The 112,063-nt window shown below is 62.7% G+C and carries 110 protein-coding genes and 1 riboswitch; of the genes, 72 read left to right on the top strand and 38 right to left on the bottom strand.

Features of this window, described 5'->3' with window-relative positions:
- Positions 1–38 precede the first annotated feature (38 nt).
- Positions 39–710: an HD-GYP domain-containing protein gene (locus CHR90_RS05625; protein ID WP_094408011.1), complete on the top strand. Its 672-nt coding sequence runs from the start codon at positions 39–41 to the stop codon at positions 708–710.
- Here the strand turns inward: CHR90_RS05625 and CHR90_RS05620 are convergent.
- The 10 genes from CHR90_RS05620 to CHR90_RS05575 all read right to left on the bottom strand — a co-directional run bounded on the left by CHR90_RS05620 (position 695) and on the right by CHR90_RS05575 (position 8,318).
- On the bottom strand, positions 695–1,417 hold the full coding sequence (locus CHR90_RS05620) for an ABC transporter ATP-binding protein (protein ID WP_094408010.1): 723 nt from the start codon (positions 1,415–1,417) through the stop codon (positions 695–697). The genes CHR90_RS05625 and CHR90_RS05620 overlap by 16 nt on opposite strands.
- Complete coding sequence (locus CHR90_RS05615; protein ID WP_094408009.1) at positions 1,414–2,163, bottom strand: hydroxymethylpyrimidine/phosphomethylpyrimidine kinase; 750 nt, start codon at positions 2,161–2,163, stop codon at positions 1,414–1,416. Before CHR90_RS05615 ends, CHR90_RS05620 begins: the two co-directional genes overlap by 4 nt.
- Complete coding sequence (locus CHR90_RS05610) at positions 2,160–3,119, bottom strand: HesA/MoeB/ThiF family protein (protein WP_094408008.1); 960 nt, start codon at positions 3,117–3,119, stop codon at positions 2,160–2,162. Before CHR90_RS05610 ends, CHR90_RS05615 begins: the two co-directional genes overlap by 4 nt.
- A complete protein-coding gene (locus CHR90_RS05605; protein WP_094408007.1) occupies positions 3,116–3,709 on the bottom strand; it encodes a thiamine phosphate synthase in 594 nt (197 codons plus the stop codon). The genes CHR90_RS05610 and CHR90_RS05605 overlap by 4 nt, the downstream gene beginning before the upstream one ends.
- 11 nt (positions 3,710–3,720) lie before the next feature.
- On the bottom strand, positions 3,721–4,491 hold the full coding sequence (locus CHR90_RS05600; RefSeq protein WP_094408006.1) for a thiazole synthase: 771 nt from the start codon (positions 4,489–4,491) through the stop codon (positions 3,721–3,723).
- A gap of 1 nt (position 4,492) precedes the next feature.
- The gene (gene thiS / locus CHR90_RS05595; RefSeq protein WP_094408005.1) at positions 4,493–4,705 is read right to left on the bottom strand and encodes a sulfur carrier protein ThiS; all 213 of its coding nucleotides are present in this window, start codon (positions 4,703–4,705) and stop codon (positions 4,493–4,495) included.
- Positions 4,696–5,676: an FAD-dependent oxidoreductase gene (locus CHR90_RS05590; RefSeq protein ID WP_094408004.1), complete on the bottom strand. Its 981-nt coding sequence runs from the start codon at positions 5,674–5,676 to the stop codon at positions 4,696–4,698. The genes thiS and CHR90_RS05590 overlap by 10 nt, the downstream gene beginning before the upstream one ends.
- Positions 5,660–7,429: a phosphomethylpyrimidine synthase ThiC gene (thiC, locus tag CHR90_RS05585; RefSeq protein WP_094408003.1), complete on the bottom strand. Its 1,770-nt coding sequence runs from the start codon at positions 7,427–7,429 to the stop codon at positions 5,660–5,662. Before thiC ends, CHR90_RS05590 begins: the two co-directional genes overlap by 17 nt.
- An 86-nt stretch (positions 7,430–7,515) precedes the next feature.
- Positions 7,516–7,637, bottom strand: a riboswitch (TPP riboswitch).
- A 28-nt stretch (positions 7,638–7,665) separates the two neighbouring features.
- The gene (locus CHR90_RS05580) at positions 7,666–8,073 is read right to left on the bottom strand and encodes a type II toxin-antitoxin system VapC family toxin (protein WP_094408002.1); all 408 of its coding nucleotides are present in this window, start codon (positions 8,071–8,073) and stop codon (positions 7,666–7,668) included.
- The gene (locus CHR90_RS05575; RefSeq protein WP_094408001.1) at positions 8,070–8,318 is read right to left on the bottom strand and encodes an AbrB/MazE/SpoVT family DNA-binding domain-containing protein; all 249 of its coding nucleotides are present in this window, start codon (positions 8,316–8,318) and stop codon (positions 8,070–8,072) included. The genes CHR90_RS05580 and CHR90_RS05575 overlap by 4 nt, the downstream gene beginning before the upstream one ends.
- Positions 8,319–8,470: 152 nt before the next feature.
- On the opposite strand from CHR90_RS05575, the gene CHR90_RS05570 reads away from it, so the two are divergent.
- From CHR90_RS05570 to CHR90_RS05500, 15 genes are all read left to right on the top strand, one after another.
- Entirely contained in the window at positions 8,471–9,640 is a 1,170-nt protein-coding gene (locus tag CHR90_RS05570; RefSeq protein ID WP_094408000.1) for a hypothetical protein, read from the top strand.
- Between the two features lie 45 nt (positions 9,641–9,685).
- Positions 9,686–10,309: a TIGR02466 family protein gene (locus tag CHR90_RS05565; protein WP_094407999.1), complete on the top strand. Its 624-nt coding sequence runs from the start codon at positions 9,686–9,688 to the stop codon at positions 10,307–10,309.
- Positions 10,310–10,719: 410 nt separating this feature from the next.
- Positions 10,720–12,012: an urea ABC transporter substrate-binding protein gene (gene urtA, locus CHR90_RS05560; RefSeq protein WP_094407998.1), complete on the top strand. Its 1,293-nt coding sequence runs from the start codon at positions 10,720–10,722 to the stop codon at positions 12,010–12,012.
- A gap of 75 nt (positions 12,013–12,087) precedes the next feature.
- Entirely contained in the window at positions 12,088–13,683 is a 1,596-nt protein-coding gene (gene urtB / locus CHR90_RS05555) for an urea ABC transporter permease subunit UrtB (protein ID WP_094407997.1), read from the top strand.
- Positions 13,680–14,816: an urea ABC transporter permease subunit UrtC gene (gene urtC, locus CHR90_RS05550; RefSeq protein WP_094407996.1), complete on the top strand. Its 1,137-nt coding sequence runs from the start codon at positions 13,680–13,682 to the stop codon at positions 14,814–14,816. Before urtB ends, urtC begins: the two co-directional genes overlap by 4 nt.
- A 4-nt stretch (positions 14,817–14,820) precedes the next feature.
- On the top strand, positions 14,821–15,579 hold the full coding sequence (gene urtD, locus CHR90_RS05545) for an urea ABC transporter ATP-binding protein UrtD (RefSeq protein WP_094407995.1): 759 nt from the start codon (positions 14,821–14,823) through the stop codon (positions 15,577–15,579).
- Positions 15,580–15,588: 9 nt separating this feature from the next.
- Entirely contained in the window at positions 15,589–16,284 is a 696-nt protein-coding gene (gene urtE, locus CHR90_RS05540; RefSeq protein WP_094407994.1) for an urea ABC transporter ATP-binding subunit UrtE, read from the top strand.
- Positions 16,259–17,107, top strand: coding sequence for an urease accessory protein UreD (locus tag CHR90_RS05535; protein WP_094407993.1), 849 nt, complete (start codon positions 16,259–16,261; stop codon positions 17,105–17,107). Before urtE ends, CHR90_RS05535 begins: the two co-directional genes overlap by 26 nt.
- Before the next feature lie 20 nt (positions 17,108–17,127).
- Entirely contained in the window at positions 17,128–17,430 is a 303-nt protein-coding gene (locus tag CHR90_RS05530; protein WP_094407992.1) for an urease subunit gamma, read from the top strand.
- A gap of 14 nt (positions 17,431–17,444) precedes the next feature.
- Positions 17,445–18,011, top strand: a complete 567-nt coding sequence (locus CHR90_RS05525; RefSeq protein ID WP_094407991.1) for a HupE/UreJ family protein — start codon at positions 17,445–17,447, stop codon at positions 18,009–18,011.
- A gap of 12 nt (positions 18,012–18,023) precedes the next feature.
- The gene (gene ureC / locus CHR90_RS05520) at positions 18,024–20,081 is read left to right on the top strand and encodes an urease subunit alpha (protein ID WP_094407990.1); all 2,058 of its coding nucleotides are present in this window, start codon (positions 18,024–18,026) and stop codon (positions 20,079–20,081) included.
- Positions 20,082–20,095: 14 nt separating this feature from the next.
- Positions 20,096–20,620: an urease accessory protein UreE gene (locus CHR90_RS05515; RefSeq protein ID WP_094407989.1), complete on the top strand. Its 525-nt coding sequence runs from the start codon at positions 20,096–20,098 to the stop codon at positions 20,618–20,620.
- The gene (locus CHR90_RS05510; protein WP_170941300.1) at positions 20,598–21,311 is read left to right on the top strand and encodes an urease accessory protein UreF; all 714 of its coding nucleotides are present in this window, start codon (positions 20,598–20,600) and stop codon (positions 21,309–21,311) included. The genes CHR90_RS05515 and CHR90_RS05510 overlap by 23 nt, the downstream gene beginning before the upstream one ends.
- Positions 21,308–21,937 carry an urease accessory protein UreG gene (gene ureG / locus CHR90_RS05505; RefSeq protein WP_094407987.1) on the top strand — a complete coding sequence of 210 codons (630 nt, stop codon included), beginning with the start codon at positions 21,308–21,310 and terminating at the stop codon, positions 21,935–21,937. Before CHR90_RS05510 ends, ureG begins: the two co-directional genes overlap by 4 nt.
- Before the next feature lie 559 nt (positions 21,938–22,496).
- Positions 22,497–23,414, top strand: coding sequence for a dihydrodipicolinate synthase family protein (locus tag CHR90_RS05500; RefSeq protein WP_094407986.1), 918 nt, complete (start codon positions 22,497–22,499; stop codon positions 23,412–23,414).
- A gap of 164 nt (positions 23,415–23,578) precedes the next feature.
- Here CHR90_RS05500 and CHR90_RS05495 read toward each other — a convergent pair whose 3' ends face one another.
- From CHR90_RS05495 to CHR90_RS05470, 6 genes are all read right to left on the bottom strand, one after another.
- Positions 23,579–24,316 (bottom strand): FadR/GntR family transcriptional regulator, encoded by a 738-nt coding sequence (locus CHR90_RS05495; RefSeq protein ID WP_094407985.1) that lies wholly within the window; start codon positions 24,314–24,316, stop codon positions 23,579–23,581.
- Positions 24,317–24,474: 158 nt separating this feature from the next.
- Positions 24,475–25,770, bottom strand: coding sequence for a TRAP transporter large permease (locus tag CHR90_RS05490; RefSeq protein ID WP_094407984.1), 1,296 nt, complete (start codon positions 25,768–25,770; stop codon positions 24,475–24,477).
- A complete protein-coding gene (locus CHR90_RS05485; RefSeq protein ID WP_212668622.1) occupies positions 25,761–26,261 on the bottom strand; it encodes a TRAP transporter small permease in 501 nt (166 codons plus the stop codon). The genes CHR90_RS05490 and CHR90_RS05485 overlap by 10 nt, the downstream gene beginning before the upstream one ends.
- A gap of 69 nt (positions 26,262–26,330) precedes the next feature.
- Complete coding sequence (locus CHR90_RS05480) at positions 26,331–27,302, bottom strand: TRAP transporter substrate-binding protein (protein ID WP_094407983.1); 972 nt, start codon at positions 27,300–27,302, stop codon at positions 26,331–26,333.
- Between the two features lie 117 nt (positions 27,303–27,419).
- Complete coding sequence (gene kdgD / locus CHR90_RS05475) at positions 27,420–28,331, bottom strand: 5-dehydro-4-deoxyglucarate dehydratase (protein WP_094407982.1); 912 nt, start codon at positions 28,329–28,331, stop codon at positions 27,420–27,422.
- A 291-nt stretch (positions 28,332–28,622) separates the two neighbouring features.
- Positions 28,623–29,351 (bottom strand): FadR/GntR family transcriptional regulator, encoded by a 729-nt coding sequence (locus tag CHR90_RS05470; RefSeq protein ID WP_094407981.1) that lies wholly within the window; start codon positions 29,349–29,351, stop codon positions 28,623–28,625.
- A 197-nt stretch (positions 29,352–29,548) separates the two neighbouring features.
- Here CHR90_RS05470 and CHR90_RS05465 point away from each other — a divergent pair, with 197 nt between their 5' ends.
- Together CHR90_RS05465 and CHR90_RS05460 are read left to right on the top strand one after the other, a co-directional pair.
- Positions 29,549–30,451: an SMP-30/gluconolactonase/LRE family protein gene (locus CHR90_RS05465; RefSeq protein WP_094407980.1), complete on the top strand. Its 903-nt coding sequence runs from the start codon at positions 29,549–29,551 to the stop codon at positions 30,449–30,451.
- Positions 30,452–30,595: 144 nt separating this feature from the next.
- Positions 30,596–31,402 carry an NAD-dependent epimerase/dehydratase family protein gene (locus CHR90_RS05460; protein ID WP_094407979.1) on the top strand — a complete coding sequence of 269 codons (807 nt, stop codon included), beginning with the start codon at positions 30,596–30,598 and terminating at the stop codon, positions 31,400–31,402.
- Between the two features lies 1 nt (position 31,403).
- Here the strand turns inward: CHR90_RS05460 and CHR90_RS05455 are convergent, their stop codons facing one another.
- Positions 31,404–32,030: a methylated-DNA--[protein]-cysteine S-methyltransferase gene (locus CHR90_RS05455; protein WP_094407978.1), complete on the bottom strand. Its 627-nt coding sequence runs from the start codon at positions 32,028–32,030 to the stop codon at positions 31,404–31,406.
- A 233-nt stretch (positions 32,031–32,263) separates the two neighbouring features.
- Between CHR90_RS05455 and CHR90_RS05450 the strand changes: the two genes are divergently transcribed.
- Positions 32,264–33,715, top strand: a complete 1,452-nt coding sequence (locus CHR90_RS05450) for an aldehyde dehydrogenase family protein (protein ID WP_094407977.1) — start codon at positions 32,264–32,266, stop codon at positions 33,713–33,715.
- Between the two features lie 22 nt (positions 33,716–33,737).
- Here CHR90_RS05450 and CHR90_RS05445 read toward each other — a convergent pair whose 3' ends face one another.
- Positions 33,738–34,739, bottom strand: coding sequence for a LysR family transcriptional regulator (locus CHR90_RS05445; RefSeq protein WP_094407976.1), 1,002 nt, complete (start codon positions 34,737–34,739; stop codon positions 33,738–33,740).
- A gap of 238 nt (positions 34,740–34,977) precedes the next feature.
- Here CHR90_RS05445 and chvE point away from each other — a divergent pair, with 238 nt between their 5' ends.
- From chvE to CHR90_RS05400, 9 genes are all read left to right on the top strand, one after another.
- Positions 34,978–36,042: a multiple monosaccharide ABC transporter substrate-binding protein gene (gene chvE / locus CHR90_RS05440; RefSeq protein ID WP_094407975.1), complete on the top strand. Its 1,065-nt coding sequence runs from the start codon at positions 34,978–34,980 to the stop codon at positions 36,040–36,042.
- Positions 36,043–36,098: 56 nt separating this feature from the next.
- Complete coding sequence (gene mmsA / locus CHR90_RS05435; protein WP_094407974.1) at positions 36,099–37,628, top strand: multiple monosaccharide ABC transporter ATP-binding protein; 1,530 nt, start codon at positions 36,099–36,101, stop codon at positions 37,626–37,628.
- Entirely contained in the window at positions 37,629–38,807 is a 1,179-nt protein-coding gene (mmsB, locus tag CHR90_RS05430) for a multiple monosaccharide ABC transporter permease (protein ID WP_094407973.1), read from the top strand.
- Positions 38,808–38,882: 75 nt separating this feature from the next.
- Positions 38,883–39,872: an AraD1 family protein gene (gene araD1 / locus CHR90_RS05425; protein ID WP_094407972.1), complete on the top strand. Its 990-nt coding sequence runs from the start codon at positions 38,883–38,885 to the stop codon at positions 39,870–39,872.
- Between the two features lie 14 nt (positions 39,873–39,886).
- The gene (araD, locus tag CHR90_RS05420; protein ID WP_094407971.1) at positions 39,887–41,629 is read left to right on the top strand and encodes an L-arabinonate dehydratase; all 1,743 of its coding nucleotides are present in this window, start codon (positions 39,887–39,889) and stop codon (positions 41,627–41,629) included.
- 50 nt (positions 41,630–41,679) lie between these two features.
- Entirely contained in the window at positions 41,680–42,627 is a 948-nt protein-coding gene (locus CHR90_RS05415; protein WP_094408074.1) for a Gfo/Idh/MocA family protein, read from the top strand.
- A 31-nt stretch (positions 42,628–42,658) separates the two neighbouring features.
- Entirely contained in the window at positions 42,659–43,168 is a 510-nt protein-coding gene (uraD, locus tag CHR90_RS05410) for a 2-oxo-4-hydroxy-4-carboxy-5-ureidoimidazoline decarboxylase (RefSeq protein ID WP_094407970.1), read from the top strand.
- On the top strand, positions 43,168–43,512 hold the full coding sequence (uraH, locus tag CHR90_RS05405) for a hydroxyisourate hydrolase (protein ID WP_094407969.1): 345 nt from the start codon (positions 43,168–43,170) through the stop codon (positions 43,510–43,512). The genes uraD and uraH overlap by 1 nt, the downstream gene beginning before the upstream one ends.
- A gap of 226 nt (positions 43,513–43,738) precedes the next feature.
- Entirely contained in the window at positions 43,739–45,313 is a 1,575-nt protein-coding gene (locus CHR90_RS05400; protein WP_094407968.1) for an alkaline phosphatase D family protein, read from the top strand.
- Positions 45,314–45,360: 47 nt separating this feature from the next.
- Here CHR90_RS05400 and CHR90_RS05395 read toward each other — a convergent pair whose 3' ends face one another.
- Positions 45,361–45,987, bottom strand: a complete 627-nt coding sequence (locus tag CHR90_RS05395; protein ID WP_094407967.1) for a TetR/AcrR family transcriptional regulator — start codon at positions 45,985–45,987, stop codon at positions 45,361–45,363.
- A 91-nt stretch (positions 45,988–46,078) separates the two neighbouring features.
- Between CHR90_RS05395 and CHR90_RS05390 the strand changes: the two genes are divergently transcribed.
- Positions 46,079–46,519 (top strand): ABA4-like family protein, encoded by a 441-nt coding sequence (locus tag CHR90_RS05390; protein ID WP_212668620.1) that lies wholly within the window; start codon positions 46,079–46,081, stop codon positions 46,517–46,519.
- A complete protein-coding gene (locus CHR90_RS05385) occupies positions 46,516–47,295 on the top strand; it encodes a hypothetical protein (RefSeq protein ID WP_094407965.1) in 780 nt (259 codons plus the stop codon). The genes CHR90_RS05390 and CHR90_RS05385 overlap by 4 nt, the downstream gene beginning before the upstream one ends.
- Before the next feature lie 3 nt (positions 47,296–47,298).
- On the opposite strand, the gene CHR90_RS05380 is transcribed toward CHR90_RS05385, so the two are convergent.
- The 3 genes from CHR90_RS05380 to CHR90_RS05370 are packed head-to-tail and all read right to left on the bottom strand — an operon-like array spanning position 47,299 to position 50,970.
- Positions 47,299–48,510 carry a urate hydroxylase PuuD gene (locus CHR90_RS05380; protein WP_094407964.1) on the bottom strand — a complete coding sequence of 404 codons (1,212 nt, stop codon included), beginning with the start codon at positions 48,508–48,510 and terminating at the stop codon, positions 47,299–47,301.
- A 22-nt stretch (positions 48,511–48,532) separates the two neighbouring features.
- A complete protein-coding gene (locus CHR90_RS05375; RefSeq protein WP_094407963.1) occupies positions 48,533–49,714 on the bottom strand; it encodes a M20 family metallopeptidase in 1,182 nt (393 codons plus the stop codon).
- A 20-nt stretch (positions 49,715–49,734) separates the two neighbouring features.
- Positions 49,735–50,970 (bottom strand): M20 family metallo-hydrolase, encoded by a 1,236-nt coding sequence (locus CHR90_RS05370; RefSeq protein ID WP_094407962.1) that lies wholly within the window; start codon positions 50,968–50,970, stop codon positions 49,735–49,737.
- A 118-nt stretch (positions 50,971–51,088) separates the two neighbouring features.
- On the opposite strand from CHR90_RS05370, the gene puuE reads away from it, so the two are divergent.
- The 11 genes from puuE (at position 51,089) to CHR90_RS05315 (ending at position 64,462) form a co-directional block, all read left to right on the top strand.
- The gene (gene puuE / locus CHR90_RS05365) at positions 51,089–52,003 is read left to right on the top strand and encodes an allantoinase PuuE (RefSeq protein ID WP_094407961.1); all 915 of its coding nucleotides are present in this window, start codon (positions 51,089–51,091) and stop codon (positions 52,001–52,003) included.
- Positions 52,004–52,169: 166 nt separating this feature from the next.
- Positions 52,170–53,195: an ABC transporter substrate-binding protein gene (locus tag CHR90_RS05360; protein ID WP_094407960.1), complete on the top strand. Its 1,026-nt coding sequence runs from the start codon at positions 52,170–52,172 to the stop codon at positions 53,193–53,195.
- Positions 53,192–54,001 (top strand): ABC transporter ATP-binding protein, encoded by an 810-nt coding sequence (locus tag CHR90_RS05355; RefSeq protein ID WP_094407959.1) that lies wholly within the window; start codon positions 53,192–53,194, stop codon positions 53,999–54,001. The genes CHR90_RS05360 and CHR90_RS05355 overlap by 4 nt, the downstream gene beginning before the upstream one ends.
- Positions 53,998–54,789, top strand: a complete 792-nt coding sequence (locus CHR90_RS05350) for an ABC transporter permease (RefSeq protein WP_094407958.1) — start codon at positions 53,998–54,000, stop codon at positions 54,787–54,789. Before CHR90_RS05355 ends, CHR90_RS05350 begins: the two co-directional genes overlap by 4 nt.
- 67 nt (positions 54,790–54,856) lie before the next feature.
- Complete coding sequence (gene xdhA, locus CHR90_RS05345; RefSeq protein ID WP_094407957.1) at positions 54,857–56,290, top strand: xanthine dehydrogenase small subunit; 1,434 nt, start codon at positions 54,857–54,859, stop codon at positions 56,288–56,290.
- Positions 56,287–58,596 (top strand): xanthine dehydrogenase molybdopterin binding subunit, encoded by a 2,310-nt coding sequence (gene xdhB, locus CHR90_RS05340; RefSeq protein ID WP_094407956.1) that lies wholly within the window; start codon positions 56,287–56,289, stop codon positions 58,594–58,596. Before xdhA ends, xdhB begins: the two co-directional genes overlap by 4 nt.
- Positions 58,593–59,420 (top strand): xanthine dehydrogenase accessory protein XdhC, encoded by an 828-nt coding sequence (xdhC, locus tag CHR90_RS05335; protein ID WP_094407955.1) that lies wholly within the window; start codon positions 58,593–58,595, stop codon positions 59,418–59,420. Before xdhB ends, xdhC begins: the two co-directional genes overlap by 4 nt.
- Positions 59,401–61,107 carry an adenine deaminase gene (gene ade / locus CHR90_RS05330; RefSeq protein ID WP_094407954.1) on the top strand — a complete coding sequence of 569 codons (1,707 nt, stop codon included), beginning with the start codon at positions 59,401–59,403 and terminating at the stop codon, positions 61,105–61,107. The genes xdhC and ade overlap by 20 nt, the downstream gene beginning before the upstream one ends.
- A gap of 325 nt (positions 61,108–61,432) precedes the next feature.
- The gene (locus CHR90_RS05325; RefSeq protein WP_141210877.1) at positions 61,433–62,749 is read left to right on the top strand and encodes a DUF4153 domain-containing protein; all 1,317 of its coding nucleotides are present in this window, start codon (positions 61,433–61,435) and stop codon (positions 62,747–62,749) included.
- A gap of 25 nt (positions 62,750–62,774) precedes the next feature.
- Positions 62,775–63,467 (top strand): response regulator transcription factor, encoded by a 693-nt coding sequence (locus CHR90_RS05320; protein WP_094407952.1) that lies wholly within the window; start codon positions 62,775–62,777, stop codon positions 63,465–63,467.
- Between the two features lie 2 nt (positions 63,468–63,469).
- Positions 63,470–64,462 (top strand): sensor histidine kinase, encoded by a 993-nt coding sequence (locus tag CHR90_RS05315; RefSeq protein ID WP_141210876.1) that lies wholly within the window; start codon positions 63,470–63,472, stop codon positions 64,460–64,462.
- Here CHR90_RS05315 and CHR90_RS05310 read toward each other — a convergent pair.
- Complete coding sequence (locus tag CHR90_RS05310) at positions 64,459–66,033, bottom strand: DHA2 family efflux MFS transporter permease subunit (protein ID WP_094407950.1); 1,575 nt, start codon at positions 66,031–66,033, stop codon at positions 64,459–64,461. The genes CHR90_RS05315 and CHR90_RS05310 overlap by 4 nt on opposite strands.
- Positions 66,033–67,217 (bottom strand): HlyD family secretion protein, encoded by a 1,185-nt coding sequence (locus CHR90_RS05305; protein ID WP_094407949.1) that lies wholly within the window; start codon positions 67,215–67,217, stop codon positions 66,033–66,035. The genes CHR90_RS05310 and CHR90_RS05305 overlap by 1 nt, the downstream gene beginning before the upstream one ends.
- 107 nt (positions 67,218–67,324) lie before the next feature.
- Here CHR90_RS05305 and CHR90_RS05300 point away from each other — a divergent pair, with 107 nt between their 5' ends.
- On the top strand, positions 67,325–67,990 hold the full coding sequence (locus tag CHR90_RS05300; RefSeq protein WP_094407948.1) for a TetR/AcrR family transcriptional regulator: 666 nt from the start codon (positions 67,325–67,327) through the stop codon (positions 67,988–67,990).
- On the opposite strand, the gene CHR90_RS05295 is transcribed toward CHR90_RS05300, so the two are convergent.
- Positions 67,965–68,882: a LysR substrate-binding domain-containing protein gene (locus CHR90_RS05295; protein ID WP_094407947.1), complete on the bottom strand. Its 918-nt coding sequence runs from the start codon at positions 68,880–68,882 to the stop codon at positions 67,965–67,967. The two genes, CHR90_RS05300 and CHR90_RS05295, sit on opposite strands and share 26 nt — an antisense overlap.
- A 130-nt stretch (positions 68,883–69,012) precedes the next feature.
- On the opposite strand from CHR90_RS05295, the gene phnX reads away from it, so the two are divergent.
- The 6 genes from phnX (at position 69,013) to CHR90_RS05265 (ending at position 75,520) form a co-directional block, all read left to right on the top strand.
- Positions 69,013–69,822 (top strand): phosphonoacetaldehyde hydrolase, encoded by an 810-nt coding sequence (gene phnX / locus CHR90_RS05290; RefSeq protein ID WP_094407946.1) that lies wholly within the window; start codon positions 69,013–69,015, stop codon positions 69,820–69,822.
- A gap of 8 nt (positions 69,823–69,830) precedes the next feature.
- Positions 69,831–70,856 carry a putative 2-aminoethylphosphonate ABC transporter substrate-binding protein gene (locus CHR90_RS05285; protein WP_094408073.1) on the top strand — a complete coding sequence of 342 codons (1,026 nt, stop codon included), beginning with the start codon at positions 69,831–69,833 and terminating at the stop codon, positions 70,854–70,856.
- Positions 70,857–71,020: 164 nt separating this feature from the next.
- A complete protein-coding gene (locus tag CHR90_RS05280; RefSeq protein WP_229671468.1) occupies positions 71,021–72,139 on the top strand; it encodes a putative 2-aminoethylphosphonate ABC transporter ATP-binding protein in 1,119 nt (372 codons plus the stop codon).
- Positions 72,136–73,827, top strand: coding sequence for a putative 2-aminoethylphosphonate ABC transporter permease subunit (locus CHR90_RS05275; RefSeq protein ID WP_170941299.1), 1,692 nt, complete (start codon positions 72,136–72,138; stop codon positions 73,825–73,827). The genes CHR90_RS05280 and CHR90_RS05275 overlap by 4 nt, the downstream gene beginning before the upstream one ends.
- 23 nt (positions 73,828–73,850) lie before the next feature.
- On the top strand, positions 73,851–74,966 hold the full coding sequence (locus CHR90_RS05270; RefSeq protein ID WP_094407944.1) for a TIGR03364 family FAD-dependent oxidoreductase: 1,116 nt from the start codon (positions 73,851–73,853) through the stop codon (positions 74,964–74,966).
- Positions 74,963–75,520: an HD domain-containing protein gene (locus CHR90_RS05265; protein ID WP_094407943.1), complete on the top strand. Its 558-nt coding sequence runs from the start codon at positions 74,963–74,965 to the stop codon at positions 75,518–75,520. Before CHR90_RS05270 ends, CHR90_RS05265 begins: the two co-directional genes overlap by 4 nt.
- Before the next feature lie 109 nt (positions 75,521–75,629).
- Here CHR90_RS05265 and CHR90_RS05260 read toward each other — a convergent pair whose 3' ends face one another.
- From CHR90_RS05260 to CHR90_RS05240, 5 genes are all read right to left on the bottom strand, one after another.
- Complete coding sequence (locus CHR90_RS05260; RefSeq protein WP_094407942.1) at positions 75,630–77,126, bottom strand: CoA-acylating methylmalonate-semialdehyde dehydrogenase; 1,497 nt, start codon at positions 77,124–77,126, stop codon at positions 75,630–75,632.
- 23 nt (positions 77,127–77,149) lie between these two features.
- Positions 77,150–78,280 carry a Gfo/Idh/MocA family protein gene (locus CHR90_RS05255; protein WP_094407941.1) on the bottom strand — a complete coding sequence of 377 codons (1,131 nt, stop codon included), beginning with the start codon at positions 78,278–78,280 and terminating at the stop codon, positions 77,150–77,152.
- Positions 78,280–79,065, bottom strand: coding sequence for an ATP-binding cassette domain-containing protein (locus tag CHR90_RS05250; RefSeq protein ID WP_094407940.1), 786 nt, complete (start codon positions 79,063–79,065; stop codon positions 78,280–78,282). Before CHR90_RS05250 ends, CHR90_RS05255 begins: the two co-directional genes overlap by 1 nt.
- 2 nt (positions 79,066–79,067) lie before the next feature.
- Positions 79,068–80,207 (bottom strand): ABC transporter permease, encoded by a 1,140-nt coding sequence (locus tag CHR90_RS05245; RefSeq protein ID WP_094407939.1) that lies wholly within the window; start codon positions 80,205–80,207, stop codon positions 79,068–79,070.
- A 125-nt stretch (positions 80,208–80,332) separates the two neighbouring features.
- On the bottom strand, positions 80,333–81,280 hold the full coding sequence (locus CHR90_RS05240) for a sugar ABC transporter substrate-binding protein (RefSeq protein WP_094408071.1): 948 nt from the start codon (positions 81,278–81,280) through the stop codon (positions 80,333–80,335).
- A gap of 125 nt (positions 81,281–81,405) precedes the next feature.
- Between CHR90_RS05240 and CHR90_RS05235 the strand changes: the two genes are divergently transcribed.
- Positions 81,406–82,251 (top strand): MurR/RpiR family transcriptional regulator, encoded by an 846-nt coding sequence (locus CHR90_RS05235; RefSeq protein WP_094407938.1) that lies wholly within the window; start codon positions 81,406–81,408, stop codon positions 82,249–82,251.
- 131 nt (positions 82,252–82,382) lie between these two features.
- Here CHR90_RS05235 and iolG read toward each other — a convergent pair whose 3' ends face one another.
- Entirely contained in the window at positions 82,383–83,372 is a 990-nt protein-coding gene (gene iolG, locus CHR90_RS05230; protein ID WP_094407937.1) for an inositol 2-dehydrogenase, read from the bottom strand.
- 142 nt (positions 83,373–83,514) lie between these two features.
- Between iolG and CHR90_RS05225 the strand changes: the two genes are divergently transcribed.
- The 6 genes from CHR90_RS05225 (at position 83,515) to CHR90_RS05205 (ending at position 90,440) form a co-directional block, all read left to right on the top strand.
- Positions 83,515–85,434: a bifunctional 5-dehydro-2-deoxygluconokinase/5-dehydro-2-deoxyphosphogluconate aldolase gene (locus CHR90_RS05225; RefSeq protein ID WP_094407936.1), complete on the top strand. Its 1,920-nt coding sequence runs from the start codon at positions 83,515–83,517 to the stop codon at positions 85,432–85,434.
- Positions 85,435–85,463: 29 nt separating this feature from the next.
- Complete coding sequence (gene iolD, locus CHR90_RS05220) at positions 85,464–87,314, top strand: 3D-(3,5/4)-trihydroxycyclohexane-1,2-dione acylhydrolase (decyclizing) (protein WP_094407935.1); 1,851 nt, start codon at positions 85,464–85,466, stop codon at positions 87,312–87,314.
- Between the two features lie 3 nt (positions 87,315–87,317).
- On the top strand, positions 87,318–88,202 hold the full coding sequence (iolE, locus tag CHR90_RS05215; RefSeq protein WP_094407934.1) for a myo-inosose-2 dehydratase: 885 nt from the start codon (positions 87,318–87,320) through the stop codon (positions 88,200–88,202).
- Positions 88,199–88,396, top strand: a complete 198-nt coding sequence (locus CHR90_RS19135) for a DUF3329 domain-containing protein (protein WP_141210875.1) — start codon at positions 88,199–88,201, stop codon at positions 88,394–88,396. The genes iolE and CHR90_RS19135 overlap by 4 nt, the downstream gene beginning before the upstream one ends.
- Positions 88,389–89,198, top strand: a complete 810-nt coding sequence (iolB, locus tag CHR90_RS05210) for a 5-deoxy-glucuronate isomerase (protein ID WP_094407933.1) — start codon at positions 88,389–88,391, stop codon at positions 89,196–89,198. The genes CHR90_RS19135 and iolB overlap by 8 nt, the downstream gene beginning before the upstream one ends.
- A 75-nt stretch (positions 89,199–89,273) precedes the next feature.
- Positions 89,274–90,440: a GGDEF domain-containing protein gene (locus CHR90_RS05205; RefSeq protein WP_094407932.1), complete on the top strand. Its 1,167-nt coding sequence runs from the start codon at positions 89,274–89,276 to the stop codon at positions 90,438–90,440.
- An 8-nt stretch (positions 90,441–90,448) separates the two neighbouring features.
- Here CHR90_RS05205 and CHR90_RS05200 read toward each other — a convergent pair whose 3' ends face one another.
- The gene (locus CHR90_RS05200; protein WP_094407931.1) at positions 90,449–90,886 is read right to left on the bottom strand and encodes an Lrp/AsnC family transcriptional regulator; all 438 of its coding nucleotides are present in this window, start codon (positions 90,884–90,886) and stop codon (positions 90,449–90,451) included.
- A 128-nt stretch (positions 90,887–91,014) separates the two neighbouring features.
- Between CHR90_RS05200 and rocF the strand changes: the two genes are divergently transcribed.
- Positions 91,015–91,953: an arginase gene (gene rocF, locus CHR90_RS05195; protein WP_094407930.1), complete on the top strand. Its 939-nt coding sequence runs from the start codon at positions 91,015–91,017 to the stop codon at positions 91,951–91,953.
- Positions 91,950–93,014 carry an ornithine cyclodeaminase gene (locus CHR90_RS05190; RefSeq protein ID WP_094407929.1) on the top strand — a complete coding sequence of 355 codons (1,065 nt, stop codon included), beginning with the start codon at positions 91,950–91,952 and terminating at the stop codon, positions 93,012–93,014. The genes rocF and CHR90_RS05190 overlap by 4 nt, the downstream gene beginning before the upstream one ends.
- A gap of 21 nt (positions 93,015–93,035) precedes the next feature.
- Here the strand turns inward: CHR90_RS05190 and CHR90_RS05185 are convergent, their stop codons facing one another.
- Complete coding sequence (locus CHR90_RS05185; protein ID WP_094407928.1) at positions 93,036–94,007, bottom strand: Bug family tripartite tricarboxylate transporter substrate binding protein; 972 nt, start codon at positions 94,005–94,007, stop codon at positions 93,036–93,038.
- 373 nt (positions 94,008–94,380) lie between these two features.
- Between CHR90_RS05185 and CHR90_RS05180 the strand changes: the two genes are divergently transcribed.
- The 8 genes from CHR90_RS05180 to CHR90_RS05145 all read left to right on the top strand — a co-directional run bounded on the left by CHR90_RS05180 (position 94,381) and on the right by CHR90_RS05145 (position 101,711).
- A complete protein-coding gene (locus CHR90_RS05180; RefSeq protein WP_094407927.1) occupies positions 94,381–95,499 on the top strand; it encodes a BMP family ABC transporter substrate-binding protein in 1,119 nt (372 codons plus the stop codon).
- Between the two features lie 182 nt (positions 95,500–95,681).
- Entirely contained in the window at positions 95,682–96,758 is a 1,077-nt protein-coding gene (locus CHR90_RS05175; protein WP_094407926.1) for an ABC transporter permease, read from the top strand.
- Entirely contained in the window at positions 96,755–97,678 is a 924-nt protein-coding gene (locus CHR90_RS05170) for an ABC transporter permease (protein WP_094407925.1), read from the top strand. Before CHR90_RS05175 ends, CHR90_RS05170 begins: the two co-directional genes overlap by 4 nt.
- Positions 97,679–97,695: 17 nt before the next feature.
- A complete protein-coding gene (biuH, locus tag CHR90_RS05165) occupies positions 97,696–98,373 on the top strand; it encodes a biuret amidohydrolase (protein ID WP_094407924.1) in 678 nt (225 codons plus the stop codon).
- Entirely contained in the window at positions 98,370–99,884 is a 1,515-nt protein-coding gene (locus tag CHR90_RS05160) for an ABC transporter ATP-binding protein (RefSeq protein WP_212668618.1), read from the top strand. The genes biuH and CHR90_RS05160 overlap by 4 nt, the downstream gene beginning before the upstream one ends.
- A gap of 10 nt (positions 99,885–99,894) precedes the next feature.
- Positions 99,895–100,560, top strand: coding sequence for a cysteine hydrolase family protein (locus tag CHR90_RS05155; RefSeq protein ID WP_170941297.1), 666 nt, complete (start codon positions 99,895–99,897; stop codon positions 100,558–100,560).
- Positions 100,557–100,946, top strand: a complete 390-nt coding sequence (locus tag CHR90_RS05150) for an AtzH-like domain-containing protein (protein WP_094407923.1) — start codon at positions 100,557–100,559, stop codon at positions 100,944–100,946. The genes CHR90_RS05155 and CHR90_RS05150 overlap by 4 nt, the downstream gene beginning before the upstream one ends.
- Before the next feature lie 63 nt (positions 100,947–101,009).
- On the top strand, positions 101,010–101,711 hold the full coding sequence (locus CHR90_RS05145; protein WP_094407922.1) for a GntR family transcriptional regulator: 702 nt from the start codon (positions 101,010–101,012) through the stop codon (positions 101,709–101,711).
- On the opposite strand, the gene atzF is transcribed toward CHR90_RS05145, so the two are convergent.
- From atzF to CHR90_RS05130, 3 genes are all read right to left on the bottom strand, one after another.
- Complete coding sequence (gene atzF / locus CHR90_RS05140; RefSeq protein WP_094407921.1) at positions 101,708–103,477, bottom strand: allophanate hydrolase; 1,770 nt, start codon at positions 103,475–103,477, stop codon at positions 101,708–101,710. The two genes, CHR90_RS05145 and atzF, sit on opposite strands and share 4 nt — an antisense overlap.
- Before the next feature lie 167 nt (positions 103,478–103,644).
- Positions 103,645–104,952 (bottom strand): ATP-binding protein, encoded by a 1,308-nt coding sequence (locus CHR90_RS05135; RefSeq protein ID WP_094407920.1) that lies wholly within the window; start codon positions 104,950–104,952, stop codon positions 103,645–103,647.
- A complete protein-coding gene (locus CHR90_RS05130) occupies positions 104,949–105,611 on the bottom strand; it encodes a response regulator transcription factor (RefSeq protein WP_094407919.1) in 663 nt (220 codons plus the stop codon). Before CHR90_RS05130 ends, CHR90_RS05135 begins: the two co-directional genes overlap by 4 nt.
- A 129-nt stretch (positions 105,612–105,740) precedes the next feature.
- On the opposite strand from CHR90_RS05130, the gene CHR90_RS05125 reads away from it, so the two are divergent.
- From CHR90_RS05125 to CHR90_RS05115, 3 genes are all read left to right on the top strand, one after another.
- Positions 105,741–106,001, top strand: coding sequence for a PepSY domain-containing protein (locus CHR90_RS05125; RefSeq protein WP_094408068.1), 261 nt, complete (start codon positions 105,741–105,743; stop codon positions 105,999–106,001).
- A 68-nt stretch (positions 106,002–106,069) separates the two neighbouring features.
- The gene (locus CHR90_RS05120) at positions 106,070–106,576 is read left to right on the top strand and encodes a peptide deformylase (RefSeq protein ID WP_094407918.1); all 507 of its coding nucleotides are present in this window, start codon (positions 106,070–106,072) and stop codon (positions 106,574–106,576) included.
- Positions 106,573–106,977 (top strand): ASCH domain-containing protein, encoded by a 405-nt coding sequence (locus CHR90_RS05115; RefSeq protein WP_094407917.1) that lies wholly within the window; start codon positions 106,573–106,575, stop codon positions 106,975–106,977. Before CHR90_RS05120 ends, CHR90_RS05115 begins: the two co-directional genes overlap by 4 nt.
- Here the strand turns inward: CHR90_RS05115 and CHR90_RS05110 are convergent.
- The gene (locus tag CHR90_RS05110; RefSeq protein ID WP_094407916.1) at positions 106,974–107,543 is read right to left on the bottom strand and encodes a TetR/AcrR family transcriptional regulator; all 570 of its coding nucleotides are present in this window, start codon (positions 107,541–107,543) and stop codon (positions 106,974–106,976) included. The two genes, CHR90_RS05115 and CHR90_RS05110, sit on opposite strands and share 4 nt — an antisense overlap.
- A gap of 77 nt (positions 107,544–107,620) precedes the next feature.
- Between CHR90_RS05110 and CHR90_RS05105 the strand changes: the two genes are divergently transcribed.
- Positions 107,621–108,805, top strand: a complete 1,185-nt coding sequence (locus tag CHR90_RS05105) for an acetyl-CoA C-acyltransferase (RefSeq protein WP_094407915.1) — start codon at positions 107,621–107,623, stop codon at positions 108,803–108,805.
- A gap of 15 nt (positions 108,806–108,820) precedes the next feature.
- Here the strand turns inward: CHR90_RS05105 and CHR90_RS05100 are convergent, their stop codons facing one another.
- Positions 108,821–109,414, bottom strand: a complete 594-nt coding sequence (locus CHR90_RS05100; RefSeq protein ID WP_094407914.1) for a TetR/AcrR family transcriptional regulator — start codon at positions 109,412–109,414, stop codon at positions 108,821–108,823.
- Between the two features lie 107 nt (positions 109,415–109,521).
- Here CHR90_RS05100 and CHR90_RS05095 point away from each other — a divergent pair, with 107 nt between their 5' ends.
- From CHR90_RS05095 to CHR90_RS19130, 3 genes are all read left to right on the top strand, one after another.
- A complete protein-coding gene (locus CHR90_RS05095) occupies positions 109,522–109,914 on the top strand; it encodes a RidA family protein (protein ID WP_094407913.1) in 393 nt (130 codons plus the stop codon).
- Between the two features lie 80 nt (positions 109,915–109,994).
- Positions 109,995–110,669: a glutathione S-transferase family protein gene (locus CHR90_RS05090; protein WP_094407912.1), complete on the top strand. Its 675-nt coding sequence runs from the start codon at positions 109,995–109,997 to the stop codon at positions 110,667–110,669.
- A 193-nt stretch (positions 110,670–110,862) separates the two neighbouring features.
- Positions 110,863–111,246, top strand: a complete 384-nt coding sequence (locus tag CHR90_RS19130; RefSeq protein WP_141210874.1) for a toxin-activating lysine-acyltransferase — start codon at positions 110,863–110,865, stop codon at positions 111,244–111,246.
- Positions 111,247–112,063: the final 817 nt, after the last annotated feature.

The raw sequence follows: 112,063 nt of genomic DNA, 5'->3' as shown, positions 1-112,063 counted from the left end.
ATGGCCGCTCTCGCAGCCTCTGGGGGGAGGGACATCATATGGCGCATCACTTGCCGTGGGCGACGGAAACCGCCCTAGGGCCATCGGCCTGTTTCGGCAACCGGGTCTTCCAGGCGCTGCCCCCGGCCCTATGGCGCCAGATCGAAGACAGTTTGGCGACCGACCGCGAGTTGCGCCACCATTCGAGCCGCCTCGGCGCCCTCGCCCATCTTGTCGGGCGGTTGGCCGGACGAACCGATAGCGGTTGGCTGGCGAAACTGGCCGAAGCCGCCGTGCTGCACGATATCGGCAAGCTGAGGCTGGACGCGGCTATTCTCGGGAAGACCGGCCCCTTAACCGATGCCGATAAAGCCCATGTGCGCGATCACGGCCCCCTGGGAGCGGAGATGCTGGTGGCCTTTGGCGGCGAAGGGTTCGGCATTGCCACGCTCGTTGCCCGCCACCACCATGAAACTTATGACGGCAGCGGTTATCCCGATGGGCTGGCGGGCGGTGCCGTGCCCGAAGAAGCGCGCATTGTCGCCCTTTGCGATGTGTACGACGCGCTGCGCACGCCGCGGGCTTACAAATCGAGCTTCGATCACGCCCACACCATGACCATCATGACAAAGGGCGACGGACGGACGAAGCCCGAGCATTTCGACCCGCATCTGCTGAGGCTCTTCGTGCAGCACAGCTCGGAGATCGAGGCGCTTTACGAGGCCGCCTGACCGACGCCCAGCAGGCGTTCCATCCACAATGGGTCGGCGGAAAGAGCCGTGCTCGGGCCGCTGAAGGCGATCCGTCCGCGCTCCAACACAAGTGCCGTATCGGTCAGACGTAAGATGCGTTGGGCATGCTGGTCCACGATGATTCCAGCCATCCCCTCCTCGGTAAAGATCCGTCGCAAGGCTGCCATCACCTCCTCGACGATCACCGGGGCCAGCCCTTCGGTCGGTTCGTCGAGCAGCAGCAGGCGCGGATTGAGGGTCAAGGCCCGCCCGAGGGCCAGCATCTGCTGCTCCCCCCCCGAAAGCTGATCGCCTTTATGGTGACGCAGGACCGCGAGCTTGGGAAATAGCTCCAGAACCCGTGCCGGGGTCCAAGCGCCGGGCCGGGCGACGGCGGCAAGGTTTTCGAAAACGGTCAACGAGCGGAAAATCGCCCGTTCCTGCGGAACCCAGCCAACTCCCGCGATTGCCCGCCGTTCAGGCGGCCAACGGGTCATATCCTGCCCCGCGAACAGGAGGTGCCCCGCCTGTAGCTGGGTTAACCCGAGCAGGCTTTTCAGCAGTGTCGTTTTGCCCGCGCCGTTCCGTCCCAGAACGGCGAGCGTCTGGCCGGGGGCAAGCGCAAAATCCACTCCATCCAGCACCCGCCCGGCGCCATAGCCTGCGGCAAGACCGTTAACCGAGAGCAGCATCGGGGCACCGGTCATGCGGCCAGCCCCGCCGGGACCGCTGCTTTTGGCCAGGTGGTGCGCAGCCAGCGCCGTGCGGCCACAATCGCCCCGGGCAGATCCCGGCCCTGCGCCAGCCCGGCGGCAATCGCCGTTGCCAAGGCACAGCCCGTCCCCCGGCGCTGGCCCGGCAGGCGCGGCCCGCTGAACCAGCGCCCGCTACCCTCCGTCAGCAGCAGATCGGCGGCACTCTCGCCCAACAGATGCCCGCCTTTCAGCAGCACGGCCTTCGCCCCGCGCGCGCGCAGCGCCTTAGCGTGCGCGGTCATCGCCCGGCGGTTCGGCGCTTCCGGCGCCGCCAGCAGCGCCGCCGCTTCCGGTAAATTCGGGGTGACCAGGGCGGCAAGCGACCAAAGCGCCCCGAAATCGGCCCCGCCGCGCAGCGCCCCGCCCGCACTGGCGCTTAAGACCGGATCGAGAATGATCGGCGCCTGCGGCCAAAGGCGGGGTAGCGCTTCGGCAAGCAGCGCCCCCGTCGCCGTGTCGGGGATCAGCCCGATTTTAATGGCGGCAACCGGCCCGAGGCTCGCCACCGCTGCGATCTGGGCCAGCACAATATCGCGCGGCATCGCCTGCACCGCCGTCACCCCGCCGCGCCCCTGGGCCGTTACGGCGGTCACGACCAACCGGGCGGCGCAGCCAAAGGCATCCAGCACGCGCCCGTCCTGCACTAACCCGGCCCCGCCACTCGAATCGGTTCCGCCGATCACCAGAACCGCCTTCATGCGGGCACCCCGAGTGCCAGAATGGCGATAGCCCAGTCCGAGTTGGCGTCGAACAGCGGCTCCGCCGCCGCCAGCGCCCGCCGCCCGGAGGCACAGGCGAGGACGAGCCGCCCCGGCACAACCTCCGGCACCGCCGTCAGCGCCCCCGGACAGGGCAGTGCCGCCCGCTCCACCGGAGACCGCAGATCGACGACCGTATCGCCCGGCTGAATATCCTCCAACGCCAGCAATAGCGGACGCGGCGGCAGATCGTCCTCAGAGGCGTTCAGAAAATCGATGGGCACAAAGCGCCCCTGCCCCAGATCGGCCCGCCATATCCGCCCGCGCGGGTCGGGTGGATAGTCGATCAGGAGATGCAGCGCCAGTTGCGCCATCCATGCGCCGAACATCCCGACCGCCGGACCAAGCACCCCCGCCGACGCGCAAGACGCCGGGGCGGGAAAATCCGGGAAAACGGCGCGATACCCCGGCGCCCGGTGGCAGAAAGTGCCAATGCTGCCGTCCATGCCCAAGATCGACGCCGAGACCAGGGGCACCCCCGCCCGCTCGCAGGCGTCCGACAAAGCGCAGGAAACCAGATAACTGTCGGCAGCGTCCAGCACCACATCGCACCCCGCCACCAGGGCATCGGCGCGGGCATCGGTCAGCGTCACCGCCTGCGGTTCATAAATCAGGCTGGGGTTCAGTGCCCGCAGCCGGTCGGCTGCCGCCTCGACCTTGCGGCGCCCGATATCGGCTTCGGCGAACAGCGTCTGGCGATGGAGATTGCTGAGGGAAACCCGGTCGGCATCGACCATCCGTAAGGTGCCAACCCCCGCCCCAGCCAAATAGAGCAGCGCCGGGCACCCAAGGCCGCCGACACCGACGACCAGCACCCGGGCCGCCGACAGTTTAGCCTGACCGTCATCTCCCACTTGGGGAACCGCCGTTTGGCGGCTATAGCGCGCGTCGGTCATCGCGTCGCCCTCACCCAGTCGCGCGCCCGCTCTTCAGGATTGGGCGCTTGCAGCACATCCGACACGACCGCCACCGCATCGGCCCCGGCGGCATAGGCCGCCTCCGCCCGCTCCAAGGTCATGCCGCCGATAGCGACCAACGGCAGAGCGCCGATGCGTCGCTTCCAGGCAGCTATCCGCCCGATGCCTTGGGGCGCCCAGGGCATCTGCTTTAGCTTGGTGGGATAGATCGGCCCTAGCGCCACATAGTCGGGCTGCGCAGCCAGGGCGGTTTCCAACTCTTCCTCGCTATGGGTGCTGATACCGATCTTGATGCCCGCGCGGCAAAGGGCGGGAAGATCGGCTTCGACTAAATCTTCCTGACCGAGATGGACCCACGGGCTTCTGAAGTCGATGGCAAGGCGCCAGTAATCATTCACCACCAGCGTGATGCCGTGGGCTGCGCAGAAACTGACCGCGCGGCCAATTTCGGGGCGCACGTAATCCTCCGGCTGGTTCTTGATGCGCAGTTGCACAAAGCGGTAGCCGCTCGGCAGCAAGTCGGTCAGCCAGTCGGTTTTATCGACGATGGGATAGAAGCGATCGAGCATCGGTTTTCTTTCTAAAGGGCGGCCAAACCAACCGTGGGGGTGGAGGGGGCGGCCATATCCCGCGCCGCCATCGGCCCAGCCTCATACGCAAGCCGCCCGGCATCAACCGCCATCGCAAAGGCCCGCGCCATTGTGACGGGATCATCGGCCCTTGCCACCGCCGTATTCAGCAGCACGCCGTCATAGCCGAGTTCGAGCGCCTGGGCCGCGTGGGACGGCACCCCAAGGCCCGCATCGACGATCAGCGGAATCTCGGGAAAGCGCGCCCGCAACACCCGCAGCCCATAGACATTATTGAGACCACGCGCCGACCCGATGGGGGCACCCCAAGGCATCAGCACTTTGCAGCCCGCCGCCAGTAGTTTTTCAGCCACTGCCAGATCTTCGGTGCAATAGGGCAGAACCTTAAACCCGTCCTCGCTCAAGACCCGCGCCGCCTCCACCAGCCCGAACGGATCGGGTTGCAGGGTTTCGGGGTCGGCGATCACTTCGAGCTTGATCCACTCCGTCTCGAAAACCTCGCGCGCCATCTGCCCCGTGGTGATCGCTTCCCGCGCCGTATGGCACCCAGCGGTATTGGGCAGCAGCCGCGCGCCGGTTTCGGTGCAAAGCGCTTGCAGCAGCGGCCAGAAACCGCCGCCGCCCGCCCCTTCGCGGCGCAAGGAAACGGTCAGCAGCGCAGGCCGGGCCGCCCGGGTCGCGTCCGCCATCACCTGCGGCGACGGATAAAGCGCGGTCCCCAGCATCAAACGGCTGGCAAAGGTCTGATCATAGAGGCGCATGTCACCCCCCTTGCATCGGCACGAGAATTTCCACCTCGTCGCCCTCACTCAACAGCAGTGCCGGGCGCTGGCGCTTCCCAACGAATAGGCGGTTCCAGGCGGTGGCAACGGTCGCGTCGGGATCGCTACCCGTGCGGGCCAGGAATTCCGCCACCAACTGGCCGAGCGTTTCGACGGGCCAATCGCCCACCTCACCATTCACTGTCACGCGCATTGCGCAGCCTCCTGCAGAGCCAGATCGGCCACCTGCCGAGCCAGATGATGGGCCAGCAAGAAGCCGTGACGATAGGCGCCGTTTACCCGGATCACCCGCCCGTCGCGGCGGACGGCCGGGATATTGTCCGGGTAGGCCGGGCGGATATGGGCGGCGGTTTCCAAAATCTCCGCCTCGGCAAACCCCGGATGCACCGCCCAGAGCGCCGCGAGAAGATCGAGCGCCGCTTTGACCGTGACCGGCTTGCGGTCATCGCTCTCCACCATCGTCGCGCCGAGCATATAGGCCCCGCCGCCGCGCGGCACGAGGTAACAGGGATGGCGCGGGTGGATCAGGCGGATCGGGCGGGTGATCGTAACCTCGGGGCAGTGCAGCAAGATCATCTCCCCCCGCACGGCGCGCAGGGTGGCGATCTCTGGGCGCGCCGCAATGCCGCGTGCGTCGATCAGCAGATCGACCCCAGCAAGATCATCCGTTCGCCCCGCCCGCCCCCACTGAACGCTTAGCTTTTCGGCCAGAGAGGCCAGCGCAGCGCGCGGGTCGAGATGGGCTTCGTCGGGATAGAAAATCCCTTGGGTATGCTTTTCCGCCAACGCCGGTTCCAAGGCCGCCAGCGCCGCCCCCGCCACCCGCTGCCCCCCGACCGATTGACGCAGGAAGCGCGGCAACTCCCCCTGATCACGCGGCGCGGCGAGGACGAGAGAGCCGCGCCGGATTACCTGCACCCCCTGCGCCTCCCACCAATCAGCCCCGCCCGCCGCCGCCGCTACCACGGCAGGTGGTGCGCTTTCCGCTTCGCACCCCGGGGCGAGCATCCCGCCCGCAAGATAGGAACAGGTGGCAAGACCGAGCGCTTCCGCCCGGTCCCACACTTCTACCGCTGCCCCGCGCGCCGCAAGCTCCGCCGCGCAGGCCAGACCGAAGACGCCCGCCCCCAGCACGCGGACGCGCGGGTTACTCCGCTGGGACATAGAGATCCCCCGCCTCGCGGTATTTCTCCGACATTTCGGCCATCCCCGCCGTCCGCGCTTCGTCGCGAATTTCCTGCGAGATGCGCATAGAGCAGAATTTCGGCCCGCACATGGAGCAGAAATGCGCGAGCTTATGGGCTTCCTTCGGCAGGGTTTGATCGTGGAAATCCCGCGCGGTTTCTGGGTCGAGCGCCAGATTGAACTGATCCTCCCACCGGAATTCAAAGCGCGCGCGGGACAAAGCATCATCACGCAACCGCGCCGCCGGATGCCCCTTGGCGAGATCGGCGGCATGGGCGGCGATCTTGTAGGAGATGACGCCCACCTTTACGTCGTTACGATCCGGCAGGCCCAAATGCTCCTTCGGCGTGACGTAGCACAGCAAGGCGGTACCGAACCAACCGATCATCGCCGCGCCGATGGCCGAGGTCAGGTGATCATAGCCCGGCGCAATATCGGTCGTCAGTGGCCCGAGGGTATAGAAGGGCGCCCCGCCGCAAACGGCCAACTGCTTGTCCATATTCGCCTTGATCTTATGCATCGGCACATGGCCGGGGCCTTCGATCATCACTTGGCAGTCCTTGGCCCAGGCGATCTTGGTCAGCTCGCCCAGGGTTTCCAACTCGGCAAACTGCGCGGCGTCATTGGCGTCGGCGGTGGAACCGGGGCGCAGGCCATCGCCCAGGGAGAAGCTAACGTCATAGGCGCGGCAGATGTCGCAAATCTCATCGAAATGCGTGTAGAGGAAATTTTCCTTGTGATGCGCCAGGCACCATTTGGCGATGATCGAGCCGCCGCGCGAGACGATGCCTGTCACCCGGTCTGCCGTCAGCGGGATATAGGCCAGCCGCACGCCCGCGTGGATGGTGAAGTAATCGACGCCCTGTTCGGCCTGTTCGATCAGTGTATCGCGGAAAATCTCCCAGGTCAGATCCTCGGCAACCCCGTTTACTTTTTCCAAGGCCTGATAAATCGGCACGGTGCCGATGGGGACCGGGGAGTTCCGCACCACCCATTCGCGGATATTGTGGATATTGCGGCCCGTCGAAAGGTCCATCACCGTATCGGCGCCCCAGCGGATCGCCCAAACCAGCTTATCCACTTCCTCCGCCATGCTGGAGGTGACGGCGGAATTGCCGATATTGGCGTTGATCTTGGTCAAGAAATTCCGCCCGATCACCATCGGCTCAAGCTCCGGGTGATTGATATTGGCGGGCAAAATGGCGCGGCCTTCGGCGATTTCCTTCCGCACAAATTCCGGCGTGATGAAATCTGGGATCTCTGCGCCGAAGGGTTCGCCGTCGCGCGCTAAGGCTTCTTTCGCCTGCTTGCGGCCCATATTCTCGCGCAACGCCGCCACTTCCATTTCTGGGGTGATGATCCCGGCGCGGGCATAGGCCATCTGGGTCACGGCTTTCCCGGCCTTGGCGCGGCGTGGGGTATGAACCACCGGGAAAGGCTTGGCAGAGCCTTGGGCGCGCAGGGCAGCGGCAAGGGCGCTCTCATAGGCTTCCGTATCCCCCTGCGCCTCCACCCAGGCGGTGCGCGGGCGCGGCAGGCCCTTTCGAATGTCGATGGTCACCGTGGGATCGCTATAGGGGCCGGAGGTATCATAGACCGGAAAGGGCGGCTCCCCCGCTGATGGGTGGAGGTGGATAAGCCGCAGCGGCGCCCGAATATCGGCGCGCGAACCGGTAACATAGGTTTTTTCGGACGCAGGCAGCGCCCCAGTGGTGACTTTAAATTCCTGCATCGAGCCTCTCCCGATAAAGATCAGAGACAGACCCGGTACGGCGGGGATGACACGGGGGACGGCAGCAAATCCCGATACAGGTGAATAGCACGCCGAGCGTTCGGTCCCTTCGCCGGTATGAACCGGATCAGGTTCTAAGGGTCGCTTTGCTGGTATTTGATACCTAAAAGCCTCTCAGCCCCTTAGCGGGACTCCCCTCGAAACGAGGACCAGATGACACGCTTCGACCGGGGGCGTCAAGCCGGGGATGGGGGGAGTTTCAAATCTTGAACAAAACCCCCACCACGCGCGGCAAAACCGCTATCGAAGGTCACGAGCTTATCCGCCTTCGCCCGCTGGGCTTCATGCAGGATGACGCCATCGGCGAAATCACCGCCCGCCGCGAGCATCCTTAACCCCGCCTCCGCCGCCGGATGGTCGACCTCAACGCCCGCGCTATCGATCAGGTCGCGCAAGGCCCGTAAGATTTCCACCGTCGGCAGCTTGTAGCTTTGGCGAAGAACCCAAACCGTCTCGCACAGCACAAGAATTGGGATGAAGAGGCCCGCCGCCTCGGTCAGCACCGCTGCTGCGCGGCCGGATTGCACGGGATCGTCCCGGGTTAGGAACCGCACAAGAACATTGGTATCGGCCGCCACTTTCATCGCGTGGCCATATCCTCGATGGCCGCCTGCATCGCTTCGAGCGATACCGGTTCCACCCCTTCCCGCGAGAGGGCGCCATAAAGACTACCAAGGCTTCGACGAGGGCCGCCCCCCTTGAGTTCAACCCGCCCATCAGGCTTCAGGACGATATTCAGCCGGTCGCCGGGCTTAACGCCAAGATGATCAAGGATCGCCTTTTTCAGCGTCACCTGCCCTTTCCCCGTGACGGTCAGTTCGACCCGCATTTCCTTACCTCCATGTAAGGCAATATTTTCCTTACTATGATCTTTGCCCTGTCTGCCCGCAAGCCTCCCACGGCGATGGCCGCATCTTGCCTAGATACAACCACCAAGGATTGCTACCATCTTATCCGTCATCATTTTTCCGAGAGAATTCGATGCGCTATCTCCCTCTTTGGACTTTATGTCTTTTCCTGACGGTCGGAACCGGCGGCGCGGTCATCGCGCAAAGCTGTACCCCCATCCCCGACACCGCAGCGTCTTTCCAGTTGACGCTAACCGGCGGCGCCGTGCCGGATAACTTCTACATGACGTCCCTGTCCATTCCGGGCGGGGAGAGTGCGAATGTCGTCATCGATACCGGTTCGACCGGGGTCGTGGTCAGCAGTAGCAAAGTATCTGCCGCTGCCTTTGCCAAAGCCACCCAAGACGGCCATATCCTCTACAATAGTTCCAATAAATTCTTCGGCGGCAAATATGTAAAGACGCCGGTGGTGTTCCAAACCGAAGGCGGCGGATCGGTGCAGACCAATCCCATCGACGTGCTCGCCGTTAGTTGCACCTGCGGTGTTAGCCAAACCGCACCGACCAATCAGGCTGCCCCTAATCCCGCGCGTTGCTCTAGCTACAACGGTACACCGCCAACGCAAGGCTCGACGCGCAGCAGCCTGACCCAATGCCAGGCCGCCCCCGATAGCATCGCCATGATGGGCGTCGGGTTCGACCGCGGCGGGCGGTCGTCTGCCCTGAACCCCTTCCTGAATCTCGCCGCGCCAACGGGCAAGACCCTTCACCCCGGCTATATTATTTCGAAAGCGGGCGTCACCCTCGGCCTGACGGCGGAAAACGTCAAACCGTTCAAAACCGTGCAGCTTCAGCCGAATACCAAGATGCCGGGCACGGAATGGCTGCAACCGAACGCCTGCGCTACCGTGGCCGCGCCCGGGGGGACGCCCAGTGTCAAACTCTGTGGCGGCATGCTGATGGATACCGGCATCGACTTTATGTTCCTGTCATTCAACGCCAGCCAACGTCCGGCGGGATCGACCACGCCGAGCGCCGGTCCCTATGATGGGGCGAACCGCACCATCCTCACCCCCGGTTGGCCTATGACCTTCACCGCCTCGGGTCAGGACCAGCAGACTTTGCTGACTTATACCCAGACCGCCGTACAGACTAACGCCGCCCCTACCCCACAGCAGACCGTGGCCGTCTGGGCGGGGTCAACGTCCACCAGCGGCTTCATGAACACCGGGCGGCGGCTGCTCTATTCCTCCGCCTATCTCTTCGATCAGCAATGCGGCAAGCTCGGGTTTGCCGCCTATTGATCTGGCGCATTGCACCGGGCGGGGCGGGCCGCTATATCCCGCCCTATGAGCACGCCCGATCCGACCGTCGAAACCCTCTTCGTCACCAAACTCTACCGCGCCGAACTGTTGGGCGCGGGGTTGAACGACGAGCTTCTCGCCGCCTGCCTTGCCGCTGCCGAGGATGACGAGGCGGGGCAAATCTGGTCGGAAGAAAACGGCTATCCCGGCTATACATCCTATGCCTCGCTTGATGATCTCGGATGGCGCTTCCCCGCGATGAAGGCGCTGGTGAAGCAACTCGATAAACATGCCAAGGCTTTCGCCAAGCTGCTCGACTGGGATTTGGGCGACCGGAAGCTGGTGCTGGATTCGCTGTGGATCAACGTGCTGGAGCCGGGCGGCTTCCATAGCGGTCATATCCATCCCGGCAGTGTTCTGAGCGGCACCTATTACGTCTCGGTCCCCGATGGCGCGGGCGCCATTACCTTCGAAGACCCGCGCCTGCCGCGCATGATGGCCGCGCCACCGAAGAAAAAAAAGGCCAGCCGCGACCAGCAGGCTTTCGTTCCCGTCGCGCCTGCCCCCGGCTCGGTCCTGCTGTGGGAAAGCTGGATGCACCATGCGGTGCCGCTAAATCGGGCGGAGGCGGAGCGCGTGTCGATCAGCTTCAACTACGCTTGGCGCTGACCGGATTTTTTCTGATCCGTCTGAAATTTCACGACAGGTCAGCCCCCTATGGGATTGACCTGCTAAATCACTTTATGGTCCGGCCCGAAAAACCTCCGCCTTTCCCGATCTTCGAACCCCGTCGCTTGCGCCCAGTGCCAAGGAAAAGTTTTCGTATATAAACCCTATATTTCTGAGGCTGATTATTTTAGCAGCAGCCGCCTTATGCCGCCTAAAAAATCATCACATTGCATACAGGGGACGGTGAGAACTGACGGCAGCTGACCGAACCAACCATCATATCGCCGCATTCCGTAAGGAAATTACGCAAAATCCCCTACAAAGCCCCCCGCCCAGCCCCGTGTGGCAAAAGTTGGCCTGCCCCTTGCAAATCCGCATCCCAGCCAACGAAAACCAACGAGGAGGCTGTGATGAAGTTTACGAGACGGGCGATTCTGGGGGCGGCCACGGTTGCGGCACTGTCGAGCTTTTCGGGCTTGAGCGCGCTTGCGCAATCGTCCGATACGATCAAGATCGGCATCCTCCACTCGCTCTCCGGCACGATGGCCATCAGCGAAACCACGCTGAAGGATGCCATGCTGATGCTCATTGACGAGCAGAACAAAAAGGGCGGCGTGCTGGGCAAGAAGCTGGAAGCGGTCGTCGTCGATCCGGCCTCCAACTGGCCGCTGTTCGCCGAAAAGGCCCGCGAACTGATCACCCAGCAAAAAGTTTCCGCCGTGTTCGGCTGCTGGACCTCGGTGTCGCGCAAGTCGGTTTTGCCGGTTTTCAAGGAACTCAATAATATTCTGTTCTACCCCGTGCAATATGAAGGGGAAGAAAGCGAAAAGAACGTCTTCTACACCGGCGCGGCCCCGAACCAGCAGGCCATCCCGGCCGTCGATTATCTGATGAGCAAAGACGGCGGCGATGTGAAGCGTTGGGTGCTCGCGGGCACGGACTATGTGTATCCGCGCACCACGAATAAGATTCTCGAAGCGTATCTGCTGGCCAAGGGTGTCGCCAAAGACGACATCATGATCAACTATACGCCGTTCGGGCATTCCGATTGGCAGACCATCGTTGCCGATATTAAGAAGTTCGGCTCCGCCGGTAAGAAGACCGCCGTGGTCTCCACCATCAACGGCGACGCCAATGTGCCCTTCTATAAGGAACTGGCGAACGCGGGCATCAAGGCAACCGATATTCCGGTCGTCGCTTTCTCGGTCGGGGAAGAAGAGCTGGCCGGCGTCGATACTAAGAACCTCGTCGGCCATCTCGCCGCCTGGAACTACTTCCAGTCGGTGAAAGCCCCCGCCAATAGCGACTTTATCGCTAAGTGGCAGGCCTTCACGAAGAACCCGAAGCGCGTGACCAACGACCCGATGGAAGCCCATTACATCGGCTTCAATATGTGGGTGAAGGCGGTCGAAAAGGCGAAGTCCTTCGATCCCGAAGCCGTCATCGCCGCCCTGCCGGGCATCGAAGCGCCCAATCTGACGGGCGGCGTGTCGAAGATGCTGCCGAACCATCACATCACCAAGCCGGTGATGATCGGCGAAATCCGCGCCGATGGTCAGTTCGACGTTGTGTGGCAGACGAAGGATCTCGTTCCGGGCGACGCTTGGTCGGACTTCCTTGATGGGTCGAAAGACCTCGAAGCCGATTGGGTCGGCAAGAAGTGCGGCAACTTCAACACCAAGACCAATAGCTGCGGCGGCTAAACCTTCGCGGATACGACGGGCGGGGCCGGGTTTTCCGGCCCCTTTCCCGCCCCTTCATTTGTTTGTGGATAGAGCATGACCAGATTTCTGCGCGCGCTCCTCGTCGTCGGCCTTTGTCTGGGCGCCCTGCCCGGTCTGGCGCAGGATGCCTTCGAAACCGGCCTTCAGCGCCTGGCGCAGGATAGTTTCGGCGAGACAACCACGGCTATTTCGGAAATCGCCACCTCGGGCGCGCCGAATGCCGCCCTGGTGATCGAAGCCCTGGCCGACGGGCGGTTATTTTTTACCGCCGATAAGCAAATTTATGTGAAGAAACCGACGGGCGAATTTATCGATGCCCGCACCGGTGCCGCCCTCGCCGCCGAACCCACCGGCGGCAGCGCCGTGCGGCTCAACAACCGGGTGCGCAATGTCGTGCAAGGGGCGCTCGGCAACCTCGGCATTCTCAGCAGCGATCCGGTAAAGCGCAAGGAGGCGGCTTTGGCCGTCCTGCGCTCCAAGGATGCAACGGCCCTGCCCGCACTGGAAACGGCGATCAAGCAGGAAAAGGACCGCGCCATTCTGCGCACGCTGGAAACTGCCCGCGCTGCGATTTTTGTCACCAAACCCGACGCCTCGGACGCCGACCGGCTGGCCGCCATCGGGGCACTCCGCGAGGTTGGCAATCAGGACGCGCTCGCCACCCTGCGCGGGCTGCCCACGAGCGTTTCTGCCCCGGTGGCTGAGGCTGCGAAAGCCGCCATCGGCGGGATCGAAAGCCGCCTCGCCCTCTGGGAGGTCGTGCAGACCGCTTGGTACGGGCTATCGCTCGGCTCTGTCCTACTGCTCGCCGCCATTGGGCTGGCTATTACCTTCGGTGTGATGGGCGTTATTAACATGGCCCACGGCGAAATGGTGATGATCGGCGCCTATACGACCTTCGTGGTGCAAGAAGTGATCCGCGCGCGCTTTCCCGGCCTGTTCGATTATTCGCTGGTCTTCGCGCTGCCGCTGGCCTTCCTAACCGCCGGTCTGGTCGGTCTGATCATCGAACGCACCGTCATTCGCTTCCTCTATGGTCGCCCGCTGGAAACCCTGCTGGCCACTTGGGGCGTCAGCCTGATTTTGCAGCAGGCGGTGCGCACCTATTTCGGGCCGACCAATCAGGCGGTGGGCGCCCCGGCCTTCATGTCGGGCCTCATCGAAGTCGGCGGCTTGTCGATCACCCTCGGGCGGTTGTGGATCATCGTTTTCGCCTTCCTGGCCTTCCTCGCCCTGCTGGGCGCCCTGCGCTACACCAGCTTCGGTTTGCAAATCCGCGCGGTGACGCAGAACCGCCGCATGGCCGCCAATATGGGCATCCGCACCAATTACATCGACGCGCTGACCTTTGCCTTAGGCTCCGGCATCGCCGGGGTGGCGGGCGTCGCGCTATCGCAGATCGACAATGTGTCGCCCAACCTGGGGCAAAGCTACATCATCGATAGTTTCATGGTCGTGGTCTTCGGCGGCGTCGGCAATCTCTGGGGCACGCTGGTGTCCGCCCTGTCGCTCGGCATCGCCAATAAGATTTTGGAACCTTTCGCCGGGGCGGTTTTGGGAAAAATCCTGATCCTCGTCGGCCTCATCCTCTTCGTTCAGAAAAAACCGCGCGGGCTGTTCCCGCAAAAGGGACGGGGTGTCGAAGCATGACCTCGGGCGTCTTTTCCGCGATTTCCGACCGGGGCAGCGGCGTTTTCATTGCCATTCTGGTGGCCGCCGCCTTGCTAATCCCCGCCTCCAACCTACTGTTGCCGCCCGACTCGGCCCTGCATGTGCCGACCCATCTGGTATCCTTGCTGGGAAAATACCTGTGCTATGCCATGCTGGCGGTGGCGCTCGATCTGGTCTGGGGCTATTGCGGCATCCTTTCGCTCGGCCACGGCGCCTTCTTCGCCCTCGGCGGTTACGCGATGGGCATGTATCTGATGCGCCAGATCGGGCCGCGCGGGGTTTATGCTAATCCGATCCTGCCGGACTTCATGGTCTTCCTGAATTGGAAGGAGCTGCCGTGGTTCTGGCAGGGGTTCGACATGTTCCCCTTCGCGCTGCTGATGGTGCTGGTCGTGCCGAGCCTTTTGGCCTTTGTCTTCGGCTGGCTGGCCTTCCGCTCCCGTGTCACCGGCGTCTACCTGTCGATCATCACCCAGGCGATGACCTATGCCCTGCTGCTGGCCTTCTTCCGCAACGATATGGGCTTTGGCGGCAATAATGGGCTGACCGACTTTAAGGACATCCTGGGCTTCAATTTGCAGGCGGACGGCACGCGCATGACGCTGTTCGCCCTGACCGCCCTGGGCCTCGTGCTGTGCTATTGGATCAGCCGGGTCTTGGTTACCTCCACCTTCGGGAAGGTGCTGATCGCCATTCGCGACGCCGAGAGTCGCACGCGGTTTATCGGCTATCGGGTGGAGCATTATAAACTGGTCGCCTTCACCGTTTCCGCCGCGATGGCCGGGCTGGCCGGGGCGCTGTATGTGCCGCAGGTCGGAATTATCAACCCGTCGGAATTTGCGCCGGGCAACTCCATCGAAGCTGTCATATGGGTCGCGGTCGGCGGGCGCGGCACCTTGATCGGCGCGGCACTGGGCGCCCTGATCGTCAACTTCCTGAAAACCACCTTCACCACCGGCGCGCTGGCCCCCTACTGGCTGTTCATGCTGGGCGGCCTCTTCATCGCCACCACCCTCTTCTTGCCGAAGGGTGTGGTGGGCGGGGCAAGGGCCTTTTGGGAAAAGCGCAAGACGACAAAAGCGGCGGCTGAAACCGCCCCGGCGGCGGAGTAGACCGATGAGCGTGACCGTTCCTGTTTCCGCCAGCCTGCTGTATGTCGATGGCGTCACCGTTTCCTTCGACGGCTATAAAGCCCTGCGCGGCCTATCGCTTTACCTCGCGCCGGGGGAAATGCGCGCCATCATCGGCCCCAACGGCGCGGGCAAAACGACGATGATGGACGTCATCACCGGCAAAACCCGCCCCGATACCGGTGATGTGCTGTTCGGCGGGCGGCACGATCTGACCCAGATGGACGAAGCCGCTATCGCCAACCTTGGCATTGGGCGCAAGTTCCAGAAGCCGACCGTGTTCGAAAGCCTGAGCGTGACCGATAATCTGCGCCTCGCCCTCAAGGGTGCCCGCAGCCCCGGATCGGCCCTGTTCGGCGCGCGCAACCGCATCACCGAAGACGATATCGCCGCGATCCTAACGCGCATCCGCCTGATTGATCATCGCCACCGTATCGCGGGGGCGCTGAGCCACGGGCAGAAGCAATGGTTGGAAATCGGCATGTTGCTGGCGCAAGACCCGAAGCTGCTGCTGGTCGATGAACCCGTCGCCGGGATGACCGATGCAGAGACGGAAGATACCGCCCATCTGCTGCGCGATATTTCGCAGACGCACTCGGTGGTGGTTGTGGAGCATGATATGCACTTTATCCGCATGCTTGGTGTAACCGTCACCTGCCTGCACGAAGGCGCGGTGCTGGCGGAAGGCACGATCGACGAAGTGTCGTCGAACGAGCGCGTTATCGAAGTTTATCTCGGCCGGTAGGAACGCCCCATGCTCAACGTCGAGAATATCGATCTTCACTATGGTGCCGCCCAAGCGCTGCGCGACGTTTCCATTACGGCGACGCCCAGCAAGATTACCTGCGTGCTCGGGCGCAATGGCGTTGGTAAGACCAGCCTGCTGCGCGCCATCGTTGGCCAGCAGGGGATTTCGCGCGGGAAAATCCTGTGGAACGGCGAGGATATTGCAAAACTGCCGCCCTACCGCCGGGCGCGCCAAGGCGTTGCCATCGTCCCGCAGGGGCGCGAGATTTTCCCGCTGCTGACGGTGAAGGAGAACCTTGAAACCGGGTTCGCCGGGCTGCCGCGCAAAGAGCGCTATATTCCCGATAGCGTCTTCGCCCTCTTCCCGGTGTTGGAAGAGATGCTGGGGCGGCGTGGCGGCGATTTGTCGGGCGGGCAGCAGCAACAGCTCGCCATCGGTCGCGCCCTGGTGATGCGGCCGAAGCTACTGGTGCTGGACGAGCCGACCGAGGGGATTCAGCCCTCGATCATCAAGGATATCGGCAAGGCCCTATCCTTCTTGCGCGAAACCACCGATATGGCGATCCTGTTGGTGGAGCAATATTTCGAGTTTGCCCGCGATTTGGCCGATACTTACGCCGTGATGGATCGCGGTCAGGTGGTGCTGGCGGGCACCCGTTCAGAGATGGTCGAAACGGATGTTCGCCGCCACCTTGCCGTCTGACCCATCGCCCCGCCCCGGCCTGGCGCGCGTGCGCGTCGTCGGAGGGGTGCGCGCCAGTTTAAACGAGGGGCCGCGCTGCACCGCCATCGGGCAATTGCACGAAAGCGGCGGCTATCGGCTGATGCGCCCGCGCTCCGACCACGGGTTCGAAGGCGTCGTCATCAATACGGGCGGCGGCATGGTCGGCGGCGATCAGATCACCCTGCACGTCAGCGCTGAAGCTGGCAGCCGGGGGCTGATCACCACCCAATCGGCGGAGCGCGTCTATCGCGCCGCCGATCTAAGTGAAACCCGCGTCGATACCCGCCTGCGTGTCGGCGCCGGGGCCAATCTCGCGTGGCTGCCGCAAGGAACCATCCTATTCGACGGCGCCCGCCTGACCCGCCGCCTGCACGTCGATCTGGCGCCGGACGCGCATTTCCTCGCTGGGGAAATGCTGGTGTTCGGGCGCACCGCGTCGGGCGAGCGGATGGCCAAGGGCAGCCTGCGCGATGTGTGGCGCGTGTTTCGTGGCGACCGGTTAATCTATGCCGATACAGTGCGGATCGAGGGCGATATTGATGCCCAATTGCAGCGCCCCGGCATTGGCGGCGGCGCGCGGGTGGTCGGCGTCCTGCTGGCCGTGCGGCCCGATGCGCTGGACCTGCTCGGCCTCGTGCGCGACCGGCTGGCGGGGGCCGCCTGCCGTATCGCCGCCAGCGCTTGGGATGATATGCTGATCGTGCGCGGGCTGGCTGATCGGTTGGAGCCGCTGGCCCAGGGTTTCGCCGCCGTCGCCCCGTTGCTGATGGGCCGCCCGCTGCCCCGCGTTTGGAGTCTCTGAAAAATGCACGAGTCTGCCCGATGAACCTAACCCCGCGTGAAAAAGATAAGCTGCTGATCGCCATGGCCGCGATGGTCGCCCGCCGCCGTCTCGAGCGGGGCGTGAAGCTCAATCACCCGGAAGCGATTGCCCTGATCACCGATTTCGTCGTCGAAGGCGCGCGCGACGGGCGCAGCGTTGCCGATCTGATGAGCGCGGGCGCCCAGGTGTTGCGCCGCGATCAGGTGATGGACGGCATCGCCGAGATGATCCACGACGTTCAGGTGGAAGCGACTTTTCCCGACGGCACGAAGCTTGTGACCGTCCACCAACCGATCCGTTAAGGGAGGCCCCTAGAATGAACCGCAGCATCCTCGCCTTCTTGGCCGCCCTGACCGCCGCCACCCCCGCCTTCGCCCATCTCGATCCGATTGCCCACGGCTCGCTCGCGGCGGGCCTCAGCCATCCGCTGACGGGCCTCGATCATTTGCTGGCGATGATCACGGTCGGTCTCTGGTCCTCGGTGATCGGCGGGCGGGCGCTCTGGGCGATGCCCCTGGCCTTTGTCGGCTGCATGGCGGTCGGCTTTGCGTTGGCGCTGAATGGCGTCGCTCTGCCGTTCGTCGAGCCGGGCATCCTTGCTTCGGTCATCGTCCTTGGGCTGCTGACCGCGTTTGCGGCCAAGATGCCCACTGCTTTGGGCGCGGCGCTGGTTGGCGTTTTCGCGCTGTTTCACGGCCATGCCCACGGTGGCGAGGTGGGCGATGCCGCCACCCTCAGCTTCGGCATCGGTTTTGCGATCTCGACGGCGGCGCTTCATCTGGCGGGCATCGCCTTCGGCCTGAAGCAGAAGCATCTGATCGTCACCCGCCTCTCGGGCGCGGCAGCGGCAGCGGCGGGCGTTGCCCTCGCGGTTGCAGGCTAAGGAGCTGACGGTATGATCCCCGGCGAAATCCTGCCGCAAGACGGCGAGCTTGAACTCAATAAAGGCCGCGACAGTATCACCCTAACGGTCGCCAACAGCGGTGACCGCCCGGTGCAGGTCGGTAGCCACTATCATTTCGCCGAAACCAACGCGGCCCTGGTTTTCGACCGGGCGGCGGCGCAGGGCTACCGGCTGGATATTGCGGCGGGAACGGCGGTTCGCTTCGAGCCGGGCCAGTCGCGGACCGTCAATCTGGTTGCCGTCAGCGGCGCGCGGAAAATCTATGGCTTTCGTCAGGCGACAATGGGCGCTTTGCCGCCCGCCGTGTCCCCAGGCCCCTCGCCCCGCAACGGGCCGACGCGGATGTCCCGCTCCGCCTATGCCGATATGTTCGGACCGACCAAGGGCGATAAGGTCCGCCTCGCCGATACCGGGCTGATCATCGAGGTGGAGGCCGATTACACGACTTATGGCGAGGAAGTGAAATTCGGCGGCGGCAAGGTGATCCGCGACGGTATGGGCCAGTCGCAAGCGACGCGCGCTGACGGGGCCGTCGATACGGTCATTACCAATGCGCTGATTTTCGATGCGGTTACCGGCATCATCAAGGCCGATATCGGCCTGAAAGACGGGTTGATCGCCGCGATTGGCAAAGCCGGGAACCCGGACATTCAGCCAGATGTCACCATTATCATCGGTCCTGGGACGGAGGTGATCGCCGGGGAAGGCAAGATCATCACGGCCGGGGGCATCGACACGCATATTCACTACATCTGCCCGCAGCAGATCGAAGAAGCACTGATGTCCGGCGTTACGACCATGCTGGGCGGCGGCACCGGCCCCGCCGCCGGGACCAATGCCACCACCTGCACCCCCGGCCCCTGGCATATCGAACGGATGCTGCTGGCCGCCGATAGTTTCCCCATGAACCTCGCCTTCGCCGGTAAGGGCAATGCGGCTTTGCCAGAAGCGTTGGAGGAACAGATCCTCGCCGGGGCCTGCGCCCTGAAACTCCACGAAGATTGGGGCACGACCCCCGCCGCCATCGACAATTGCCTCGCCGTGGCCGACCGCTACGACGTGCAGGTGATGATCCATTCCGATACGCTGAATGAAAGCGGCTTCGTTGAAGATACGATTGCCGCCTTCAAAAACCGCACCATCCACGCCTTCCATACCGAAGGCGCCGGGGGCGGCCATGCGCCGGATATTATGCGGGTTGCCGGGCTGCCGAACGTGCTGCCCTCCTCCACCAACCCAACCCGCCCCTTCACGGTGAATACGCTCGATGAGCATCTCGATATGCTTATGGTCTGCCATCACCTGGATTCGAGCATTTCGGAAGATCTTGCCTTCGCCGAAAGCCGCATCCGCAAGGAAACCATTGCAGCAGAAGATATTCTGCACGATATGGGCGCGCTCGCCATGATGTCATCGGACAGTCAGGCAATGGGCCGCATTGGCGAGGTGATCCTGCGCACTTGGCAAACCGCCCATAAGATGAAGCTGCAACGGGGCGCGCTAGGGCCGGACGCTGAGAGCGGCAACGATAATTTCCGCGCCAAGCGCTATATCGCCAAATATACCATCAACCCCGCCCGCTCCCACGGGATGCATAAGCACATCGGCTCGGTCGAAATCGGCAAGCTCGCCGATCTCGTCGTCTGGTCGCCCGCCTTCTTCGGCGTTAAGCCCGATATGATCCTGAAGGGTGGCATGATCGCGGCGGCGGCGATGGGCGACCCCAACGCCTCGATCCCGACGCCGCAGCCCGTTCACTATCGCCCGATGTTCGGCGCTTTCGGCAAAGCCAAGGCGGCAAGCTGCATCACCTTCGTCTCGAAAGCTGCGCTGGAGAATGGCGTGGCGGCACGCCTCGGCCTAAAAAAGCGGGTGGAGGCGATTGAGAATGTGCGCGGCGGGCTGTCGAAGGCCGATATGGTGCTGAACGACGCGACGCCCGACATTACCATCGACCCGGAAACCTACGAAGTCCGCGCCGATGGCGAGCTTCTGGTCTGCGAACCCGCCCAGGAACTGCCGATGGCGCAGCGGTATTTTCTGTTTTAAGGACAAGTCAGGATATGCAACGGGCAACCAACGTACTGCGGCGCGGCGCTTTCGATCCCGCCGAAGCAACGGCAATGATCACCCTAGACCGGGAACAGCGCTACCGCCGCCGGGTGGTGCTGGCAACCGATGCCGGGGCGGAGTTTCTGCTCGATCTGCCCGAAGCGACCTATCTGGCGGAAGGTGACGCCGTGCAGGGCGATGCCGGGCTGATTATCATCAAGGCCGCCGCCGAACCACTCTTGGAAATCCACGCCCACGGCCCGCGCGCGCTCGCCCGCATCGCCTGGCACATCGGCAACCGCCATATCGCCGCCGAAGTGACCGATAGCGCGATCTACATTCAGCCCGATCATGTGCTGGAGGAGATGATCCGGGGTCTGGGCGGGCATGTCCACCACGTCTCTCGCCCCTTCGAGCCAGAAGGCGGGGCCTATGGCGGCCATACCTCGCTTCAGCATGGCCATAGTCACGGCGGGCATTCCCATTCCCACGAACACGACCATGATCACGGGCATGGACACCACCACGACCATTGAGCCTGCGGGCCTGACCGACACGTTACCGGCGGAGCTTTTCCTGTGGCTGTCGCCCGCTTTTCCGGTGGGCGGCTTCGCCTTCAGCCATGGGCTAGAAAAGCTGGTGGAGGATCGGGCGGTTACCGACAAGGCCAGCCTGCTGACTTGGCTCGCCGATCTCGCGCAATACGGCTCTTTGCATAACGATCTGCTGCTGCTGGCGGAAGCTTGGCGGGCGGCGCGGGCGCAGGATCGCGCGCGCTTGGCCGCCGCCGCCGACCTCGCCGCTGCGCTGCAGCCAGGGGCCGAGCGGCAGATGGAAACGCTCACCCAGGGCCGGGGCTTCGTCGCCACCTGTCTTGCCGCCTGGGAGGTGCCGAACCTTACGTTCCTGGCGCAGCGGGCGTTGAACCGCATCGCCTATCCAATTTGCATCGGCACCGCCGCCGCCGATCGCAGCGTTGGCCTTTTACCGACGCTGGAAGCCTATGCGTTGGCGTTCTGCGGTAATTTGACCTCGGCAGCCATCCGCCTTAGCGTGATCGGCCAGTTTGACGCCCAACGCATCCATGCCGCCCTGGTGCCCCTACTGAAGACGGCGGCCCTGGATGCGACCGCCGGATGCTTGGAAGATCTCGGCAGCGCCTGTTTTGCGACCGATTTCGCCTCCCTCGCCCACGAAACCCAACATACAAGGTTGTTCCGCTCATGACCGCGCTAAAATTCCCCTCGCCGCATGGCCCCCTGCGCGTTGGTATCGGTGGGCCGGTCGGCAGCGGCAAAACCTCGCTGACCGCCGCCCTGTGCCGGGCGTTGCGCGACCGTTATGATATGGCGGCGATCACCAATGATATTTACACGCGGGAGGACGCCGATGCGCTGATCCGCCTTCAGGCCCTGCCCGCCGACCGGGTGATGGGGGTCGAAACCGGCGGCTGCCCGCATACCGCCATCCGCGAGGATTGCTCGATCAACCTCGCCGCCATTGCCGATATGCGCGCCCGCTTTCCGGCGTTGGAAGTGATCTTGATCGAATCGGGCGGCGATAATCTGGCGGCGACCTTTTCCCCCGATCTGGCCGATCTAACGATTTATGTGATCGACGTGGCCCAGGGCGACGATATCCCGCGCAAGGGCGGGCCGGGCATTACCCGGTCAGACCTGCTGGTCATCAACAAGACCGACCTTGCACCCTATACCGGCGCCCGGCTGGACCGGATGGAAGAAGATGCCCGCAAGGCGCGCGGCCCCCGTCCCTTCGTCTTCACCGCCGTGCGGCATGGCAAGGGGATCGAGGCGATCGTTGAGCATATTGAGACGCTCGGGGGGCTGCGGTAAATTTATAAAAACAACATGTTTAAAATGAACAAGAAATATTTATTTTTAATTACGATCCTTGCCTCACAGGGATGGTTATTATATTTCTATAAACACAATCCAAATTTATCATTGTTGCCAATATTTTTTGTTGGAACTTTTTTCTTCTTCAGAACATTTACCGCAGGATTGAAGCTAAAGATTGATCATGGAAATTTCTCCTATAAAGAGGATTATCGCTCATCAAAATACAGTAATTTCATAAACTCACTACCACCAACCCTTATCTCTTTTGCGTTAATATTTATTGATAAATTTTTCATCTCCAATTAACGATGCTCTATTTTTTAAATACATTTTTAGTCGTCATCTCCGTTTGCGGCGACACATTTGGATGATCGCCAAAGCGCCAATGAGACTCACCCACTTGTTAGGCAATGAGAGGACACTGACGTAAAACAAAATTGGTCTTACAACTTGTCTATTTGTCTTGACAAGATAGCGGTGCCGCACGCTATCCTTCGGGTCATACACGCTCGACCAACGGCAGTCCTTTCGGCTGCCCCGCCGGAGTTGCCCGATGAAGACCTCTGCCGTTCAGCCTGCCGATATCGCCCGCTCCGTCTTTGCCGTGCCGCCGGTGGCCATGTCGGCGGATGGCACGATCAACCGGGCGGAAAACGCCAAGATGATCCGCCATATCGAAGCGGGCGGCGTTTCCAGCCTGCTGTATGGCGGTAATGCCAATATTTACAACTTCGACCTCGAAACCTACCGCGCCATGCTGGATATGCTGGAAGCCAGCGCCGCGCCGGAAAGCTGGGTGATCCCGGCCATTGGCCCGGATTTCGGCAAGATGCTGGATCAGGCCCGCATTCTGCGCGACCGCCCCTACCCGACCGCCCTCACGCTGCCGACGACCGTGGCAACCCATCCGCTGGGGGTCGAGGCCGGGCTACGCCGCACCGCCGAGGTTTTCGGCAAGCCGCTGTTCGTCTATGCCAAGAGCGAAAACTACCTGACCCCGGCGCAATTCGGCGCCCTGGCACGCGACGGCGTGATCTGCGCCATCAAATACGCCATCGAGCGTAAAGGCCCGCGCCACGATGCGTTCCTGGATGCCTTGGTTCAGGAAGTGGACCGCAAGATTATCGTTAGCGGCATGGGGGAACGCCCGGCCCTGACCCATGTGCACGAGTTTAAGCTAGCGGGCTATACCTCCGGCCTCGTTTGCATCCTGCCCGCCGTCTCCCAGGCTTTTCTGAAAGCCGCACAAGCGGGCGATACTGCAAAGGCGGCCAGCATTGCCGCGCGCTTCATCCCGCTGGAAAATGCCCGCGAAAAATACGGCTTCATCCGCGTGCTGCATACGCTGGTTCGCCTCGCGGGCGTTGCCGATACCGGGCCGATCCTGCCGCTGCTCGCTGACCTGACCCCGGCAGAAATCACCGAACTCACGCCGATGCTGGATGTGCTGTTGGAAAAAACCCCGGCTTAGAGGGACGCGGGGCACCGCCCCGAACCCCGCCATAACCCAGGCGGGTCCTGGACCTGCCAAATATAAAAGCGCCTCGGTTCATCGCGGGGCGCTTTCTTCTTTTATAAGAAACCGGGGCCTGGGGGCCGACGCCCCCAGCGGGTGCGGGCAGCGCCCGCGAAACCCTACGGCTCCAGACTATCGGTCAAAATACGCGCGCGGGCGTTGTCGATATGGCTGCGCATGGCGGCGCGGGCTTTTTCCGCATCCTCCGCCCGGATGGCCTCGACGATAACCGAATGTTCCTGCTGCACCTTTTCCAGCCGAACCCGGCTGCGACGTAGCGACAAGCTACGAGCAAGCTGCATCCCGCCTTCAAGCTGAGCGAAGATCGACTTCAGGCTGATTTCGAACAGCTTGTTTCGGGTAGCACGGGCGATGGCCATATGCAGTTCGATATCGGCGTTGGTGCCAACCTCGCCGGTTTCCAGTGTGCGGTCGAGTTCCTGCATCGCCGCGTCGATCTGCTTCATATCGTCGGCCGACCGGCGAATGGCGGCCAGGGCCGCCGTTTCCCCTTCCAGGGCAACGCGGAATTCGAAACAGCGCATTAGATCGGCAATAGAGCCTGCGGGCGCGATGGAGATCATCTCCTCGCTGGGGCGGCGCATGACGTAGGAGCCGGAGCCTTGGCGCGAAACAACCAGCCCATCGGCCTGAAGTCGCGACAAGGCTTCCCGCACTACAGGGCGGGAAACCCCGAATTCCTCACACAAACGAATTTCGGAAGGAAGTCGTTCGCCTTCCGCAAATTCGCCTTTGACGATCCGCGCCAGGATCAATTCGTACAGTTGGTCGCCTAAACGCACGGCCCGAACGGTCGGGTCCAATGCAATCGGCTTGAATGATTTCGATGCCCGCATGATTGTTTCGACTATAACTTCCGCCAAGCGGTTCGACAATCGAACAACTGCTTAATCCGGCATCATTTTTGACGCAGTTGCGCCGCCTATCTGCCCCTGGGGAAGCGGGAGCAGGCAGGCGGCGCAGTGCCAACCCCAGGGATCACCCGCCCGAAGGGTCAGCCGCCTTGCAGCCCCAGCAGCCAGCGCGGCAGCGCCAGCGAGAAGGCCGGGACATAGGTCACGAGGAACAGCGCGCCAACGAGGGCGAGATAGAACGGCCAGATCGTCCGCATCACATGCCCGACGCTGACGCCGCCGATAGCACAGCCGACAAACTGGGTGGTGCCCACCGGCGGCGTGTTCAAACCGAGGGCGCAGTTGATCAACATCAGCATCCCGAACTGCACCGGTCCCATCCCGAACTGCATGGCAATCGGCAGGAACAGCGGCGTGCAGATCAAAATTGTCGCCGCCATATCAAGGAAGGTGCCAAGCAAGAACAATACTAGATTGATCAGGAAGAACACGACAATTGGGTTCGACGTAACCTTGGCAATCGCTTCTGATGCCAATTGAGCAACATCGTAAAGGCTGATGAGATACCCAAAAACAGTAGAAACCCCGATCAGCAACAGCACAACACCGGTCGTCTTAGCCGCCTTGGCCGCCGCCTTAAGCAGATTCTGCCAGGAGAGTGCGCGATAGACTAAGATGGTTACGATCAAGGCGTAGACCACGGCAATCGCGGCAGACTCGGTGGCCGTAAAGATCCCGGTCAAAATCCCGGTGATAATGATCACAGCAACAAACAACCCTGGCATCGCCTGCAAGAAGGATTGAAAGACTGCCCCCCATCCGGGAAACGTCCCCGCAGGATAGCCACGCCGGACGGCCACAAGATATGCCGCCACCAGCATACAAATCGTCAAAATTGCCGCAGGCACCAACCCGGCCACGATCAACGCCGCAATCGACACTTTTCCGCCCGCAGCCAGCGAGTAAATGATCATATTATGGCTGGTCGGCATCAACGCCCCAACCAGCGACGCATGGGTGGTGACGTTCACCGCATAATCGGCGTCGATCCCTTCCTTCTTCATCATCGGGATCATCACCGCGCCCATGGCCGACACATCAGCAACCGGCGAGCCGGAAACCCCGCCGAACAGGGTGCAGGCCACCACGTTCGACATGCCAAGCCCCCCGCGCACATGCCCGACCATATTCTTGGCCAGCCGCACAATCCGGTCAGCAATGCCGCCGTAGAGCATCAATTCCCCCGCAAAAATGAAGAAGGGAATCGCCAGGAATGAGAAAATATTCATCCCCGAACTCATGCGTTGAAACACAACGGCCAATGGCAGGCCTTCGTATAGAATGGTCGCAATCGATGCGAGGCCAATGGCGAATGCCACCGGCACCCCCAGGATCAAAAGCCCTAGGAAGGCGAGAGAGAGGATAATTAGTGCCACGACGGGATGACCTCTTTGCCGTGCAGCAGCGCCAGAACATGCTCGATAGAAAACAGCACGATCAGGCCGCCCGCCAACACCAGCGGCAGATGGTTGAAACCTTCGGAGATATGCAGAATGGGAATTTGATAGCTCATAACCGACAAGGCCAGATGCCCGCCGTGCCAGACCATCATCACCCCAAATACCGCCGTTAGACAGTGGATCACCACCTCTAAGGCATGGCGGGGCTTTTCAGGCAAGAGAATGAGCAGCGATTCCATCCCAATATGGCCCGCATCGCGCACGCCGACTGACGCGGCCAGCAGGGTTACATACAAAACGATGACCAACGCCAGCGACTCGGCCCAGGTTGGCGTGTCGTTCAGCACATAGCGCCCAAACACCTGCCACGTCACCACGGCCACGAGCAGAAAAACCCCCGCGACTGCAAAATACATACTGAAGCGGGCAAGTCGGGCGTTAAACCGCGTCAAAAGATCGAAAAACATTCTCGGTTCCCATCCGGGCAGAACGGAATGGCCCTGGCATCCTTCACAATACCAGGGCCAGGCCGATGCTTAGTTGGTCTGCTGGATCCGCGAGATCAGCGACTTCAGCTTGGGATCGGAAGCAAACTTGTCATAAACCGGCTTCACAGCATCCGCAAACGACTGCTTGTTAACATCGGAAACGATGGTAACCCCTGCGGCTTCGACCAACTTGCGGGACTTTTCTTCCTGCTCGTCCCAAAGTTTGCGCATATGCGGGACTGATTCTTTTGCCGCCTGCTTAATAATCTTCCGCTCGTCCGCCGAAAGGCCATCCCATACGCGCTTTGAAAAGACGAGTAATTCCGGCGCCATCGAATGTTCGGTCAGGCTGTAGAATTTCGCGACTTCGAAATGGCGCGACGTGTCATACGACGGCCAGTTATTTTCTGCCGCATCGACCACGCCGGTTTTCAGCGCCGTATAGACTTCGGCATAGGGCAGCGGCGTGGCATTGGCGCCCAGGGCCTGCATCAGCGATACCCACATGTCGGACTGCTGCACGCGCACCTTCAAACCCTTCATATCGGCCACCGACTTAATCGGCTTACCGGGCGTGTAGATGGAGCGCGAACCGCTATCGTAGAATGCTAGCCCAATGAAGCCCTGCGGTTCCAATGCAGCCAAAATTTCATCGCCAATCGGACCGTCCAGCACCCGGCGCATATGGTCCTTCGACTTGAACAGGAACGGCAGCGAGGGCACCAGGGTTTCCGGCGCGATCGCGGTGAAGACGGCGGTATTGACGCGCACCATGTCCAAGGCGCCCAGCTTGGTTTGCTCTACCGTGTCTTTTTCAGACCCCAGGGCGCTTTGCGGGAAGACCTTCACATCATATTTACCGCCAGTGCGTTCCGACACCAGCTTGCCCATATGGATCACCGCCTGAACGGTCGGATATTCCTTCGGGTGAACGTCGGAGGAGCGGAAATCACGGGCGGCGGCGGGCAGCGCCAGGGCCATAGCGACGGAAGCCGTCGCCAGTAAACGGGTCAGCGTCATCGTTTCTCTCCCAAGAAAGCCGACCGCTATGGCTTATCGCCTTGGCTCGAGCGGTTCGGCATGGATGGTTTAATGGGTAGGCGTCTTCTCGTTTCTTGTCGGACAAACCAACAAGGATCACTGCGGGCCGAGTTTGTCGATCAAAACCTTCAGTTCGGCCACTTCGTCCGGGGTCAGATCGACCAACGGCGTGCGCACCGGCCCGGCTGACCGCCCGACCAGGGTCGCCCCGGCCTTGACGATGCTGACGGCATAGCCCGCGCGGCGATTGCGGATTTTGGAATAGGGCAGAATAAACTCGTCGAGAAACCGGCCGGTCGTCACCGAATCACCCTCAGCAACGGCCTTGTAAAATTCGACCGCCGTGCGCGGGATAAAGTTGAACACCGCCGACGAATAGACCGGCACGCCCATCGCCTTATAGGCTTCGGCATAAAGCTCCGCCGTTGGCAGACCGCCAAGGTAGGCCAAACGGCTGCCCATTTTGCGGTAAATCGCCGTCATCAGTTCGATCTCGCCGAGACCGTCTTTGAAGCCGATGAAATTCGGGCAATCGTCGGCAATCCGGGCAATCGCATCCGGCCCGAGACGGCACCCCGCGCGGTTATAGACGATGACGCCGATGCCAACCGATTTGCAGATTGCCGTTACGTGTTGGCGCACGCCGTCTTGATCGGCCTCGGTCAGATAATGCGGCAGCACCAGCAAGCCCGCCGCCCCGGCCTTTTCGGCCTGCCGCGCAAGATCGATGGCAAGGCGGGTGCCGTACCCCGTCCCGGCGATGATCGGCACATCGTCCTTACAGGTTTCAACGGCGACGCGGATCACCTCCTCATGCTCGGCAGGGGTCAGCGAGAAGAATTCGCCTGTGCCGCCCGCCGCAAACAGGGCCGAGGCACCATAGGGCTTCAGCCAATCCAGCCGGGCACGGTAGGGCGCGGGGTTGAAATTGCCGTCCGCGTCGAAATCGGTGAGCGGGAAGGACAGCAGGCCGCTGTCCAGCACGGTCTTAAGCGCTTGGGGGTCCATAAATCCTCCGGGTATCCTCCCCGCGTCACGGGCGGCGGCGGGCCGCGCGGCACCGGCGTCGGGGCTGGTAGGGGGAGTATGCACACTCCTATGTCATCATACAAGTTGGATTCTGAAAATTTCTTGAAGGATTGTTGTTTTGACAGGATCAACCCTGGCCTTAGAGCGCTTTCCGTTCGCTTTGGCTCACGACAAGCGCTCTAACCCTTTTATTTTATATGCAAATGCGTCGTCGCGGGTGCCTGCGCGTTTGACGCGCAAAGCGCATCGAGCACCCGCTCGGGATTTGCTCTAGGCTGGCAGAGCGTTGCTTTCACGCAGGCTGAGGCGCAGCCGCTCCCGGCTTCCCGCCAAATGCACGCGCATGGCGGCGCGGGCGGAATCGCCGTCCTGACGTTCGATGGCTGCATAGATCGCCTCATGCTCACCATTCACCCGGGCTAAATAGGCAATGCGCGACTGATCCTGACAGCGGAAGGTTTGCAGGCGGGTCCGCGGAATGAGCAAAGCCCCGAGGTAGTTGAAGAAATTGAGGAAATGCTTGTTTTCCGTCGCCTCGGCAATCGCCCGGTGAAAGGCGAGGTCGGCCTCTACCGCGTCTTCCCCTTCGGAAATCGCCGCCTGCATCTGATCGAGCGCCGCACGCATCGCCGCCAAATGCTCGGGCTGGCGGCGCTGGGCCGCGAGGGCCGCCGCTTCTGCCTCGAACCCGATGCGCAGTTCCAGCACTGACAGGACTTCGCGGACGACATCAAGCTGGGTTTCTTCGATGCGGAACGGCGGCACGGTTTCCGCCTGCAAAACGAAGGCGCCAATGCCCTGATGCGTAGAAACCAGCCCGCCCGCCTTTAAGGTCGCAATCGCCTCGCGCACCACCGTCCGGCTAACGCCAAACTCGTCGATCATTTCCTGCTCGCTGGGCAGTTTTTCGCCGCGCGGATAGGTGCCATCGGCGATCCGGTCGGTCAGCAGGGTGACGAGACGGGTGGTTAGGGTTTCGCGGCGGCGCAGTTCGGCCATATCGGGGCTCACTTATCATAACAAGTTAGGGCTTGTCGGCCTGCCCTATGATGAGTATAGAAAGAAATCGCCGCCCGCCACAAGCCGCGTGCCCTATCAGCCTCTCCACCGAGAGGATGTTTGACAACTATAACAAGTTGGCGCAGGCTCGGGCAGCAAGACGGGGCCAACCCCGCCCGATTTTACGAGGAAACCGCATGTCCGCCGTCACCTGCCTTGTCGATGATCGCGCCACTGTCGGCGAAAGCCCGGTTTGGGACGCGGCCAGCCAATCGCTCTATTGGGTCGATATTCCGGCAGGCAAACTCTCCCGCATCCGCCTCGGCGCCGATCTTACCGGGCGGGACGTGACACGCTGGACGCTCCCCGCCGCCATCGGCTCCCTCGGCCTGTGCCCCGATGGTCGCATCCTGGTCGCCCTGCCCTATGGCGTGCATTATTTCGATCCGCGCGACGAAAGCCTGACCTTGCTGGTCGATCCCGAACCGGGGGTGGACACCAATCGCCTGAATGACGGTAAAATGGGGCCGGACGGCGCCTTCTGGGTCGGCTCGATGGACGATAGGCCTAGCGGCAAGCAGCCCATTGCCGCGCTCTACCGTGTTACGCCGGATGGCAAGGCCGAAAAGAAGGTGGAAGGCGTCACTGTCTCCAACGGCCTCGCCTGGAGCGCCGATGGCCGCACGATGTACCATTCCGACTCGCGCGGCATTTGGCTGGACCGCTGGGATTTCGACCCGAAGACCGGCGCCATCAACAATCGCACACGCCTCGCCACTCCCGACGAAGCCAGCGGCCGCCCCGATGGCGGCGCCTGTGATGCCGAGGGCTTCTATTGGTCCTGCGGCGTTTCGGCGGGCTGCCTTAATCGCTACGACCGCACCGGCGCGCTGGTCGAAAAGATCGCCCTGCCCGTTCCCGCCCCGACCATGCCGTGCTTCGGTGGCCCGGACCTGAAAACCCTGTTTTTCACCAGTCTGCGCGCGGGCCTATCGGACGAAAAGATCGCCGCCGCCCCGCAGTCCGGCGGGCTGTTCATGATGCCGGTCACTGTCGCGGGCGCGCCTATCGCCCGTTTCGGTGAACCGCTTTCCCTGTAGTCCGGCCTCTCACCGGAACCTACCCCGGTCCCGCCGATCCTGGTGGCGGGCCGGGTCTCCCCTCCCTGGCCGGGGGCGGCGTCCCCGCCTCCGGTCTTTTTGGGAGGCTCTTCTGCCCCGATGCTTTCAGCTAAGGACCGACCGATGACCTTCGCCAAACCCGTCCTGCTGACCGGCGCCGCCGGTGCCCTGGGAAGCTGGCTGCGGCCGCAGCTTCTGGCCCGCTATGGCGCGCTGATCAGTTCCGACATTGCCCCCATCGAAGCGCCGCTGCCGGGGGAAACCTTCGTGCAATGTGACCTTGCCGATGGGGTGGCGGTCGAACGGCTGGTGTCGCAAGCCGGACCGATCGTGCATTTCGGCGGGCAATCGGTGGAGGCGCCGTTTCATCGGATTATGGCGTCGAACATTCTTGGCACCTATAACATGTTCGAGTCGGCGCGACGGAACAGCAATAAGCGCATCGTCTTCGCCTCCTCCAACCACGTCATCGGCTTTCACGAAACCACGACGCGGCTTGATGCCGAGAGCGTGATGAAACCGGATGGCTATTACGGCGTCTCCAAAGCCTTTGGGGAAAATCTCGCCAGTCTTTATGTTGATAAACATGGGCTGGAAATCGCCTGCCTGCGCATCGGCACCTCGATCCCGGAACCGAAGGATGCCCGCCACCTCGCCACCTGGCTGGCCTATGACGACCTTCTCAGCCTGATCGACGCCTGCCTGACCGCGCCGGAACTGGGGTTCGAAGTGATTTACGGCGCCTCCGCCAATGATCGCGGCTGGTGGGACAATAGCAAAACCCGCTACGTGCGCTGGACGCCGAAGGATAATGCCGAACGCTTCGCCGCCAAGCTGCTGCCGAACGGCGACCAGCGGGACCAGAACGATATTGCCGTGCGCTTCCAAGGCGGCCCGTTCTGTTCGCAGAATTATGACCGGCAGAACTAGCTTAACCGAACCCCGGCAGGCCGAGTTGCGCCCCGGTTTCCGCCGGGGCGTGGCGCTGTTCGTGCGCCAGCAGCCAACGCTTGCGCCAGAGTTTGCCGCCATAGCCGACCAAGGTGCCATCAGCGCCGATCACCCGATGGCACGGAATCAAAATGCTGATCGGATTGGCGCCATTGGCCTGGGCAACCGCCCGGATGGCTTTCAAGTTCCCGAGGCGCAGCGACAGATCTTTGTACGAACAGGTTACCCCAATAGGAATGCCGCGCAGTGCCGTCCACACGCTGTGATGAAAAGCCCCGCCGACTGGCGCCAGCGGCAGATCGAAGTCCGTGCGGGCGCCATCGAAATATTCTGCCAACTGCCCGGCCAGCGCGGTCAAGACCGGATTCGGACCGAAGGCGACACCGCCGAACGCCCGCCGCAACTGGGTCAGCTCCTTCGACAGGATCGCCCGGTCGAGAAACTCCAGAATATGCAGTCCGCGCTCCCCGGCAACCGCCAGCATCGGCCCCAGCGGGGTTTCAAGCCATTGCGCGGCAAGGCTGATCGGCAGCGTTTCCGCCGCGATCAAATCGCTGACCGCCGCTTGAACCGCCGCGCTTTCCGCCGGACTCATTGCATTCTGCATCGCTGCCCCCTTGATATGTTCTTGTTTAGATCAGGTTTCGGGCGATGCAAGCGCTTTTTTGCGGCGCCGCAACCGTGCCATGTTGCCCCCGGCCTTGCTTTCGTGCCGCCGGTTTTGCAGCATGCGCGCGGTTTGGCTGCGCCTAGTTCACCCCATGGGCGACGTTCGATCCGTTTTTCCAGGCGGAAACTTCGTTTCCGCCGCGATACGATCTTGTGCAGCGAGGACTGAAAATGTCGATCATCGACAATCAATACCCGAATTATATCAATGGCGACTGGGTTCTGGGCGCGAAGGCCCAACCGAACGTTAACCCGTCTGACGTGGCGGATGTTGTTGGCCTCTATAGCCAGGCCGATGTCGCGCAGACGGAAGCGGCGATTGATGCGGCTTACGACGCCTTCCCGGCCTGGTCCACCAGCACGATCCAGCGCCGCTTCGATATTCTGGATGCGGTCGGCAGCGCCATTTTGGCCCGTAAGGACGAGTTTGGCCGCCTGCTGTCGCGCGAAGAAGGCAAGCCGCTGGCCGAAGGCATCGGCGAAGCGGCGCGCGCGGGCTATATCTTCAAATTCTTTGCGGGCGAAGCCCTGCGCATCGAAGGCCAGCACCTCGGCTCCGTCCGCCCCGGCGTCGATATTGACGTTACGCGCGAACCGCTGGGCGTCATCGGCATGATCACGCCGTGGAACTTCCCCATCGCCATTCCGGCCTGGAAGATCGCCCCGGCTCTGGCGTTCGGCAACTGCGTGGTGCTGAAGCCCGCCGACATCGTGCCGGGCTGCGCCTGGGAAATCGCCAAGCTGCTGCACGAAGCCGGGCTGCCGAAGGGCGTCTTCAACCTCGTCATGGGCCGGGGTTCGGTCGTCGGCGAAACCATCGTCAACTCGCCGAAAGTCACGGCGATCAGCTTCACTGGCTCGGTCGCCACGGGCCGCAGCATCGGCGCTAAATCCTTTGCCACCGGCAAGAAGGTGCAGCTTGAAATGGGCGGCAAGAACCCCCTCGTGGTTCTTGATGATGCTGCCCTGCCGGTTGCCGTCGATGTCGCGCTCAACGGCTCCTTCTTCTCCACCGGCCAGCGCTGCACCGCCTCCTCGCGCTTGATCGTGACCGAGGGGATCCACGATAAGTTCGTTGAAGCCCTGGCCGAAAAGCTGCAAGCGCTGAAAATCGATCACGCGCTGAAGGCGGGGACGGAAATGGGTCCGGCCGCGTCCGAAGCACAGTTGGAACAAGACCTTAACTACGTCGAGATCGCCCGCCAGGAAGGCGGTAAGGTCGTGTGCGGCGGCGAGCGGCTGAACCGGGACACCGAAGGTTTCTACCTCTCCCCGGCGCTGATTACCGAAACCGCCCCGGCGATGCGCATCAACCGCGAAGAAGTGTTTGGCCCGGTCGCCTCGGTCGTCCGCGTCAAGACCTACGAAGAAGCCTTGGCCGTTGCCAACGATACCGAATTCGGCCTGTCGTCGGGCATCTGCACCTCCTCGCTAAAATACGCGACCCACTTCAAGCGCCACGCCCAGGCCGGGATGGTGATGATCAACCTGCCGACGGCGGGGGTCGATTACCATGTGCCGTTCGGGGGCCGTAAGGGCTCCAGCTACGGCCCGCGCGAACAAGGTCGCTACGCAGCGGAATTCTACACGACGGTGAAGACCACCTATCAGGCCGCACCGTAAAGCCGCGTTTTGGGGGTGGGGATTACTGTCCCTGCCCCCGCAACCGCTCCGCCTCCTCCTCCACCATCCGGTAAAGAACTTCGGCGGCGGGCGATAGGCCCCGGTCGCGCACAGTGATCAGGCTATAGGGTTCGACCCAGATTTCGATGGGCAGTTCGAGAATCTCAATCCGCCCGCCCAGCTTGTCCGGGTGATTGACGAAGCGCGCCATATCGTAAGCAATCGGCGTAATCGCGTCGGTTTCGGCGATCAAGACCATCGAGAGCAGCAGCGACGTGGTGTTCAGCACACGCTTAGGCAGCGGTATATTGCGGGCCATAAACGCCCGCTCCACCGTGCGGCGCAGCAGCGTGCCGCTCGGCTGCATCACCCAGTCGAAGTGACTGAGATCATTGAGATCGACGACGCCCCGCCCCACCAAAGGATGATCGCGGCGTACCGCGAGGCAAGCCCGCTCCCCGGAGAGCATTTTGGTATCGAAGAGGCGCGGGTCGAGATCGTCCGGCACGCGGGCGATGATGAAATCTTGCCGCGAGGCCAAAAGCTCGCGCGCTAAGACCGTACTGGTATCGACCTGAATATTGATATCCATCAGCGGATAGAGCGCACGGGCACGGGCAATCGCCGGCACCGCCAGTTCGACCGCCGGCGCCGTGACCGCACCGAGATAGACCGAGCCGCCGCGCCCGGCACGCAGGTCCGCCACTTCCCGTTCCGCCTCGCGCAATTCCAGCAGCACCGATCGGGCGCGGCGGGCCATCGCCTTCCCCACGGGCGTTAGGATCACCCCGCGCGGCAACCGTTCGCACAGGGGCGCTTGCAGAATGGTTTCGATCTCGCTGATCATCCGGGACGCGGCGGGCTGCGTGATGTTGAGAAGCGAGGCGGCCGCGCTGACCTTCTCCTGCTCATCCAAAGCCACGATCAGGCGCAAATGCCCCAGCTTCAGCCCAGCGCGCAACAAGGGCGCGGCACCATCCGATATGAGATCGGCGGGGTCTTCGCTCCACGGGTTTCCGGTCATTCGTTCCTGCATTGGTATACCAGTTCCGGTATAGAAACTGCGTTAATCCTTATTTGACAATTATACCAAATCAGAAGACCGTCAAGCCCGACGGGGCAAAGGTCTGAGGATTGAAACAATCGGGCCGAAGCGCCGGTATCGGGGGGCAGAGGGGTGACTGCCGACGGTACGCTTCGCGTGTCATTCGGGTACAGCCTTTCAATAAGACCCGTTGAAACAATTGGTTAGGGAGTGAAACATGGGTGCGTTGAAAAATCTGGTCGCCGCGGCTGCGGTCGGCGTGATGGCGTTTGCCGGTGCGGCAAGCGCCCAAGATAAGGGCCTGATCGGCATTTCGATGCCGACGAAATCCTCGGCTCGCTGGATTTCCGATGGCGCCAGCATGGTGAAGGTCTTCCAGGAAAAGGGCTATAAGACCGACCTGCAGTACGCCGAAGACGATATTCCCAATCAGCTCGCGCAGATTGAGAACATGATCACCAAGAAGGTGAAGGTTCTCGTCATCGCCGCCATCGACGGCACGACCCTGACCGCGGCGCTGAAGCAAGCTGCCGATAGCGGCATTAAGGTCATTGCCTATGACCGTCTGATCCGCGGTTCAGCCAATGTCGATTACTATGCGACCTTCGATAACTTCCAGGTCGGCGTGCTGCAGGCCAGCTACATCGAAAAGTCGCTGGGCCTGAAAGAGGGCAAAGGCCCGTTCAATATCGAACTCTTTGGCGGTTCGGCGGACGATAATAACGCCTTCTTCTTCTACAATGGCGCCATGTCGGTGCTTCAGCCCTACATCGACAGCGGCAAGCTGGTCGTGCAGAGCAAGCAGACCGGTATGGATAAGGTTGCCACCCTGCGCTGGGACGGCGCCGTCGCCCAGGCCCGTATGGATAACCTGCTGAGCGCCTTCTACACGCAGAAGCGCGTGGATGCCGTACTGTCACCCTATGACGGTCTGTCGATCGGGATCATCTCGTCGCTGAAGGGCGTCGGCTATGGCACCAAGGAACAGAAAATGCCGGTCGTGACCGGTCAGGATGCCGAAATCCCGTCGATGAAGTCGATCCTGAAGGGCGAACAGACCTCGACGATCTTCAAGGATACCCGCGAGCTGGCGAAGGTCACCGTCGGGATGGTTGATGCGGTCCTGTCGGGCGGCAAGCCGGAAATCAACGATACCACCACCTATAACAATGGCGTGAAAGTGGTTCCGTCCTACCTGTTGAAGCCGGTTTCGGTCGATGCCAGCAATTGGGAATCGGTGCTGATCGGCAGCGGCTATTACAAAAAAGAACAAATTCAGTAAGAATTGACCTTCCGGCCCCGCCCTGGGGTGGGGCCGGAAGACCTGAGGGTTTAGGGATGAGCGCACTCTTGGAAATGCGGGGGATCAGCAAAAGCTTCCCCGGCGTCAAAGCCCTGAAGAACGTGACCCTGTCCGTTCAACCGGGGGAAATTCATGCGATCTGCGGCGAAAATGGCGCCGGTAAATCGACGCTGATGAAAGTGCTCAGCGGGGTTTATCCGCATGGCAGTTTCGAAGGCGAGATTGTTTACGAAGGCCAACCGCAGCACTTTAAAGACATTGCCGATAGCGAAGAACGCGGCATTATCATCATTCATCAAGAACTGGCGCTGGTCCCGCTGCTGTCGATTGCCGAGAATATTTTCCTTGGCAATGAAACGGCCCGTTGGGGCGTGATCGACTGGACCTTAGCGAAAAACCGGACCCGCGAGCTGTTGAAGACCGTGGGGCTGAACGAATCGCCCGATACGCTGATCACCCATCTCGGGGTGGGTAAACAGCAGTTGGTCGAAATCGCGAAAGCCTTGTCGAAAAAGGTCAAGCTGCTGATCCTCGACGAGCCGACGGCCAGCCTCAACGAAAGCGACAGCGAGAACCTGCTGAAGCTGCTGGTGGAGTTCAAACGCCAGGGAATCGCCTCGATCCTCATTTCCCATAAGCTCAACGAAATCGCCAAAGTCTCCGACCGCATCACCATTCTGCGGGATGGCTATACGGTGGAAACGCTGGATTTCGACGGCGGGCCGGTGAACGAAGACCGGATCATCAAGGGCATGGTCGGACGCGAAATGGCCGACCGCTACCCAAAGCGCACGCCGCAGATCGGCGAGACTCTGTTCGAACTCAAGGATTGGCGCGCGTTTCACCCGATCCATGCGGAGCGCGAGATGATCCGAGGGGTCAATCTCTCCGTCCGTCGCGGCGAAGTGGTGGGGATCGCCGGGTTGATGGGCGCCGGACGCACCGAACTGGCGATGAGCTTATTCGGGCGGTCCTACGGACAAAAGATCAGCGGCGAGGCGCGGCTAAACGGCCAAGTGATCGATGTTTCGACCATCGAAAAAGCCATCAAAGCCGGGATCGCTTATGTCACCGAGGACCGTAAGCATCTTGGTCTGGTGCTGCCCGATCCGATTACCCAGAACATCAGCCTCGCTAATCTGCCGAAGATCGCCAAAAACCTAGTGATCCGCGATGCGCACGAGGCCGAAGTGGCGGAAGGTTATCGCAAGCGCCTGTCCATCCGCTGCTCCGACGTGATGCAGAAGGTGATGAACCTCTCTGGCGGTAATCAGCAGAAGGTCGTGCTGAGCAAATGGCTGTTCACCGACCCGCACCTGCTGATCCTCGACGAGCCGACGCGCGGCGTCGATGTGGGCGCGAAATATGAAATCTACACGATCATTAACCAATTGGCCGACGAAGGCCGCGGCGTGATCGTTATTTCGTCGGAAATGCCGGAACTCTTGGGCACGTGCGACCGGATCTATGTCATGAACGAAGGGCGGTTCGTCGGGGAATTCCCGGCAGCCGAGGCGACGCAGGAAAAAATCATGCGCGCCATTATGCGGAATGGGGAGGCCTAAATGACGATGGCATTGAAAGACAATAGCGCGCAGAGCTTTATCAAGCGCCATATGCGCGATTATGGCCTGCTGCTGTCGCTGGTCGTCATTATGGTCTTCTTCCAGATCACGACCGACGGCACGCTGCTGCGCCCGCTGAATGTGACCAACCTGATCCTGCAAAACAGCTACATCGTCATTATGGCGCTGGGGATGTTGCTGATCATTGTCGCGGGGCACATCGACCTTTCGGTCGGCTCTACCGTTGCCATTGTCGGGGCGCTCGCCGCTGTCCTGATGGTGCAGTATGAGATGCATTTCATCCCGGCGGTTCTGATTTGCCTGATCGTCGGCGGCTTGATTGGGGCGATCCAGGGCTATTGGGTTGCCTATCTCAAAATTCCCTCCTTCATCGTAACCTTGGCGGGGATGCTGGTGTTTCGCGGCTTAACGCTCGCGCTGCTCCAGGGCCAATCCATCGGTCCTTTCCCGGTCGAATTCCAGCGCCTCTCGTCGGGCTTCATCCCGGAACTGACCGAGGGGCCGGGGCTGAAAGTCACCTCGCTCGCCATTGGTGTCATCGTTGCCTTGCTGATCCTCTACCGCGATGCCCGCAAGCGCCTCGCGGCCCAGGGAAGCGATATCGGCCAGGAACCGGCGCCTTTCTTCTGGGCCAAAGCCATCGCGCTAACGGCGGGCTTGAGCTACTTCAGCTATCTCATGGCTTCCTATAAGGGCCTGCCGAATGTGCTGATCATCATGTTCGCCCTGATCTTGGCGTATGAGTTCGTCACAGCGCGCACGACCATCGGCCGCCGCGTCTATGCCGTCGGCGGGAACGAAAAAGCGGCGAAACTGTCGGGCATCAAGACCGACCGCCTGGTCTTCCTGACCTTTGTCAATATGGGTGTGCTCGCCGCGCTGGCTGGTTTGATCTTCGCGGCGCGCCTCAACACCGCGACGCCGAAAGCGGGCCTGTCGTTCGAACTCGACGTTATTGCCGCCTGCTTCATCGGCGGGGCCTCCGCCTCCGGCGGGGTCGGCAAGGTGATGGGCGCGGTGATCGGCGCCTTTATCATGGGCGTAATGAACAACGGCATGTCGATCCTGGGGATCGGGATTGATTATCAGCAGGTCATCAAAGGCCTCGTGCTGGCGCTCGCCGTCTATATCGACGTTTACAATAAGAACAAAGCCTAAGCCCCCCTCCAGCGCTCAACCCCGGCGTCTTCCGCCGGGGAACGCCCGGGGTTTGCCCGGTGAAAGGAAAGTCCCATGCTGCTCTCTCAAGCTCTCGATCCGTCCGGCAGCCGGATCGTCCTTGCCCGCACTCTCGGGGCCGACGCCCGAGTCGTCAAAGGCGTAACCCGGATTTACGATCTGGCGCTGCTCGCCCATTCCCAAGGGCATGGGCTGGCGCAACAGGTGGACCTTCAGGGGTTGGGCGAGGCGGTCGATCTCGAAACCCTGGCGGCGGACGGGCGGCTACTGTCCCCCATCGATCACGCCGACCCCGCCCATTTGCACATCACCGGCACCGGTCTGACCCACCTTGGCTCTGCCGCCGCGCGCGACGCGATGCACAAGAAGCTGGGGGACGAGGAAGTCCTGACCGACTCGATGAAGATGTTTAAGATGGGCCTCGACGGCGGCAAGCCCGCCGCTGGGAAAACGGGCGTGCAGCCGGAATGGTTCTATAAAGGTACTGGCGCGGCGCTGATCGCCCCCGGCGCGCCCCTGCCCTCGCCCGACTTCGCGCTCGATGGCGGCGAGGAACCGGAAATCGCCGGGGTCTATATCATTGCCGCCGACGGCACGCCGCTGCGACTAGGCTTTGCCCTGGGCAATGAGTTTTCGGACCATGTGACGGAGCGGGTTAACTACCTCTACCTCGCCCATTCCAAGCTGCGCCCCGCCGCCATCGGCCCGGAACTGCGCATCGGCGCGCTGCCCGCCGATGTGCGCGGCACCTCGCGCATTCTGCGGAATGGCGCCGTTCTGTGGGAAAAGCCGTTCCTGTCCGGTGAGGATAATATGTCCCACACCATCGCCAACCTTGAACATCACCACTTCAAATATGCGCTATTCCGCCAGCCGGGCGATGTTCACGTTCATCTCTTTGGCACGGCCACCCTGTCGTTCGCCGATGGGGTAACAACGCAGGATGGCGATGTGTTCGAAGTCGCGGTCGCCGATTTCGGCCTGCCGCTGCGCAACCCGCTGGCGACGGTGCCCGCTGGCCCGTCCGCCGTTCAGGCGCTGTAAGGGAGAGGACGATCATGGCTTTCACCAAAGCGCCCTGGCCCCGTTCGCTCCGCAGCCAAGAATGGTTCGGCGGCACCGGCAAGAATGCGATCATGCACCGCTCCTGGATGAAGAATCAGGGGCTGCCGCCGGATACGTTCGACGGTCGGCCGATCATCGGCATTTGCAACACCTGGTCGGAACTCACCCCTTGCAACGCCCACCTGCGCGACATTGCCGAACGGGTGAAGCGCGGCGTGTATGAAGCGGGCGGCTTCCCGGTGGAATTCCCCGTCTTCTCCTGCGGCGAAAGCACCCTGCGCCCGACGGCGATGATGTTCCGCAACCTCGCGGCGATGGATGCCGAAGAAGCAATCCGCAATAATCCCATCGACGGCGTGGTGCTGCTGGTCGGCTGCGACAAGACCACCCCGTCACTAATGATGGGCGCGGCCAGCGTCAATATCCCCACCCTCGTCGTGTCGGGCGGGCCGATGCTGAACGGCAAATGGCGCGGCAAGAGCGTGGGATCGGGCACGGCCATCTGGCAATTCTCCGAAATGGTCAAATCCGGCGAAATGACGCTGGAAGATTTCATGGATGCCGAACAGGGCATGGCGCGGTCGGCGGGGAGTTGCATGACCATGGGCACCGCCTCGACGATGGCGTCGATGGCCGAAGCCCTCGGCATGACCCTGCCCGGCAATGCCGCCATTCCAGCGGTGGACGCTCGCCGTCAGGTATTGGCGCAGCTTTCGGGCCGCCGGATTGTCGATATGGTGAAGGACGATCTGAAACCGTCCGATATTCTGACCCGTGAGGCGTTTGAGAACGCCATTCGCGTCAATGGCGCCATCGGCGGTTCGACCAATGCCGTGCTGCATATCCTGGCGCTGGCGGGCCGGATCGGTGTGCCGCTGACGCTGGAGGATTGGGACCAGTTCGGGCGCGACGTGCCGACGATTGTGAACCTACAACCCTCCGGCGAATTCCTGATGGAGGAATTTTACGATGCCGGCGGCCTGCCCGCCGTGATCCGTGCCGTTGGCGAGATGGGCCTGCTGCATAGGGACGCGCTGACCGCGACCGGCACCGGCATGTGGGAAAACGTCAAGAACGCGCCGAATTATAATTCGGACGTGATCTTACCGAAGGAAAAGGCGCTCACTGCCTCCGGCGGGATCGCCGTGCTGCGCGGCAATCTGGCCCCGAAGGGCGCCGTGCTGAAACCCTCCGCCGCCTCGCCGCATCTCTTGCAGCACCGGGGCCGCGCCGTGGTGTTCGAAAGCATCGAGGATTATCACGCCCGCGTGAACGATCCGGCGCTGGATATCGACGAAAGCTGCGTCATGGTCCTTAAATACTGCGGACCGAAGGGCTATCCCGGAATGGCGGAGGTGGGCAATATGGGCTTGCCCGCCAAAGTGCTGAAGAAGGGCATCACCGATATGGTGCGCATTTCCGATGCGCGGATGTCCGGCACGGCCTATGGCACCGTCGTCCTGCACGTCGCGCCGGAAGCGGCGGACGGCGGCCCGCTCGCCCTGGTGCAGAACGGCGATATGATTGAGCTTGATGTGCCGGGCCGCCGCCTGCATCTCGATGTCTCCGACGCCGAACTGGCGCAACGCAAGGCTGCCTGGGTCTCCCCAATACCGAAGCCGGAAGGCGGGTACGCGCAGCTTTACGTCGAGCACGTTACGCAAGCCGACGAAGGGGTTGATTTCGACTTCCTGCGCGGCTGTCGCGGGTCGGGGATCGGGCGCGATTCGCATTGAGGTTAGCCTAGGATCAGGGGCAGCGCCCCTGCCAAGAGAGGATGAGCACGATGGCCGCCTATCGTTTGGCCCTGATGGGGGTTGGTGTGATCGCCAAGGCGCAGCATCTGCCCGCGATTGCTGCAAATCCAGCGTTCGAGCTGGTGGCGCTCGCCAGCCGCGCGCCGGTGGCGTATCAGGGGCTACCGCAGTACGCCAATCTGGACGATTTATTAAACAATGGGCCAGAGTTTGAGGCCTTAGCGCTCTGCACCCCGCCGCAGGGCCGGGCCGATTTGGTCCGTAAGGCGCTGGCCGCCGGTAAGCATGTGCTAATGGAAAAGCCGCCCACCCCGTCGGTCAGCGAATTTCTAACGCTGGAACCGGCGGCGCAGGCGGCGGGGCGCGTGCTGTTCGCCACGTGGCACTCGCGCTTTAATCGCGGCGTGGCCAAAGCGCAGCAGCTACTAGCTAACGAGACGCTCGCCCGCCTAACCATCACCTGGAAAGAAGACGTGAACCGCTGGCACCCCGGCCAGGAGTGGGTGTGGCACCCCGGCGGTTTTGGCGTTTTCGATCCGACGATTAACGCCTTTTCGATCCTGACCGAGATTTTCCCGAACCGGCTGACGGTGGCGGCCGCCGATCTTGACTTCCCCGCCAACCGCGATACGCCGATTGCCGCCCGGCTGACCCTGGCCGATGCTCGCTCGCCGAAGGCCGACGCGACGGTTGCAGTCGATTGGCTGCAACGGGGGGAGCAGACCTGGACGATTGACGTTGTAACCGACAGCGGCCTAGCGCTCACCCTCACCCACGGCGGCACCAAACTATGGCTCGGCGGGCAATTGGTGATCGACGAGAGCGACACCGAATATCCCGAAATCTACGCCCGCTTCAAAACCCTGCTGGACGAAAACCGGTCGGAGGTTGATGGCGCCCCGCTGCATCTAGTGGCCGATGCGTTTTTGATGGGCAAGCGGCACACCGTCGCCGCGTTCAACTGGGACGCCGCTTGAGATTTCTCCCCCAGGTCGGCAAGCTAGAACCATGATCTCGCTTACCGACCTGAACTCCGCCCCCACCGCCGATTTTATTGCGGCGGTCGGGGGCGTTTTTGAACATTCGCCGTGGGTGGCCGAAGCGGTTGCCGACCAGCGCCCGTTTGCCGACCGCGCCGCCCTGCACGCCGCGATGGTCGCCGCCGTCGATGCGGCGACGGCGGCGCAAAAACTTGCCCTACTGCGCGCGCATCCCGACCTTGCGGGCAAGCTGGCCCAGGCCGGACGGCTGACCGAAGCCTCCACCGCCGAACAGGCCAGCGCCGGGCTGGACATGCTGACGGAAGCCGAATTTCAGCGCTTCACCGCCTTCAATACGGCCTATACGGAACGCTTCGGCTTCCCCTTCATCATCGCCGTGCGCGAGAATACCAAGGCCAGCATTCTGAAAGCCTTCGAGAAGCGCATCATGAATAGCCGCGATCAGGAATTTACCACCGCGCTGGCGGAAGTCGCCAAAATCGCAAAACTCCGCCTTGCAACGCTTTTGGGGGACTGATGGCCCGGCTTTCGACCCATATTCTCGACACGACCCACGGCAAACCGGCGGCGGGCGTGCGGATTGACCTTTTCGATGCGGCAGGGGTGCGATTGCTGGAAACCGTGACCAATAGCGATGGCCGCACCGACGCGCCCCTGCTGTCGGGTGAGACCATCCCGACCGGGGTTTTCGAGCTGCGCTTTCACGTCGGCGCTTATTTTGACCGGCTGGGGACGGTCCTGCCGGAGCCGAAGTTCCTCGACATCGTGCCGATCCGCTTTGGGATTGCCGAGGCGACGGGGCATTATCACGTGCCGCTGCTGATTTCGCCGTTCGGGTATAGTACCTACCGGGGCAGTTAACGCGCCTGATGAATCCCTCAGAAGCAAGAAAGCCTATGTCTTCCGCATCCTCGTAAAACTATCAGGAATTCACGTCAGGCGCCCCCCTGTTAACGAAGCTATCATCACTGCGTCATCCAACGGCGACGCATCGTTCACGTGATTTGACGAGGTTATCTCTGCCGACAGAGCCGAGGCGGGTAAGGCCCGCCCCTCTTTATAGTCACCGACGCTTCGGAGAACCGCCATGTCGTTAACGCGCCGCACTGTTATGAAGGGCCTGATGGCCACGGCTTCGGGCCTGGGGAGCGGCATTTTCATGCCCGCCCTCAGCCGCGCCGCCGACCGTCCGTTGATCACCCACGGGGTGCAATCGGGCGATATCGACCAGGGTGGCGCTGTCGTTTGGTCGCGTGCCGACCGGGCGAGCCGCATGAAGATTGAGTTCGCAACGACCGATAGCTTTAAGAATGTCATCAACGGCGTCTTCGTCGATGCGCTGCCGGAGAGCGATTTTACCGCCAAGGCGTTCATCGATGGCCTGCCGTCCGACCAGGATATCTTCTACCGTCTGGCTTTCCAGAGCCATACCGACCCGCAACTCGTCTCGGACGCGATTATCGGGCGGTTCCGCACGGCCCCGACCAGCGCCCGTTCGGTCTCCTTCTGCTGGTCCGGCGATACCGTTGGCCAGGGTTGGGGGATCGATGAAGCGCGCGGCGGCATGACGATCTACAGCTCGATCCTCAAAAACCGCCCAGACTTTTTTCTGCATTCGGGGGATACCATTTATGCCGATGGCCCTTTGGCTGCCGAAGTAAAATTGAAGGACGGCACGCTGTGGAAAAACATCGTGACGGAGGAAAAATCCAAACCGGCGGAAACCCTGGCCGAGTTTCGTGGGCAGTATAAGTATAATCTGCTCGATAAAAACCTGCTGGCCCTCGCTAAAGAGGTGCCTTTCATCGTTCAGTGGGATGATCACGAGGTCACCAATAATTGGTGGCCGACCGAACCGCTGACCCGGCCCGAACATCAGCGCAAAAAGTATAAAGATACCAATATGCTGGGCATGGTGGCCCGCGCGTCGCGCGCCTTCCATGAATATCAGCCGATGCGTTTTTTCGAAACCGAGCCGGGCCGGGTGTACCGCAAGATCGCTTACGGGCCGCTGCTGGACGTTTTCGTGCTCGACATGCGCAGCTATCGCAGTGCGAATGGCGAGAATAAGCAGACCGAGTATGGCCCCGACGCCCATTTCCTCGGCCCGGTGCAGCTCGCTTGGTTAAAGCGGGAACTTGCCGCGTCGAAAGCGACCTGGAAGGTCATTGCCGCCGATATGCCCATCGGGCTGATGGTCGCTTACGACTTCGATAAAAACTGGGGGTCGGAAGCGGTTGCCAATGGCGATGGCCCGGCCTTGGGGCGCGAGCTTGAAATCGCCAATCTCCTCAGCTTCATTAAGCGCGCCGGGGTTACCAATACCGTCTGGCTGACCGCCGATGTGCATTACACGGCGGCCCATTATTATGATCCGGCGAAGGCGCAGTTTCAGGACTTTGACGCTTTTTACGAATTCGTCTCCGGCCCACTGCATGCCGGTACGTTTGGACCGAACGATCTCGATAATACCTTTGGGCCGCAGGTGCTGTTCCAGAAGGCCCCGACCAAGGAAATGGGGGTCAATCTGCCGCCGTCGATGGGCTATCAGTTCTTCGGCCACGTCGCCATCGACGGCCCGACGCAGGTCATGACCGTTTCGCTGAAAGACCTGACCGATACGACCCTGTGGTCGGTAAAACTCGATCCGAAAACGGCCTAACCGGAACGACATCGGACGGGGGGCCTGCCCTCCGTCCGCGCGCTCTCTTAACCATGCTGCGGCATGATCCCGGCCAGAAAATCCCGCACCGCCTGCGCCGCCATATCGGCGGAGGGTTTCGCCATCGGGTTGGCGCAGATTTTCTGTTCCAGGCTAAGGTGCGCAAAGCCGTGGACAATCGACCAAATCGCGGAAACGCGATAATCGAGGGTCGCGGGAGGCATCGCCGGATCGAGCGCCTGCACCGCCGTCACCAAGGTCTGATACGCCCGGCGCCCGGCGGTTTGCAGGGTTTCGCTGCGCTCCCCCACACTGTCGCGGTTGAACATCAGCCGGAACATGGCGCGGTGGGTTTCGGCAAAAATCACATAAGCCCGCCCCATCGCCGCTAAGCACTCAACAGCGGTCGGCTGCCCCTCCGTCGCCGCGATCAGCGCGCCAGTAAACTCGTCAAAGCCATCGGCGGCGCAATCGCCCAAGAAATGTTGCAGGCTGGGGAAATGATGGCGCGGCGCGGCGTGGGATACGCCCGCCCGACGCGCCGCTTCCCTAAGGCTAAGCGCGCCAACGCCACCTTCTTCCAAAAGTGCGCGCCCTGCGGCAATCAAGGCCCCCCGCAGATCGCCATGGTGATAGCGCGGCGGCGGGGACGGTCGGTCGGTCTCTCCTGTCATCAGAATTTCTTAGCCTATCCATCTTGCCATTGACAAGATCGGTAAACAGATCAATCTTGTCATCGACAAGATAAACCCCTCCGAGATCATCATGCCCTTTGAAACGCTGTTTAGCGCCGCGAGCACGCTCGCGCTTTGCGGTTGGCTGCTGTTAGCCCTCGCCATCCTATTCCGCTGGCCCCGGCTGCGCGATTGGGGGCCGGGCCTTGCAATTCCGCTCACCCTGTCGCTGCTCTATACGGCGCTGATCGCCGTCTCTTGGGGGCAGGCGACGGGCGGCTTTGACCGGCTCGCGTCCGTCCGCGCGCTGTTTCAGTCCGATGGGCTGCTGCTGGCGGGCTGGGTACATTATCTCGCCTATGACCTCTTTCTCGGCGCTTGGATCGCCCGCGATGCCGAAAGCCGCCGCCTGCCGCGCGCTCTGCTGATCCCAGTTCTACCGCTCGCCTTCCTCTTCGGCCCCGCCGGGTTTCTGCTGTGGCTGATGATCCGCACGTCCCACCGCGCCGCATTTCAGGAGGCCTCGGCATGATTGCCCTCTTTGCCCGCCACAACGCCCTGCTAACGGCCGGGGGCGTGTTTTTCCTACTGTGCGTGATCCCCTCGGCCCTCGCTTTCGCGCTCGATACGCGGCTGTTCAACGGAATTTCGGTCTGGATCAAACCGATGAAGTTCCAAATCTCGCTGGCGGTTCACCTGCTAACCGTCGCGCTGCTGCTGCGCTTTCTGGCGCCAGAGTGGCGACAGAGGCGTCTCATGGTCTGGATTGCCGCCGCGATCCTGGGAACAGCGCTGTTCGAGGCCGCCTATATTACCCTGCAAGCCGCCCGGGGGACGGGATCGCACTATAATCTCTCAACCCCCGTTACGGCGTTCCTTTATACGGCGATGGGCGTCGGCGCGGTCATTCTCGTCGCGGCAACCGCTTGGGTTGGCGTGCTGATCCTGCGCGCGCCGCACGGCCCCGCCGTTCTGGCCCACGGGGCTGGTCTCGGATTACTGCTCGGCGGGCTATTGGGCGGGATCACGGGCATTTGGATGGGCGGCGCGCCAGGCCATTGGGTTGGCGGGGCCGCCAGCGACGCCGGGGGACTGCCAATTCTGGGCTGGTCGCGCGACGGCGGCGATTTGCGCGTCGCCCATTTCTTCGGCTTGCATCTGATGCAAGCCCTGCCGCTTTTTGCCTTCGGGCTCTGGCGAGCTGGGGTGCGCCGGTGGCAGGTGCCCCTCTATGCCGGGGCCGCCGTCGGCGTCGCGGTGACGGTCGTAACGCTGGCGCAGGCCGTCGCCGGGCGCCCTTTCCTCTAACGCCTATTTCCCCGGTGCCCCCGCCGCGTACCAGGCACCCAACAAGGCCCGTTCTTCCTCGGTGATTCCGGTGACATTCCCCTGCGGCATCGCCCGCCGCACCACCGCCTGCTCGTGGATACGCCCGGCCCAGCGCTTGATATCGGCAGGGTCTTCCAGCTTGATCCCCGCCGGGGCCGTCACGAAATTCCCGCGCGACGGGGTGGCGGCGTGGCAGGACACACAGCGGTTGTTAATCACATCCTGCACATTGGCGAAGGTCACTTTCTCCGGCGGAATAACAATCGCCGGGCCGCTGGCCGCTTGCGGACGGGGATAGAGGAAGACCGCCAATAGCGCGAATAAGGCGGCCCCCGCCAGCGGCAAGGCCGGTTTGATCACGCCCTTATGCTTCAGATTGAAGAAATGCCGGATCAGCATGGCTGCCAGCGTGATGACCAGCAACACCGCCCAGTTCCATTTACCCGAATAGGTCATCGGGTAATGGTTGCTGATCATAATGAACAGCACGGGCAGCGTTAGATAATTATTGTGGACGGAGCGCTGCTTACCGCGCTGGCCCCAGATCGGGTCCGGCTCCCGCCCCTCCGCAATCGCCGCCACCATCTTTTTCTGACCGGGGATGATCGTGAAGAAGACATTCCCCACCATGCAGGTGCCGATCATCGCGCCGATATGGATAAAGGCGGCCCGCCCGCCAAAAACCTGGGTTAAGCCGAAGGTAATCAGTGCCAACAGCGCAAAGCCGATGACGGCAAAATCCATCCCGCTTTTCACCAACTCCGTTCGGCAAAGGCCTTCGTAGAGCAGCCAACCGCCCACGAGAACCCCGAAGCCGATGGCAACCGCCTGCCAAGGTTCGAGCGGCAGGACGGCGGGATCGACCATGAAGGTCGAAGCCCCGGCCCAATAGAGCAGCGCCAGCAGGCCCATCCCGCTCATCCAGGTAAAATAGGCTTCGTATTTGAACCAATGCAGCTTTTCGGGAATCCAGCCCGGCCCCTGCAAAAACTTGCGGTTATGGTAGAAGCCGCCGCCGTGAACCGACCAAATCTCCCCATAAACGCGCGGGTTCGGGTCTTTCGGCGGCACTTCCAGATGGTTATCCAGCCAGACGAAATAGAAGGACGAGCCGATCCAAGCGATGCCCGTAATCAAATGCAGCCAACGCACCAGCATTTGCGCCCAATCGAGCATATAGGCTTCCAGCGCCATCCGTCTCTCCGTCCTGGCTTTCTTATTTTACGCCCAGCAAATCCTGAACCATCGCCAGTTGGATTTCGGCGGCGGTTAGCATTTGATCGATCGGCACGCTTTCATTGGCGGCATGGCCTTGGGCGCCCGCGCCGGGACCAAAGTTGATGATTTCGATGCCATCATCGGCAAAATAACGCCCGTCGGAGACGCCGGTCGCATTGAGGAACTGCGCGGGCTTGCCGGTAACGCCCTGGATCGCACGCTGGAAAGCGCCAACCCCCTGGCCGCCTTCCGGGGCACGGAAGCCGTTGGTGCCGCGCAACAGCTCGATGCGGACAGTGCCTTCGGGTTCCGGCAGCGCATCGACGATGGCTTTCATTTCGGCATAAGCATCCGGCACTTTTTCGGTCGGCAGCACGCGGCGGTCGAGTTCGACCCAGCAGAAGTTCGGGACAACATTGGTGTTATGGCCGCCCCGGATCATGCCGATATTGTTGGTCGATTGCATCGGTCCATCGGTGCGCGCGGCCAAGCGCGGCGCGAGCGTCGCATCGAGCTGACTGAGAACGCGCAGCATCCGCATGATGGCATTATCGCCCGCCGCCGGATTGCCCGCATGGGCCGCCTTGCCGGTGGTTTCGATCCGCACCCACATCACGCCGCGTTCGGCGGTGATAAGCTGGTTTTCGGTCTGGGCGCCCAACACCAGAACATCCGGCTTAATCGCGCCAATTTCGCGCAGGTAGAACATGCCATCCGGGCCAAGGTTTTCCTCGTCGGAGACGAAGGTAAAGGCGACCTCGCCCTGGGTCGGCCCACCGCGCCGGGCGATTTCTTCCGCCAGCCAGATTTGCACTGCCATATTGCCCTTACCGTTCCCCGCGCCGAGGCCGTAGATTAACCCGTCCTTCTCGACAGCGGTGAAGGGATCGGTGTGCCACATGCTGCGCTCACCCACCGCGACCGTATCAGCGTGGGCATTGAACACCAGGCGCGGGCCGCTGCCGCCGCCGAGCTTGGCGACGACATTGGTGTAGCCCTTGGCCTCCGTCTCTGCCGAGCGGGCGAGGATTTCCACCTGATAGCCCGCCCGCTTCAGCCGGTCGGCGGTATAGGCGTTGATCGCCGTACAGTCGCCGGAGGGGAACGGGCTGGGGCGGGCGATCAGATCGGTCAGAATCTGCACGAGATCGGGGCGAACGGCGGCAGGATTGAAGCTCATGTTTCTCTCAGTCGTTGGAATTATTGGGCCAGGGCCAGCAGGGTTTCGGCGAGCACGCGCGCGCCTGCGGTGCAATCTTCCGGCGTCGCCGATTCGGCCTCGTTATGGCTGACGCCACCGAGGCAGGGAATGAAGATCATGCCGGTCGGGCAAACGCGGGCGAGGAATTTCGCGTCGTGATTGGCGCCGGACGGTAAGGCGTGATGCTTGTAGCCGAGCGCTTTGGTCGCGTCGGTAACCGCCTCAATTACTAAGGGATCGAAGGCAACCGGCGGGCCGGTGAAGGTTTCGGTGATCGCAATCCCGCATGGACCAGCGGCAGCGCGCAGGGTTGGTGCCACCAAATCGCCCAAGCGCTGCACGGTCGCGGCGTCCGGGTGGCGAAAATCGATGGTGAAAAACACCCGGCCCGGCACCGTATTCGGTGACCCGGGGCCAACCTCCATTCGCCCGACCGTAAAGCGCACCTGATCGTCGGGGTCGGTCATCACGGCGCGCAGGGCCTGGATCCCGTCGAGTGCCGCCATCAGCGCGTCTTTCCGCTGGGCGCGCGGCGTCGTGCCTGCATGGGCTTCCGAGCCGGTAATCTCGACCGCGAACCAGCGCGCGCCCTGAATGCCGGTGACGATACCGATGGTATCGCCCGCCGCCTCCAAGCGCGGCCCCTGTTCGATATGCGCTTCGACATAGGCATGGACGGGAAAGCCGAAGTCGCGGGACACGCCAACCGTCGGCAGCGCATCGATACTGGCGCCAACGGTTGCGCCCGTTTTATCGGCAACGGCCCGCATCGCCTCCAGCGGCATCGCCCCAGCAAAAACGCCAGACCCCATGCAGCCGGGCTGGAAGCGCGCCCCTTCCTCGTTCATCCAGCCCACGACTTCGATGGCCCGGCGGGTTTGCACCCCGGCGTCCTCCAGCGCTTCCAAGACTTCGAACCCGGCAAGTACACCATACACACCATCGAACTTACCGCCGGTTGGCTGAGTATCGAGGTGACTGCCGGTCATCACCGGGGGAAGGGTCGGGTCCGTCCCCTTCCGTCGAACATAGATATTCCCGATGGCATCTTCCGAAACGGTAAAGCCGCGCGCGGTCGCCCAATTGGCCAGCCGCACGCGGGCCGCCCCATCCTCCGCCGTCAGCGCCAAACGGCAGACGCCGCCTTTCGCCGTGCCGCCGATGGCCGCAAGCGCCATCAGCCGCGACCATAGCCGCGTCTCCTGGACCTTTGCGGCAAGCCCGCCCCTTGTCATTCGTTCCGCCCACCCGATACCGTCTGTTGCGCCTATCACGCTGACACGGAAATTCCGGCGCGACAATTGCGTCGCACGGTTTCAGCGTCAGCACCGCCAACTATGCAGGATCGTTGCCATGAGCTTTGAAGCCGCCCCCTACCCGCGCGATATGATCGGCTACGGCGCCGAGCCGCCGCACGCCCAATGGCCGAACGGCGCCAAAATCGCCGTCAGCTTCGTGCTGAATTACGAGGAAGGCGGCGAGAATTGCGTGTTGCACGGCGATAAAGCGTCGGAAGCCTTTTTGTCGGAAATCATCGGCGCCCAACCGATCCCCGACGCCCGTCATATGAATATGGAAAGCATCTATGAATACGGCAGCCGCGCCGGGGTGTGGCGACTGCTACGGCTGTTCCAAGAGTTCAATATGCCGCTGACGGTCTATGCGGTCGGCATGGCGCTGGAACGCTATCCGGCCCTGGCCGAGGAATTTGTACGAATGGGGCATGAGGTCGCGAGCCACGGCTATCGCTGGATCGACTATCAGCATATTCCAGCAGAGGTCGAGCGCGCCGATATGCTGCGCTCCATCGACGCCATCCGCCGCCTGACCGGCGAACGGCCCCTAGGTTGGTATCTCGGGCGCTGTAGCCCCAATACCTGGCGCCTTGTCGCTGAAGAAGGTGGGTTTCTTTATAACTCAGATAGTTATGCCGATGATCTCCCGTACTGGGACCGGCAATTCGGCAAACCGCAGTTGATCATCCCCTATACGCTCGACGCCAACGATATGCGGTTCGCAACCGCCCAGGGCTTCCATACCAGCGACCAGTTTTTCGCCTATCTGCGCGATGCGTTCGACGCACTCTATGCCGAGGGCGCGAGTGCGCCGAAGATGATGTCGATCGGTCTGCACTGCCGTCTGGTCGGGCGGCCCGGGCGCGTTATCGGGCTGCGGCGGTTCCTCGACCATATCGCCCGGCATAGCGGCGTTTGGGTGACGCGGCGGGTGGATATTGCGCGCCATTGGATGGCCACCCACCCTGCCTAAGTTTTGACCAAACGGTCAAAATTTGGCGCGGTGGCGGGCAGGCTGCTGTTAGAAACAGCAGGTTCTGCCCTTGCCGCGCCGTTTTCCCCCTGGTGGAACGGGTTTTGCCATGATGAAGTGAGGGGTCACGAGCAGGAATGGCCCCGAACAACCAGGAGACGCAGGCATGGCACAGGGACGGCGTGGGTTCGTAAAACTTCTGACGGTCGCGGCTTTGCTAGGATCGGCGCTATCGGCCCCGGCCTTCGCCCAAACGGCGGTAAAGGTTACGCTCGATTGGAAATACCAAGGCCCGACCAGCTTTTTCCTGATCGCGCTCGACAAGGGGTACTACAAGGCCGAAGGGCTGGAGGTGACCATCGATTCCGGCCAAGGCTCTGCCGGGGCGGTCAACCGGGTTGCCTCCAACGCTTACGAACTGGGCTTTGCCGACGTTAACGCCTTGATCGAATATAATGCCGCCAATGCCGATAAGGCGATCAAGGCGGTCATGATGGTCTACGACTTCCCGCCCTTCGGCGTTTACGCGCTGAAAAGCAGCGGGATTACCAAGCCGCAGGATTTGGTCGGCAAGACGCTCGGGGCGCCGGTCTTCGATGCCTCCTACAAGCTCTTCCCGGCCTTTGCGCAGAAAGTCGGCATCGATAATGCCGCCGTGCCGCGCAAGAATATGGACCCGTCCCTGCGCGAAGCCATGCTGGTGCGCAAGGAAGTGGATTTCATCTCCGGCCATTATTTCTCGTCGGTGCTGGACCTCAAGGCCCAGGGCGTGAAGGTCGATGATATCGTCGCCATGCGCTATTCCGACTTTGGCATGGATTTCTACGGCAATGGGCTGATTGCCTCGCCGAAGATCATCGCCGAAAAGCCGGAGGCGGTGAAAGGCTTCATCCGCGCCACCATCAAGGGCCTTAAAGAGATGATCGCCGACCCGAAAGCGGGCATTACGGCGACCAAAAAGAAAGACCCGCTGATCGACGAAGGTTTGGAAGCTGAACGGTTGGCTCTTGCGATTGCCAATAATATCGTAACGCCGAACGTGAAGCGTGACGGCATTGGCGGGGTGGATATGGAGCGGATGAAGCGCGCCATCGCGCAAGTCTCGCTGGCCGCCGGGCTGAAAACGCCACCTGCGCCGGAGCAGGTTTTCGACGCCGGTTTCCTGCCCCCCGCCGCCGACCGGAAACTATGAGCAGCGATTTCATCCGCATCGATAAGGCGAGTTTAACCTATGGCGAGGAGGGCGGCGTGCTCGCCCTCCAAGACATTGATTTAACGCTAAAACAGGGGGAGTTTCTCGCGGTGGTCGGCCCGTCCGGCTGCGGGAAATCGACCCTGTTGAAACTTATCTCCGGCTTGCGCCCGCCGACGGGTGGCAGCGTTACCGTGTCTGGGCAGACGGTTACGGGGCCGCTAAAAATCGTCGGCATGGCCTTCCAGAACCCGACCTTGCTGCCCTGGCGCACCGCGTTGGAGAATGTTTTGCTGCCGCTAGAAGTCGTGGATCCGCACCGGCGCCGCTTCCGGGCCGACCGGCGGACCTACGAGAATAAGGCGCGCAAACTGCTGGGCACGGTCGGCTTGACCGGCTTCGAGGATCATTACCCCTGGCAGCTTTCGGGCGGCATGCAGCAGCGTGTCTCGCTGTGCCGGGCGCTGATCCACGAACCGGCACTGCTGATGCTCGATGAGCCTTTTGGCGCGCTCGATACCTTTACCCGCGAAGAACTGTGGGAGGCTTTGCAGGCCCTGTGGCTGGAGCGGCGGTTTACCACCCTGCTCGTTACCCATGATCTTCAGGAAGCCGCGATGCTGGCCGACCGAATCATCGTTATCTCGCACCGTCCCGGCCGGATTTCGGCGGAATGCCCCGTCAGTTTCCCGCGTCCGCGCGCGCTTGATCTAAGGTTTGCGCCGGATTTCAACGCGCTACTGCATGACGTGCGAGCGAAGATCGACGTGGCCCGACAGGTGCCACTCAGCGGAGGGGCCGCATGACCGCCCGCCAACGCAAATATATCCGCGCCGCCCTGCCCTGGCTGTCGGCCATCGGCCTGGTCGTCGTCTGGGAATTGGTCTGTCTGCTCTTTGATATTCCCCAGGCCATTTTGGCGACGCCGACCGCAACGCTGAAGGCGCTGATCCAGTATCAAGACGCCATTTGGTTGAATGCCGGGCAAACCCTACTGACGACGCTGATCGGCTTCGGGCTGGCCATCGTCTTCGGTCTTGCGCTCGGGGTCGCCATCGGGGCAGCGCCCTTGCTCTATCGTGCCTTGGGACCGCTCCTCATCGGGTTCAATGCGATCCCCAAGGTGGCGCTGGTGCCGATCCTCGTCATGTGGTTCGGCATCGGCACTGTCCCGGCGGTGATCACTGCCTTCCTCATCTCCTTCTTCCCCATTGCGGTGAATGTTGCGGCGGGGATCGCGACCCTAGAGCCGGAATTGCAGGATGTGCTGCGCTCCCTCGGGGCGCGGCGGCGGGACATTCTGTGGAAGGTCGGGCTACCGCGCGCCATGCCCTATTTCTTCGCCTCGCTGAAGGTGGCGATTTCGCTGGCCTTCGTCGGGTCGGTGATTTCGGAGACGGTCGCCTCTAACCACGGGATCGGGCATTTGATGCTGATCGCCTCCTCCTCCTTCCGCACGCCGTTACTCTTCGCCGGATTGGTGGTGATCGCCGTGCTGGGGGTGCTGATGTATGCGGTCGCCGCCCTGGCCGAACGCCGCCTGGCCCATTGGGCGACGCGCGGCACCGATGGCGGGCTGCACGGCGGCGGGTAAGAGACGGCGGTTGACCAACCGGTCAAATCGGCGGAACTTAAACGAACCACTTGCAAACAGGGGTGTGATGGAACAAACGGTTCGCTTCGTGATGGGGGGTCAGCTTCAATCGGTCGTGATCACCGATCCGACGCTAACCGTGTTGGACTGGCTGCGCGGCACCGCCCGGCGCCCCGGTACGAAGGAAGGCTGTGCGGAGGGGGATTGCGGCGCGTGTACCGTTGTCGTGGGTACGCTGACCGGCGAAACCCTGGCCTATAAAGCCGTCAACGCCTGCATCCAATTCCTACCCATGCTCGACGGTAAGGAGTTGGTGACCGTCGAAGACCTGTCGGACAGCGAGACCAACCTGCACCCGGTGCAGGAAGCAATGGTGCAGGAACACGCCAGCCAATGCGGCTTCTGCACCCCCGGGTTCGTCATGAGCCTCTATGCTCTATATCACCAGCGCGAAACGGCCCCCAGCCGCCCGGTGATCGATGCGACCTTGGCGGGAAACCTCTGCCGCTGCACTGGCTATCGCCCAATCATCGCGGCGGCGGAAACCATGTTTGCGCTGCCCCGCCCCGACCATCAGCCGCCCATCGCCCTGCTGAAAACCATTCAGCCCCAGGGCGATTTAACCGTCACCACGCCCGATGGCCGCCGCTTCGACGCGCCGGTGACGCTGGATGGTTTGGCCGATCTGGTCGAGACCTTCCCCGAAGCCGAGCTCTTGGCTGGCGCTACAGATATCGGCCTTTGGGTGACCAAACAGCATCGGGTTCTGCCGCATCTTATTTCCGTTGGGGCCGTTGCCGAGCTGAAGCAGATTGAGGCGACGGATACGGCCGTCACCTTTGGCGCGGGCGTAACTTTCGACGAGGCCTTGCCCCATCTCTCGGCCCTGCACCCGGACCTAACCCGGCTGTTCGAGCGCATCGGCTCCACCCAAATCCGCAATAGCGGTACTTTGGGCGGCAATATCGGCAATGGCTCGCCCATCGGCGATTCGATGCCCGCGCTCATCGCCCTGGGGGCGACGCTGACCCTGCGGAAAGGCGCGGCGGAGCGGCAGATGCCGATTGAGGATTATTTCCTGGCGTATCGCAAAACCGCGCGGCAACCGGGGGAATTTATCGTTTCGGTTACCGTACCATATTTGAAACCCGGCGTTTATTTCGGAACCGATAAGATTTCGAAACGGCAGGACCAGGATATTTCAGCCGTCTGCGCCGCCTATCGGCTGACCGTTACCGATGGGCTGGTAACGTCAGCCCGCCTCGGGTTCGGCGGCATGGCGGGGGTGCCTGCCCGGGCGCGGCAGGCTGAAGCGGCGCTACGCGGCCAACCCTTTACCCTTGAAGCGATCCGCGCGGCGATGGAGGCCCTGGGGCGGGATTTCACCCCGCTTAGCGATATGCGCGCGTCCGCCGACTACCGCCTGACCGTCGCGCGCAATCTGCTGTTGCGTTTCTATTTGCGCGAAACCGGCGTTCAGGTGGGAGAGGTTGGCGAATGAAGGACGGTGCCATCTCCCCCACCCCGGCGGTCGGCGCCGCCCTACCCCATGACGCCGCCCGCCGCCATGTGCGCGGCACAGCGCCCTATATTGATGATCTACCCGAACCGGCGGGGCTGCTGCACGCCGCCGTCGGCCTATCGCCGGTAGCGCACGGCACGCTGACGGGTCTCGACCTCGACAAGGTCCGCGCCTATACTGGCGTTGTTGCGGTATTGAGCGCCGCTGATATTCCCGGTGAGAATAATGTCGGCCCGGTCCTGAAGGATGATCCAATCCTGGTAGATCGGGCGATTGAGTTCCACGGCCAAGCCCTATTTGCCGTCGCAGCCGATACTCTCCACGCCGCCCGCCGCGCCGCTCGGCTCGATGTCGCAACGATTGATCCGCTGCCCGCGCTCCTGACCATCGACGAGGCCTTAGCCGCCAACAGCCATATTTTGCCGCCGCAACGCATGGCGCGCGGCGATGCCGCCGGGGCCATCGCCAAAGCCGCCCATCGGCTGACCGGCAGCTTAACCATGGGCGGGCAGGATCACTTTTACCTGGAAGGCCAGATCTCCCTAGCCATCCCCACCGAAGACGGCGGGGTGCTGATCTATTGTTCGACGCAGCACCCGTCCGAAGTTCAGCATCTTGTCGCTCACGCCCTGCATCTACCGGATGCGCTGGTCACGGTGGAGGTACGGCGCCTCGGCGGCGGGTTCGGCGGTAAGGAAACCCAGGCGGCACAATTCGCCGCCCTGGCCGCAATCTTCGCCCTGAAAACTAAGCGCCCGGTAAAACTGCGCTTGGACCGCGACGATGATATGGTGATGACCGGCAAGCGCCATGATTTTCAGGTGCGCTATACGGTTGGGTTTGATGAGGATGGGCGGATCGAAGGGCTCGACGCGCTGCTCGCCTCCCGCTGCGGTTATTCCGCTGATTTATCGGGGGCGATCAACGACCGGGCGCTGTTCCATATCGATAATTGCTATTATCTGCCCCATGTATCGGTCGAATCGCTGCGGCTGAAAACCCATACGGTGTCTAACACCGCCTTTCGCGGCTTCGGCGGGCCGCAGGGCATGCTGGCCATCGAAGCGGTGATCGACGATATCGCCCGCTTTTTGGGGAAAGACCCGCAGGCGGTGCGCGCCGTCAATCTCTATGGGCCGGGGCGCGATATCGCCCCCTACGGGCAGGTGGTCGATGACGATATTGCCCCGCGCCTCATCGCCCGGCTGGCAGAAAGCGCCGACTATGCCGAGCGCCGGGCCGCCATCGACCGCTTCAATGCCGCCAGCCCTTACCGCAAGCGCGGATTGGCGCTAACGCCGGTCAAGTTCGGGATTTCCTTCACCACCACCTTCCTTAATCAGGCCGGGGCGTTGGTTCATGTTTACACCGATGGCTCGGTGCAAGTGAACCACGGCGGGATTGAGATGGGTCAGGGCCTCTATCAAAAAATCCGGCAGGTTACCGCCGATTGTTTCGGAATCGATATAGATAAGGTTCTGGCGACGGCGACCACGACCGGTAAAGTCCCTAATACCTCCGCCACGGCTGCCTCCTCCGGTGCCGATATGAATGGCAAGGCGGCGGAGGCTGCTGCGCTGCAGATCCGCACCCGTTTAGCGGCGTTTGCGGCTCAGAAGTTCGGCGTTACGGCGGCGGATATCAGCTTTAACAACGGTCAGGTCAGCGGCGGCGGGCAAAGCCTGCCCTTCCCCGATCTTGTCCGCGCCGCCTATCTCGCGCGGATTTCGCTCTCGTCCACGGGGTTCTACGCCACGCCAAAAATTCATTTCGATAAAGAAACTTTTACCGGCAGGCCGTTTCTCTATTATGCCTATGGTGCGGCGGTCGCCGAGGTGGAGGTGGATTGCCTCACGGGCGAAAATAAGCTGCTGCGGGTGGATATTCTGCACGATTGCGGCGCCTCGCTAAACCCGGCGCTGGATAAGGGCCAGATCGAAGGCGGTTTCATCCAGGGTATGGGCTGGCTGACGATGGAAGAACTGGTGTGGGATGCAACGGGCCGTTTGCGCACCCATGCCCCCTCCACCTATAAAATCCCGGCGATTTCCGACACGCCCGAGGCGTTTACCGTTACCCTGTGGGACGAGGCCAATCGGGAAGAGACGATCCACCGCTCCAAAGCGGTGGGCGAACCGCCGTTGATGCTGGCCAATGCGGTTTTCTTTGCGTTGCGCGACGCTGTGGCCGCGACCGCCGCCCTTCCCGGCCCCGTGCCACTGGATGCGCCCGCAACGCCGGAACGCTTGCTGAGAGCCATCCAAACCCTCTCCGGCAGCGCATGAGGGGGTTTTACGCCGCCCTGGCCGACTGGGAGCGAGCGGGAACGCCCTTCACGCTTGTAACGCTGCTGGACGCCCAGGGCTCTACCCCCCGGCAGGCGGGAACGAAAATGGCGGTCAGCGCCGCGCAAGTGCTCGGTACCATCGGCGGCGGAACCTTGGAATTCGAAGCCATAGCCCTCGCCCGCCGCCTGCTTGCTGACCGTGCCGCGCGCCCGGTCACGCGCAAATGGCCGCTGGGGCCAACCCTCGGGCAATGTTGCGGAGGCAGCGTGACCGTGAGTTTTGAGCCAATCCTGCCCCCCGCTCTCAGCCTCGCGATTTTCGGCGCGGGGCATGTGGCGCGGGCGCTGGTGGAGGTGCTGGGGCCATTGCCACATCGGATCGACTGGATCGACGCGCGCGCGCAGGAGTTTCCCGATACCCTACCCGCCCCGGTCGCCGTTCACGTTACCGACCGTCCCGCCGCAGAGATTGCCAAACTTGCTGCTGGGTGTTTCGTTCTCGTGATGACCCACGATCACGCGCTCGACCTTGATCTTACGGCGGCAGCCCTGGCACGGCCCGACCTGCCCTATGTTGGCTTGATTGGATCGAAAACAAAACGGGCGCGGTTTTTAAAGCGTCTCGCCGCCATCGGCCTTGGCGATGCCGCCGCCACGCGCCTCGTCTGCCCCATCGGCCTGCCCGGTACCGGCGGCAAGGCGCCGCGCGAGATCGCCATCGCGACAGCGGCACAACTGCTACAGATTGCAGGCGGCGCGCCGGTCCCAGCGGTCGGTGTTTATTCGGCGGAGGAGGAAAACCATGCCCGTGACGAAAGCTGATCTCGGCCACCGCATCGATCAGGCACGCGGGCAGGAACGCGCCGATTTGGTGATCAAAAATGTGCGGATGCTGGATGTCGTCCACGGCACCCTGCACCGCACCGATATTGCTATCTGCGGCGAAACCATCGTCGGAACGCTGGAGGATTATTCCGGCGCGGTCGAAATCGACGGGTCGGATCGGGTCGCCGTGCCGGGCTTTATCGACGCCCATGTGCATGTCGAATCCTCCCTGGTCACGCCGGGGGAATTCGACCGTTGCGTACTGCCGCGCGGCACGACAACGGCGGTCTGCGATCCCCATGAAATCAGCAATGTGCTGGGGGAAGCCGGGCTGAAGTATTTCCTCGACGCGTCCGAAGGTTTGGCGATGGACCTGCGGGTCCAGCTCTCGTCCTGCGTCCCGGCGACGGGCCTCGAAACCTCCGGCGCGACGCTGGGGGCCTCGGTCCTCGCGAAGTATCGCGATCATCCCCGCACCCTGGGCCTCGCCGAATTCATGAATTATCCGGGGCTTTTCGCCAAGGAGAGCGAGGTGATGGATAAGCTCGTCGCCTTCGCCGGGCGGCATATCGACGGCCATGCGCCGCTGGTACGCGGTAAGGATTTAAACGGCTATCTCGCTGCCGGGATCCGCAATTGCCACGAGACGACCGGCGCCGAAGAAGCGCAGGAAAAGCTGGCGAAGGGCATGCAGGTGCTTATTCGCGACGGGTCGGTCAGCCGCGACGTTGCGGCGCTAACCCCCATTCTGAACGCCCGCACTGCCCCCTTCTGCGGTTTCTGTACCGATGACCGCAACCCGCTGGAAATCGGCCAGGAAGGCCATATGGATCATTTGATCCGCACCGCCATCGGCCTCGGCGCCGATCCTGCCGATGCCTATCGCGCGGCCAGTTGGTCGAGCGCGCAGCATTTCGGCCTGCGCGACCGAGGCTTGCTGGCGCCGGGCTGGCGGGCCGATATTGTGCTGCTGGATGATTATGAAAGCTGCACGGTCGGCCAAGTACTGCGGGCGGGCCGAGTGGTAACGCCGGAGATCTTCGAAGGGCGCCGCTTGCCCGAAATCGTCGGCCTCAACTCGGTCAAACGCAAACCTGTCAATGCCGAGGTCTTCGCCCATCCTGCCACCGCCGCGACCCAGCCGGTGATCGGCGTGCTGCCCGGCAAGATCGTGACGGAATTCCGCACCGCCAGCCTGCCCTTCGGCGCCGATGGGCTAAAGGCGGATATTGGTCAGGACGTGCTGAAAATCGCCGTGCTGGCCCGCCACGGGGTGAATGAGAATATCGGGCGTGGCTTCGTTCAGGGGTTCGGCTTACAGGCGGGGGCGCTCGCCTCCTCCGTCGGGCATGATAGCCATAATATCTGCGTTGTCGGCACCAATGAGGCGGATATGGCCGCCGCCGTAAACCGGGTGATCGCCCTCGGGGGCGGCTTTGTCGCGGCCAAGGATGGGGCGGTTCTGGCGGATCTGCCCTTGCCGGTAGCGGGCCTGATGAGCCTGTTGCCGTTCGAAGGCGTTGACGGGCAGTTGCGCACCCTGCGCGCCGCCGTTCGCACGCTTGGTTGCCCGCTGGAGGAGCCATTCCTGCAACTCGCCTTCCTACCGCTGCCGGTGATCCCGCATCTGAAGATCACCGATTTCGGTCTCGTCGATGTGGATCGGTTCCGGCTGATCGCTTAGTCCCCCGGAACGGCTGCACGGTTTCTGCACAAAAATCCTTGCGGTCTGCACAGGCACCCCATACCGGCTGCACGGCCCCCCACCAGAATGGGGGCATGACACGCACAAACATCATCCCCCTGTGGTTTCCGAAGCGGCTGCTGGCCGATGGCTGGTGGCTAACCCACCCTAACCCCAAGAGCGCGATTATCCTGCCCTTCCCAAGGCTCCGGGCGCGGCGGTGGCGGCCGTGATCCGGGATGCGTTTCCTTTCCGTATCGCGGCGGCCCTAACCGGCGGCCTGCTTTTACATACTCTCTTGCCGCCTCAGGGGTTTGGGCTTGGATTGGCTGCCGGTTTGCTGACCATAGCACTGCTGGCCACCCCCTTTTGGTGCTGCCGGCCCGTGACCTCGGCGATCCTCTGGGCTGCGGTTCCCTTCCTCCTCGGACTGGTCGCGTTGATCGAAATGGCAAACCTGACCAGCCTTCTTCTGACTTTGGTCGGCCTGAGTTTTCTTCTATTCCGGGTAGGCGTTCCGAATGCTGCTTTTCTATCCCTAAGCCTTTTGATGCCCATCGCCCTCACCCCGGTCGGCCCCCTCCTCGCGGTGCGCGATAGTATTCGGTGGGGTTGGGCCTGCGGGCGCCGCTGGAAGGCGGCTTCCTTGGGCGGATCGCTGCGCCCCTTTGCGCTTCCGCTTGCCTTGGGGGCTGGGTTCCTGATGATCTTCGCTGCCGCCAATCCGATGATTGAAGCAGGGTTGCGGGCACTCCCGTCAATCGCCTCACCCGACTTTGCCCTTTCCTTCGACGCTCTGGCGGTTGTCCTCTTAGCTGGCCTGATCTGGCCGTGGCTCACAGGGCAAAAGCGGGTACGGCCCCCGATTGATCTTATCCTACCCGCCCTGCCGCCTTCAGCGCGAAGCATCCTTGGTGGTCTGGTGGTACTGAATCTGGTGTTCGCTCTGCAGAACGGTCTCGACCTCGCGGTCTTGGGTGCAGGGATACGCCTACCCGCAGGCATGACCTATTCGGCCTATGCCCATCGGGGCGCCTATGCGCTGATGCTGGCCGCCTTTATAGCCATCGCGGTTCTTTTGGCCTTTGCCCGCACCCTTCCAGGGCCATTGGCCCGCTACCTGATGCTGCTTTGGGCCGGCCAATGCTTGTTGATGGTCGTTTTTGCGCTGTTGCGGCTAGACGCCTATGTTAGCGCCTATTCCCTTACGCTGCTGCGCCTAGCGGGCGCTGGCCTGATCGGATTTATCGGCCTCTGCTTCCTGATCGTTGGCCGAATGATTGCTGGTCGTAAGCCGATGGGTTGGTTAGCGCCGCGCCTGACCGTCGCAGCCCTTATCGCCGTTTATGGTTGGGGTCTGATAGACGCCGAAGGGCTGATCGCCGACTTTAACCTCGCCCATAGCCGGGAGATGGGGGGAGACGGTCCTTTCCTTGATACGGCATATTTAAAGTCTCTGGGGCCTAGCGCCCTGCCCGCCCTTGCTACCCTTCGACTGCAGACACCCGACCCGGCCCTTCAAAGTAGCCTTCGGCACAGCGAGCATCTTCTGATCGCGGAGCTAGAGGCCGCCCAAAGCGACTGGCGCCGGTGGTCGCTTCGCGGATGGCGGCTTCAGCGGCGATTGGCTACAACACCGTAACGCAGGCGCACGGGAGAGGGCCGGAATGGGCCATAGGATACTAGTGGTCGATGACGAGGCCCATATCCGGGAGGTCATTTGTTTTGCCCTGGATAAGGCCGGGTACACCGTGATCACGGCGGCAACGGGGCCGGAAGGGCTAAACCGGTTTCACCGCGACCGGCCCGATTTGGTTGTGCTTGATATCGGCCTGCCAGACCGCAATGGGTTCGATCTGTGCCGCGATATCCGCAAAACCTCCGACTGCCCGATTGTGTTTTTATCCGCCCGGGATGACGAGATCGACCGGGTTCTGGGGCTGGAACTCGGTGGCGACGATTATGTGGGTAAACCTTTCAGCCCGCGCGAACTGGTGGCCCGCATTGGGGCGATCCTGAAACGGAGCCAGGGCGGCAGCACGCCGCCGCTTAGTCTGGAGCGCAATGATTTAACGCTAATGCCCGAGGGGTTCCACGCCCGCTATGCCGGGCAAACGGTGGGCTTGACCGCCTTGGAGTTTGCCATTCTGCACTTGCTGGCCAGCCGCCCCACGGCGGTTTTCACGCGCGCGCAGATTCTCGATGCGGCCTATCCCGATGCGCTAACGGTAGCCGACCGGACCATTGACAGTCACATCCGCAATATTCGCGCGAAACTGGCCGCGGCGGGCCCTGGTGTTGTTATCGAAACCGTTCACGGGGTCGGGTTTCGGCTCGGCCCCTGCCGCGCGCAGGTGTAAACGTGCCATCTCGATCGATCCGCCGGAAATGGCGACCGTCGCTGGCGATGATCACGGCGGCGACGCTGGCGCTGGTGCTCAGCCTCCCCGCCGCCGGGATTGCGACCCTCTGGTTGCTGCGCGGGCGACCGCTGGGAATCGACGCCGACGAAGCTGCGGTCTTGACGGGGATTCTCGCGCCGATCACCGGGTTGATCGGCTATATCTTCCATCGCAGCCTGACCGAACCACTGCGCCGCCTGACGGCTTGGGCACATGATCTCGACCGCCGCGCCGATATTCCGCCGCCGCCGCCCCATCAGGGTACGCGCGAAGCCGCCGATCTGGCGCAAAGCCTGCTCGCCTTGGCCGAACGGCAACACGCCCGCTCCGCCTATCTTTCGAGCTTTGCCGCCCATGTGTCTCACGCACTGAAATCACCGCTGACCGCCGTGCGCGGCGCGGCTGAACTGATGGCGGATGATCCAACGATGCCGCCAGAAACGCGGCAGCGGTTCCTGAAGAATATTTTGACCGATTGCGACCGGCTGACCCGGCTGCTTGACGACCTACGGGGCCTCGCTGAAGCCGAAGCGCCCCTGCCGGGCGGCAGGTGCCGCCTGGCGGAAATCCTGGCGGATCTTGACACCGCCGCGCCAGGCCTAACGCTTTCCCTGAGCGGAACGCCGGAGCGCCCCTTGCCGCTCAGCCGACAAGCCTTGACCATGGTCCTTGGGCATCTCGCTGAAAACGCCCATCAGCATGGCGCAACCCGCCTGTCGATCACGGTAACCAACCCGCCGGGGCTGATTGTGGAAGACGATGGCCCCGGTATCGCCGCCAGCGTGCGCACAACCCTGTTCGAGAGTTTCGTTACCACACGCGCCGATACCGGCGGCACCGGGTTGGGGCTTGCCATCGTCCGGGCGACCCTCGCGGCCCACGGCGGTAGCATTGACCTGACGACCGGCCAAACGCTGACAGGGGCGGCTTTTTCGATCCGGTTACCGGTTTAATGCCCACCGCCGCCGCCCGCTGGCGCCGGGCGCGGTTTGCGGGTGAGCGGCACCATCAGCACCAGCGCGAAGAACAGGAAGGTTAGGGCCAGGAAAACGTCGCTCATCGCGAAAACCTGGGCTTCGCGGCGAATGATTTTTTCCATCTGTTTCAGCGCCATCAAATCGGCCTCGGTGCCGATGCCCTGGAACTGGGTGGCGAAGGCGGTCAGCACTTCTTCCGCCTTGCCATGGCCCCAGGCGATGCTTTCGCGGAAGCGCGATAGGTGCAGGTCCATCCGCTCGTTCATCAGGGTATTGATGACCGCCAGCCCCACCGCGCCGCCGAGGTTGCGGGTGAGGTTAAAGAGGCCAGAGGCGTTCTTCACCCGCTGCGGTGCCAACGTGCCGAGTGAGAGGTTATTGATCGGCACCATGCACATCATCAGCGAGAAACCGCGCAATACCTGCGGCAACACCAGTTCGTCGAAGGTCCAATCCTTGGTGATGCCGGAGGCGAGATAGGTTCCGAGACCGAAGCCCATGAAGCCAATGGCCATCATCACCCGCAGGTCCATCTTGGTCGAGAGGCGCCCAACGATGGGGGCGGCGAAGAACATGACGATACCGGTTAGGAACATCGTCTCGCCGATCATCAGGGCCGAATAACCACGCACCCGGCTTAAATAGACCGGGTAAAGATACGTCAGCCCGTAGAGGCCGACACCCATGACGAAGGAAAACAGGCAGCCGGTCCAGAAATTGCGGTCGGTGAAGGCGGTTAGATCGACGATGGGGTATTTTATTCGCAACGTCCGCCAGAAGAACAGAATTCCACTGGCGGCGCTGACGATGGCGGCAATCAAGATCGCATCGTCATTGAACCAATCGTTCGCCGAGCCTTCCTCCAACACATATTCTAGGGCACCCAAGAACAGGGCCATGCTGATGAAGCCGGTCCAATCGAAATTCTCCAGCAGATGCCAATCGGGTTTGTCGAAATCGACCAGAAACCAGACCGCCGCCGCGACCAGACAGCCGGGAACGACGTTGACCAAAAACAGCCAGTGCCAGGAGAAGAGATCGGTGAGATAGCCGCCCGCCGTCGGCCCAATCGTCGGCGCCAGGGTGGCGACCATGCCGATCAGCGGCGAAATCGTGCTGCGTTTCGAGGGCGGGAAGGCCGTGAAGGCCGTCGCAAAAACGGTCGGGATCATCGCGCCGCCGACGAACCCTTGCAGGGTGCGCCACAGGATCATCTCGTTGATCGTCTGCGACTGGGCGCACATCAGGCTCATCAGCGTAAAGCCAAGGGCCGAGGCGGTGAACAGCACCCGCGTTGACAGCGCCCGTGATAGCAGGCCCGACAGCGGGATCATAATCACTTCGGCGATGAGGTAAGAGGTCTGCACCCAGGGGATTTCGTCGCTGGAGGCCGATAGGCCCGCCTGAATTTCCGCCAGGGAGGCCGAGACGATTTGAATGTCCAGAATCGCCATGAACATCCCGAAGACCATTGCCGTAAAGGCAATGACCTTGCGGGTCGTCACGGCCTGGGATGGCGGCACAGCCGCGACGGCGGCGGCGCTCATTATTGCGCCAGCGAAAGTGAGGCGACGGGTTCACCGCCCGCCGGGGCAGGTTTAAACCCGTTCGGCAGCGCCGCAACGTCGCCCAACCGAACCGGCTTCTTGCCATCCTGGGCGCGCAATTCGATTTCGACCGAGAGACCCGAGCGCAACCAGCCTTCCGAAACCGCCTGCGGGTCAAGGGCAATGCGCACCGGCACGCGCTGGACGATCTTGGTAAAATTGCCCGTGGCATTTTCCGGCGGCAACAGCGAGAAAATTGCACCCGACGCGGGGGAGATGCTCTCGACGACGCCCTGGACCGGGCGATCCTTGCGGGCATCGACCATCACCGTTACCTGCTGGCCGAGTTGCAGCTTGGCAAGCTGGGTTTCTTTCAAATTGGCTTCGACATAGACTGATTTCGGCGACAGAAGCGCCAGCAACCGCACGCCGGGCTGCACATATTGGCCAACTTGAACGGCGCGATTGCCGACGATGCCGTCGATGGGCGCGCGGATGACCGTAAAGCTAAGGTCGCGTTCGGCCTTATCGAGCGCATTTTGCAGTTCCTGGCGCCCGCGCGCGGTTTCCGCCCGCTGGGCCTTCAGCACGTCGACCTGCGCTTCGGCAGCCACGACGGCGGCAGAGGCTTGATCGATTTGCGCCAGGTTGCGCTCCCGGTCCGCCTTGGCCGTATCATAGGCCGCTTGGCTGGCAAAATCCGACCGCACCAGGGCCTGCACGCGCTGCAAGGCCGCCGCCGCGCGCTGGCTGTCGGCGCGGTTCACCTGCTTTTGGCTGCGGGTTTGCAGAACGACCGCTTCCTGGGCCGCAATCTGCGCATCGATGCGTGCCAGCGTCTGTTCGTGGGTGGCCAACTTGGCTTTCGCCGCATCGACGGCAAGGCGATAGTCGCCATCGTCCAGCCGGGCGATAACCTCGCCCGCTTTCACATACCCATTGTCGCGCACCGCCACATCCGTGACATAGCCCGCGACTTTCGCGGCCATCACCGTAACATCGGCCTTCACATAGGCATCGTCGGTGGAAACGCGGAAACGGCCGTGCTGATACCAGTCGAGCCCATACCAGCCCCCCGCCCCGACCGCCGCCAGCAAAATGACCGGCAGAATCAGCTTTTTCGGCGAAAAACCGCGCGCTTTGTCCGGGCCGTGATCGGCACCCGTCGGCTGGGATTGGGACATGGAAGCCTCGTCATAAAAAATAAACCGAACCGTTCGGTTCGATTTGACATAGACCCTTTAACTCCGTTAATCAAGAGGGAAGCCCGCCCCCGCCCCCGAGGTTTTGCATGACCGTTCCCCTAGCCGCCTTCGCCGCCCCGCCCCTAGGCGCCCAAGGTGCGACCGACGATCCGGCGGATACGGCAAAGCGGCGGCAGATTCTGGAAGGGGCGAAGCGGGTTTTCCTCGAACATGGGTTCGACGGCGCCAGCATGAACGATATTACGAAGGCGGCGGGCGTTTCCAAAGGTACGATCTATGCCTATTTCTCGGGCAAAGATACGCTGTTCGAAGAGCTGATCCGGCTGGAAAAACAGGAACAGGCGGAAAGCCTGTGCCTCATCTCGCCAGACGATCACGCGACGGCCGACGTGCTTTATGATTTCGGGCTGAAAATCTTAACCAAGCTCCTTCACCCCGAATCGATTGCCCGGGTAAGGCTGGTGATGGGCATAACCCCGCGCTTTCCCAATATCGGGCGGACGTTTTTTGAAACCGGCTACGCCCGGGGCATCGCCCGGCTGACCGATTATCTGGCAACCCAGATCACGCAAGGGAAACTCGACGCCGCCGATCCGGCGAAAGCGGCCCAGCATTTCTTCGATATTTGCTTCTCCCGCCCCCTGCGCGCCGCCATGCTGGCGGTGATCGACGATATGTCGCCGGAGGAAAAACACGCCCATGTGACCGAATCGGTCGCGGCTTTCTTTAAACTTTATCCGCTGAAGGGCTGATGCCCTGGCGCCATTGGTGGCCATACTCCTCCGCAAGTTCCAGGAACGCCCGCAAGATCGGGCGGCGGCGGCGGGCTTCTTGGCAGACGACATATTCCGTGCAGCCGGTGATCCCGCCGGGCGCACTCAGCGGGCGTTTCACCACCCGGCGGTCCTGCCCGGTTTCTGAGTTAAAAATCAGGCTAACCCCCAGCCCATGCGCCGCCGCCTCGCGGATCGCCTCGCGCGTCGCCACCTGGATCGTTTCGCGTGGGCTAGTCTGATGCTTGTCCAGCAGCGCGAGCGTCACGGCGCGCGTCGTCGACCCAGGCTCCCGCAGCAATAATACCGTGTCGGCAAGGGCACTGACCGGCACCACCTCCAGTGCGGCGAGTGGGTGATCGACCGCCATCACCGCCACCAGCGGGTCTTCGCCAATCGGCACGAAATGCAACCCCGGCACCACTTTCGGATCGGCGACGATGCCAACATCGGCCACCCCGTCCAAAATCTGTTTTAGCGCCGCCGGGGCGTTTGTTACACCCAGCGATACCTGCGGCTGCGGAAAGCGCTGACGAAACCGCGCCAGCAGCGAGGCGGCGTGCAGCGGCCCATCGGCCACGACCTGTAAGGCGCCGCCAAGATCGACCGTCGCCCGGTCGCCCAGCAGCGCCTGAATTTGATCCGTCACATCGGATAGTTTCGTCGTCAGCCCATAAAGCTCGTATCCCAGGCTGGTCAAAACCAATCCCCGACCCTCTCGGCTGAACAACCGCACCTGATAACGTGCCTCTAAATCCTTGATTTGTTCCGATAAAGTCGGCTGCGACACCCCGAGCATCCGCGCGGCGCGGCTCATCGTTCCTTCGCGGGCAACGGCGTGGAAGGCGCGGATCTGGTGATAATTCAGCATTTTCTATCCATCTGAACCCGTCAGTTTGTTTGGTTTTACCGATAGTATGTTGCGGATATATGGATTTGATCGAAATCACGTTCCCGCCCATTCTCCGCCCAACCCCACATGGATCACGGAGACTGGGCCGATGAGCAGCATCGAAGCCGTTATTTTCGATTGGGCGGGCACGATGATCGACTTTGGCTCCCGCGCGCCGATGGGGGTTTTCGTCGAACTCTTTCGCCGTCACGGGCTCGAGGTTTCGGTGCTTGAGGCCCGCGTGCCGATGGGGCTGCCGAAGCGCGCCCATATCGCCGCCATGCTAACCCAGCCGCGCATTGCCGACGCCTGGGCCGCCCACTATGGTGCCGCCGCGACGGAAGCCGACATCGACCGGCTCTATGCCGAATTCGGCCCGATGAATGTCGCGGTTGCCGCGCAATTCGCCGATCTGGTGCCGGGTGCCCTGCCGATCATCGAGCGGCTGAAGGCAGATGGGGTGCGTATCGGCTCCACCACCGGGTACACACGCGAGATTATGAACCAAGTCCTGCCGGTCGCAGCCGCCCAAGGATATGCGCCGGAAACCCTGGTTTGTGCCGACGATCTGCCCGAAGGCCGCCCCGGCCCGATGATGATGCAGAAATGCTTTGCCGACCTTGGCCTCGCCGACCCGGCCCGCGTCGTGAAGGTCGATGATACCGAACCGGGGATCGCCGAAGGGCTTGCCGCCGGAACCTGGACCATCGGGGTCGCCGTCTCCGGCAATGCCGTCGGCCTATCCGCCGCCGAATGGGCTGACCTGTCGCCCAATGCGCAATTCGCGCTGCGCCGTCAGGCCGCCCAACGGCTGTTCGACGCCGGGGCGCATTTTGTCGTCGATACCGTCACGGATCTGTTGCCGGTGCTCGATACCATCCGGGGCAAGCTCGCCGCCGGGCAAACCCCCACCGCATGAGGATGATCATGTCCGTCTCGCTGAAATCCGTCGCCTCGCTGACCGCCGCCCTGCTGCTGACCACGGGCGCCGCCCTGGCGCAGACCAAGCTGAATGTCTATACCGCGCTGGAAAACGACCAGCTCGCGCCGCTGAAGGCCGCGTTCGAAGCCGCCAATAAGGGCATCGAGATCACGTGGGTGCGCGATTCGACCGGCATCGTCACCGCCCGCGTGCTGGCCGAAAAAGCCAATCCGCAGGCCGATGTGATCTGGGGCGTCGCCCTATCGTCCATCCTGATGTTCGATAAGGAAGGCATTCTGGAAGCCTATGCCCCGAAGGGGATTGAGGATCTGAAGCCGAGCTTCCGCGACGAAGCGAGCGCACCGAAATGGACGGGCATGGACGCTTTCCTGTCCTTCATCGCCGTCAACCAGCCGGAATTCGCCAAAACCGGCGCCGCCCCGGTCAAGGGTTGGAACGATCTGCTGCAGCCGCAGTTGAAAGGCAAGCTGGTCATGCCGAACCCGGCCTCCTCCGGCACGGGCTATCTGCAAGTCGCAGGCTGGTTGCAGTCGATGGGCGAGGACAACGGCTGGGCCTTCATGGACAAGCTCCATGACAACATCGGCGTCTATACCCATTCCGGCTCCGCCCCCCATGTGCAGGCCGCGAAAGGCGAACGCACCGCTTCGGTCGGGATCGACATGCGCGCGGTGAAGGAAAAGAACAATGGCGCGCCGCTCGACGTGATCGTGCCCGCCGATGGCGTGGCCTGGGATATGGAAGCGACCGCCCTGGTCAAAGGCCGCCCCAATGCCGAGGCCGCCAAGAAGCTGATCGACTTCACCGTCTCCAAAGAGGCGCACGAGCAATACGCTAAATTCTACGCCGTCGTCGGTCGTAAGGACGTGAACGCCGCGCCGAAGAATTATCCTACCGATGCCGAAGCCAAAATGCTGAAGGTCGATTTCGGCAAAATGGCCGCCGATCGCGACCGGGTTCTCGCCGAGTGGACCCGCCGGTACGATGGTAAATCCGCGCCGAAGAATTAAGGAAGGCCCAAGCTCCCTCTCCCCTCGGGAGAGGGAGGAGCCGCAGGCGCCGGGTGAGGGGAAGCGTGCTGATCGTTCAGGCTTGCCCCTCGCCCTGCCCTCTCCCCAGGGAGAGGGTCGCAAGCCCGCGATGATGTCCCGCCGCTTCCCTGCCGAGGCCAGAAATGACCCAGCTTCTCACCCCGCCGCCGATGGATACTCAATTGAAGGCCGAAACCGCGCCCTATCTATCGCTCCGGGGGGTGCGCAAGCGCTTCGGTCAGTTTGAAGCCTTGAAGGGCATCGACCTCGATATTCCCCCCTCCAGCTTCGTCTGTTTCCTCGGCCCGTCGGGCTGCGGTAAATCGACCCTGCTGCGCGCCATCGCGGGCCTCGACCGCCAGGACACGGGCAGCATTCATCAGGCCGGGCGCGATATTTCGCACCTGCCGCCGGGGGAGCGGGATTTCGGCATCGTTTTTCAATCCTACGCCCTGTTTCCCAATCTCACGGTGGCGGAAAATATTGGCTACGGCCTCGTCAACCGCCGGGTACCGAAAGCCGAGCGGCAGCGCATTGTCGATGAACTGCTCAGCGTCGTCGGGCTTCCGGGATCGGGCGGTAAGTTCCCCAATCAGCTTTCCGGCGGCCAGCAACAGCGCGTCGCCCTCGCCCGCGCGCTCGCGATGGAACCGGGTCTCTTGCTGCTCGACGAGCCGCTGTCGGCCCTTGATGCCCGCGTGCGCTTACGCCTGCGCGCCGAAATCCGCGACCTGCAACGCCGCCTCGGCATCACCACCATTATGGTCACCCACGATCAGGACGAAGCGCTGACGATGGCCGATCTCATCGTCGTGATGAGTGACGGCAAGATCGAACAGATCGGCAGCCCGCAAGCGATTTATCGCCGCCCCGCCAGCCTGTTCGTCGCCGATTTCGTCGGCAGCATGACGGCTGCGCGCGGCATGGTCTTCGAGCCAGGGGCAGTTGTCTGCGGGCGGCAGGTTCTCCATGTCCCGACGGGCGCCCTGCGCGGCCCGGTCCAGCTTCGCCTGCGCCCGGAAGCCTTGGCGCTGTGCGCAGGGGGCGATCAACCCAACCGCCTGACCGGCACGGTCGCCGCCGTCACCTTCCACGGCCCGGGGGTGCAGGTGGAAATCGATTGCGGGCTGGATCATGACGTGCCGCTGCGGCTCGACCTCGGCCATCACGCTCTCGCTGGATGCGACCTACGCCCTGGCGCCGCGATTGCCGTCACCGTCCCGCCGGACGCCGTGCATCTCTTTGCCGAGCCTACCGCATGACCGGCCATAGCCTTCCCCCTCGCGTCGCCACGGTCCGCCCGGCATTGGTCCGACGCCTCGGCCTTGCCCTGATCGTCGGGACGTTGATCCTTGGCATCGCCCTGCCGCTGGTCAGCCTGTTGCATCTGGCCCTGCAAGCGCGCGACGGCAGTTTCGTCGGGCTACGCAATGTGCTGGCCTTCCTGGGTAGCCCGGCGCTTGCCGTTTCGGTCTGGAACTCCATCTGGACGGCGCTGGTGACGGTGATCCTTACCGTGCCGCTGGCCTTCGGCTTTGCCTATGCCCTAACGCGGACCTGCCTGCGCGGGCGCGGGCTGTTCAATATGATCGCGGCGATCCCACTCTTGGCGCCTTCGGTGCTGCCCGCCATCGCTTTGATCTATCTTTTCGGCAATCAAGGGCTGCTGCGCCCCTGGCTGCCGGAGGGGTTCGATATCTACGGGCCGTGGGGCATTATCTTGGCCCATTGCTTCTATGCCTTCCCGTTGGCGGTGCTGATTCTGACAACGGCACTATCGACGGCGGATGCGCGGCTCTATGAGGCGGCGGCGAGCCTCGGTACGCCGGCGCGGCGGGTATTCTTCACCATCACCCTGCCCGGCGCGCGCTATGGGCTGGTCGGCGCGATCTTTGTGGTGTTTACCGAGGTCGTCACCGATTTCGGCGTCGCCAAGGTCATCGGCGGGCAGTTCAACGTGCTGGCGACCGATGTGTATAAGCAGGTCGTCGGCCAGCAGAATTTCCCGATGGGCGCGGTGATCGGCTTCTTCCTGCTGCTGCCCGCCCTGCTGGCGTTTATGGTGGACCGCGCCGTGCAGCGCAAGCAACAGGCGCAACTGACCGCCCGCGCCGTGCCGCTGCTGCCGCGCCCCGAGGCAGGCCGCGACCGCGCCGCGCTGCTCTATTGTCTGCTGATCGCCGCCCCTATTCTGCTGGTGATCGGCATTGCCGCCTGGGCCTCGCTGGTCAGCTACTGGCCCTATAATCTGGCGCTGACCTGGCGGCATTACGACTTCGCCGAAACCGACCCCGCCGGGTGGGGGTCGGTGTGGAATACGGTACGGTTAGGGCTGATCTCCGCCTGCATCGGCACGCCGCTGGTCTTCGGCACCGCCTTCTTGCTCGACCGCGCGAAAGACATGCCGCGCCTCGCCGACGCGGGTCGCGCGCTGATGCTGGTGCCGCTGGCCGTCCCCGGCCTCGTCATGGGCCTCGGTTATATCTTCTTCTTTAACGCGCCGTGGAACCCGCTGAATGTCCTTTACGGCACGATGGCGATCCTGGTGTTGAACAGCGTGATGCGGCTGTTGCCCGTCACCTATGTGACCGCGACGACGGCCCTGACTGCGATTGACCGGGAGTTCGATGCGGTCGGTGCCTCGCTGAAAGTGCCGGGGTGGAAGACCTTCTTCCGCGTCACCGTGCCACTGTGCCTGCCCAGCCTTTTGAATATCTGGATTTATTTCTTCACCAATGCCGCCACCACGCTTTCCGCAATCATCTTTCTCTATGTCGCCGACACGAAAACCGCCTCCATCGCCATTGTGAATATGGATGAAGCCGGGGCCACGGCGTCTGCCGCCGCAATGGGCATGGTCATCGCCGCTCTGTGCGCCACCGCCAAACTGACCCAGGTCGGGGCCAGCGCCCTGATTGACCGTCGCCGTCGCCGCTGGAGCCAGCGGTAGAGCTGAAGGAAAAACTCAGTCAAATGCAGTATGATCTTGCCGTCATCGGGGCCGGTGTCGTCGGCCTCGCCCATGCCGCCTTGGCCGTACAGGCCGGACTAAAGGTTATCGTTCTCGACCGTGACGCCCGCGCCAATGGCGCTTCCGTGCGCAACTTCGGCTTTGTTACCGTTACCGGCCAGGGCCAGGGCGATACGTGGCGCCGCGCCCGCTTTAGCCGCGATGTTTGGGCGGAGATCGCCCCGAAAGCCGGGATCGACGTGCTGCACCGGGGCCTGCTCATGCTCGCCCATTCGCCGCTCGCCCGGCAGGTGATCGAGGAATTCTCCGCCGATGCGATGGGCGACGCCTGCACGGTGTGGGAGCCGGATCAAATCCGCGCCGCCCTGCCCTACGCCATCGGCAGCGGGCTTGCCGGGGCGTTACACTCCCCGCACGAGTTGCGCGTCGAATCACGCACGGCCATCCCAAAGCTCGCCGACTGGCTGGCGGCCCAAGGCGTCACCTTCCAGCGCGGCGCACCCGTCGTCGGGATCGAGCCGGGACGGGTCCGCACGTCCAGCGACACAATCACCGCCAGCCATATCGCCGTTTGCCCTGGGCATGATTTCCGCACCTTGTTCCCCGACGTCATCGCCCGCCACGCGCCGCAGGAGTGCAAGCTGCATATGCTGCGCCTGTCCGATCCCGGCTGGCGGCTGCCCCATGCGGTAATGAGCGACCTCGGCCTGCTGCGCTATCGCGGTTACCACGTCTGCCCGTCGCAACCGGCGCTGGCGGCGCAATTGGCCGCCGAGCACCCGGCGCTGATTGTCGATGGAATCCATCTGATCGTCGTGCAAAGCGCCGATGGCTCGCTGGTCGTCGGCGATTCGCACCATTACGGCGCAACGGTCGATGATTTCGCGCCGGAGAGCGTGGATCGCAATATCCTCGATTTGGCCCGCGCAACGCTCAATCTCAGTAAATCTGAGGTGATCGAACGCTGGATCGGCGTGTACGGCAGCGCCGAGCGGGACGCTTTCATCGAAACCCCCGATCCGCGCATTGCGATCACCTGCGTTACCAGCGGCACCGGCGCTAGCACTGCCTTCGGGCTGGCACAGGATACGCTGCAAGCCTTGGGACTGCTGCCATGACCGATATCTTTGCCCGTCTAATCGACATTTACGAAGGGCGCGCCACCCGCCGCTACGGGCTGACGGACGTGCATCAGCTCGCCCATGCCCTGCAATCGGCCGATCTTGCCGCCGAAGCGGGGGAAAGCCCGGCGATGATTATCGCCGCCCTGCTGCACGATATCGGCCATATGGTCCATGACCTGGGGGAAGACCCGGCCAGCGCTGGGATAGACGATAAACACGAAGACTTAGGCGCCGATTGGCTCGCCCGCCATTTCCCGCCCGAAGTATCGGAACCCGTGCGCCTGCATGTCGCAGCCAAACGCTACCTCTGTACGGCGGAACCCGGCTACGCAGCCCTACTGTCCGACGATTCGGTCCGCTCGCTCGCCCTGCAAGGCGGCCCGATGAGCGCTGGCGAGGCCGAAGCCTTCATCGCCCAGCCTTTCGCCCCGGCCGCCGTCCGCCTGCGCCGCTATGACGATGCCGCAAAAGACCCGGCACGGGTGACGCCGAGTTTCGGGGAGTTTATCGCAAGATACGGCGAAGCGGCTCAGGGGCGTTGCCCCTGAAACCCCACTCAAGGGGCGCCCGCCCCTTGAGAATCCAGGCAATTGGATTGCCAAGGGACGCGTCCCTTGGCTGGGGGTGTCGGGGGCAAAGCCCCCGACGATAAACCCTCTACCCCAGGGTCGGCATGGTGAACTGTGCCCCGGCCCGAATGCCCGTGGGCCAGCGCGCCGTGAGGGTCTTGAGGCGCGTGTAGAAGCGCACGCCTTCCGGCCCGTGCATATGGTGATCGCCGAACAGCGAACGCTTCCAGCCGCCGAAGCTGTGGAAGGCCATCGGCACGGGGATCGGCACGTTGATGCCGACCATGCCGACTTGGATGCGGTTGCCGAACTCGCGCGCCGCATCGCCGTCGCGGGTGAAGATGGCGGTGCCATTGCCGAACTCGTGACGGTTCACCAGATCGACGGCGTCGCTGAAACTGTCCGACCGCACGACGGCGAGGACCGGGCCGAAGATTTCTTCCTTATAGATGCGCATGTCCGGCGTCACATGGTCGAACAGGCTGCCACCCAGAAAGAAGCCATCCTCATAGCCTTGTAGCTTCAGCCCGCGCCCATCGACCAGTAGCTTCGCGCCTTCGGCCACGCCAAGATCGATGTAGGACTGCACTTTTTGAAAGTGTTCCTTCGTGACGAGCGGTCCCATTTCCGCCGTGGGATCGGTGCCCGGCCCGACTTTCAGGGCGCGCACGCGCGGCTCCAGCTTTTTCATCAGCGCATCGCCAACGCCGCCGACAGCGACCGCCACCGAAATCGCCATGCAGCGTTCGCCCGCCGAGCCATAGGCCGCGCCCATCAGCGCATCGACGGCCTGATCGAGATCGGCGTCGGGCATCACCACCATATGGTTCTTCGCGCCCCCCAAGGCCTGAACGCGCTTGCCGTGCGCCGAGCCGACCCGATAGATGGTCTCGGCAATCGGGGTGGAGCCGACGAAGGAGATCGCCTGAATGTCCGGGTGTTCCAGCAGCCGTTCGACCGCCGTGCGCCCGCCCTGCACCACCTGGAACACCCCATCCGGCAGCCCGGCTTCTTTCAGCAATGCCGCCAGTTTCAGCGCGGCGGAGGGGTCCTTTTCCGACGGCTTCAGGATGAAGCAGTTACCGGTCGCCAGCGCCACCGGGGCCATCCACAGCGGCACCATGACCGGGAAGTTGAACGGCGTGATGCCTGCAACCACGCCGAGCGGCTGGCGGTTCGACCAACTGTCGATCCCCGGCCCGACCTGCTCGGTAAACTCGCCTTTCAGCAGATGCGGAATACCACAGGCGAATTCCACCACCTCAAGCCCGCGCGTGATTTCGCCATCAGCGTCCGACAGAACCTTACCGTGTTCGGCGGTAATAATCGCCGCGAGTTCGGCCTTGTCGCGCTCCAGCAGTTCCTTGAACTTGAACATCACCCGCGCGCGGCGCAGCGGCGACAGGTTCCCCCAGGTCGCAAACGCCTCTTTGGCATTAGCAACAGCGGCATCGACTTCCGACACATTGGCAAGGGCGACCTTGCCGCTCTGCTCGCCGGTTGCCGGATTATAGACCGGGCCAAAGTCGCCGCTGGCCCCTGCCTGCAGCCTGCCGTTAATCCAATGCGAAATCTCTTGAACCACTGACTGTCTCCCCATTCTTGCGGTCAGGCGGGCAACCCAATCCAGGTGCCTGTCTGCGCCGATGTCACCATAGCGTGAATAACGCGCTCGATCGCAAGCCCCGCTGCAAAATCGACGGCCAGCGGGTCCGCCTGCCCGTCGATAGCGCGCAGCAACCCGTTAAGCTCGATCACCTTCAAATCGTTGAAGCCCAAGCCGTGGCCGGGGGCCGGGCAGAAGGCGCCATAGGGCGCATGCACCGGGCCGCTAAGGATGGTTCGGAATCCCCGCGTCGAAGCGTCGCCGGACGCGCTGAAGAACTGAAGCTCGTTCATCCGCTCCTGATCGTAAATCAGCGTGCCTTTGGTGCCGTGGATTTCGAAGCCCAAGCGGTTCTTGCGGCCCCAGGCGGCGCGGCTGGTCGCCAGCACGCCCGAGGCGCCGGAGGCAAAGCGCACGAGGGCCTGCGCCGCATCCTCATTCTCCACCGCGCCGCTCTCGCCCGGCCTATCGGGCAGCGGGCGGGTTTTGTGGATGGTTTCGATCTGCGCTGTCAGACTGTCGATCCCGCCCATCAGCGTATGCGCGAGACTGACGAGATGGACCATAATGTCCCCCAGCGCCCCCAACCCAGCATCGGCCAAGCGGCAGCGCCACGACCAGGGAATATCGCCATCGGCCATATAATCTTCGTCCACCGCGCCGCGAAAATGGGTAATGCGCCCGAGTTCCCCGGCTTCGATCAGCCGTTTGGCTTCGGCGATCAGCGGATTGCGAATGTAGTTGTAGCCAAGCTGCGTGCGCCCCGTCGCCGTCTGGGCTGCCGCCGCCATGCTTTCGGCATCCGCAAGCGTCAGCCCCATCGGCTTTTCGCACCAAACGTGCTTGCCCGCCGCCAGCGCCGCTTCGGCCATCTCGCGGTGCAGGGCGTTCGGCGTGGTGATGGAGACAAGCGCAATCGCCGGATCGGCGATGATCGCCCGCCAGTCGGTGACCGCCTCGGCAAAGCCAAACTCCGCCGCCCGCTGCGCGCCAATCGAAGGGTCTGCATCCGCAAGTTTCAGCAGTTTCGGGCGTAGCGGCCCGCCGAAGATCGGCACCATCGCCCCATAGGCCAGGGCGTGGCATTTGCCCATAAAGCCGGTGCCGATCAGCCCGACGCCAATCTCCCGCATCAGACCATGCCCCCAAGCTCGGCGGACAGATCCTGCAACTCCTTACCGCCCGCCATCAGGTTTTGCAGCGCGTCGATCTCGATCTCGCTTTTCGCAAACGTCCCGAGGGTTTTACCGCGATTGAGGATGGTGAAACGGTCGCCCACCGCATAGGCATGGCGGACGTTATGGGTAATGAAGATCACCCCCAGCCCCTTCTGCCGCACTTGATGGATATATTTCAGCACCATCGAGGTTTGGGCGACCCCGAGTGCAGAGGTCGGTTCATCCAAAATCAGCACTTTCGCCCCGAAATGCACTGCGCGGGCGATAGCGAGGCATTGGCGCTCCCCGCCCGAGAGCGTGCCCACCGCCTGCTGCGGATCGCGAATGTCGATACCGATGCGGCGCATCTCGTCCCGCGCCACCCGGTCCGCATACTCGAAGTCGATCTGCTTGAACGGCCCGAAGCCTTTCACCGGCTCGCGCCCCATGAAAAAGTTCCGTGTGATTGACATGAGCGGGATCATGGCAAGATCTTGGTAGACTGTGGCGATCCCGGCATCCAGCGCATCGCGCGGCGAGCCGAACACGACCGGCGCGCCATCGACCAGAAACTCCCCGCCTGACGGCTTATGCACACCGGAAAGGGTTTTAATCAGCGTCGATTTGCCCGCGCCATTATCGCCCAAGAGGCATAGAACCTCGCCCGCATGGACCGACATAGAAATCCCCGAGAGGGCGATGACGGAGGCGAAATATTTGGCGAGGTTACGGACTTCGATAATCGGGGTTTGATTTGCCATGCTCAGCGCTCCCCCGTCACTTTGCGGCGGATGTAGTTATTGAAGACCACGGCGATCAGCAGCATCACGCCCAGGAAAACGCGGAACCAATCGCTGTTCCACCCGGCGAAGAAAATGCCCTGCTGCACCACCCCGAAGATCAAGGCCCCGAAGCAGGCGCCGATGACCGAGCCATAGCCGCCGGTCAGCAAGCTACCGCCGATGACCGCCGCAATGATCGCTTCGAATTCCTTCAGCAAGCCGCGGTCCGCCGCCGCCGAACCGAATTCCATCACCTGACATGCGGCATAGACCGTGGCGCAGAAGGCGGTGACCATGAACAGACCAATTTTCACGCCATTCACCGGCACGCCAACATTGCGCGCCGCCTTGGCATCGCCGCCCGAGGCGAAAATCCAGTTGCCGACGCGGGTGCGGGTCAGCACCCAGCCACCGATCAAGGCCAAGACGACCCACCAAACGACGACCATCGGCAGGCCGGGCACCACCGGGGAGCCATCGGGATAAGCCCCGATGATCTTCCACTCGGCCAATTTTTGGAAGAAGCCCAGGCCGATGCGCCCGCCAAATACCGGGGCCAGCCAATCGCCCGCCGCTTTTTCCCGCAGCCCGCCAACGATGGTGCGGTTGCTGAACAGGATCGACAGCGCCAGCGTCAGCCCGCGCAAAATGAACAAAAAGGCCAGGGAGACGATAAAGGACGGTAAGCCCGTGCGGATAACGATATAGCCGTTGATAAACCCAACCAGCAGCGCGCCTGCAAAGGCGAAGATCAGGCACAGCCAGATCGGCACGCCGAAAAACACCGCCGGAATGGCGATCATCATGCCGGCAAAACCGATCATCGAACCGATGGACAGGTCGAACTCGCCCGCGATCATCAACAGGCTGGCGCCGATGGCCAGAATGCCAAGCTGCGCCGAGACGGTTAGCCAGTTCATCACCCCATCGGCGGCAAACATGCCCGACGATCCGGCGGCGAAGGCGAAAAAGACGAAGACCAGGGCAAGGCCAGAAACGGCCCCCAGTTCTGGACGGTTCAGCAACCGCGACACGCGCCCGACGCGGCGCAAGCGCTCGTCATCCTTGGGGGCGGCGGGGCTAGGGGTGATCGATCGATCCGACATGTCGCCAACGCTCATTCGGGAAACTCCTTAAACTGATCCTCCCCCGGCGGGCGCGTTGGAGCGACGCGCGAAAAAGCGGGCGCGACCGAAGCCGCGCCCAAGGCACTTGGGGAGTAGAGAGATACGCTCGATAAAAAGGCTTAGCGGTATTCACCCGCCAGTTTACGCACCAAAGCCACATTCTGCTTGGTGACGAACCCTGGGCCGGAGTTGATGTTATTGCCCGGGAACACGCCGTAGCGTGCGTTCAGGGTCAGCGCCATCACCGGCAGATAGCCTTGCAGATAGGGTTGCTGGTCGATGGCGAAATTGATCGTGCCATCGGTGATCGCCTTAGCGATTTCCGGCGACAGATCGAAGGTGCCGAAGAACAGCTTGCCTGCCTGCTGTGATTTTTCCAGCGCGCGGATGGTCGGATGGGCCGAATTCGGGCCGAGGGTCAGAATGCCGCCGGTATTCGGATTGGCCTTCAGATAGGCCGCGACCTTATTTTCGACTTCCGACGGGTCCATCCCCGAGTCGATCATCTGATTGCCCAGCGGCGTGCCGAGCGCATCGGCAAAGCCCTTGCAGCGTTCGACCGACGCCGGGTTGGTGATGTAATGATTGACGCAGAGGAAGCTCTTCACCCCGGCGTCCTTGGCTTTCTTGCCCGCACCGAAGCCCGCGTCATATTCCGGCTGGCCCACGTGCATCAGGGCGCCCAGGCGCGCCGACTGTTCCTGCGTGCCCGAATTAATGGTAACGACAGGAATGCCCTTCTTCACTGCATTGGTAATCGGCGCTTGCAGCACATCGAAATCCGCGATGGTGACGATGATGCCATTCGGGTTGGACGCCGCCGCCTGTTCGACAATGCGCGCCATATCCGCGAGATCGCCGGTCGGCGGGTTACGATATTCAACGGTGACCGACAGATGCTGACCGGCTTCCTTGATCGCCGTCTTGATGGTGTTCCACCAGCTATCGGAATCCGGCGCGTGGCTGATCAGCACAAAGCGCTCATTCGCCGCCTGGGCCGAAGCGCCGGTGACCAGCGCCGCAACCGCAAAAATCCCGTAGGCGAGCTTACGCGAGAGAGATTTCATCGTTTCCTCCTGAGATTGGCGATCCATTTTCAGAATGATCGGATCGTCCGAATTTGTTATGAAATATTTATTCTGTTTATGCCGAGCTTAGAACGCCTGTCAAGCGCGTTTCAGAAGAAAGGGCGATGAGCATGGAAAATTCGGTCGAAACGGCCCCGCCGACCAGCTTCGATAGTCTGCGCGACGCAATCCTGGCGCGGCGGGACAGTTTCCCGAAGCGTCTAGCCCAGGTGGCGCGCTTCGCCCTTGAAAGCCCCGACGATATCGCGCTGAATACGGTGGCGGAGATTGCGGCGAAGGCGGACGTGCAGCCCTCTACCCTCATCCGCTTCGCCCAATCGCTGGGCTACTCCGGTTTTTCCGATCTGCAACAGATATTCCGCTCGCGCCTGCGCGACCGTTGGCCGGATTATGCCGAGCGGGTGCAATCCCTGCGCGCCGCCGATGCCGCTCAAGGCGGGCCGCTGCATCTCCTGGATGGGTTTGCGCAAACGGCGATGGACTCGCTGCTGCGCCTGCGCGACCGCGCCGACGAAGCCAGCCTGACCGCCGCCGTCGATTTGCTGGCGGGGGCGAAAACCGTCTATATCCTCGGCCAACGCCGGGCGTTTCCGGTGGCGAGCTACCTGGCCTATGCCTTCGGTAAACTCGGCATCCGTTTCATTTTGCTGGATAATCTCGGCGCGCTGCTGCCCGAACAGGCGGGGTTCATCACCGAAGACGATGCGCTGATCGCCATCAGCTTTACCCCCTATACCCCCAGCACCATCGAAACCGCCACCCGCATCGGGCAACGCGGCGTGCCGATCCTCGCCATTACCGACAGCGCCTTCAGCCCCCTCGCCCCGCTCGCCAAAGTCTGGCTGGAGGTCGCGGAAACCGACTTCGGCGCCTTCCGCTCGCTAGCAGCGACGCTGTGTCTCGCCATGGCGCTGGCCGTGGGTACGGCGGAGAAGCGGGCGGAGGGGTGAGGGTTTCGCGGGCGCTGCCCGCCCCCGTTGGGGCCGAGCGGCCCCAAACCCCACTTTCATTCAAAGGAAAGGCAGGTCCAGGGCCCGCCTCGGGTCCTGGTGGGGTGCGGGGCAAAGCCCCGCTTCCGCCCCTATAACGACACGCGCACCGGCTTGCTCGTCTGCGCCGACTCAGTCGCCGCATCGGCCAGAATCAAGGATTTCAGCCCGTCCGACCCGTCCGGCGTGATTGGTTTGCCGTCCACCAGCGCATCGATGAAGGCATCGAGTTCGGCGCGATAAGCGGCGGCGTAGCGTTCGAGGAAGAAGGGCAGCGCCGGATCGGTCGTGAAGCCGCTGGCCGTTGCCGACTCGACCGTGGTCTGCGTCATATTCCCGGCGCGCAATAGGCCCTTGCTGCCGTGAACTTCAATGCGCTGGTCATAGCCATAAGTGGCGCGGCGGGAGTTGGAGATTTGGCAGAGCTTGCCGCTCGCGGTTTTCAGCGTCACGGCGGCGGTATCAACGTCCCCGGCCGCGCCAATCGCCGGATCGACGAGGGCCGAGGCGGCGGCGAACACCTCCACCGGCTCCTCGCCCAACAGGAAGCGCGCCATATCGAGATCGTGGATCATCATATCGCGGAAGAGACCGCCGGAGCGGGCGATGTAAGAAACCGGCGGCGGCGCGGGATCGCGGCTGAGGATGGTCAGCAGTTCGACCGACCCGATTTCGCCCGACAGAATGCGGGTTTTCAGCGCGTTGAAGCTGGGATCGAAGCGGCGGTTAAAGCCCACCATCAGCTTGGTCCCGGCGGCCTTGACCACCTCGAGGCAGGCGCGCACCCGCGCTTCCGACAGATCGACCGGCTTTTCGCAGAAAACCGCCTTCCCTGCTTTGGCGGCGCGTTCGATGAAATCGGCGTGCGTGTCGGTCGGCGTGCAGATCACCACGGCATCGGCGTCGAACGCCGCATCAAGGCCAATCACCTGCGCCCCGCAGGCGGCGGCGAGCTTTTGCGCCGCCCCGGCATCGACATCGTAAACCCCGGTCAGGCGCACGCGGCCATTGGCGGCAACATTGCGGGCGTGAATCTGGCCAATACGCCCGGCCCCGAGAACGGCGAAGGAGAGTGTGGTCACGGCTTCCTCATTCGTTTTTGGAAGTTAAATTCTGATTTGACATGATAATAGAATGAGTGTTTCATTCTGGCAAGCGACGGCGGGGGCCAAGGCGCGTTTTTAACGTGCGGCACGCCCCCTAACCCCTGGACCCAAAGTTCCCATGACTGAACCACAGATTTTGGACGTTATCACCCTCGGCCGCGCCTCGGTGGACCTTTATGGTCAGCAGATCGGCTGCCGCCTGGAAGATACCGCCAGTTTTGCCAAAGCCGTTGGCGGCTGCCCCGCCAATATCGCCATCGGCACCGCCCGTCTCGGGCTACGCTCCGCCTTGATCACCCGCGTTGGGGCAGAAGCGATGGGCGGCTTTATCCGCGAACAATTGGCGCGCGAGGGCGTTTCGACCCAGGGGATCGTGACCGACCCAAAGCGATTGACCGCACTCGTCCTGCTGGGGGTGCGCGACGATCACCAGTTCCCGCTGATTTTCTACCGTGACAATTGCGCCGATATGGCGCTGTGCGCCGACGATATCGACCCGGCCTTCATCGCCTCGGCGGGCGCGCTGGTCGTGACCGGCACCCATCTTTCGACCGATACCGTGCGCGGCGCGACCTTGAAGGCGATTGCCGCCGCCAAAGCCGCCGGACGCAAAGTAATCTTCGATATTGATTACCGCCCGAACCTTTGGGGTCTTGCCGGGCATGACGCGGGCGAATCGCGCTATATCGCCAGCCAGCGGGTGACGACGGTGCTGCAACCGATCCTGCCCGACTGCGATTTGATCGTCGGGACGGAAGAAGAGTTCCGCATCGCGGGCGGAACGGAGGAGGTTCTGACCGCCCTCGCCGCCGTCAGGGCGCGCTCTGGCGCCACCCTGGTGCTGAAGCGCGGGCCGATGGGCTGTTCGGTCTATCCGGGGGCGATTCCCGCCGATCTGGACCAAGGCGTGCGCGGCGCGGGCTTTCCCATCGAGGTCTATAACGTCCTCGGCGCCGGGGATGCCTTTATGTCGGGCTTCCTGCGCGGCTGGCTCAAGGGCGAGGCGCTGGAGACCTGCTGCACCTGGGCCAATGCCTGCGGGGCCTTCGCCGTCTCCCGCCTGCTCTGCTCCCCAGAAATTCCAACCTGGGCGGAGTTGCAGTTCTTCTTAACTCACGGCAGCCCGCAAAAGGCGCTGCGCAAGGATGCCGCGCTGAACCATATCCATTGGGCCACCACCCGCCGCCCGCAGCCCGAGGGGCTGATGGCGCTCGCCATTGACCATCGCGCGCAGTTCGAAGAATTGGCCGACCGGCTGGGCGCCCCGCGCGAAAAGATCGAACCCTTCAAACGCCTCGCCGTTGCCGCCGCCGCGCAAGTCGCTGCCGGGCGCGAGGGGTTCGGGATGCTGCTCGACGGCACCTATGGCCGCACCGCCCTGTTCGATGCCGCCGCTCAGAATTTCTGGATCGGGCGCCCGGTGGAAAAACCCGGCTCCCGCCCGCTCACCTTCGAGATCGGCGGCGATCTTGGCTCGCACCTTATCGAATGGCCGGTCGATCAGGTGGTGAAATGCCTGTGCTTCTATCACCCGGACGATCCCGACGATCTAAAAACTCAGCAGGAAGAACGGCTGCTCGCGCTGCGCGACGCCTGCCGCCGGGTGGGGCGTGAAATGCTGGTGGAAATCATCGCGGGCAAGCATGGCGTGCTGCGCGACGATACCATCCCCCGCGTCATGGACCGGCTTTACGATCTCGATATTAAGCCCGACTGGTGGAAGCTGGAGCCGCAAGTCTCCCCCGCCGCCTGGGCGAAAATCGATACCACGATCCGCACCCGCGATCCCCTGTGCCGGGGCGTCGTGCTGCTCGGCCTTGAAGCGCCGGAAGAAGATTTGCTGGCCGCTTTCGAGGTTGCCGTGGGCAGCCCGCTGGTGCGAGGGTTTGCCGTTGGTCGCACGATCTTCGCGGCGGCGGCGGAGGCTTGGCTGTCGGGACAGATCGACGATGCCGCCGCGATTGCCGATATGGCGGGGCGCTTTGCGCGGCTCACCGAGGCTTGGGAAAAACTGCAAGCCCGCAAGAAAGCGGCGTAAAAGCCGTCGAAACAGGGGATAGGGAAGACATGTCTCACATCCGTCTCACAGCGGCGCAAGCGCTGGTGCGCTTCCTTGCGGCCCAATGGACTGAGATCGACGGCGCGCGGTTGCCGCTGTTCGCCGGGGTTTGGGCGATCTTCGGCCACGGTAATGTCGCCGGGCTGGGGGAAGCGCTCTATGGCCTTCAAGACCGCTTGCCGACCTTCCGCGCCCATAACGAGCAGGGCATGGCTCATGCCGCCATCGCCTATGCCAAGGCGCAGAACCGGCGGCGGATGATGGCCTGCACCACCTCCATCGGCCCCGGGGCGCTCAATATGGTCACCGCCGCCGCGCTGGCCCACGTCAACCGCCTGCCGGTATTGTTCCTACCGGGTGATGTCTTTGCTAGTCGCCGCCCGGACCCGGTGTTGCAGCAGGTGGAGGATTTTGGCGACGCCACCGTGTCGGCCAACGATTGCTTCCGGCCGGTCAGCCGGTTCTATGATCGGTTACAGCGCCCGGAACAGCTTCTCGCCGCCCTGCCGCGCGCTCTGCAAGTGCTGACCGATCCAGCCGACTGCGGCCCCGTCACCCTCGCCTTCTGTCAAGATGTTCAGGCAGAAGCTTTTGATTATCCAGAAAGTTTCTTTGCAGAACGGCTTTGGGTACCGCGCCGCGCCCGCGCCGACCGGGGCGAGCTTCGCGCCGCCACCGACCTGTTGAAGCAGGCGAAAACCCCGCTGATCATCGCGGGTGGCGGGGTCCATTATTCCGGTGCCACCGCCGACCTCAAAGCCTTTGCCGAAGCCCACCGCATCCCGGTGGCGGAAACCCAAGCGGGCAAAAGCGCCCTGCCCTATGATCATCCGCTGAACCTGGGCGCCATCGGTGTCACCGGCACCAGTGCCGCCAATGGCGCGGCGGAACGGGCCGATGTCATTCTAGCCGTCGGCACCCGCTTACAGGATTTCACCACCGGATCCTGGGCCTTGTTCAAGCAGCCGGGGCGCAAGATCGTTGGCCTCAACACCCAGGTTTTCGATGCGGGCAAGCATTTCGCGCAACCTTTGGTCGCCGATGCCCGCGAAGGGCTGGCAGAGTTGACCACCGCGCTCGCCGGATATGCTGCGCCCGAGGCCTGGACGCGCCCGCTCGCCGAAGCTAAAACCGCTTGGGCGGCGGAAGCCGAGGCCGTCACCCGCGATCCCAAAGCCAATAGCCTACCGACCGACGCACAAGTGATCGGCGCGGTTCAGCGCACGGGCACGCCGCAGGATATTGTCGTCTGCGCGGCGGGCGGGCTGCCGGGCGAGTTGCATAAGCTGTGGAACGCCGCCGAACCCGGCGGTTACCATCTGGAATATGGCTTCTCCTGCATGGGCTATGAAATCGCCGGCGGTCTTGGCGTTAAACTGGCGCGGCCCGACCGCGAGGTGATCGTCATGGTCGGCGACGGTTCGTACCTGATGATGAATTCAGAACTGGCAACCGCCGTCATGCTGGGGCTGAAGCTAACTCTAGTGGTGCTGGACAATCGCGGCTTCGGCTGCATCAACCGGCTGCAAAAGGGCACCGGCGGCGTGCCGTTCAACAATCTGCTGCAAGATACACGGCACGAAACACTGCCGGAGATCGATTTCCGCGCCCATGCCGAAAGCCTGGGGGCGAAGGCGGTCAAGGTCGCCTCCCTCGCCGAATTAGAAGACGCTTTGCGCGCCGCCCGGCAGGACCATCGCACCAACGTCATCGTTATCGATACCGACCCGCAGATTTCCACCCAGGCTGGGGGCCATTGGTGGGATGTGGCGGTGCCGGAAGTCTCGCCGCGCGCCGAAGTTCAGGCCGCGCACCGTACCTATGCCGAAAAACTCGGCACTCAAACCCTGGGAGCCTAAGCAATGCCCGTGCGTCTCGGTACCAACCCGATCGCTTGGTCGAACGATGATCTGCGCAGCCTCGGCGGTGCGACCGCGCTGGAAACCTGCCTCACCGAAGCGCGACAGGCGGGCTTCACCGGCATCGAATTGGGCCATAAGTTCCCGCGCGAAGCAGCACCGCTAAAGACCGTGCTTGCGGCCCACGATCTGTCCCTTGTCTCCGGCTGGTATTCCTGCGAACTGCTGGTGCGCGATGCCGATGCAGAAATCGCAGCGATCCAGGATCATCTCAAGCTGCTGAAAGCGCTGGGCTGTTCCGTGCTGATCTTCGCCGAAACCTCCAACGCCATTCACGGCGACCAAAGCAAGCCGCTGTCGGCCCGCCCGAAACTCGCGGCGGGCGACTGGGCAGAGTTTGGACGGCGGGCAACCCAGGTGGCGGAAGCCGTTGCCGCCGAGGGCCTGAAACTCGTGTACCATCACCACATGGGCACCGTGGTTGAAAGCGAAGCGGATATCGACGCCTTTATGGACGCAACGGGCGATGCCGTGGGCCTGCTGCTCGATACCGGCCACGCCACCTTTGCCGGGGCCGATCCGGTTGCCTTGGCGCGGCGCTACCGGACGCGCATCCATCACGTTCACTGCAAAGACCTGCGCCGCCCGGTGATGGAAAGCGTGAAAGCACGCGACACCAGCTTCCTCGATGCGGTCGTTGATGGCGTCTTCACCGTGCCGGGCGATGGGTGCGTCGATTTCGCCAGTGTGCTGAAAGAACTGCCGGGCTATAGCGGCTGGCTGGTGGTGGAAGCGGAACAGGACCCCGAAAAGGCCAACCCGCTCACCTACGCCAAACTCGGCCACGCCAATCTTACGCGCTTCGCCGCCGGGGCCGGGCTGCTGTGAGCAAGCCGCTGCCCCCGTGGCTGAGGCCTTTTTGGGCGCGACTGCTCGTCGTGCTGATCTGCCTCGGGTGGATGGCGGTTGAAACCCTTTGGGGTCAGCCCTTTTGGGCGACCCTCGCCCTGGGCGCGGCGGCGATCAGCGCCTGGGAGCTGTTTTTGAAACCGGGCCGCCGCCGGGAGGATCAAGATGGCTGAGCTTCGCGTTAAAACCCGCACGCCGGATGCATCCGGTAAGGTGCTTTCGGTCACGCCGGAAAGCGCTGGCTGGAAGCATGTCGGTTTCGAGATGTTCCACCTTGCGCCCGGCCAAAGCCTGAGCGACGCGACGGGCGACCGCGAGGTCTGCCTCGTGCTCGTGACCGGCACGGCGAGCGTCACGGCGGGCGGCGAGCGTTTCGCAGGCATCGGCGGGCGCAAGACGCCGTTCGACGGAAAGCCCTATTCGGTTTACGTCCCCGCCGAGTCGGATTTCACCGTGACGGCGGAGAGCGAGCTTGAGCTTGCCGTCTGTTCCGCCCCCGGCACGGGGGCCTTCCCTGTTCGGCTGATCCCGCCCGAAAAGGTAGGGTTCGAAGAACGCGGCCAAGGCACCAACCGACGCTTGGTCTATAACATCCTGCCCGATACCGAACCCGCCGAAAGCCTGCTGGTGGTAGAAGTGATCACGCCGGGCGGCAATTGGTCGTCCTACCCACCGCATAAGCACGACCGCGACGCCTTCCCCGAAGAAACCTTCCTCGAGGAAACCTATTACCACCGCCTCAACCCGCCCCAGGGCTTCGCCTTCCAGCGCGTTTACACCGACGCCCGCGATATCGACGAAACTTTTGCGGTGGAAAACGGCGACTGTGTGCTGGTGCCGCGCGGCTATCACCCGGTCGGGGCGCCGCATGGTTATGATCTTTACTACCTGAACGTCATGGCCGGACCAACGCGCCAGTGGCGCTTCAAGAATGACCCTGCCCACGAGTGGATCGTAAAACCGAAGGCGGGCTGATCGGGTTCCGGGTGACGCGGCGCGCCTGCGAGTGTAATCTTTCCCCTAGGGTGCACCGCACAGGCTTGGAGTTTCATGCTCGATCCGGTTTCGCTGATCGTTCTGCACACGGCCATGATGTGGGCCTGCGCGGTGGCGTTCGCGCTGATTCGCCGGTTCGAAATCGGCTGGGGCTTTCCGTGGCACTGGCCGGTTGCTTTTTTTATCATGCCGATGGTGATGCTGATCGGCGGCTATGCCGAACAGATCGACTCCGACGGGTTACGCCTTCTCGGGTTTCTGACCGGGTTCGCCGGACCTGCGGTGCTGGCCGATGGGGTGCGCGCCTTTCTTAGGTTACCGGGCCGCCCGCGCCTGTGGATCGTGTGGTTCGTGCTGTTTACCGGGGCGATCCTCGGCTTCACCACCCTACTACCGTCGCTCAGCGGGCGGGTGCTGGTCTTCCAGCTTTTTACCGCCGGGATCGGGATTTACGCCTTTACCGTCAGTCGCCATCTTCCGATGGATGATCACCCGCTGGGGCGGCGGTTCGTTGCAAGCTTTGCCGCCGCGCCGATCCTAGCCTTTGCGGGGCAACTCCTCGCCCTCGCCCTCGGGCTCGATCAAACGCTTGAGGTGAAGAATATCGCCGTGCTGGTGCTGGCGGCGACCGCGATTGGCATTATCACCGCGATCGGCTGCGTGATCTTGGTGGCGGAACGGTTTGCGGCGCAGGTCGGGCGCGAAGCCCGATCGGACGTGCTGACCGGGCTTGCCACCCGCCGCGTCTTCGACCGGGCGCTGGAGCGGGCCGTGCAGCGCTTTACCGAGACCGCAACCCCGGTTAGCCTTATTCTGTTCGATATCGACCATTTTAAGACGATCAACGATACCCACGGCCACGACGTGGGCGATATCGCCCTGCGCGAAGTGGCCGACTGCGCCCGCGCCGCCGTGCGCCCCGGCGATGTGCTGGCCCGTTTAGGCGGAGACGAGTTCGCCATTCTTCTGCCGGAAACCGACCTACCCCAGGCCACCGACATCGCCCGCCGCGTGCTGGACCGGCTGCGCAGCCTGAGAGTAGCCACCCCGGGCGGCCCGTTGCGCCTATCGGGCAGCTTCGGCGTCGCCCAAGCCCTCCCTCCGTCCGACACGCCGCAGGCCCTGGTAAAGCGCGCCGATTTAGCCTTGTATGAGGTTAAGCGACGGGGGCGAAACGATGTCGAAGCGATGTCGTTGGCAACGCTGCCGCAGCCCGCTTAGGCTTATGCCTAAAGCCGCGCCTTCGCGCTGCGCGGCGTTGCCAGCAGCAGGCTGGTTTCGGAATTGGTGATGCCGGGGATTAGGCGGATGCGGCGCAGGACCGTATCGAAATCGCTTAAGGTCGCCGCGCCCAGTTCCACCACCAAATCCCAGCGCCCATTGGTCGTATGCACTTCCGACACTTCGGCGATGCCGCCGAGGCTGCGGATCACCCGGTCACCGACATGGCCTTCGATCTCCACCATCATAATGCCGCGCACCGGCAGATCGACCGTATCGGCGCGCAGGATGACGGTATAGCCCAAGATCGCCCCGCTCGCCTCCAGCCGCTCGATGCGGGCGCGGACGGTGGCGCGCGATACCCCCAATTCCAGCGCCAAATCGGAAACGCTGCGCCGCCCATTGTGGCGCAGCAGGGTGATGAGCCGTTCGTCGAGCTGATCCATGAATGTCCATTTTGGCAGTTTGAGTGATCAAAATGGTAACTCATGCCGCATTTTTTGCCAATTCCCCCTATTCAAATCGCCAGAGGGCGCTGGTTCAATCAAGGGAGACTTAGACCCGGGAGACCCCCATGTTGCATCCGCCGCTCGACTGTAAAATCCTTGCCGTGCCGGTCCAGGAAGGCGCCGGGCGGATGGGCTGCGAGATGGGACCAGCCGCCTTCCGCGCCGCCGATCTTGCGGGTGCGATCACCGAGCTGGGGCATAGCGTCCGCGACCTTGGCACACTGTTGCCCGCCCAGCCGCGCCGCCTGCACCATGATAATCCCGCCCTAGAGCATTTACCGGAGGTGGTGGCCTGGATCGAGGCGCTGACTCAGGCGGCCTATGAGGCCAGCGCCGAAGGTTTTCCGATTTTCGTCGGGGGCGATCATTCGCTAGCCGCCGGCAGCATCCCCGGCCTTGCCCGCCGCGCGCAGGCGCTGGGTAAACCCTTCTTCGTGCTGTGGCTCGACGCCCACCCGGATTTCCATACGCTCGAATCGACGACCAGCGGTCATTTGCACGGCACCCCGGTCGCCTATTTCACCGGACTTAAGAGTTTTGACGGCATCTTCCCGCCGCTCCCCGTGCCGGTCGATCCGCAGAATGTCTGCATGATGGGCATCCGCTCCGTCGATGCCGCCGAGCGCGCGGCCTTGCGCGAGACGGAGATGACGATCCACGATATGCGGGCTATCGACGATCACGGCATCGCCCCGCTGCTCTCCGCCTTCCTGAAGCGCGTTGAGGAAGCCGATGGCTTGCTGCACGTCAGCTTCGACGTGGATTTCCTCGATCCGAGCATCGCCCCCGGCGTCGGCACCCCCGTTGTCGGCGGCCCGACCCTGCGCGAGGCCCATCTGCTGATGGAAATGCTGCACGAAAGCGGGCGCGTCACCAGCCTCGACCTTGTGGAACTCAATCCGTTTCTCGACGAGCGCGGCCGCACCGCCCTGCTCATGGTCGATCTCGTCGGCAGCCTGATGGGGCGTTCCATCCTCGACCGTTCGAAAGGAACCTACCGATGACCCGCGCCCCCGATTTGAACCTCGTCCCCTTCGTCTCGGTCGATCATATGATGAAGCTGGTGCTGACCATCGGCACCGAACGCTTTCTGACCGAGCTTAGCGCCTATATCGAAGAAGATTTTCAGCGCTGGGAAAGTTTCGACAAAACCCCACGCGTTGCCGCCCATTCGCTTGATGGCGTGATCGAACTAATGCCGACCAGCGACGGCACGCTTTACGGCTTTAAATACGTCAACGGCCACCCGAAGAATATTCAGGACGGGCGGCAGACCGTCACCGCCTTCGGCGTGCTGGCCGATGTCGCCACCGGCTACCCGGTGCTGATGACGGAAATGACCATTCTCACCGCCCTGCGCACCGCCGCCATGTCCGCCCTTGCGGCGAAATATCTGGCGCCGAAGGGGGCAGATACGATGGCGATCATCGGCAACGGCGCCCAGTCGGAGTTTCAGGCCCTGGCCTTCAAGGCGATCTTGGGCGTAACCAAACTGCGGCTCTACGATATCGACCCGGTGGCGACGCGCAAATGCGCGTTTAATCTGCGCAATGCCGGGTTCGAGATTACGGCCTGCCAAAGCAAACAAGAGGCGGTAGAAGGCGCCCAGATCGTCACCACCGTGACCGCCGATAAACAATATGCCACCATCCTGACCGATAATATGATCGGTAGCGGCATCCACATTAACGCCGTCGGCGGCGACTGCCCCGGCAAGACGGAGCTGCATAAGGATATTCTGCTGCGGTCCGATATTTTCGTGGAATACCCACCGCAAACCCGCATCGAAGGCGAAATCCAGCAGCTTGCTGCCGATCACCCGGTCATCGAACTGTGGGAGGTGATCACCGGACGCACCCAAGGGCGGCGCGATGGGCAGCAGATTACCCTGTTCGATTCGGTTGGCTTTGCGATCGAAGATTTCTCCGCCCTACGCTACGTGCGCGACCGGCTTAAGGCGACGGGCCTTTATCAGAACCTCGACCTGCTGGCCGACCCGGACGAACCGCGCGATCTCTATGGCATGCTGCTAAGGCATGAGGCGACGATACAGGGGGCGGCCTAACCGCCCCCACTCGCCAGCCCGTCAATCAACCGTGATTTTCGCCGCTGTCACCACCTGCTTCCAGCGCGCAAGCTCGGTCGCAAGATAGGCGGCGAAATCGGCGCTGGAACTGCCAACCGTCTCGAAGCCCAATTCGTCGAACTTGTGCCGCACGTCCGGCTGCTGGGCCGCCGCGACGAAGGCGGCTTCGAGCTTAGCCTTCACTTCGGTAGGAACGCCCTTTAGCGTCGCGACTGCCTGCCAGGAATAAACCGCCATCCCGTCTACCCCCGCTTCGGCCATCGTCGGCGTCTCGGGGAAGCCCGGCACGCGCACGTCCCCGGCAATCGCCAGCAGCTTCAGCCGCCCGGCCTTAATCTGCGGCGCAACATTGCCCAGGTTGAGGAAGCCCGCTTGAACATGGCCCGCGACCAGATCGGTCACCGCCGGCGCACCGCCCTTATAGGGGGTATGAACGCCATTGGTTTGGGTGCGGTTCCAGAACAGCGCGGTGGTCAGATGGTCCGACGACCCGCTGCCCGAGGAGGCAAAGGTGACGGCATTCGGGTTCTTTTTCAGATAGGCAATAAACTCGGCAACCGAATTCGCCGGAAAACTTGGGTGCGTCACCAGCACGTTGGGCGTGCGCACCGCTAGGCTGATCGGTTCAAACTGTTTGGCCGGATCGTAGCGCAGATTATCGTAAAGCGCCGGATTGATGGCGAAAACACCGATCGAGGCCACCATCAGCGTATAACCATCGGGCTTAGCCTGCACAAACCCGGCAGCCCCAAGCGAGCCATTGGCGCCCGGGCGGTTATCGACAATCAGGGGCTGCTTGAGGGTTTCGGAAACCTTGGCGCTCAGTAGCCGGGCCACCGCGTCCGACCCGCCGCCCGCCGGAAACGGCACGATGACGGTCATCGGCTTCGACGGAAAATCCTCCGCCTGGGTTGGGGCCGAAAGACTGACGGTCAGGGCGGCCAGCGCCCCCAAAAGACGATGATACTGCATGCTTTCCTCCCGCGTGGGCCAATGATCAAGCCTTGATTGTCCGGCGGGCAGCGGCGGCGTTCCCCCGGTTGCAGCTTAGCCTTACGCAGGGAATATTTGTCAGTCAACATTCCAAAAATATCTGATCAGATGACAAATCTCCCGGGATAAACGGCAACGACTGATGTTTTTGTATGCAATCAATTTTGTGAGTATATTTTTTAATCATATCGCCTGATTTTGCATACAATTGACCCTTGAAGAAAAACTGAAAACCGGATCAACCCTCTGAAATTTAATAAGAAACATCTCTGGCATACATGTTGCTGATAGGACGACAGAGCGTCGGCGGGAGTGCGCCGATGTCCATATCAGCAGCAAAAGGGCCGTAGAGATGGATAAGAATTTGATCAGCCGCCGGTCGATCCTCAAAACCACGGCCCTCGGGGCACTGGGCGTCGCGGCGGGCGGGCTGCCCTTTCGCAGCGCCCAGGCGGCGGGGCTGACCATCGGCATTATCTATGTTGGCCCGCGCGACGATTTCGGCTGGAACCAGGCCCATGCGGTCGGCGCGCAGGCGTTGAAGGCGGTGCCGGGCGTCACCGTGATCGAAGAAGAAAATGTGCCGGAAACCGTCGCCGTGCAAAAGACGATGGAATCGATGATCAATCTCGACGGCGCCAAGCTGATCTTCGCCACCTCCTTCGGTTATTTTGACCCGCATATGATCGAAATGGCGAAGAAATATCCCGCCGTCGAATTCCGCCATGCCGTTGGCCTGTGGCAAGCCGATAAGCACCCGAAGAACGCGGGCAGCTACTTCGGCTACATTGATCAGGCCCATTATATCGACGGCGTGGCCGCAGGCCTATCGACCAAAAGCAACAAGCTCGGCTTCATCGCCGCCAAACCCATCGGCACCGTGGTCCGCAACATCAATTCTTTCCTGCTTGGCGCGCGCAAGACCAATCCGAACGCCACGGTGCAGGTGATCTTCACCGGCGATTGGTCGCTGCCCGTGCGCGAGGCGGAAGCCACCAACGCCCTGGTCGATGCCGGGTGCGACGTCATCACCTGTCACGTCGATAGCCCGAAAGTGGTGATCCAGACTGCCGAAAAGCGTGGCGTCAAATCCTGCGGCCATAACGCCAATCAGGGGCCCTTGGCCCCGAAGGGCTTCATCACCGGCGCCGAATATAAGTGGGAAACCATCTATAAGCAGTTCGCCGCCGCCCTGGCCAAAGGCGAAAAACTGCCGAACTTCGTGCGCGGCGGCTTCGATCTCGATTACGTCCAAAACACCGCCTTCGGCGCGGGCGCGACGCCGGAAGCCATCAAAGCCGCCACCGAAGCGAAAGCCGCCCTGGTCGCCAAAACCCCGATCTACGTCGGGCCGCTGAAAGACAATAAGGGCAAGGAAATAGTCGCCGCGGGCAAGAGCCTCGATAACTACGATGCGGGGCTTGAGAACAGCAATTATCTGCTCGACGGCGTGATTGGGTCGCTGACGTAACGCAGAGCCTTGCCGCTCAAGGGGCTCAGCCCCTTGAGACTCCCTTTTCTTGGTCCCGGAATTGCTTCGGTTTTCGGAGGTTATGAACGGGGAAAATGGGATCGCCAAGGGGCAAGCCCCTTGGCTGGGGGCATCGGGGGCAAAGCCCCTGATCCTGCGACCGCGTGAACAGGAGACGCCGAATGACGGCACGGCTGGATCGATGGCGGGCCAGAAGCGAATATGTGGTGATGCCGCTGGGCGCGCTGCTCGTGTCGGCGGCGCTGTTTTCGGTGTTTCTCTGGGCTTTGGGCAAATCACCCGCCGACTTCTTTGCGCTGATCTGGCGCGGCGGCTTCGGCACTTGGTTTTCGATCCAGAACGCCTTACTGCGGGCGGCGCCGCTGATCTTAACGGCCCTGTGCGTCGCGCTGCCCGCCCGGCTGGGGCTGGTGATCATCGGCGGCGAAGGGGCGCTGGTAATCGGCGGCCTCGCCTGCGCGGTGATCTCGCTGCCCATTGCCGGGGTCTGGCCCGCTTGGGCGGTCCTGCTGGTGATGGCCGTTACGGCGGCGCTGGCGGGCGGGGCGTGGATCGGTATGGTCGGGGCCTTGCGGACTTTCCGGGGCGTCAATGAGACGATTGCCGGGCTGCTACTGGTCTATATCGCCGTCGCGCTGCTGAACTTCTCTGTCGAGGGGCCGTTCCGCGATCCTGCTAGTCAAAATAAGCCATCGACCTTCCCGCTGCCCGCCGAGGCGATGATTGGGCCGATCCCCGGCATGGAAGTCCATTGGGGGCTGATTGCCGGGGTGGTGCTGGCTGCTGCTTATTATGTGCTGATCGATCATACGACGGTGGGTTTCGCCGCCCGCGTCACCGGCGGCAATATCCGCGCCGCGAAAGCCCAAGGGTTGCCGGTCGGGCGGCTGGTGGTGGGGTTTTCCATGCTGGCAGGTGCGGCGGCAGGGTTGGCGGGGTTCTTTGAAGTCGCGGCGATCCACGGGCGGGCGAATGCCTCACTCGCGGCGGGCTACGGGTTCACCGGCATCCTAGTTGCCTTCCTCGCCCGGCATAATCCGCTGGCGATTCTGCCCGTCGCCCTCTTATTCGGTGGGATTGCTGCCAGCGGCGGGTTGATCCAGCGGCGTTTAGGCCTGCCCGACGCTACCGTGCTGCTGATGCAGGGGGTGATCTTCGTCACCCTACTGGCCAGCGAAACCCTTTATGGCCGCATCCCCTTCTTCCGCCCCGCTGACGAGAGGAGCGCCGCGCGATGACCAGCGATCCGGGAATTTGGACCGTGCTGCTGGCGATTTTCGCCGGGGCCATCCGCGTCTCAACCCCCTTCCTCTTCGTATCCTTGGGCGAATGCCTGACGGAGAAGAGCGGGCGCATCAACCTCGGCCTCGAAGGCACGCTGATTTTCGGTGCGATGAGCGCTTATGCCACCGCCTATGGCACCGGCTCCCCCTGGTTGGGTGTGCTGGTGGCGGGGTTCGCGGGCCTCGGCCTCGGAACGCTGCACGGGTTGCTGTGCAACCTGCCGCGCATCAATGATGTCGCCGTGGGGATTGCCTTGATGCTGTTCGGCACCGGACTTGCCTTCTTCTTCGGCAAACCGTTCATTCAACCCGCCGCGCCGCGCCTGCCGGGGCTGCCGCTCGGGGATTGGACCGGGAACCCGGCCATTGCCGCCGCGCTCGAGATCAATCCGCTCTTCTTCGTCGGCGCCGCCCTAGCGCTGCTGATGGCCTGGGGCTTCAAAACCACCCGCTGGGGGCTGATCGTCCGCATGGTCGGCGATAGTGCGGCGGCGGCGCGGGCGATGGGCTATTCTTTGAGCCAAGTGCGGTTGATCTGCACGGCACTCGGCGGGTTCCTGTCGGGCATCGGCGGATCGTTCCTCTCGCTCTCCTACCCCGGAAGCTGGAACGAGGGCCTGTCGTCCGGCCAAGGGCTGATCGCCGTGGCTTTGGTGATCTTCGCGCGCTGGAACCCGCTGCGCTGCTTTATCGCCGCGCTGCTGTTCGGCGGTGCGGGGGCGCTCGGCCCGGCCTTGCAGTCCATCGGCATCAGCCAGGGCTATTACCTGTTCAACGCCGCCCCCTACATCCTGACGCTTCTCATCATGATCGCCTCCGTCTCGCCCAAGCGCAGTCTGAAGGACGCGCCCAGCGAATTGACGATCACGAGGTAGTTTTTGGAGGATTTTCCATGCCGCTCATCACCGCCTCCCCCTACGAATGGCCCTGGAACGCCGATCTGCGCCCGCAGAACACCGCCCTGATCGTCATCGATATGCAGACCGATTTCTGCGGCGAGGGCGGCTATGTCGATGCGATGGGCTATGATCTATCGCTGACCCGCGCCCCCATCGAGCCGATCAAGCGCGTGCTGACCGCCATGCGCCAGAAGGGCTATTTCATTATCCATACGCGTGAAGGCCACCGCCCGGACCTGTCGGACCTGCCGCCGAACAAGCGCTGGCGCTCCCGCCAGATTGGCGCGGGCATCGGCGACCCCGGCCCCTGCGGGCGCATTCTGATCCGGGGGGAGCCGGGGTGGGAAATCATCCCCGACCTTGCGCCGCTGCCGGGCGAAGTGATTATCGACAAACCAGGCAAGGGCAGCTTCTGCGCCACCGACCTTGATCTGATCCTGCGCCAGAACGGTATCGCCAATATCATCCTAACCGGCATTACCACCGATGTCTGCGTCCATACCACCATGCGCGAGGCCAATGACCGGGGCTATGAATGCCTGCTGCTGGAAGATTGCTGCGGCGCGACCGACCACAATAACCATCTGGCCGCCGTCAGCATGGTAAAGATGCAGGGCGGGGTTTTCGGCGCGGTCGCCCCCTCCGCCGCGCTGCTAGCGGCCCTGCCATGAGTAGCCGGGCGATTGGCATCGATATTCTCGGCATGGGCAAGCGCTTTGGCGCCTTCCAAGCGCTCGACGATGTGTCGATCTCCGTGCCTGCCGGATCGTTTCATGCGCTACTGGGGGAGAATGGCGCGGGCAAATCGACCCTGGTCAAATGCCTGATGGGCTTCTACCAGCCCGACGCGGGGGAAATCCTGCTGGACGGCAAGCAGGTGAGCATCGCCACCCCGCGCGAGGCGCGGGCGCTGGCCATCGGCATGGTCTATCAGCATTTCACCCTGGTTCCGTCACTGACCGGGGCGGAAAACCTCGTCATGGCGCGTGCCGATGTGCCGCTGGTGGTCGATTGGGCCAGGGAGACCAAGGCGCTAGACGCCTTCCTTGACCGCATGCCCTTCCGCGTGCCGCTGGATGTGCCGCTGTCCAGCCTTGCTGCTGGGCAGAAGCAGAAGCTGGAGATTCTAAAACAGCTTTACCTCAATCAGCGGTTTCTGATTCTGGACGAGCCGACCTCCGTGCTCACCCCCGACGAAGCCAGCGAAATCCTCGGCCTGCTGCGCGGCATGACGGATCGGGGCGAGCTGACCGTGCTGATGATTACCCACAAATTCCGCGAAGTGACGGAATTCTGCGACAGCGTGACCGTGCTGCGCCGGGGCCGTAAGGTCGGCAGCGGGTCGGTGGCGGAGCTTTCGACCGACGCGATGGCAAAAATGATGATCGGCGAAACCAAGGTGCCCGCCCGCGCCGCCCGCGTCGATCACGGGGCAACGCCGGTCGCCGTCGATCTTATCGCGCTGTACGGCGATGGGGACGATGGGCTGCCTGCGGTGCAAGAACTCGATCTTAAGGTCCACGAAGGCGAAATCCTGGGGCTGGCCGGGGTATCGGGCAATGGGCAGGTGGAGCTGCTCGAAATCCTGGCGGGTCAGCGCCCGCTAGCCGATGGGCGGATTTTCGTCAAGGGTAAGCCCTACACGCCCAAGCGGGCGGAAATGGACGTGATGAAGGTCTTCAGCCTGCCGGAAGAACCCCTGAAAAACGCCACCGCCCCGCGCATGAGCGTAGCCGAAAACCTGGCTTTTCGCGGCTTCGACAAAGCCCCCTTGGCCAAAGCCCGCTGGTTCCTATCAGGCAAAGAAATCCGCGCCCAAGCGGAAAGCCTGATCGCCCGCTACAATATCCGCACCCGCTCCCCCGAAACGCCTATCGAAGCCCTGTCGGGCGGCAATGTGCAGCGCGCGGTGCTAGCGCGGGAAATTTCCGGCGATGTCGCGGTGCTTGTAGTAGCGAACCCCTGCTTCGGGCTGGATTTCGCCTCCGTCGCCGATATTCGCGGTCAGTTGATGGCCTTGCGCAATAAGGGCACGGCCATTCTGCTGATTTCGGAAGACCTCGACGAAATCCTTGAACTATCCGACCGCATCGCCGTGATGTCGGATGGCCATATCACCTATCTCGCCCCCGCGGCCGAGGCCGACCGCACCGCCATTGGCCACGCGATGGCCGGGCATTGAAAGCATCCTGATGATCCCCATCCCCGCCGACCCCGGCCCCTTCCCGCTCGATCCTGCCGCCGTGGCGCTGGTGGTGATCGATATGCAGCGCGACTTCATCGAACCCGGCGGCTTTGGCGCGTCCTTGGGGAACGACGTCACCCGCCTGGGGGCCATCGTTCCCGCCGTCGCCGAGTTAATTGGCCTGTTTCGCGCCAAGGGCTGGCCGGTGATCCATACCCGAGAATCGCATCTGCCCGATCTGTCGGACTGCCCGCCCGCCAAACGCTTGCGCGGCAAGCCCGCCGCCCGCATCGGTGACCCTGGGCCGATGGGGCGCATTCTGGTGCGCGGCGAGCCGGGTAATGCCATTATTGATGCTTGCGCCCCCATCGCCGGGGAAGCCGTGATCGATAAGCCCGGCAAGGGGGCCTTCTACAAGACCAATCTTGAAGCTCTGCTGGCGCAAAACGGTATCCGGCAGTTAGTCTTCGCTGGGGTGACGACAGAGGTCTGCGTCCAAACCTCCATGCGCGAAGCCAACGACCGGGGCTATGATTGCCTGCTCGTGGAAGAAGCGACGGAGAGTTATTTCGCCGAGTTCAAGACCGCGACCCTGGCGATGATCCGCGCGCAGGGCGGCATTGTCGGCTGGACCTGCACCCTGCCCGCCCTTGAAACGGCGGTAACGCCATGAGCCTGACCGCCGCTGAAACCGAGGTCCGCGCCCTCTTCGAAGCCTATGAAGACGCGCTGATGCGCAACGATGTGGCGGCGATGGATGCCGCCTTCTGGGACTCGCCGGAGGTCGTGCGCTACGGTGTTGCTGAGGTTCAATATGGGATCGACGCCGTGAAGCGCTGGCGGGCGGAGGCGACGCCGGTTCTGCCTGGGCGCGCGCGGGAGGAGACGCGCGTCACGGCGCTATCGCCGGACTGTGTGTTGGTCGCAACCCTCTTCCGTTATCCCGGTCTGCCGGGGCAGTTGGGGCGGCAAAGTCAGACCTGGGCACGGTTGCCCGAGGGTTGGCGCATCGTTCACGCCCACGTCAGTAGCATTCCAGAAGTGCCGATTTCCAAGTAACGCCCGCCCCAAGAACGTGCTAAAGCCTTGACCCGAGACGAAAAAAGGAAACAGCCCTTCATCATGCCCGGACCGCGCCCTTTCGCCCGACGCGGCACCCGCGCCGAAGATTTGCGCCAACAATTGGCGGATGAAATCGTGCGCGGCATCCTGGCACCCGGCACGCCGCTGGACGAATCCGACCTTGCCGCACGCTTCGGCGTTTCCCGCACCCCGGTGCGTGAGGCCATCCGCCTGCTGGCCGCGAGCGGGTTGGTCGAAACTCGCCAGCACCGCAGCGCCCTGGTCGCCCGCCCATCCGATGAGCAATTGGCCGCGATGTTTATGGTCATGGCTGATCTCGAAGCCCTGTGCGCCGGCTATGCCGCCGTCGCCATGACGGCGCGGGAGCGGCGCGATCTGGAAAATCTGCACCGGTCGATGGCGCCCTTGGTGCGCGAGGGCGACCCTCAGCAGTTCCATGAAGCCAATGTCGAGTTCCACGCCGCGATCTATGCCGGGAGCCATAATCCCTATTTGGCGGAACTGACGGCGACGACGCGCCTGCGCCTCTCCCCCTTCCGCCGCGCCCAGTTCCGCACTTTGGGCCGCCTCTCGCGCTCCTACGCCGAGCACGAGGTGGTGGTGGATGCGATCCTGAAAGGCGATCAGAACGGCGCGGCGACCGCTATGCGCGGCCATATCGGCACAGTGGAGCAAGCCTATCTGCGCTATGTCGGCGAAGAAATCGCCCCCGCCGCCTCGGCGGGGGCTGAGACGGCTTAGGTTAAACTCGCCAAATACGCCCGCCAGCCGCCAAAGCGGGAGATATCGTCTGCCCCTTCAACGGCCACAGCTTCGACGAGAAACCCTAGCGGCGCCGTTCCATCGGCCAGTTTTACCCGCCCCAACCCCAGGGGTGCCGGGATCTGCGCGGCAAAGGCGCCCAGGGCTTCGGACGGCAGCGACCAGACTTCCACCGCCACAGTAACACCGCCCACCGCCCGTAACAGACCGGGTTTCGCTGGGCCGTCGCCGGGCAGACGGAACAGACGATAGTCCGGCGTTGTCGTCACCGCCCGCAGCAATTTTCCGCCGAGATCGGTCAATTGATGATTAAGCGGCATGCCGGACAGATGCGCCCCGACAACGGCAACCTCGATCCCCGCAGCCGTAGGCGGCAGCACGGCCAGTGGCGGCAGCGCTTGCCCCGTTGCCCCCAGGGGCAGGCGGGACCGCGCCTGGATCAGCCGCCCGAGCGATAGCAGCCCGGCATCGCCCCCCGCCGGACCGATCAGCGTCACACTGGCGGGCAAGCCGTCGCCGCGTAGGGACGAGGGCACGGCGAGCGCCGAGAGATCGAGCAAATTGACGAAATTCGTATAGGTGCCGAGGTTGGAGTTGAGGCGTACCGGATCGGCCTGCACCTGCGCCACCGTATAGGGACGCGGCATCGTCGGCACCATCATTAGGTCGATGGTGTCCCAAACTGGCAGGGTCGCGCGCTTCAACGCGGCGAGTTTGTAGAGCGCTTCGAACACCTGCGGTGCGTCGAACTTGCGGGCATTCTCGATAATCCCGCGCGTGACCGGGTGCAGTACCTCCGGCGTCGTTTCGATCAGCGCGCGAATCGCGGCATAGCGTTCGGCCACCCACGGCCCTTCGTAGAGCAGCCGAGCGACGGCGAAAAACGGGTCAAGGTCGATCTCGATCAAGGTCGCGCCCAAGCCGGTCAGCGCGGCGCAATCGGCGGCGAAGGCCGCTTCCGCTGCCGCATCGCCGAAGAATTCCCGACTATGGCGCATCGGCACACCGACCCGCAGCCCAGGGGGGACCGAGGTAGGCGTCCCCGGCGGCAGGCGGCGCGCATAAGCATCCGCCGCATCATAGCCCGCCATGACCGAATAGACCGTCCAAGCATCGTCGGCGGTGAGGGCGAAAACAGAGATTGTATCGAGCGTTCGGCACGCCGGAACCATGCCCGTGCCGGACACTGTGCCAAGCGTCGGTTTCAGCCCGACGATACCATTAAGGGCGGCAGGCACCCGGCCCGATCCCGCCGTATCGGTCCCCAGCGCAAACGGCACCAGCCCCGCCCCGACCGAGGTGGCCGAGCCGGAGGAGGAGCCGCCCGGCACCAAATCGGCCCGCAGGCTATTGCGCGGCACCCCATAGGGGGAGCGGACGCCGACGAGGCCGGTCGCGAATTGATCAAGGTTGCTCTTGCCAACGACAATCGCCCCCGCCGCCTCCAGCCGCGCCACGGCAAAGGCCGAAACCGTCGGCGTATACGCGAAATCGGGGCAGGCCGCTGTCGTCGGCAGGCCCGCGACGTCGATATTATCCTTCACCACGAAGGGCACGCCGAACAGCGGCAGATCGGTCTTTCCGGCCAGGGCGCGGGCGGCGGCCAGCGCCTCTTCCTCCGGTCGCAGGGTGATGAACAGCGCCGGATCGTTCCAGGCGCGGATACGCTCATAGGCGGCCCGAACGCCCGCTTCCGCCGATCCGCTTGCCCTGGCCTGGGAAAGATAGTCCGCCAGCGTTGCCATTGCCTCTGCTCCTCTGTCTTGCTGGGCGACGGCGCCCGTTCGCAAGAATGTATGCAATGCTGATGCCATAGGCTATTTTTTAATCATTACCCCTTTTTAGCCCGTATGGAGCGCTCGGGCGCAGCGTTGGCGCGCAGGAAAGCGGCAGATGCTGCCTTTCCCGGCACTCACGCGGGCGGCGTTAAGACGACCTCGACACCATCCACCGCCCCCGGGGCCGGTGAGCGGAAGGCTACGGCGGCCCCGGTCGCGGCGGCCAGCGCATCGACAATGGCAAGGCCCAAACCACTGCCGGACGCCCGGGTAGTCCCGCGCGCAAAGCGGGCACGCAGCCGGTCGAAATCCACAACCGGGCCTTGATTGCGGATGTGAACCGCCTCCGCCAGCACCCGAACGATCACCCGCGTCCCGCGAGGGCTATGCTTTAGGGCGTTTTCCACCAAGTTGCGCAGCAGCAGCGCAAAGGCATCCGGGTCGATGGTGGCGATGAGCGGCGCCGCCGGATCGATCAGCAAGCGCCCTTCTGCCGCCCGGATCAGATCGTCCAGGATCATCGGCACCAGCGGCGCCAGATCGGTCGGCGGGCCGGGGGGAAACAGGCCGGATTCAGCGCGGGCGAGTTGCAGCAGTTTTTCGGAGAGATGCGACAGGCGGTTGAGCGACGCCGCCACCGCCACCGCCCGGTCGCGCAATGGCCCCTCTGGTGCTTCGGCGATCAGGCGCTGGGTCTGCGCCAAGGCCCCCGCCAGCGGCGTGCGCAATTCATGGGCGCTGTTCGCGGCGAAACTGCGCTCGGCCGCCAAAGCACGGTCGAGCCGCGCCATCAGCCGATTGACGGCCCCAGCCACCGGGGCAATTTCCGATGGTAGCCGCAGCCCGGCAATCGGCGTTAAGTCGGCATCGCCGCGCCGCTCGATCTGTCGCCGCAGCAGCGTGACTGGTACCAAACCGCGCCGAACGCCGCCCCAGACCGCCAGCAGGCTAAGCGGCGCCAACAGCAAAATCGGCGCGAGCAAGCCGAGGCTGGCTTCCCAGGCTGCTTCCCGGCGGTGCCCTAGCGGTTCTGCCACCTCGACAAAGACCGTGCCGCTTACCCCCGCTTCGGTGTAGAGCCGCACATCGCGAAAACTGCGAAACCCTGGCGTCGGTCGCCCAGGAAAGGCCGAGGGGTCGGCATCATGGGAGCGGATGAGGATATGCCCATCAGCATCGCGCACCAGATAGGTCAGATACTCTTCGTGCCCTGCCAGCGCCGCAATATGGCGCGGCCCATCGGTGGGATCATCGCGGTAAAGGGTTTCAACGGCCAACGGCAGCAGGCGTTGCGCCAGTTCCTGCAACGCGCTGTCGAATACCTCGTCCAACTCGTGCCGAACGATCACGGCCCCCGCCAGCGTCGCAATGCCCCAGAGCGCGAGCACCAACAGCGTTAATAACAGGCTGAGCCGCCGTTGCAGACTATAGGGTCCGGTCATGCCCCGGCCCCCAAGCGATAGCCCAGGCCGCGCGCAGTCTCGACGATCTCATGCCCCAGCTTCTTGCGCAGGCGGCTGACGTGGGCTTCGACGGCGTTGCTCTCCACCTCGTCCCCGAAGGCATAGAGGCTTTCTTCGAGTTGCGGTTTCGACAGGATCGCCCCTGGGCGGCGCAGCAGCGCATCGAGCAAGGCCCATTCCCGCGCGGTCAGGGTGACCGGCTGGCCATCGCGGCTGGCCCGCCGGGCGGCAGGATCGAGCGTGACAGCGCCCAGCCGGGTTTCGGGATTGGGCTTCCCCGCCGCCCGGCGCGCGACCGCAGCAATGCGGGCGGAGAGTTCGTTCAGGTCGAAAGGCTTCACCAGATAATCATCGGCCCCGGCGTTCAGCCCGGCGATCCGGTCGGAAATGCGGTCGCGCGCCGTCAGAATGATGACCGGCAGCACCGATCCCACCGCCCGCAGTCGCTTCAGCAGATCGCTGCCCTGCCCATCGGGCAACACAAGGTCGAGCAGCAGCAGGTCATAGTCGGTCACGGCCAGAAACTCCCCTGCCGCCACAAGGCTTTCCGCCCAATCCACCGCCTGCCCATCGGCGTTCAACTGATCGCGCACGGCACCGCCGATGCTGCGCTCGTCCTCCACCAATAATATCCGCATCACCCCTCCTGCCTTTGCCGCAGTCTGGCGCAACAGCCTGACCGGTGCCTGACGGAAAGGCCCCGCCGTCAGGCTTGCGTCAGACTATCCTGGCAGGGTTGACGCAGGGTAATGAAAGGATGGGCTGCGATGATCGGGCGTCTTCTTGTGACGGGGGTTCTGCTGAGCGGCGGCGCCTGGGCGGGCGGCCCCCACTGCCACGCGCCCGTCGCCGAATGGCAACCGCGCGAGGTGCTGCACCAAAGGCTGACCCAGGAGGGCTATCGCGTCAGCCGCATCAAGGTCGATGACGGCTGCTACGAGGTGAAGGCCTTCGACCCACAGGGCCGCAAGATCGAAGCAAAATATGATCCCAAAAGCCTGGCACCATTGGCCATCGAAGCTGATTGACCGCGCGGCTAGACTTTTTCCACGCCGCCGGGCTTGATGCGCGCCGATAGCCCTAAGGGAGACTGGCCGTGGCCGTGCGCGATCTGATTTTCTATCCGAACCCCAAGCTGCGGCAAGCGACCGCGCCCGTCACGGTCTTCGACGAAAGCCTTGCCACCCTCGCAGCCGATCTGCTCGACACCTTGCGCGACCAGCAGGGCCTGGGCATCACCGCGCCGCATATTGGGGTTCTTAGCCGCATCACGGTGATCGAACTTTCGGCGGAAGACGGGCCGCGCACCTATGTGAACCCGGACATCATCTGGTCGTCGGACGAAACCCGCCAGCAGGACGAAGGCAGCCTATCGATGCCCGGCGTGATCGACGCGCTGGACCGCCCGGCCCGTGTGCGGGTGCGCTATCAGACGATCACCGGCGACACCCGGGAGGAGGCGGCGGAGGGGCTGCTCGCCACCTGCCTTCAGCATGAAATCGATCAACTCGACGGTCTTTTCTGGATTTTCCGCTTGTCGGCGCTGAAGCGCGAGCGGATCGTGAAACGCTATGAGAAACTGAAACGCCGAGCCGCACCATGAGCCTGCCGCCGGAGTATGCGACCGCCCATCAATTCCAATTCGGCGACTCGCCCGAATTGGCGGATGACCTGCTTGCCCGCGTTCTCAGTGGTCAGAAAACCGCCACCTGCGGCGCCTTGCGTGATATTGAGGCGGGCGAGCCGATGCCGCAGGTCGGGCGGCGCGATGTGGTGCTGGACGGCCAAGGCCGGCCCGCCTGCGCTATCGAAACCACCGATGTCACCATCCGCCGCTTCTGCGATGTCGATGATGCTTTTGCCGTGGCGGAAGGTGAAGGGCCGTATGAAGCGTGGCGTGACGGGCATATCCGCTTTTTCGAGCGCAATGGCGGTTTCCATCCAGACATGGAACTGGTCTGCGAGCGCTTCCGGCTGGTGCATATTTTCGAACGGAAGCTCTAGCCGCCCAAAATCCGCGCCTCGGCGGCCCTCAGGATTTTTGCCGCCAGCCCCGGATCGCCGACCGACCGGGCGAGCACCATCGCCCCGAGCATCTCCGTGAGGGCGGACAGCGCCTTAGCCTCCCGCGCCGCCTCGGTCTCCCCCGGTGCAATGCGGGCGAGCAAGGCCAAAAGCGCTTCGATCCCCGCCGTCATCGCCGCTTGCACTGGCGGGGCATGGCGCCCGGCCTCTGGCCCCAAAGCCGCCGCAACGCAGCCCCGGCCCGGCGCGGCCCGGTGCGTTTCCGACAGATAGGCGCGCACAACCCGCTCGAACGCATCCTCGGGATACCGGGCAACGGTTTTTTCCAGATAGGCACGCATTTCGGCAAACGCCTGGGCCGTGGCGGCGGCCGCCAGATCTTCCTTCGACGCGAAATGACCGTAAAAGCCGCCGTGCGTTAGCCCGGCTTCCTTCATCAAATCAGCAACACCGATACCATCGAACCCCTTTTCCCGGAACAAGCGCCCGGCGGTTTCGATGATCCGCGCCCGATTGGCCTCTGCCTGTGCCTTGCTGACCCGCATGGTGCCTCCTTGACTCTTTATAGGATGACCGTCATTTATAATCCAATACATGATGATCATCATTTAACGAGGTTCCCATGACCGCCGATCCCATCGTGATTGCCGCCGCCGTCCGCACGCCGCTGGGGCGGTTTCTGGGCGACCTCGCCCCCCTGTCCGCCCATGCCTTAGGCGCCCATGTGATCCGCGCGGCGCTGGAGCGGGCGGGCCTCGCGCCGGAAAAACTCAGCGAAGGGTTCATCGGCAATGTGCTGTCTGCCGGGCAAGGCCAAGCCCCCGCGCGGCAAGCACTGCGCGGCGCGGGCATTCCCGATGCGGTGGGCGCGACGACGATCAACAAGGTCTGCGGGTCGGGCATGAAGGCGGTGATGCTGGCCCATGATCTCCTAAGGGCCGAGGCGGGGGAGATCATTCTGGCGGGCGGGATGGAGAGCATGTCGAACGCCCCCTACCTGCTGCAAAAGGCCCGCGCCGGGTATCGGTCCGGTCACGACCGTATCTTCGATCATATGGCGCTCGATGGGCTGGAAGACGCCTATGAACCGGGCCGCCCAATGGGCGATTTCGGCGAGGCTGCCGCCGAACAATATGGCTTCACCCGCGCCGATCAAGATGCTTTCGCGATTGAAACCTTGACCCGCGCCCGCGCCGCCATCAATAGCAAGGCGTTCGCCGCCGAAATCGCGCCGATTTCCGTTCCGGCCAAGGGCGGCGCACTCCTGATCGAGAACGATGAACACGCCCTGAAAGTTCAGCCGGAGCGTATCCCCGGTCTGAAACCCGCCTTCCGCGCCAATGGCACGATCACCGCCGCCAGCGCCTCCGCCAATGCCGATGGCGCCGCCGCGCTAATCGTGACCCGCCGCTCGGTCGCCGACCGGGACGGGCTGCCGGTCTTGGCCGAAATCAAGGGCCACGCCACCCATTCGCACGCCCCGGCCTGGTACACCACCGCCCCGATCCCGGCGATTAGGAAGTTGCTCGCAAAGACCGGCTGGTCGGCAACCGAGGTCGATCTCTTTGAAATCAACGAGGCCTTCGCCGTGGTGGCGATGGCCGCCGCCAAAGACATTGGCATCCCGCGCGAGAAACTGAACGTCAACGGCGGCGCCTGCGCCCTCGGGCATCCCATCGGCGCTTCTGGTGCGCGCATCCTGGTGACGCTGCTGCACGCCCTAAAAGCGCGGGGCCTGCGCAAAGGCATCGCCGCCCTGTGCATCGGCGGCGGGGAAGCCACGGCGATGGCGGTCGAACTCGTCTAGGACGGATTGCGGGGACTATGGGGAGGCCAGTAGCCCTTCCACAAGGCAGGTAAAGGCCTCCACCGCTTTCGGCAGCACCTGGGCCGGGTCATCGCTGGCGGCGACCCAGAGCGCTGCATTGAGCGCGGCGCCGTTCACCAGCCGGGCTGCCGCCTCTGCATCCACCGCTCGTACGATCCCCTGCGCCTGAAGCATTGTCAGCGCCGCTACGGTCGCCCGTAGGCAGCTATCTTGGCTAGGCCATTGCGACGGATCGCCGAGGACCGCCGGACCATCGAGCAGCACGATCCGCTGCACCTCCGGTCGCAGGGCCATTTCGATATAGGCGACGCCTTCCGCCAGCAACCGATCCCAGGCCATCGCGACGGTCGCGGCCGCAGCGCGCGCCTCCGCGGCCATTTCCCCATCAATCTCCGCCACGACCGCCGCCAGCAGCCCGCGCTTATCGCCGAAATTGTGATAGAGCGCGCCGCGCGTTAACCCGACCTCGGCGGTCAAATCGTCCATCGAAGCGCCCGCATAGCCTTTCTCCGCAAAAGCCCTGCGCGCCGCCGCGATCAGCTTGGCGCGGGTTTCCGCCATTTGCGCCAGACGCCGGTTCCCTGCCATATCATCCCTTTCACATACGCTGCGTATGTTTTCAATTGACATACGTCGCGTATATATGATCAAACCACATACGCACCGTATCTGAAAACTTCCCAAAGGATAAGCCCATGCCGCGCGACGCCATTTTTCCGGCCGATCCCAACCGCCAAGCGCTCTATACCCAGCACCGCTATTCGGCGGCGATCCGGTCCGGCGATCTTCTGTTCGTTTCGGGCCAAGTCGGCAGCCGCGCCGATGGGTCGCCGGAGCCGGAGTTCGCCCGGCAGGTGGAACGGGCCTTCGATAATCTCACAGCCGTGCTGGCCGCCGCCGGGTGCAGCTTTGCGGATGTGGTCGATGTAACGACCTTCCACACCGATCCGGCCCAGCAGTTCGATACCATCATGGCCGTGCGCGAAAAATTCATCGGGGCACCGCCCTATCCCAATTGGACGGCGGTGGGCGTAACTTGGCTCGCGGGCTTCGATTTCGAAATCAAGGTCATCGCCCGCATCCCCTGATCTTTCCGCAGGCGTAAACGTCTAGCCTTCTAGGGAAGGGCCGTGCGATCCTGGCCAAAACATCGGGGGGATTTTGCACTATGTCGATCAAACTCTATCACTGCCTCAGTGCCCGCTCCTTCCGGCCCCTGTGGATGCTGGAAGAACTGCGGCTGGCTTACGAGTTGATCGTCCTGCCCTTCCCGCCGCGCGCTTTGCAGCGCTCTTACCTTGACGTCAACCCGCTCGGCACCATTCCGCTGTTCGAAGACGGGCCGGTACGCATGACCGAATCGGCGGCGATCTGCCAATATCTCGCCGATAAGGCCGCGCCCACGCCCCTACGCATCGGACCGGAGGAGGCGGAGTATGGCGCCTATCTCAACTTCCTGCACTTCGGCGAGGCAACGCTGACCTTCCCGCAAACCCTGGTGCTGCGCTATGGCCGCTTCGAGCCGGACGCGCGCAAATTGCCGGAAGTGGCCGACGCCTATGCGAAATGGTTCCTGGGGCGGTTGCGGACGCTGGAGCCGCATCTGGCGGCGCGGGAGTATCTCGTCGCGAGCCGTTTCACCGCCGCCGATGTATCGGTCGGCTATGCCCTGATGCTGGCGGAATTGATTGGCCTTGATGCTCACTTCCTGCCCGCCGTTGCGGCCTATTGGCAGCGATTGAAGGCCCGGCCCGCTTATGGCCGCGCTCTGGCCGCCCAAATCACAGCCGCAGAGGCGCAGGGGGTTTCGCCGGTTCCCGCCCCGCAAGCCGTTCCGGCTTAGAACTGTGGGCGTTACAACGGACGCAGTTCTAAGCCACCATTGCGGCGGCGGCCAAGGGTATGGCGGTCGCGGTGGCGATCAAAACCGCCGAGCGCATCGTGCTCGACGATCTCCTCACCCCGTTGCAAAAGTACAAACAGGAAGCGCTGCGCGAGCGCTAGACCGACGAGAAAGACTGGAGACGATCCTGACGATGCCGACCACCTCCCAGGCCCCGCAGACCGCGCAACAGACCGTTGCGGGGACGATGGGGGAGATTTGCTGGCTGATGTCGCAATCGCCCGCCCATAAGCATCTCTTCCTGGCGGACCTCGATTGGTTCGTGGCCCCGGCCTTGCTGCTGGGCACCTACCGCATCTTCCGCGATCCGCAGAAACCGATTGGTGTGGCGCTGTGGGGGAAGGTCTCGCCGGAGGTGCGGGACCGGCTGAACGGCGGCATCCTGCGCCTGCACCCGGCGGAGTGGAACAGCGGCGAGATCGTCGGGCTGATCGACCTGGTGGCGCCGTTTGGGCATACGGAGGCGATGATTGCCGACCTCAAGAGCGTCGTGCCCGGGATTGAGGTTGGAGAATAACCATGTCTTTTGATCGAGGTTTTTATGAAACATTAGCATTTTACGCCATGTTCTCGGCGCCCTTTTATATTTTCATAGGAATACCTGTCACTATATTATTTTTGATAAAATTGAAGAAATGGTATTGGAGGATTATTATATTGTTTTCCCCGATTTTTTATTTTTTTGCATACTCAAGGATACTTAGAATGTGGTATAATTATGGATATTAAATAATTTTCTTCCACGTAAGGTCTCAATTCGGCTCTCTTGTTAATATTTTGATGGTCGCGCTTTGTTTGGAGGATTTCACGTCATCGTCTCGAGGGGATTTAGAGGTGCTGGCATATTATGTGATGTTCTCGGGGCCATTTTATGTGGTTATAGGGATTCCTGTTTCTATAGTATTGTTTATAAGAGCGAAAAGCATATTCACTAGATTTGCGTTAGCTATATCGCCTTTCTTATATTTTTGGATATATGTAAAAATTATTGATGCATGGCATCATTCTTGATTCGGAAACCTTGACCCAGATCGCAAATCTCCATCGAACTAGGATGCTATAACAATGAGTGATTCAAATAAGAAGAGTGCGTTACGACCAACACTGTTGTCATAAATTGGAAAACGGCTTGTCGACTTCGGGGTGCGCCGACGCCACGCTGTGGCTGAGATGCAACGGCTGGCAGCCTGAGGACGGGTGGGCTGGATTCTGATTGCAACCGAAGCTGTGTTCGTTAATATCTCGTTAAAATGCGAAGGATTTTTATCTGACGACTGTAACCGATTCGGCCCCGCAGACCGCGCAACAGACCGTTGCGGGGACGATGGGGGAGA

Origin of the sequence: Elstera cyanobacteriorum (genome assembly GCF_002251735.1) — a bacterium.
Taxonomy (GTDB): Bacteria; Pseudomonadota; Alphaproteobacteria; order Elsterales; family Elsteraceae; genus Elstera; species Elstera cyanobacteriorum.
The sequence above is the reverse complement of the archived record's forward strand: the minus strand, read 5'-3'. Positions and strand labels throughout refer to the sequence as shown.

Excerpts from the sequence above, each read along its gene's own strand:
- CHR90_RS05625 (WP_094408011.1), top strand. The coding sequence starts at position 39 with ATGGCGCATCACTTGCCGTGGGCGACGGAAACCGCCCTAGGGCCATCG.
- CHR90_RS05620 (WP_094408010.1), bottom strand. The coding sequence starts at position 1,417 with ATGACCGGTGCCCCGATGCTGCTCTCGGTTAACGGTCTTGCCGCAGGC.
- CHR90_RS05615 (WP_094408009.1), bottom strand. The coding sequence starts at position 2,163 with ATGAAGGCGGTTCTGGTGATCGGCGGAACCGATTCGAGTGGCGGGGCC.
- CHR90_RS05610 (WP_094408008.1), bottom strand. The coding sequence starts at position 3,119 with ATGACCGACGCGCGCTATAGCCGCCAAACGGCGGTTCCCCAAGTGGGA.
- CHR90_RS05605 (WP_094408007.1), bottom strand. The coding sequence starts at position 3,709 with ATGCTCGATCGCTTCTATCCCATCGTCGATAAAACCGACTGGCTGACC.
- CHR90_RS05600 (WP_094408006.1), bottom strand. The coding sequence starts at position 4,491 with ATGCGCCTCTATGATCAGACCTTTGCCAGCCGTTTGATGCTGGGGACC.
- thiS (WP_094408005.1), bottom strand. The coding sequence starts at position 4,705 with ATGCGCGTGACAGTGAATGGTGAGGTGGGCGATTGGCCCGTCGAAACG.
- CHR90_RS05590 (WP_094408004.1), bottom strand. The coding sequence starts at position 5,676 with ATGTCCCAGCGGAGTAACCCGCGCGTCCGCGTGCTGGGGGCGGGCGTC.
- thiC (WP_094408003.1), bottom strand. The coding sequence starts at position 7,429 with ATGCAGGAATTTAAAGTCACCACTGGGGCGCTGCCTGCGTCCGAAAAA.
- CHR90_RS05580 (WP_094408002.1), bottom strand. The coding sequence starts at position 8,073 with ATGAAAGTGGCGGCCGATACCAATGTTCTTGTGCGGTTCCTAACCCGG.
- CHR90_RS05575 (WP_094408001.1), bottom strand. The coding sequence starts at position 8,318 with ATGCGGGTCGAACTGACCGTCACGGGGAAAGGGCAGGTGACGCTGAAA.
- CHR90_RS05570 (WP_094408000.1), top strand. The coding sequence starts at position 8,471 with ATGCGCTATCTCCCTCTTTGGACTTTATGTCTTTTCCTGACGGTCGGA.
- CHR90_RS05565 (WP_094407999.1), top strand. The coding sequence starts at position 9,686 with ATGAGCACGCCCGATCCGACCGTCGAAACCCTCTTCGTCACCAAACTC.
- urtA (WP_094407998.1), top strand. The coding sequence starts at position 10,720 with ATGAAGTTTACGAGACGGGCGATTCTGGGGGCGGCCACGGTTGCGGCA.
- urtB (WP_094407997.1), top strand. The coding sequence starts at position 12,088 with ATGACCAGATTTCTGCGCGCGCTCCTCGTCGTCGGCCTTTGTCTGGGC.
- urtC (WP_094407996.1), top strand. The coding sequence starts at position 13,680 with ATGACCTCGGGCGTCTTTTCCGCGATTTCCGACCGGGGCAGCGGCGTT.
- urtD (WP_094407995.1), top strand. The coding sequence starts at position 14,821 with ATGAGCGTGACCGTTCCTGTTTCCGCCAGCCTGCTGTATGTCGATGGC.
- urtE (WP_094407994.1), top strand. The coding sequence starts at position 15,589 with ATGCTCAACGTCGAGAATATCGATCTTCACTATGGTGCCGCCCAAGCG.
- CHR90_RS05535 (WP_094407993.1), top strand. The coding sequence starts at position 16,259 with ATGTTCGCCGCCACCTTGCCGTCTGACCCATCGCCCCGCCCCGGCCTG.
- CHR90_RS05530 (WP_094407992.1), top strand. The coding sequence starts at position 17,128 with ATGAACCTAACCCCGCGTGAAAAAGATAAGCTGCTGATCGCCATGGCC.
- CHR90_RS05525 (WP_094407991.1), top strand. The coding sequence starts at position 17,445 with ATGAACCGCAGCATCCTCGCCTTCTTGGCCGCCCTGACCGCCGCCACC.
- ureC (WP_094407990.1), top strand. The coding sequence starts at position 18,024 with ATGATCCCCGGCGAAATCCTGCCGCAAGACGGCGAGCTTGAACTCAAT.
- CHR90_RS05515 (WP_094407989.1), top strand. The coding sequence starts at position 20,096 with ATGCAACGGGCAACCAACGTACTGCGGCGCGGCGCTTTCGATCCCGCC.
- CHR90_RS05510 (WP_170941300.1), top strand. The coding sequence starts at position 20,598 with ATGGACACCACCACGACCATTGAGCCTGCGGGCCTGACCGACACGTTA.
- ureG (WP_094407987.1), top strand. The coding sequence starts at position 21,308 with ATGACCGCGCTAAAATTCCCCTCGCCGCATGGCCCCCTGCGCGTTGGT.
- CHR90_RS05500 (WP_094407986.1), top strand. The coding sequence starts at position 22,497 with ATGAAGACCTCTGCCGTTCAGCCTGCCGATATCGCCCGCTCCGTCTTT.
- CHR90_RS05495 (WP_094407985.1), bottom strand. The coding sequence starts at position 24,316 with ATGCGGGCATCGAAATCATTCAAGCCGATTGCATTGGACCCGACCGTT.
- CHR90_RS05485 (WP_212668622.1), bottom strand. The coding sequence starts at position 26,261 with ATGTTTTTCGATCTTTTGACGCGGTTTAACGCCCGACTTGCCCGCTTC.
- CHR90_RS05480 (WP_094407983.1), bottom strand. The coding sequence starts at position 27,302 with ATGACGCTGACCCGTTTACTGGCGACGGCTTCCGTCGCTATGGCCCTG.
- kdgD (WP_094407982.1), bottom strand. The coding sequence starts at position 28,331 with ATGGACCCCCAAGCGCTTAAGACCGTGCTGGACAGCGGCCTGCTGTCC.
- CHR90_RS05470 (WP_094407981.1), bottom strand. The coding sequence starts at position 29,351 with ATGGCCGAACTGCGCCGCCGCGAAACCCTAACCACCCGTCTCGTCACC.
- CHR90_RS05465 (WP_094407980.1), top strand. The coding sequence starts at position 29,549 with ATGTCCGCCGTCACCTGCCTTGTCGATGATCGCGCCACTGTCGGCGAA.
- CHR90_RS05460 (WP_094407979.1), top strand. The coding sequence starts at position 30,596 with ATGACCTTCGCCAAACCCGTCCTGCTGACCGGCGCCGCCGGTGCCCTG.
- CHR90_RS05455 (WP_094407978.1), bottom strand. The coding sequence starts at position 32,030 with ATGCAGAATGCAATGAGTCCGGCGGAAAGCGCGGCGGTTCAAGCGGCG.
- CHR90_RS05450 (WP_094407977.1), top strand. The coding sequence starts at position 32,264 with ATGTCGATCATCGACAATCAATACCCGAATTATATCAATGGCGACTGG.
- CHR90_RS05445 (WP_094407976.1), bottom strand. The coding sequence starts at position 34,739 with ATGACCGGAAACCCGTGGAGCGAAGACCCCGCCGATCTCATATCGGAT.
- chvE (WP_094407975.1), top strand. The coding sequence starts at position 34,978 with ATGGGTGCGTTGAAAAATCTGGTCGCCGCGGCTGCGGTCGGCGTGATG.
- mmsA (WP_094407974.1), top strand. The coding sequence starts at position 36,099 with ATGAGCGCACTCTTGGAAATGCGGGGGATCAGCAAAAGCTTCCCCGGC.
- mmsB (WP_094407973.1), top strand. The coding sequence starts at position 37,629 with ATGACGATGGCATTGAAAGACAATAGCGCGCAGAGCTTTATCAAGCGC.
- araD1 (WP_094407972.1), top strand. The coding sequence starts at position 38,883 with ATGCTGCTCTCTCAAGCTCTCGATCCGTCCGGCAGCCGGATCGTCCTT.
- araD (WP_094407971.1), top strand. The coding sequence starts at position 39,887 with ATGGCTTTCACCAAAGCGCCCTGGCCCCGTTCGCTCCGCAGCCAAGAA.
- CHR90_RS05415 (WP_094408074.1), top strand. The coding sequence starts at position 41,680 with ATGGCCGCCTATCGTTTGGCCCTGATGGGGGTTGGTGTGATCGCCAAG.
- uraD (WP_094407970.1), top strand. The coding sequence starts at position 42,659 with ATGATCTCGCTTACCGACCTGAACTCCGCCCCCACCGCCGATTTTATT.
- uraH (WP_094407969.1), top strand. The coding sequence starts at position 43,168 with ATGGCCCGGCTTTCGACCCATATTCTCGACACGACCCACGGCAAACCG.
- CHR90_RS05400 (WP_094407968.1), top strand. The coding sequence starts at position 43,739 with ATGTCGTTAACGCGCCGCACTGTTATGAAGGGCCTGATGGCCACGGCT.
- CHR90_RS05395 (WP_094407967.1), bottom strand. The coding sequence starts at position 45,987 with ATGACAGGAGAGACCGACCGACCGTCCCCGCCGCCGCGCTATCACCAT.
- CHR90_RS05390 (WP_212668620.1), top strand. The coding sequence starts at position 46,079 with ATGCCCTTTGAAACGCTGTTTAGCGCCGCGAGCACGCTCGCGCTTTGC.
- CHR90_RS05385 (WP_094407965.1), top strand. The coding sequence starts at position 46,516 with ATGATTGCCCTCTTTGCCCGCCACAACGCCCTGCTAACGGCCGGGGGC.
- CHR90_RS05380 (WP_094407964.1), bottom strand. The coding sequence starts at position 48,510 with ATGGCGCTGGAAGCCTATATGCTCGATTGGGCGCAAATGCTGGTGCGT.
- CHR90_RS05375 (WP_094407963.1), bottom strand. The coding sequence starts at position 49,714 with ATGAGCTTCAATCCTGCCGCCGTTCGCCCCGATCTCGTGCAGATTCTG.
- CHR90_RS05370 (WP_094407962.1), bottom strand. The coding sequence starts at position 50,970 with ATGACAAGGGGCGGGCTTGCCGCAAAGGTCCAGGAGACGCGGCTATGG.
- puuE (WP_094407961.1), top strand. The coding sequence starts at position 51,089 with ATGAGCTTTGAAGCCGCCCCCTACCCGCGCGATATGATCGGCTACGGC.
- CHR90_RS05360 (WP_094407960.1), top strand. The coding sequence starts at position 52,170 with ATGGCACAGGGACGGCGTGGGTTCGTAAAACTTCTGACGGTCGCGGCT.
- CHR90_RS05355 (WP_094407959.1), top strand. The coding sequence starts at position 53,192 with ATGAGCAGCGATTTCATCCGCATCGATAAGGCGAGTTTAACCTATGGC.
- CHR90_RS05350 (WP_094407958.1), top strand. The coding sequence starts at position 53,998 with ATGACCGCCCGCCAACGCAAATATATCCGCGCCGCCCTGCCCTGGCTG.
- xdhA (WP_094407957.1), top strand. The coding sequence starts at position 54,857 with ATGGAACAAACGGTTCGCTTCGTGATGGGGGGTCAGCTTCAATCGGTC.
- xdhB (WP_094407956.1), top strand. The coding sequence starts at position 56,287 with ATGAAGGACGGTGCCATCTCCCCCACCCCGGCGGTCGGCGCCGCCCTA.
- xdhC (WP_094407955.1), top strand. The coding sequence starts at position 58,593 with ATGAGGGGGTTTTACGCCGCCCTGGCCGACTGGGAGCGAGCGGGAACG.
- ade (WP_094407954.1), top strand. The coding sequence starts at position 59,401 with ATGCCCGTGACGAAAGCTGATCTCGGCCACCGCATCGATCAGGCACGC.
- CHR90_RS05320 (WP_094407952.1), top strand. The coding sequence starts at position 62,775 with ATGGGCCATAGGATACTAGTGGTCGATGACGAGGCCCATATCCGGGAG.
- CHR90_RS05310 (WP_094407950.1), bottom strand. The coding sequence starts at position 66,033 with ATGAGCGCCGCCGCCGTCGCGGCTGTGCCGCCATCCCAGGCCGTGACG.
- CHR90_RS05305 (WP_094407949.1), bottom strand. The coding sequence starts at position 67,217 with ATGTCCCAATCCCAGCCGACGGGTGCCGATCACGGCCCGGACAAAGCG.
- CHR90_RS05300 (WP_094407948.1), top strand. The coding sequence starts at position 67,325 with ATGACCGTTCCCCTAGCCGCCTTCGCCGCCCCGCCCCTAGGCGCCCAA.
- CHR90_RS05295 (WP_094407947.1), bottom strand. The coding sequence starts at position 68,882 with ATGCTGAATTATCACCAGATCCGCGCCTTCCACGCCGTTGCCCGCGAA.
- phnX (WP_094407946.1), top strand. The coding sequence starts at position 69,013 with ATGAGCAGCATCGAAGCCGTTATTTTCGATTGGGCGGGCACGATGATC.
- CHR90_RS05285 (WP_094408073.1), top strand. The coding sequence starts at position 69,831 with ATGTCCGTCTCGCTGAAATCCGTCGCCTCGCTGACCGCCGCCCTGCTG.
- CHR90_RS05280 (WP_229671468.1), top strand. The coding sequence starts at position 71,021 with ATGACCCAGCTTCTCACCCCGCCGCCGATGGATACTCAATTGAAGGCC.
- CHR90_RS05275 (WP_170941299.1), top strand. The coding sequence starts at position 72,136 with ATGACCGGCCATAGCCTTCCCCCTCGCGTCGCCACGGTCCGCCCGGCA.
- CHR90_RS05270 (WP_094407944.1), top strand. The coding sequence starts at position 73,851 with ATGCAGTATGATCTTGCCGTCATCGGGGCCGGTGTCGTCGGCCTCGCC.
- CHR90_RS05265 (WP_094407943.1), top strand. The coding sequence starts at position 74,963 with ATGACCGATATCTTTGCCCGTCTAATCGACATTTACGAAGGGCGCGCC.
- CHR90_RS05255 (WP_094407941.1), bottom strand. The coding sequence starts at position 78,280 with ATGCGGGAGATTGGCGTCGGGCTGATCGGCACCGGCTTTATGGGCAAA.
- CHR90_RS05250 (WP_094407940.1), bottom strand. The coding sequence starts at position 79,065 with ATGGCAAATCAAACCCCGATTATCGAAGTCCGTAACCTCGCCAAATAT.
- CHR90_RS05245 (WP_094407939.1), bottom strand. The coding sequence starts at position 80,207 with ATGAGCGTTGGCGACATGTCGGATCGATCGATCACCCCTAGCCCCGCC.
- CHR90_RS05240 (WP_094408071.1), bottom strand. The coding sequence starts at position 81,280 with ATGAAATCTCTCTCGCGTAAGCTCGCCTACGGGATTTTTGCGGTTGCG.
- CHR90_RS05235 (WP_094407938.1), top strand. The coding sequence starts at position 81,406 with ATGAGCATGGAAAATTCGGTCGAAACGGCCCCGCCGACCAGCTTCGAT.
- CHR90_RS05225 (WP_094407936.1), top strand. The coding sequence starts at position 83,515 with ATGACTGAACCACAGATTTTGGACGTTATCACCCTCGGCCGCGCCTCG.
- iolD (WP_094407935.1), top strand. The coding sequence starts at position 85,464 with ATGTCTCACATCCGTCTCACAGCGGCGCAAGCGCTGGTGCGCTTCCTT.
- iolE (WP_094407934.1), top strand. The coding sequence starts at position 87,318 with ATGCCCGTGCGTCTCGGTACCAACCCGATCGCTTGGTCGAACGATGAT.
- iolB (WP_094407933.1), top strand. The coding sequence starts at position 88,389 with ATGGCTGAGCTTCGCGTTAAAACCCGCACGCCGGATGCATCCGGTAAG.
- CHR90_RS05205 (WP_094407932.1), top strand. The coding sequence starts at position 89,274 with ATGCTCGATCCGGTTTCGCTGATCGTTCTGCACACGGCCATGATGTGG.
- CHR90_RS05200 (WP_094407931.1), bottom strand. The coding sequence starts at position 90,886 with ATGGATCAGCTCGACGAACGGCTCATCACCCTGCTGCGCCACAATGGG.
- rocF (WP_094407930.1), top strand. The coding sequence starts at position 91,015 with ATGTTGCATCCGCCGCTCGACTGTAAAATCCTTGCCGTGCCGGTCCAG.
- CHR90_RS05190 (WP_094407929.1), top strand. The coding sequence starts at position 91,950 with ATGACCCGCGCCCCCGATTTGAACCTCGTCCCCTTCGTCTCGGTCGAT.
- CHR90_RS05185 (WP_094407928.1), bottom strand. The coding sequence starts at position 94,007 with ATGCAGTATCATCGTCTTTTGGGGGCGCTGGCCGCCCTGACCGTCAGT.
- CHR90_RS05180 (WP_094407927.1), top strand. The coding sequence starts at position 94,381 with ATGGATAAGAATTTGATCAGCCGCCGGTCGATCCTCAAAACCACGGCC.
- CHR90_RS05175 (WP_094407926.1), top strand. The coding sequence starts at position 95,682 with ATGACGGCACGGCTGGATCGATGGCGGGCCAGAAGCGAATATGTGGTG.
- CHR90_RS05170 (WP_094407925.1), top strand. The coding sequence starts at position 96,755 with ATGACCAGCGATCCGGGAATTTGGACCGTGCTGCTGGCGATTTTCGCC.
- biuH (WP_094407924.1), top strand. The coding sequence starts at position 97,696 with ATGCCGCTCATCACCGCCTCCCCCTACGAATGGCCCTGGAACGCCGAT.
- CHR90_RS05160 (WP_212668618.1), top strand. The coding sequence starts at position 98,370 with ATGAGTAGCCGGGCGATTGGCATCGATATTCTCGGCATGGGCAAGCGC.
- CHR90_RS05155 (WP_170941297.1), top strand. The coding sequence starts at position 99,895 with ATGATCCCCATCCCCGCCGACCCCGGCCCCTTCCCGCTCGATCCTGCC.
- CHR90_RS05150 (WP_094407923.1), top strand. The coding sequence starts at position 100,557 with ATGAGCCTGACCGCCGCTGAAACCGAGGTCCGCGCCCTCTTCGAAGCC.
- CHR90_RS05145 (WP_094407922.1), top strand. The coding sequence starts at position 101,010 with ATGCCCGGACCGCGCCCTTTCGCCCGACGCGGCACCCGCGCCGAAGAT.
- atzF (WP_094407921.1), bottom strand. The coding sequence starts at position 103,477 with ATGGCAACGCTGGCGGACTATCTTTCCCAGGCCAGGGCAAGCGGATCG.
- CHR90_RS05135 (WP_094407920.1), bottom strand. The coding sequence starts at position 104,952 with ATGACCGGACCCTATAGTCTGCAACGGCGGCTCAGCCTGTTATTAACG.
- CHR90_RS05130 (WP_094407919.1), bottom strand. The coding sequence starts at position 105,611 with ATGCGGATATTATTGGTGGAGGACGAGCGCAGCATCGGCGGTGCCGTG.
- CHR90_RS05125 (WP_094408068.1), top strand. The coding sequence starts at position 105,741 with ATGATCGGGCGTCTTCTTGTGACGGGGGTTCTGCTGAGCGGCGGCGCC.
- CHR90_RS05115 (WP_094407917.1), top strand. The coding sequence starts at position 106,573 with ATGAGCCTGCCGCCGGAGTATGCGACCGCCCATCAATTCCAATTCGGC.
- CHR90_RS05110 (WP_094407916.1), bottom strand. The coding sequence starts at position 107,543 with ATGCGGGTCAGCAAGGCACAGGCAGAGGCCAATCGGGCGCGGATCATC.
- CHR90_RS05105 (WP_094407915.1), top strand. The coding sequence starts at position 107,621 with ATGACCGCCGATCCCATCGTGATTGCCGCCGCCGTCCGCACGCCGCTG.
- CHR90_RS05100 (WP_094407914.1), bottom strand. The coding sequence starts at position 109,414 with ATGGCAGGGAACCGGCGTCTGGCGCAAATGGCGGAAACCCGCGCCAAG.
- CHR90_RS05095 (WP_094407913.1), top strand. The coding sequence starts at position 109,522 with ATGCCGCGCGACGCCATTTTTCCGGCCGATCCCAACCGCCAAGCGCTC.
- CHR90_RS05090 (WP_094407912.1), top strand. The coding sequence starts at position 109,995 with ATGTCGATCAAACTCTATCACTGCCTCAGTGCCCGCTCCTTCCGGCCC.
- CHR90_RS19130 (WP_141210874.1), top strand. The coding sequence starts at position 110,863 with ATGCCGACCACCTCCCAGGCCCCGCAGACCGCGCAACAGACCGTTGCG.